This window comes from Streptomyces marincola (assembly GCF_020410765.1).
GTDB lineage: Bacteria > Actinomycetota > Actinomycetes > Streptomycetales > Streptomycetaceae > Streptomyces > Streptomyces marincola.
In genome coordinates this window covers 5,292,352-5,406,215 of the sequence record NZ_CP084541.1, presented here as the reverse complement: position 1 = coordinate 5,406,215, position 113,864 = coordinate 5,292,352, and the positions used below count along the sequence as shown (strand labels likewise).

General features: G+C 73.5%; 103 protein-coding genes, 3 tRNA genes and 2 pseudogenes (2 of these 108 only partly in view). 23 read left to right on the top strand and 85 right to left on the bottom strand.

Going from position 1 to position 113,864, the window contains the following annotated elements; all coding sequences use genetic code 11:
• From pyrH to rpsB, 3 genes are all read right to left on the bottom strand, one after another.
• Window positions 1-719, bottom strand: the 5' portion of a protein-coding gene (gene pyrH / locus LC193_RS23920) for a UMP kinase (RefSeq protein ID WP_226077341.1). The gene continues 19 nt to the left of window position 1, outside the view; only the first 719 of its 738 coding nucleotides appear in the window; the start codon lies at window positions 717-719; its stop codon lies beyond the left edge, outside the window.
• A gap of 201 nt (window positions 720-920) precedes the next feature.
• The gene (tsf, locus tag LC193_RS23915; protein WP_226077339.1) at window positions 921-1,757 is read right to left on the bottom strand and encodes a translation elongation factor Ts; all 837 of its coding nucleotides are present in this window, start codon (window positions 1,755-1,757) and stop codon (window positions 921-923) included.
• A 44-nt stretch (window positions 1,758-1,801) separates the two neighbouring features.
• On the bottom strand, window positions 1,802-2,692 hold the full coding sequence (gene rpsB / locus LC193_RS23910) for a 30S ribosomal protein S2 (protein WP_226077337.1): 891 nt from the start codon (window positions 2,690-2,692) through the stop codon (window positions 1,802-1,804).
• 349 nt (window positions 2,693-3,041) lie between these two features.
• Between rpsB and LC193_RS23905 the strand changes: the two genes are divergently transcribed.
• The 5 genes from LC193_RS23905 (at window position 3,042) to LC193_RS23885 (ending at window position 8,028) form a co-directional block, all read left to right on the top strand.
• Window positions 3,042-3,431, top strand: coding sequence for a YraN family protein (locus tag LC193_RS23905; RefSeq protein WP_226077335.1), 390 nt, complete (start codon window positions 3,042-3,044; stop codon window positions 3,429-3,431).
• Window positions 3,431-5,038: a YifB family Mg chelatase-like AAA ATPase gene (locus LC193_RS23900; RefSeq protein WP_226077333.1), complete on the top strand. Its 1,608-nt coding sequence runs from the start codon at window positions 3,431-3,433 to the stop codon at window positions 5,036-5,038. The genes LC193_RS23905 and LC193_RS23900 overlap by 1 nt, the downstream gene beginning before the upstream one ends.
• Entirely contained in the window at window positions 5,035-6,201 is a 1,167-nt protein-coding gene (dprA, locus tag LC193_RS23895) for a DNA-processing protein DprA (RefSeq protein WP_226077332.1), read from the top strand. Before LC193_RS23900 ends, dprA begins: the two co-directional genes overlap by 4 nt.
• 154 nt (window positions 6,202-6,355) lie before the next feature.
• A complete protein-coding gene (gene whiG / locus LC193_RS23890; RefSeq protein WP_226077331.1) occupies window positions 6,356-7,198 on the top strand; it encodes an RNA polymerase sigma factor WhiG in 843 nt (280 codons plus the stop codon).
• Between the two features lie 191 nt (window positions 7,199-7,389).
• Entirely contained in the window at window positions 7,390-8,028 is a 639-nt protein-coding gene (locus LC193_RS23885; protein ID WP_226078863.1) for a TetR/AcrR family transcriptional regulator, read from the top strand.
• An 81-nt stretch (window positions 8,029-8,109) separates the two neighbouring features.
• On the opposite strand, the pseudogene LC193_RS23880 reads toward LC193_RS23885, so the two are convergent.
• The 17 genes and pseudogenes from LC193_RS23880 to nsdA all read right to left on the bottom strand — a co-directional run.
• Window positions 8,110-8,538 (bottom strand): annotated as a pseudogene (locus tag LC193_RS23880) (peptidoglycan DD-metalloendopeptidase family protein); the annotation flags it as partial.
• A gap of 107 nt (window positions 8,539-8,645) precedes the next feature.
• Window positions 8,646-8,984, bottom strand: a complete 339-nt coding sequence (locus tag LC193_RS23875; RefSeq protein WP_226077330.1) for a DUF2469 domain-containing protein — start codon at window positions 8,982-8,984, stop codon at window positions 8,646-8,648.
• 29 nt (window positions 8,985-9,013) lie between these two features.
• Window positions 9,014-9,760 carry a signal peptidase I gene (gene lepB, locus LC193_RS23870; protein WP_226077329.1) on the bottom strand — a complete coding sequence of 249 codons (747 nt, stop codon included), beginning with the start codon at window positions 9,758-9,760 and terminating at the stop codon, window positions 9,014-9,016.
• 64 nt (window positions 9,761-9,824) lie between these two features.
• Entirely contained in the window at window positions 9,825-10,721 is an 897-nt protein-coding gene (gene lepB, locus LC193_RS23865; protein ID WP_226077328.1) for a signal peptidase I, read from the bottom strand.
• Window positions 10,696-11,895 (bottom strand): signal peptidase I, encoded by a 1,200-nt coding sequence (gene lepB / locus LC193_RS23860; protein WP_226077327.1) that lies wholly within the window; start codon window positions 11,893-11,895, stop codon window positions 10,696-10,698. Before lepB (LC193_RS23860) ends, lepB (LC193_RS23865) begins: the two co-directional genes overlap by 26 nt.
• A complete protein-coding gene (lepB, locus tag LC193_RS23855) occupies window positions 11,888-12,589 on the bottom strand; it encodes a signal peptidase I (protein ID WP_226077325.1) in 702 nt (233 codons plus the stop codon). The genes lepB (LC193_RS23860) and lepB (LC193_RS23855) overlap by 8 nt, the downstream gene beginning before the upstream one ends.
• 30 nt (window positions 12,590-12,619) lie before the next feature.
• Entirely contained in the window at window positions 12,620-12,967 is a 348-nt protein-coding gene (gene rplS, locus LC193_RS23850; RefSeq protein ID WP_226077323.1) for a 50S ribosomal protein L19, read from the bottom strand.
• Window positions 12,968-13,107: 140 nt separating this feature from the next.
• On the bottom strand, window positions 13,108-13,929 hold the full coding sequence (gene trmD, locus LC193_RS23845; RefSeq protein ID WP_226078862.1) for a tRNA (guanosine(37)-N1)-methyltransferase TrmD: 822 nt from the start codon (window positions 13,927-13,929) through the stop codon (window positions 13,108-13,110).
• 64 nt (window positions 13,930-13,993) lie between these two features.
• Window positions 13,994-14,512 (bottom strand): ribosome maturation factor RimM, encoded by a 519-nt coding sequence (rimM, locus tag LC193_RS23840; RefSeq protein ID WP_226077321.1) that lies wholly within the window; start codon window positions 14,510-14,512, stop codon window positions 13,994-13,996.
• An 81-nt stretch (window positions 14,513-14,593) separates the two neighbouring features.
• The gene (locus LC193_RS23835) at window positions 14,594-14,833 is read right to left on the bottom strand and encodes an RNA-binding protein (protein ID WP_086157759.1); all 240 of its coding nucleotides are present in this window, start codon (window positions 14,831-14,833) and stop codon (window positions 14,594-14,596) included.
• A gap of 2 nt (window positions 14,834-14,835) precedes the next feature.
• Window positions 14,836-15,276, bottom strand: coding sequence for a 30S ribosomal protein S16 (gene rpsP, locus LC193_RS23830; protein WP_226077320.1), 441 nt, complete (start codon window positions 15,274-15,276; stop codon window positions 14,836-14,838).
• 148 nt (window positions 15,277-15,424) lie between these two features.
• Window positions 15,425-16,030: a hypothetical protein gene (locus tag LC193_RS23825; RefSeq protein ID WP_226077319.1), complete on the bottom strand. Its 606-nt coding sequence runs from the start codon at window positions 16,028-16,030 to the stop codon at window positions 15,425-15,427.
• 600 nt (window positions 16,031-16,630) lie between these two features.
• Complete coding sequence (gene ffh, locus LC193_RS23820) at window positions 16,631-18,160, bottom strand: signal recognition particle protein (protein ID WP_226077318.1); 1,530 nt, start codon at window positions 18,158-18,160, stop codon at window positions 16,631-16,633.
• Window positions 18,161-18,235: 75 nt separating this feature from the next.
• Window positions 18,236-20,734 (bottom strand): [protein-PII] uridylyltransferase, encoded by a 2,499-nt coding sequence (locus tag LC193_RS23815; protein ID WP_226077317.1) that lies wholly within the window; start codon window positions 20,732-20,734, stop codon window positions 18,236-18,238.
• 31 nt (window positions 20,735-20,765) lie between these two features.
• Window positions 20,766-21,104, bottom strand: coding sequence for a P-II family nitrogen regulator (locus tag LC193_RS23810; protein WP_086157765.1), 339 nt, complete (start codon window positions 21,102-21,104; stop codon window positions 20,766-20,768).
• Window positions 21,101-22,318 carry an ammonium transporter gene (locus tag LC193_RS23805; protein ID WP_404819477.1) on the bottom strand — a complete coding sequence of 406 codons (1,218 nt, stop codon included), beginning with the start codon at window positions 22,316-22,318 and terminating at the stop codon, window positions 21,101-21,103. Before LC193_RS23805 ends, LC193_RS23810 begins: the two co-directional genes overlap by 4 nt.
• A gap of 378 nt (window positions 22,319-22,696) precedes the next feature.
• Window positions 22,697-24,238, bottom strand: a complete 1,542-nt coding sequence (nsdA, locus tag LC193_RS23800) for a transcriptional repressor NsdA (protein ID WP_226077315.1) — start codon at window positions 24,236-24,238, stop codon at window positions 22,697-22,699.
• A 294-nt stretch (window positions 24,239-24,532) separates the two neighbouring features.
• Between nsdA and LC193_RS23795 the strand changes: the two genes are divergently transcribed.
• A complete protein-coding gene (locus LC193_RS23795; protein ID WP_226077313.1) occupies window positions 24,533-25,231 on the top strand; it encodes a bifunctional DNA primase/polymerase in 699 nt (232 codons plus the stop codon).
• Between the two features lie 64 nt (window positions 25,232-25,295).
• Here LC193_RS23795 and ftsY read toward each other — a convergent pair whose 3' ends face one another.
• The 5 genes from ftsY to LC193_RS23770 all read right to left on the bottom strand — a co-directional run bounded on the left by ftsY (window position 25,296) and on the right by LC193_RS23770 (window position 32,825).
• On the bottom strand, window positions 25,296-26,492 hold the full coding sequence (gene ftsY / locus LC193_RS23790; RefSeq protein ID WP_226077311.1) for a signal recognition particle-docking protein FtsY: 1,197 nt from the start codon (window positions 26,490-26,492) through the stop codon (window positions 25,296-25,298).
• A 93-nt stretch (window positions 26,493-26,585) separates the two neighbouring features.
• Complete coding sequence (locus tag LC193_RS23785) at window positions 26,586-28,010, bottom strand: sugar porter family MFS transporter (protein WP_226077309.1); 1,425 nt, start codon at window positions 28,008-28,010, stop codon at window positions 26,586-26,588.
• A gap of 201 nt (window positions 28,011-28,211) precedes the next feature.
• Complete coding sequence (gene smc, locus LC193_RS23780; protein WP_226077307.1) at window positions 28,212-31,778, bottom strand: chromosome segregation protein SMC; 3,567 nt, start codon at window positions 31,776-31,778, stop codon at window positions 28,212-28,214.
• 183 nt (window positions 31,779-31,961) lie between these two features.
• Window positions 31,962-32,168 (bottom strand): hypothetical protein, encoded by a 207-nt coding sequence (locus tag LC193_RS23775; RefSeq protein ID WP_086157772.1) that lies wholly within the window; start codon window positions 32,166-32,168, stop codon window positions 31,962-31,964.
• A 336-nt stretch (window positions 32,169-32,504) separates the two neighbouring features.
• Entirely contained in the window at window positions 32,505-32,825 is a 321-nt protein-coding gene (locus tag LC193_RS23770) for an acylphosphatase (protein WP_226077305.1), read from the bottom strand.
• Window positions 32,826-32,958: 133 nt separating this feature from the next.
• Between LC193_RS23770 and LC193_RS23765 the strand changes: the two genes are divergently transcribed.
• Window positions 32,959-33,795 (top strand): CAP domain-containing protein, encoded by an 837-nt coding sequence (locus tag LC193_RS23765; RefSeq protein WP_226077302.1) that lies wholly within the window; start codon window positions 32,959-32,961, stop codon window positions 33,793-33,795.
• 30 nt (window positions 33,796-33,825) lie between these two features.
• Here LC193_RS23765 and mutM read toward each other — a convergent pair whose 3' ends face one another.
• The 11 genes from mutM to LC193_RS23710 all read right to left on the bottom strand — a co-directional run bounded on the left by mutM (window position 33,826) and on the right by LC193_RS23710 (window position 43,923).
• On the bottom strand, window positions 33,826-34,698 hold the full coding sequence (mutM, locus tag LC193_RS23760; RefSeq protein WP_226077301.1) for a bifunctional DNA-formamidopyrimidine glycosylase/DNA-(apurinic or apyrimidinic site) lyase: 873 nt from the start codon (window positions 34,696-34,698) through the stop codon (window positions 33,826-33,828).
• Window positions 34,691-35,464: a ribonuclease III gene (gene rnc / locus LC193_RS23755; RefSeq protein ID WP_226077299.1), complete on the bottom strand. Its 774-nt coding sequence runs from the start codon at window positions 35,462-35,464 to the stop codon at window positions 34,691-34,693. The genes mutM and rnc overlap by 8 nt, the downstream gene beginning before the upstream one ends.
• 19 nt (window positions 35,465-35,483) lie before the next feature.
• The gene (rpmF, locus tag LC193_RS23750; RefSeq protein ID WP_049568059.1) at window positions 35,484-35,657 is read right to left on the bottom strand and encodes a 50S ribosomal protein L32; all 174 of its coding nucleotides are present in this window, start codon (window positions 35,655-35,657) and stop codon (window positions 35,484-35,486) included.
• A gap of 2 nt (window positions 35,658-35,659) precedes the next feature.
• On the bottom strand, window positions 35,660-36,274 hold the full coding sequence (locus LC193_RS23745) for a YceD family protein (RefSeq protein ID WP_226077296.1): 615 nt from the start codon (window positions 36,272-36,274) through the stop codon (window positions 35,660-35,662).
• Between the two features lie 187 nt (window positions 36,275-36,461).
• A complete protein-coding gene (locus LC193_RS23740; RefSeq protein ID WP_226077294.1) occupies window positions 36,462-37,565 on the bottom strand; it encodes an ATP synthase F0 subunit B in 1,104 nt (367 codons plus the stop codon).
• Window positions 37,566-37,652: 87 nt separating this feature from the next.
• A complete protein-coding gene (coaD, locus tag LC193_RS23735; RefSeq protein WP_226078861.1) occupies window positions 37,653-38,132 on the bottom strand; it encodes a pantetheine-phosphate adenylyltransferase in 480 nt (159 codons plus the stop codon).
• A 26-nt stretch (window positions 38,133-38,158) separates the two neighbouring features.
• On the bottom strand, window positions 38,159-38,746 hold the full coding sequence (rsmD, locus tag LC193_RS23730; RefSeq protein WP_226077292.1) for a 16S rRNA (guanine(966)-N(2))-methyltransferase RsmD: 588 nt from the start codon (window positions 38,744-38,746) through the stop codon (window positions 38,159-38,161).
• 23 nt (window positions 38,747-38,769) lie between these two features.
• Entirely contained in the window at window positions 38,770-39,261 is a 492-nt protein-coding gene (locus LC193_RS23725) for a DUF6227 family protein (RefSeq protein ID WP_226077290.1), read from the bottom strand.
• 71 nt (window positions 39,262-39,332) lie between these two features.
• A complete protein-coding gene (locus LC193_RS23720) occupies window positions 39,333-39,851 on the bottom strand; it encodes a hypothetical protein (RefSeq protein WP_226077288.1) in 519 nt (172 codons plus the stop codon).
• A 104-nt stretch (window positions 39,852-39,955) separates the two neighbouring features.
• Window positions 39,956-42,205 (bottom strand): ATP-dependent DNA helicase RecG, encoded by a 2,250-nt coding sequence (recG, locus tag LC193_RS23715; RefSeq protein WP_226077286.1) that lies wholly within the window; start codon window positions 42,203-42,205, stop codon window positions 39,956-39,958.
• Window positions 42,206-42,246: 41 nt separating this feature from the next.
• Entirely contained in the window at window positions 42,247-43,923 is a 1,677-nt protein-coding gene (locus LC193_RS23710) for a DAK2 domain-containing protein (RefSeq protein ID WP_226077284.1), read from the bottom strand.
• A gap of 251 nt (window positions 43,924-44,174) precedes the next feature.
• On the opposite strand from LC193_RS23710, the gene rpmB reads away from it, so the two are divergent.
• Window positions 44,175-44,360: a 50S ribosomal protein L28 gene (rpmB, locus tag LC193_RS23705; protein ID WP_086157785.1), complete on the top strand. Its 186-nt coding sequence runs from the start codon at window positions 44,175-44,177 to the stop codon at window positions 44,358-44,360.
• A gap of 111 nt (window positions 44,361-44,471) precedes the next feature.
• On the opposite strand, the gene thiD is transcribed toward rpmB, so the two are convergent.
• Window positions 44,472-45,287, bottom strand: a complete 816-nt coding sequence (gene thiD, locus LC193_RS23700) for a bifunctional hydroxymethylpyrimidine kinase/phosphomethylpyrimidine kinase (RefSeq protein WP_226077282.1) — start codon at window positions 45,285-45,287, stop codon at window positions 44,472-44,474.
• 38 nt (window positions 45,288-45,325) lie between these two features.
• The gene (locus LC193_RS23695; protein ID WP_226077280.1) at window positions 45,326-46,288 is read right to left on the bottom strand and encodes a thiamine-phosphate kinase; all 963 of its coding nucleotides are present in this window, start codon (window positions 46,286-46,288) and stop codon (window positions 45,326-45,328) included.
• A gap of 134 nt (window positions 46,289-46,422) precedes the next feature.
• Here LC193_RS23695 and LC193_RS23690 point away from each other — a divergent pair, with 134 nt between their 5' ends.
• Both LC193_RS23690 and LC193_RS23685 read left to right on the top strand, forming a co-directional pair.
• A complete protein-coding gene (locus LC193_RS23690) occupies window positions 46,423-46,656 on the top strand; it encodes an Lrp/AsnC family transcriptional regulator (protein ID WP_226077278.1) in 234 nt (77 codons plus the stop codon).
• A gap of 61 nt (window positions 46,657-46,717) precedes the next feature.
• Window positions 46,718-47,179: a DUF3515 domain-containing protein gene (locus tag LC193_RS23685; RefSeq protein WP_264086280.1), complete on the top strand. Its 462-nt coding sequence runs from the start codon at window positions 46,718-46,720 to the stop codon at window positions 47,177-47,179.
• 39 nt (window positions 47,180-47,218) lie between these two features.
• On the opposite strand, the gene LC193_RS23680 is transcribed toward LC193_RS23685, so the two are convergent.
• The 3 genes from LC193_RS23680 to LC193_RS23670 are packed head-to-tail and all read right to left on the bottom strand — an operon-like array spanning window position 47,219 to window position 50,210.
• Window positions 47,219-48,415, bottom strand: coding sequence for a D-alanine--D-alanine ligase family protein (locus tag LC193_RS23680; protein ID WP_226077276.1), 1,197 nt, complete (start codon window positions 48,413-48,415; stop codon window positions 47,219-47,221).
• Between the two features lie 35 nt (window positions 48,416-48,450).
• On the bottom strand, window positions 48,451-49,452 hold the full coding sequence (locus tag LC193_RS23675) for an NAD(P)H-dependent glycerol-3-phosphate dehydrogenase (RefSeq protein WP_226077274.1): 1,002 nt from the start codon (window positions 49,450-49,452) through the stop codon (window positions 48,451-48,453).
• Complete coding sequence (locus LC193_RS23670; RefSeq protein ID WP_086157791.1) at window positions 49,449-50,210, bottom strand: lysophospholipid acyltransferase family protein; 762 nt, start codon at window positions 50,208-50,210, stop codon at window positions 49,449-49,451. Before LC193_RS23670 ends, LC193_RS23675 begins: the two co-directional genes overlap by 4 nt.
• Before the next feature lie 243 nt (window positions 50,211-50,453).
• Here LC193_RS23670 and cofC point away from each other — a divergent pair, with 243 nt between their 5' ends.
• Window positions 50,454-51,110, top strand: a complete 657-nt coding sequence (cofC, locus tag LC193_RS23665) for a 2-phospho-L-lactate guanylyltransferase (RefSeq protein WP_226077272.1) — start codon at window positions 50,454-50,456, stop codon at window positions 51,108-51,110.
• On the opposite strand, the gene LC193_RS23660 is transcribed toward cofC, so the two are convergent.
• The 5 genes from LC193_RS23660 to leuC form a co-directional block, all read right to left on the bottom strand.
• Window positions 51,082-51,285 carry a hypothetical protein gene (locus LC193_RS23660; protein WP_226077270.1) on the bottom strand — a complete coding sequence of 68 codons (204 nt, stop codon included), beginning with the start codon at window positions 51,283-51,285 and terminating at the stop codon, window positions 51,082-51,084. The two genes, cofC and LC193_RS23660, sit on opposite strands and share 29 nt — an antisense overlap.
• A gap of 86 nt (window positions 51,286-51,371) precedes the next feature.
• Window positions 51,372-51,947, bottom strand: coding sequence for an HU family DNA-binding protein (locus tag LC193_RS23655; RefSeq protein ID WP_086157794.1), 576 nt, complete (start codon window positions 51,945-51,947; stop codon window positions 51,372-51,374).
• Window positions 51,948-52,072: 125 nt separating this feature from the next.
• Window positions 52,073-52,327 (bottom strand): SCO5555 family protein, encoded by a 255-nt coding sequence (locus LC193_RS23650; protein ID WP_086157795.1) that lies wholly within the window; start codon window positions 52,325-52,327, stop codon window positions 52,073-52,075.
• A 124-nt stretch (window positions 52,328-52,451) separates the two neighbouring features.
• Window positions 52,452-53,048: a 3-isopropylmalate dehydratase small subunit gene (gene leuD / locus LC193_RS23645; protein WP_226077268.1), complete on the bottom strand. Its 597-nt coding sequence runs from the start codon at window positions 53,046-53,048 to the stop codon at window positions 52,452-52,454.
• Between the two features lie 3 nt (window positions 53,049-53,051).
• Window positions 53,052-54,476, bottom strand: coding sequence for a 3-isopropylmalate dehydratase large subunit (gene leuC / locus LC193_RS23640; protein WP_226077266.1), 1,425 nt, complete (start codon window positions 54,474-54,476; stop codon window positions 53,052-53,054).
• A gap of 162 nt (window positions 54,477-54,638) precedes the next feature.
• On the opposite strand from leuC, the gene LC193_RS23635 reads away from it, so the two are divergent.
• Entirely contained in the window at window positions 54,639-55,367 is a 729-nt protein-coding gene (locus LC193_RS23635) for an IclR family transcriptional regulator (protein WP_086157798.1), read from the top strand.
• 51 nt (window positions 55,368-55,418) lie between these two features.
• On the opposite strand, the gene LC193_RS23630 is transcribed toward LC193_RS23635, so the two are convergent.
• Window positions 55,419-55,925, bottom strand: a complete 507-nt coding sequence (locus tag LC193_RS23630; protein ID WP_226077264.1) for a DUF4188 domain-containing protein — start codon at window positions 55,923-55,925, stop codon at window positions 55,419-55,421.
• 207 nt (window positions 55,926-56,132) lie between these two features.
• Here LC193_RS23630 and LC193_RS23625 point away from each other — a divergent pair, with 207 nt between their 5' ends.
• Window positions 56,133-56,762, top strand: coding sequence for a MerR family transcriptional regulator (locus LC193_RS23625; protein WP_226077262.1), 630 nt, complete (start codon window positions 56,133-56,135; stop codon window positions 56,760-56,762).
• A 73-nt stretch (window positions 56,763-56,835) separates the two neighbouring features.
• Here the strand turns inward: LC193_RS23625 and LC193_RS23620 are convergent.
• From LC193_RS23620 to LC193_RS23560, 13 genes are all read right to left on the bottom strand, one after another.
• Window positions 56,836-56,908 (bottom strand) — tRNA-Glu (locus tag LC193_RS23620).
• Between the two features lie 29 nt (window positions 56,909-56,937).
• Window positions 56,938-57,010, bottom strand: a tRNA-Glu gene (locus tag LC193_RS23615).
• Window positions 57,011-57,030: 20 nt separating this feature from the next.
• Window positions 57,031-57,102, bottom strand: a tRNA-Gln gene (locus tag LC193_RS23610).
• 142 nt (window positions 57,103-57,244) lie between these two features.
• Window positions 57,245-58,729 (bottom strand): glutamate--tRNA ligase, encoded by a 1,485-nt coding sequence (gene gltX / locus LC193_RS23605; protein ID WP_226077260.1) that lies wholly within the window; start codon window positions 58,727-58,729, stop codon window positions 57,245-57,247.
• Complete coding sequence (locus LC193_RS23600; RefSeq protein WP_226077257.1) at window positions 58,713-59,495, bottom strand: fumarylacetoacetate hydrolase family protein; 783 nt, start codon at window positions 59,493-59,495, stop codon at window positions 58,713-58,715. The genes gltX and LC193_RS23600 overlap by 17 nt, the downstream gene beginning before the upstream one ends.
• 74 nt (window positions 59,496-59,569) lie before the next feature.
• Entirely contained in the window at window positions 59,570-60,163 is a 594-nt protein-coding gene (locus tag LC193_RS23595) for a GTP-binding protein (RefSeq protein ID WP_086157803.1), read from the bottom strand.
• On the bottom strand, window positions 60,144-60,773 hold the full coding sequence (locus LC193_RS23590) for a DUF742 domain-containing protein (protein WP_226077254.1): 630 nt from the start codon (window positions 60,771-60,773) through the stop codon (window positions 60,144-60,146). Before LC193_RS23590 ends, LC193_RS23595 begins: the two co-directional genes overlap by 20 nt.
• Window positions 60,774-60,875: 102 nt before the next feature.
• The gene (locus tag LC193_RS23585) at window positions 60,876-61,289 is read right to left on the bottom strand and encodes a roadblock/LC7 domain-containing protein (RefSeq protein ID WP_062206445.1); all 414 of its coding nucleotides are present in this window, start codon (window positions 61,287-61,289) and stop codon (window positions 60,876-60,878) included.
• A 10-nt stretch (window positions 61,290-61,299) separates the two neighbouring features.
• Window positions 61,300-64,095: a sensor histidine kinase gene (locus LC193_RS23580; RefSeq protein ID WP_226077252.1), complete on the bottom strand. Its 2,796-nt coding sequence runs from the start codon at window positions 64,093-64,095 to the stop codon at window positions 61,300-61,302.
• A 316-nt stretch (window positions 64,096-64,411) separates the two neighbouring features.
• Window positions 64,412-65,005 carry a GTP-binding protein gene (locus LC193_RS23575; RefSeq protein WP_086157806.1) on the bottom strand — a complete coding sequence of 198 codons (594 nt, stop codon included), beginning with the start codon at window positions 65,003-65,005 and terminating at the stop codon, window positions 64,412-64,414.
• A complete protein-coding gene (locus tag LC193_RS23570; RefSeq protein ID WP_404819558.1) occupies window positions 64,986-65,396 on the bottom strand; it encodes a DUF742 domain-containing protein in 411 nt (136 codons plus the stop codon). Before LC193_RS23570 ends, LC193_RS23575 begins: the two co-directional genes overlap by 20 nt.
• Window positions 65,397-65,466: 70 nt before the next feature.
• On the bottom strand, window positions 65,467-65,880 hold the full coding sequence (locus LC193_RS23565) for a roadblock/LC7 domain-containing protein (RefSeq protein WP_062206445.1): 414 nt from the start codon (window positions 65,878-65,880) through the stop codon (window positions 65,467-65,469).
• A gap of 22 nt (window positions 65,881-65,902) precedes the next feature.
• Window positions 65,903-69,559, bottom strand: coding sequence for a sensor histidine kinase (locus tag LC193_RS23560; protein WP_226077249.1), 3,657 nt, complete (start codon window positions 69,557-69,559; stop codon window positions 65,903-65,905).
• A 626-nt stretch (window positions 69,560-70,185) separates the two neighbouring features.
• On the opposite strand from LC193_RS23560, the gene LC193_RS23555 reads away from it, so the two are divergent.
• The 3 genes and pseudogenes from LC193_RS23555 (at window position 70,186) to LC193_RS29230 (ending at window position 71,802) form a co-directional block, all read left to right on the top strand.
• Window positions 70,186-70,821, top strand: coding sequence for a PadR family transcriptional regulator (locus tag LC193_RS23555; protein ID WP_226077247.1), 636 nt, complete (start codon window positions 70,186-70,188; stop codon window positions 70,819-70,821).
• Window positions 70,818-71,578 (top strand): annotated as a pseudogene (locus tag LC193_RS29235) (FAD-dependent monooxygenase); the annotation flags it as partial. The gene LC193_RS23555 and the pseudogene LC193_RS29235, both read left to right, overlap by 4 nt.
• Window positions 71,579-71,667: 89 nt before the next feature.
• A complete protein-coding gene (locus tag LC193_RS29230) occupies window positions 71,668-71,802 on the top strand; it encodes an aromatic-ring hydroxylase C-terminal domain-containing protein (protein WP_404819557.1) in 135 nt (44 codons plus the stop codon).
• A gap of 99 nt (window positions 71,803-71,901) precedes the next feature.
• On the opposite strand, the gene LC193_RS23545 is transcribed toward LC193_RS29230, so the two are convergent.
• From LC193_RS23545 to LC193_RS23510, 8 genes are all read right to left on the bottom strand, one after another.
• On the bottom strand, window positions 71,902-72,111 hold the full coding sequence (locus LC193_RS23545; protein WP_226077245.1) for an acyl-CoA carboxylase subunit epsilon: 210 nt from the start codon (window positions 72,109-72,111) through the stop codon (window positions 71,902-71,904).
• 64 nt (window positions 72,112-72,175) lie between these two features.
• On the bottom strand, window positions 72,176-73,771 hold the full coding sequence (locus tag LC193_RS23540; protein WP_086157810.1) for an acyl-CoA carboxylase subunit beta: 1,596 nt from the start codon (window positions 73,769-73,771) through the stop codon (window positions 72,176-72,178).
• Window positions 73,772-73,954: 183 nt separating this feature from the next.
• Entirely contained in the window at window positions 73,955-75,568 is a 1,614-nt protein-coding gene (gene cimA, locus LC193_RS23535) for a citramalate synthase (RefSeq protein ID WP_226077244.1), read from the bottom strand.
• 232 nt (window positions 75,569-75,800) lie between these two features.
• Window positions 75,801-76,904, bottom strand: a complete 1,104-nt coding sequence (locus tag LC193_RS23530) for a branched-chain amino acid aminotransferase (RefSeq protein WP_226077242.1) — start codon at window positions 76,902-76,904, stop codon at window positions 75,801-75,803.
• Window positions 76,905-77,132: 228 nt separating this feature from the next.
• Window positions 77,133-78,176 carry a 3-isopropylmalate dehydrogenase gene (locus tag LC193_RS23525; RefSeq protein ID WP_226077240.1) on the bottom strand — a complete coding sequence of 348 codons (1,044 nt, stop codon included), beginning with the start codon at window positions 78,174-78,176 and terminating at the stop codon, window positions 77,133-77,135.
• 95 nt (window positions 78,177-78,271) lie between these two features.
• On the bottom strand, window positions 78,272-78,460 hold the full coding sequence (locus LC193_RS23520) for a hypothetical protein (RefSeq protein ID WP_226078925.1): 189 nt from the start codon (window positions 78,458-78,460) through the stop codon (window positions 78,272-78,274).
• Between the two features lie 253 nt (window positions 78,461-78,713).
• Window positions 78,714-80,345: an L-glutamate gamma-semialdehyde dehydrogenase gene (gene pruA, locus LC193_RS23515; protein ID WP_226077238.1), complete on the bottom strand. Its 1,632-nt coding sequence runs from the start codon at window positions 80,343-80,345 to the stop codon at window positions 78,714-78,716.
• 113 nt (window positions 80,346-80,458) lie between these two features.
• Window positions 80,459-81,406: a proline dehydrogenase family protein gene (locus tag LC193_RS23510; protein ID WP_226077236.1), complete on the bottom strand. Its 948-nt coding sequence runs from the start codon at window positions 81,404-81,406 to the stop codon at window positions 80,459-80,461.
• Between the two features lie 149 nt (window positions 81,407-81,555).
• Between LC193_RS23510 and LC193_RS23505 the strand changes: the two genes are divergently transcribed.
• Window positions 81,556-82,716, top strand: coding sequence for a PucR family transcriptional regulator (locus LC193_RS23505; protein ID WP_226077234.1), 1,161 nt, complete (start codon window positions 81,556-81,558; stop codon window positions 82,714-82,716).
• Between the two features lie 199 nt (window positions 82,717-82,915).
• Here the strand turns inward: LC193_RS23505 and LC193_RS23500 are convergent, their stop codons facing one another.
• The gene (locus LC193_RS23500; protein ID WP_404819556.1) at window positions 82,916-83,530 is read right to left on the bottom strand and encodes a lytic polysaccharide monooxygenase auxiliary activity family 9 protein; all 615 of its coding nucleotides are present in this window, start codon (window positions 83,528-83,530) and stop codon (window positions 82,916-82,918) included.
• A gap of 351 nt (window positions 83,531-83,881) precedes the next feature.
• On the opposite strand from LC193_RS23500, the gene LC193_RS23495 reads away from it, so the two are divergent.
• The 3 genes from LC193_RS23495 to LC193_RS23485 all read left to right on the top strand — a co-directional run bounded on the left by LC193_RS23495 (window position 83,882) and on the right by LC193_RS23485 (window position 87,011).
• Complete coding sequence (locus LC193_RS23495) at window positions 83,882-84,895, top strand: glycoside hydrolase family 6 protein (RefSeq protein ID WP_226077230.1); 1,014 nt, start codon at window positions 83,882-83,884, stop codon at window positions 84,893-84,895.
• A 238-nt stretch (window positions 84,896-85,133) separates the two neighbouring features.
• Window positions 85,134-85,901 (top strand): SDR family NAD(P)-dependent oxidoreductase, encoded by a 768-nt coding sequence (locus tag LC193_RS23490; protein ID WP_226077229.1) that lies wholly within the window; start codon window positions 85,134-85,136, stop codon window positions 85,899-85,901.
• A 69-nt stretch (window positions 85,902-85,970) separates the two neighbouring features.
• Complete coding sequence (locus LC193_RS23485) at window positions 85,971-87,011, top strand: NAD(P)-dependent alcohol dehydrogenase (RefSeq protein WP_226077227.1); 1,041 nt, start codon at window positions 85,971-85,973, stop codon at window positions 87,009-87,011.
• Window positions 87,012-87,121: 110 nt separating this feature from the next.
• On the opposite strand, the gene serA is transcribed toward LC193_RS23485, so the two are convergent.
• The 6 genes from serA to LC193_RS23455 form a co-directional block, all read right to left on the bottom strand.
• Window positions 87,122-88,711 carry a phosphoglycerate dehydrogenase gene (serA, locus tag LC193_RS23480; protein ID WP_226077226.1) on the bottom strand — a complete coding sequence of 530 codons (1,590 nt, stop codon included), beginning with the start codon at window positions 88,709-88,711 and terminating at the stop codon, window positions 87,122-87,124.
• 207 nt (window positions 88,712-88,918) lie between these two features.
• Complete coding sequence (gene ilvC / locus LC193_RS23475) at window positions 88,919-89,917, bottom strand: ketol-acid reductoisomerase (RefSeq protein ID WP_226077225.1); 999 nt, start codon at window positions 89,915-89,917, stop codon at window positions 88,919-88,921.
• A 163-nt stretch (window positions 89,918-90,080) separates the two neighbouring features.
• Window positions 90,081-90,605, bottom strand: coding sequence for an acetolactate synthase small subunit (gene ilvN, locus LC193_RS23470; protein WP_086157823.1), 525 nt, complete (start codon window positions 90,603-90,605; stop codon window positions 90,081-90,083).
• 26 nt (window positions 90,606-90,631) lie between these two features.
• Window positions 90,632-92,500: an acetolactate synthase large subunit gene (locus LC193_RS23465; RefSeq protein ID WP_226077224.1), complete on the bottom strand. Its 1,869-nt coding sequence runs from the start codon at window positions 92,498-92,500 to the stop codon at window positions 90,632-90,634.
• Window positions 92,501-92,774: 274 nt separating this feature from the next.
• Window positions 92,775-95,696: a putative bifunctional diguanylate cyclase/phosphodiesterase gene (locus LC193_RS23460; RefSeq protein ID WP_226077223.1), complete on the bottom strand. Its 2,922-nt coding sequence runs from the start codon at window positions 95,694-95,696 to the stop codon at window positions 92,775-92,777.
• 112 nt (window positions 95,697-95,808) lie between these two features.
• Window positions 95,809-96,762, bottom strand: coding sequence for a 2-hydroxyacid dehydrogenase (locus LC193_RS23455; protein WP_226077222.1), 954 nt, complete (start codon window positions 96,760-96,762; stop codon window positions 95,809-95,811).
• Window positions 96,763-96,903: 141 nt separating this feature from the next.
• Here LC193_RS23455 and LC193_RS23450 point away from each other — a divergent pair, with 141 nt between their 5' ends.
• Complete coding sequence (locus LC193_RS23450) at window positions 96,904-97,902, top strand: aldo/keto reductase (RefSeq protein WP_226077221.1); 999 nt, start codon at window positions 96,904-96,906, stop codon at window positions 97,900-97,902.
• Window positions 97,903-98,026: 124 nt separating this feature from the next.
• The gene (locus LC193_RS23445; protein ID WP_226077219.1) at window positions 98,027-99,223 is read left to right on the top strand and encodes a PQQ-dependent sugar dehydrogenase; all 1,197 of its coding nucleotides are present in this window, start codon (window positions 98,027-98,029) and stop codon (window positions 99,221-99,223) included.
• 25 nt (window positions 99,224-99,248) lie between these two features.
• Here LC193_RS23445 and LC193_RS23440 read toward each other — a convergent pair whose 3' ends face one another.
• On the bottom strand, window positions 99,249-102,266 hold the full coding sequence (locus LC193_RS23440; RefSeq protein ID WP_226077217.1) for a helix-turn-helix transcriptional regulator: 3,018 nt from the start codon (window positions 102,264-102,266) through the stop codon (window positions 99,249-99,251).
• A 43-nt stretch (window positions 102,267-102,309) separates the two neighbouring features.
• The gene (locus tag LC193_RS23435) at window positions 102,310-102,570 is read right to left on the bottom strand and encodes a hypothetical protein (RefSeq protein WP_226077215.1); all 261 of its coding nucleotides are present in this window, start codon (window positions 102,568-102,570) and stop codon (window positions 102,310-102,312) included.
• Between the two features lie 278 nt (window positions 102,571-102,848).
• On the opposite strand from LC193_RS23435, the gene LC193_RS23430 reads away from it, so the two are divergent.
• Window positions 102,849-103,661: an ROK family protein gene (locus tag LC193_RS23430; protein WP_226077213.1), complete on the top strand. Its 813-nt coding sequence runs from the start codon at window positions 102,849-102,851 to the stop codon at window positions 103,659-103,661.
• A gap of 249 nt (window positions 103,662-103,910) precedes the next feature.
• On the opposite strand, the gene gatB is transcribed toward LC193_RS23430, so the two are convergent.
• From gatB to LC193_RS23390, 8 genes are all read right to left on the bottom strand, one after another.
• Window positions 103,911-105,419 (bottom strand): Asp-tRNA(Asn)/Glu-tRNA(Gln) amidotransferase subunit GatB, encoded by a 1,509-nt coding sequence (gatB, locus tag LC193_RS23425; RefSeq protein ID WP_226077211.1) that lies wholly within the window; start codon window positions 105,417-105,419, stop codon window positions 103,911-103,913.
• A 31-nt stretch (window positions 105,420-105,450) separates the two neighbouring features.
• Window positions 105,451-105,678, bottom strand: coding sequence for a hypothetical protein (locus tag LC193_RS23420; protein WP_086157831.1), 228 nt, complete (start codon window positions 105,676-105,678; stop codon window positions 105,451-105,453).
• Complete coding sequence (gene gatA, locus LC193_RS23415; RefSeq protein WP_226077208.1) at window positions 105,675-107,168, bottom strand: Asp-tRNA(Asn)/Glu-tRNA(Gln) amidotransferase subunit GatA; 1,494 nt, start codon at window positions 107,166-107,168, stop codon at window positions 105,675-105,677. Before gatA ends, LC193_RS23420 begins: the two co-directional genes overlap by 4 nt.
• Before the next feature lie 5 nt (window positions 107,169-107,173).
• Window positions 107,174-107,470 (bottom strand): Asp-tRNA(Asn)/Glu-tRNA(Gln) amidotransferase subunit GatC, encoded by a 297-nt coding sequence (gatC, locus tag LC193_RS23410; protein ID WP_077063190.1) that lies wholly within the window; start codon window positions 107,468-107,470, stop codon window positions 107,174-107,176.
• Window positions 107,471-107,608: 138 nt separating this feature from the next.
• Complete coding sequence (locus LC193_RS23405) at window positions 107,609-109,729, bottom strand: putative bifunctional diguanylate cyclase/phosphodiesterase (RefSeq protein ID WP_226077207.1); 2,121 nt, start codon at window positions 109,727-109,729, stop codon at window positions 107,609-107,611.
• A 208-nt stretch (window positions 109,730-109,937) separates the two neighbouring features.
• Window positions 109,938-112,361 carry an NAD-dependent DNA ligase LigA gene (gene ligA / locus LC193_RS23400; protein WP_226077205.1) on the bottom strand — a complete coding sequence of 808 codons (2,424 nt, stop codon included), beginning with the start codon at window positions 112,359-112,361 and terminating at the stop codon, window positions 109,938-109,940.
• 14 nt (window positions 112,362-112,375) lie between these two features.
• Window positions 112,376-113,398 carry a methionine synthase gene (locus LC193_RS23395; RefSeq protein ID WP_226077203.1) on the bottom strand — a complete coding sequence of 341 codons (1,023 nt, stop codon included), beginning with the start codon at window positions 113,396-113,398 and terminating at the stop codon, window positions 112,376-112,378.
• Between the two features lie 103 nt (window positions 113,399-113,501).
• On the bottom strand, window positions 113,502-113,864 hold the 3' portion of the coding sequence (locus LC193_RS23390) for an SDR family oxidoreductase (protein ID WP_226077201.1). It continues 324 nt past the right edge of the window; only the last 363 of its 687 coding nucleotides appear in the window; its start codon lies beyond the right edge, outside the window; its stop codon occupies window positions 113,502-113,504.

Here is a 113,864-nt window from a genome sequence, read left to right as displayed (position 1 = left end):
CTGTTCACGAGTGTGCCGATCTTCTCACCCTTTACCGCACGGGCGATATTGCCCTCCGCGAGCAGTTCGAAGACAAGGATCGGCAGCTCGTTGTCCCGGCACAGGGTGATGGCCGTGGAATCGGCCACCTTCAGGTCCCTGGTGATGACCTCGCCGTAGTCGAGCGCGTCGTATTTCACGGCGGACGCGTTCTTCGCGGGGTCCGAGTCGTAGACGCCGTCCACGCCGTTCTTGCCCATCAGCAGCGCCTCGGCGTGAATCTCGAGTGCGCGCTGCGCGGCCGTGGTGTCGGTCGAGAAGTAGGGCATGCCCATGCCCGCGCCGAAGATGACCACGCGCCCCTTCTCCAAGTGGCGCACCGCGCGCAGCGGGATGTACGGCTCGGCGACCTGCCCCATGGTGATCGCCGTCTGCACGCGCGAGTCGATGCCCTCCTTCTCCAGGAAGTCCTGGAGGGCCAGGCAGTTCATGACGGTGCCGAGCATGCCCATGTAGTCGGAACGGGCCCGGTCCATCCCGCGCACCTGCAACTCCGCGCCGCGGAAGAAGTTGCCGCCGCCGATCACGACCGCGATCTCCGCGCCGTCCCGCACGACCGCCGCGATCTCCCTGGCCATCTTGTGCACGATGTCGGGATCGACGCCGAGTCCGCCGCCGCCGGCGAAGGCCTCACCTGACAGCTTCAGCAGGAAGCGGCGGGGTTTGTCGTCCTTGTTCATGGACCTCTCCTCGTGCACACACACCGAGGAGGCCACTGCCGGTGGACCCTTGCGGTTCCCTTGCCGGGCAATGGCCTCCTCGTCACAACTGCGGTCGCGCCGGCCGTGCGGTGCCACGGCCGGACGGCCTTCCGCCCGACAATAGCCGGGTAACGTCCGCGCCGCCGCCCAGGGCGCGGCGGCGCGGTGCGCCCGCCGAGGTCAGGCGCCGACGCGGAAGCGCGCGAAGCCGTTCAGCGCCACGCCCTCCTCGGTCAGCACCTTCTGCACGGTCTTCTTGTTGTCCTTGGCGAACGGCTGGTTCAGCACGACGTTCTCCTTGAAGAAGCCGTTCACCCGGCCCTCCACGATCTTGGGCAGGGCCGCCTCGGGCTTGCCCTCCTCGCGCGCGGTCGCCTCGGCGATGCGCCGCTCGTTCTCGACGACGTCCTCGGGCACGTCCTCCCGGGTCAGGAAGCGCGGCGCGAACGCGGCGATGTGCTGCGCGACGTCCTTGGCGGCGTCGGCGTTCTCCCGGTCCAGCTCGACCAGGACACCGACCTGCGGCGGCAGGTCAGGGCTGGTGCGGTGGAGGTAGGAGGCGACGTAACCGCCGGAGAGGCGGGCGTAGCGGTCGAGGACGATCTTCTCGCCGAGGGACGCGTTCGCCTCGTCGACGTAGTCCTTGACCGACTTGCCCGGCTCGATCTCCGAGGCGAGCAGCGTGGCCAGGTCGGCCGGCGCGGTCGCGAAGACGTGCTCGGCGATGGCCTGGGCGACCGCCTGGAACTTCTCGCCCTTGGCGACGAAGTCCGTCTCGCACTTCAGCTCGACCAGCACGCCCGAGGTGTGGTCGTCCGCGATGAGGGCGACGACCGCGCCGTTCTCCGCGGTGCGGCTCTCGCGCTTGGCCACACCCTTCTGGCCCTTGACGCGCAGGATCTCGACGGCCTTGGTGACGTCGCCCTCGGCCTCGTCCAGGGCCTTCTTGCAGTCCATCATGCCGGCGCCGGAAAGCTCCCTGAGCTTCTTGACGTCGGCGGCGGTGAAGTTCGCCATGGTTACGTGATTCTCTTCCGGGGTGTCGTTCGGATCGCTTGGCGTCAGCTGCTCTGCTCGGCGGGCGTCCCCGTCGCCTCGGCGGCGGCCGGGGCGGGCTGCTCGTCGGCCGGCTTCTCCTCGGCGGGCTGCTCAGCGGCGGGCTGCTCGTCGGCCTTGGCCTCCGCGCCCTGGAGCAGCTCGCGCTCCCACTCGGGCAGCGGCTCGCCGGCCGGCTTCTCGCCGCCCTTGGCCTCCGCGGCACCCGACCTGGCCATCAGGCCCTCCGCGACGCCGTCGGCGATCACGCGGGTGAGGAGCGTGACGGAGCGGATCGCGTCGTCGTTGCCCGGGATCTTGTAGTCGACCTCGTCGGGGTCGCAGTTGGTGTCGAGGATCGCGACGACCGGAATGTTCAGCTTGCGGGCCTCGCCGACGGCGATGTGCTCCTTCTTGGTGTCGACGATCCAGACGGCGCTGGGCACCTTCTGCATGTCGCGGATGCCGCCCAGCGTCTTCTCCAGCTTCGCCTTCTCGCGGGAGAGGACCAGCAGCTCCTTCTTCGTGAGGCCGGAGGCCGCCACGTCGTCGAAGTCGATCTGCTCCAGCTCCTTCAGGCGCTGGAGCCGCTTGTGCACGGTCGAGAAGTTGGTGAGCATGCCGCCCAGCCAGCGCTGGTTGACGTACGGCATGCCGACCCGGGCCGCCTGCTCGGCGATGGCCTGCTGGGCCTGCTTCTTCGTGCCGACGAACATGACGGTGCCGCCGTGGGCGACCGTCTCCTTGACGAACTCGTAGGCGCGGTCGATGTACGACAGCGACTGGAGCAGGTCGATGATGTAGATGCCGTTGCGCTCGGTGAAGATGAAACGCTTCATCTTCGGGTTCCAGCGGCGGGTCTGGTGCCCGAAGTGGACGCCGCTCTCCAGCAGCTCCCGCATCGTGACGACGGCCATGGCCGTTCTCCTTGTGGATGCTCGGTTGTCTGCGCCGTCCGGCCGGGCGGCGCACCTGACGCCCCGGCGCGCTGCGCCGCGGGAGTCCCCGGCAGGGGGCCGATCCGCGGACCGAGAGACGCGGCCACCGAGGCGCCGCGAAAGGACCGGGCGCCGAGGTGGCGGGGCATGCGAGGTCGATCCGTGTCTCCGGATCGCCACGAGCAGTGTACGGGACCGGAACAGGCCCGGGCGACAGGTCACCACCTCGCCCGATGGGGTGACGAGGTTGTCCACAGGCGCCGAGTTGTCCACCAAGATCCACTTCTTGGGCGCGGCTGCCCCACCTTCGGAACCGGAGGTGAGGCGGATGAACCGGCGAGGGGCGCTCGGGCGCTTCGGGGAGGACGTGGCCGTCCGGCGGCTGCGGGACACGGGGATGACGGTCCTCGATCGGAACTGGCGCTGCCGCGCTGGGGAGATCGACATCGTCGCGCAGGACCGGACGGCCGACGGCGGCGCCGCCGTGGTGATCTGCGAGGTGAAGACGCGGCGCGGCGGCGGGTTCCAGCACCCGATGGCGGCGCTGACCCCGGCCAAGGCCGACCGGCTGCGCCGTCTCGCGCACTGGTGGCTGAGCGAGCGGTGGCTCACGGTGTTCGAGCAGCCGCCGCCCGGCGGCCTGCGCATCGACCTGATCGGCGTGCTGCTGCCCCCGCGCGGGGCGCCCGTGGTCGAGCACGCGCGGGGGGTGGCGTGATGGCCTGCGCGCGGACCTGCGCGGTGGCCCTGACGGGCGTGGAGGGCGTGGTGGTCGAGGTCCAGGCCGACCTGGAGCCCGGAGTGGCCGCGTTCTCCCTCGTCGGGCTCGCGGACAAGTCGCTGAGCGAGAGCCGGGACCGCGTCCGCGCGGCCATCACCAACTCCGGTTCCCCCTGGCCGCAGAAGAAGCTGACCGTCGGCCTCAGCCCGGCCGCGGTGCCCAAGTGCGGCAGCGGCTTCGACCTGGCGGTCGCGTGCAGCGTCCTCGCCGCGGCGGAGCAGATCGATCCCGGGGCGATCGCGGACGTGATGATGATCGGCGAGCTGGCGCTCGACGGCCGGGTCAGGACCGTGCGCGGCGTGCTGCCCGCGGTGCTCGCGGCGGCCGGGGCGGGCTGCCGGCAGGTCGTGGTGCCCGAGCAGGCCGCGGGCGAGGCCGCGCTCGTGCCGGACGTCGCCGTGCTCGGCGTGCGCAGCCTGCGCCAGCTGATCGCGGTACTGCGCGGCGAACCGGTGCCAGAGGAGCCACCGCCGGACGGCAGGGGCGCGGGCCCCGCCGGGGCAGGAGCCGGCCCGCGCGAGCCGCTCGGCCTCGTCCTCGGGGGCGTGCCCGCGGGGCCGGCGCCCGACCTGGCCGACGTCTCGGGGCAGCGGACGCCGCGGCGCGCCCTCGAAGTGGCCGCCGCGGGACGGCACCACCTGCTGCTCCAGGGCGCGCCAGGGGCCGGCAAGACGATGCTCGCCGAGCGGCTTCCCGGACTGCTGCCGCCGCTGAGCAGGCGGGAGTCGCTCGAAGTGACCGCCGTGCACTCGGTGGGCGGACTCCTGCCGCCCGGCCGCGCGCTGATCGACCGGGCGCCCTACTGCGCCCCGCACCACTCCACGTCGATGGCGGCGCTCGTCGGCGGCGGCAGCGGCGTGCCCCGCCCCGGCGCGGTGTCCCTGGCCCACCACGGGGTCCTCTTCCTCGACGAGGCGGCCGAGATGAGCGGCCGGGTGCTCGACGCGCTGCGCCAGCCGCTGGAGTCCGGGTACGTCGTGGTGGCCAGGGCGGCCGGCGCGGTGCGGATGCCCGCGCGGGTGCTCCTGGTCCTGGCCACCAATCCGTGCCCGTGCGGCAGGCACGGCTCGGCCGGCGAGCCCTGCCTGTGCCCGCCGAGCGCCGTCACGCGTTACCGGGCCAGGCTGTCGGGGCCGCTGCTCGACCGCGTCGACCTGCGGGTGCGGGTGGAGCCGGTGAGCCGGGCCGAGCTGACCGCGCGGGTGCCCGGCGAGTCCACCGCGGTCGTGGCGGAACGGGTGCGGGCGGCCCGCGAGCGGGCCGGGGCCCGCTACGCGGACACGGGCTGGCGCGCCAACGGCGAGGTGCCGGGGCACGAGCTGCGCACCAGGTGGGCGCCGGGGCCCGGCGCGCTGGCGCGCGCGGAGCGCGACCTGGAGCGCGGTCTGCTGACCGCCAGGGGCCTCGACCGGGTGCTGCGCGTGGCGTGGACGGTGGCGGACCTCGCGGGGCGCGGCCGGCCCACCGCCGAGGACGTCGACGCCGCACTCGAACTGCGGACCGGCGTGCGCCGGGGCGCGGGCGTCGCGGGATCCCTGCCGTGAGCGGGCCCGACGCGCGGGACCGGCTGGCCAGGGCCGCGCTCGCGCGCATCACGGAACCGGGCGACGAACGCGTGGGGCGCTGGCTCGCCGAGGTGGGGCCCGTGCGGGCGTGGGAGTCGCTGCGGGACGGCGGGCAGCCGCCGGCGCGCACCGGCGCCGAGCGCTGGGCCGGGATGCGGCTGCGAGCCGCGCACACCCGCCCGGCGGCCGATCTCGAACGGATCGCCGCGCTCGGTGGCCGCTTCCTGTGCCCGGGCGACCGGGAGTGGCCGAGTCAGCTCGACGACCTGGGACCCGGCCGCCCGATCGGCCTGTGGGTGCGCGGGCCGTGCTCCCTGCGGTTCGTCGCGTTGCGCTCGGTCGCGCTCGTGGGCTCGCGGGCCTGCACGGACTACGGGGCGTACGTCGCCGCCGACCTGGCGACGGCGCTGGCCGAGCGCGGCTGGACGGTGGTCTCAGGTGCCGCGCACGGCGTGGACGGGGCGGCGCACCGCGGGGCGCTCGCGGTGGGCGGCTCGACGGTCGCGGTGCTGGCCTGCGGCGTGGACGTCGGCTATCCGGCCGCGCACCGGGAGCTGATCGGCCGGATCGCGCGTTCGGGACTGCTGGTGGCGGAGCTGGCGCCGGGTGCGCAGCCGACGCGGGGGCGCTTCGTCCAGCGGAACCGGGTGATCGCCGCGCTCACCCGGGGCACGGTCGTGGTGGAGGCGGCCGGGCGCAGCGGCTCGCTGATCACCGCGCGGCACGCCCGCCGGCTCGGCCGGCACCTGATGGCGGTGCCGGGGCCGGTCACCTCGGGTCTTTCCGCCGGGGCGCACCGCCTGATCAGGGGCGAGGCGACGCTCGTCCGCGATGCCGCCGACATCGTCGAACTCGTGGGCGACATGGGGGAGCTGGCCTCCGAGGACACCGGTCCTGCCGTGCCGCGGGATTTGCTGGCGCCACCCACCGGGCTGGTGCTCGACGCGCTGCCCGCGACACGTCCCGCGACGGTCGAGCAGGTGGCCGCGAGCGCCTGCACCAGCCCGGGGGCGGCCGAGGCCAGGCTGAAGGAGCTGCACTCCCTCGGTTTCGTCGAACGCGTGGCCGACCGCTGGCAGTTGTGCCGGGGCGGCCCCCGACACGCGGACGGCCCCGCGATCCGCGCGGGGGCGGGGCCATAACCCCACGGTGCGGCCAGCGGAACGTATCTGCGCATACCTCCGGGAACGTCACGTGCGCAAAGCGACCCCGCAGTCACGCTACGCTCACAGGGTTTTCGCCGCCCTCGGCCGGCACCCCCCGCACGCACCACCGAAGAACGGCTCAAGACAACGCATGCCACAGCACTTCCTGGGGCCCAAGCACGCGGCTCCGGCAGCACGGGCCGCGGCGGACGGCGCCACGACCCCCGCCGCCCCCACCGCGCTCGCCGAGCTGTGGCGCTCGTACAAGGCCACCGGCGACGAGCGGCTCAGGGAGCAGCTGATCCTGCACTACAGCCCGCTGGTCAAGTACGTGGCCGGCCGGGTCAGCGTGGGCCTGCCGTCGAACGTGGAGCAGGCGGACTTCGTCTCCTCCGGGGTGTTCGGGCTCATCGACGCCATCGAGAAGTTCGACCCGGAGCGGTCGATCAAGTTCGAGACGTACGCCATCACCCGTATCCGCGGCGCGATGATCGACGAACTGCGGGCACTGGACTGGATTCCCCGGTCGGTGCGGCAGAAGGCCCGCGCCATCGAACGGGCCTACGCCACGCTGGAGGCGTCCCTGCGGCGCACGCCGTCGGAGCCCGAGGTGGCGGCCGAGATGGAGATCTCACTGGAGGAACTGCACGCCGTCTTCGGCCAGTTGTCGCTGGCCAACGTCGTGGCCCTGGAGGAGCTGCTGCACTCGGGGCCGGAGGGCGGCGACCGGCTGAGCCTGATGGACACGCTGGAGGACACCGCGGCGGACGATCCGGTCGAGGTGGCCGAGGACCGCGAGCTGCGCCGACTGCTCGCCCGCGCCGTGAACACCCTGCCGGAACGGGAGAAGACCGTGGTCACCCTCTACTACTACGAGGGACTGACCCTCGCGGAGATCGGCGAGGTGCTGGGCGTGACGGAGAGCAGGGTGAGCCAGATCCACACCAAGTCCGTGCTCCAACTGCGCGCCAAGCTCGCCGACCTCAGAGGGTGAACGCCGAAGCGGCGCACGCGCGTTCCCCTGCCCCGTCGCGACGCCCGGCACGCACCCCGGCCCGGCGGCCCGAGGGCACGGCCGCCCTGCCTGCGTCCGGCGCGGCGCCGCGTCGGACGCCGTGCGCTGTTCTGCCGGGGACCACGGACAGCCCTTAGAGTGAGGAGGTGCCCAGGATCCGAGCGGCCACGGTGGCCGAGCACCGCAGAATGCAGCGCGGCGCCCTGCTCGACGCCGCCAGAGCCCTGCTGGCCGAAGGCGGCGTCGAGGCGATGACCTTCCCGGCCCTCGCCCGGCGCACCGGACTCGCCAGGTCCTCGGTGTACGAGTACTTCCCGTCCCGCGCCGCCCTGGTGGAGGAGCTGTGCGCGGTCGACCTGCCCTTGTGGGCCGCCGAGATCGAGGCCGCGATGACCGTGGCCGGCAGTCCTCGGGACAAGATCGCGGCGTATGTGGGGCGGCAGCTCGCGCTCGCCACGGACAGCCACCACCGGGCTCTGATGGCCCTGGCCGCCGGCGACCGGGAGGCCGCCGCGGCGGCCGGTCTGCCACCCGACGCCGCGTGGGAGCGGATCAGGGCGGCGCACGCCGGCCTGATGGACATGGTCGTCGCGGTCCTGGCCGACCTGGGCCACGCCGAGCCGCGCGTGACGGCGGCCCTGCTCCAGGGCGTGGTCGACGCCGCGGTCCACTGCGCGGCCTCGCCCTCGCCGCCGCCGGTCGACCGGCTCACGGCGGACGCGGTGCGCTTCGCGCTCGACGGGGTGGCGGGACCGCTCCTCCGGCAGCAGGACACCCTCGACGGGCAGCAGCCTGGAGGGCCCGCGTAGCGGACGCGGCAGCAGGGAGAGCGGATCGAGATAGGCCTTCCCGCGCAGCAGCCCCCAGTGCAGGCAGGGGCCGGCGCAGTGGAACGGCCCGGCCGCCAGCGTGCCGACCCGCGCGCCCGCCGCGACCCGGTCCCCCACCGCGACCGTCGCGAGAACCGGCTCGTAGGTGAGGCGCAGGCCGTCGGGAACGCCAGGGCCCGCGGTCAGCTCGATGGTGAGCACGCCGCGTCCGGCGACCCGCCCGGCGAAGGCGACCGTGCCGTCGGCCGCCGCGCGCACGGGCGCCCCCGGCACCGTCACGAGGTCGACCCCGCGGTGTCCCGCGGCCCAGGGCCGCGGCGGCGGCTCCCAGAAGCGGCCGATCAGCGGGCGCGCCGCACCGTCGGCGCCCGGCACCGGCCAGTGGGCCGCGGGGGCCGCCCGGCCGGGGCCCGGGGCGTCCGCCGGCAGCCGAGGTGCGGCGGAGGCGACCAGCAGGATCACGGAAAGGAACGCACCGATGACCGTCATGCGGGCAGAGTGCCGCACCCGGCGCCGCCGGAACGGCCCGCGCCGCGATCTGTGGACACGTCCGCGCCTGTGGACAACCCCGTCCCCCGTTCGGGTGAACTCCCAGGTCAGTCGTTCCGCTCGCCGCCGCCGAACCCGGAGTCCTCGGGCAGGTCGAGTTCGCTGCGGTTCAGCTCCTCGATGTTCACGTCCTTGAACGTCAGCACGCGCACCTGCTTGACGAAACGCGCGGGCCTGTACATGTCCCACACCCACGCATCGGCCATGGAGACCTCGAAGAACACCTCACCCTGCACCGAGTGCACCTGCATCTCGTAATCGTTCGTGAGGTAGAAACGCCGCTCCGTCTCGATCACATACGTGAATAGCCCGACCACGTCGCGGTACTCCCGGTAGAGCTTCAGCTCCATCTCGGTCTCGTACTTTTCGAGGTCTTCGGCACTCATGGCGTGATCCCCTTCAGCCGTGCGTTCCCTCATTGTGCGTCACCGGCGGCGTCAGCACGCCGTGGCGGTGCGGTCCCAGCCCGGCGCCGGGCCGAACGCCCCAGGACCGCGCCGACGACGATGAGCAGCGCACCGCTCGTGGTCGCCCAGAAAATCGGCCGCAGCGGCCCGGAGCCCGACGCTCCGCCCGGCAGGTCCCCGAAGCCCCCGGGCGCCGCGAGCAAGCCGAAACGATCCGGCGGCCAGACCGTGGCCTCGACCCGCCCGGAGACCGCGTCGCGCGGAACCGTTCCCGCACCCGCCTCGTCGAGCAGGCTCCGCGAGTCGAGCGAATCCGTCCGGTCGTCCCCGAGCAGGAACAGCTCCCCCTCGGGCACCGCCGCCTCGAAGCGCACGGGCGCGGCGGCGTACTCCTCGTCCAGGTACGGCTCCTCGACCGGAGTGCCGTTCACCGTGAGCAGCCCGTCCTCGGCGCAGCAGGCGACGGTGTCCCCGCCCACGCCGACGACGCGCTTGAGCATCAGCGCCTCGCCCCAGGCCGCGTCGCGGAACACCACGACGTCACCGCGCCTGACGTCGCCGCCGTCGATGCGCTCCGCGAGCACGCGGTCGCCCGACGCGACCGAGGGAGCCATCGAACCGGTCGGCACCGTGTACGGCTGGTACAGCACGGCCGCCAGGACGAAGCCGCCCAGCAGCAGCACGCACCCGACGCCCACGGCGAGGCCGGAGAGCACCCGGCCGGCCCGCCCACCGCGGCCCGCGACTGTGCCCATGGAGGCCCCCTCCCGCTCGCTGCCCGGAAGGCCGACCCTATCCGGACGGCGGGCGCGGGGGGAGTCAGCCCCGGCGTTCCGCGCCGGACTCCCGCTCGCCTTCCGGCTCCGGCGCGGCCGGACCGGCGGCCCGCGGCCCCTGGTCCGCCGCGGCGGCGACCGCCCGGTCGAGCAGCCTGCGCCGGCGCCACAGCACGAGCGGCAGCGCCCCCGCCACGCCGAGCGCCGCCGGCGACAGCGCGGCGGCAGCCGCGTCGCCGACGGCTCCGTAGCCGTCGGGCACCGGCAGCGTGCTCCACCGGCCCACGGGCCAGGCGATCACGACGGCGCGGCCGACCACCTCGCTCACGGGCACGGTGCCGCCCGAGAGGTTCTGGTGGAAGCGGGAGTCGAGCGAGTCCTGCCGGTGGTCGCCCATCACCCACAGCTCGCCGTCCGGGATGGTGATCGGGCCGAACGGCCGGTCGCCGCACGGGGTGTTGCCCGGGAAGAGGTAGTCGCTCTCGTCCAGCGTCTCGCCGTTCACCGTGACCAGGCCGTTCTCCGCGCAGGCGACCTCGTCGCCGCCGATCGCGATGACGCGCTTGATCAGGTCCTGGTCCTCGGCCGAGGGCATCAGGCCGATCCAGCTCAGCGCGTTCTGCACGGCCGTGCCGAGGCCGCCCTCGCTCTCGGGGCTGTCGCCGAGCCAGCCGCCCGGGTCGTGGAACACGACGACCTCGCCGCGCTCGGGCTCGGCGCCGAACCACGGCGTCAGCTTGTCCACCAGCACCCGGTCGCCCTGCTGGAGCGTGTTCTGCATGGAGTTCGACGGGATGGAGAACGCCTGCACCAGGAACGTCTTGATCAACAGCGCCAGGACGATGGCGATGCCGATCAGGATCGGCAGCTCCTTCCAGAACGAGCGCTGCTTCGCGGCACGCTTGCGCCGCTCCCTACGGCTCTCCTGGGTCTCGGGCACGTCCTCGCCCGGGGCGGAGCCGGGATCCGAGCCGGAGCCGGGCGCGCCGGGCGCCGCACCGGGGGAGTCGCCGCCGGAGGGGGTGGCCCCCGGTGGCTGCGGGCGGTTCTCCGGGTCGTCGTCCGAGCCGGATCGCGCATCCACCGCTACATCCCCCACATTCGCTCCTCACGCTCCGCTCCGGCCTGCCCGACGTCCGGAGCAGGCCCACCACTCCCATAACGAGCGGGAGTTCCGCAGGGATCGGGAGTCGCGCTATTTGATTGCCGGGACCGATGGCATTCTCGCCTCCGGTGGCCCGTGCGTCGACCGCGCCGGCGGCGGCATCGGGCACATCCGCGAACGCCTCCGTGCCGCCCAGGTGCTGCCAGCGTCCGAGCGGCCAGGCGATCACGACCGCTCGGCCGACGACTGAGTCCACCGGTACGGTACCTTGCCCTTCGTCATCCAGGTGATACCGGGAGTCGGCCGAATTCGCACGGTGGTCGCCCATGACGAACAGCCGCCCGTCCGGCACGGTCACCTCGAACTCGATCCGCGAGGGCTCGTTCCCCGGGTAGAGGTACGGCTCGTCGAGCCCGGTGCCGTTGACGGTGACCCGCCCGCGCTCGTCGCAGCAGACCACGGTGTCACCGCCGACGGCGATGACGCGCTTGATCAGGTCCTGGTCGTCCTCGCTCGGCAGCAGCCCGACCCACGCGAGCGCCTGCTGGACGTGCCGTATCCCGAACGGCGCCTGCCCGCCCTCCTCCTGCGCGACCGCCCCCGGCTCCAGCCAGCCGCCCGGGTCCGCGAAGACGACGACGTCGCCCCGGGAGGGCTCCCAGCCGAACCAGGGCGTCAGTTTGTCGACAAGTACCCGGTCGTCCACCTGGATCGTCTGTTCCATGGAACCGGAAGGGATGACGAACGCCTGCACCAGGAACGTCTTGAGCGCCAGCGCGATGATCAGCGCGGTGCCGACGAGTATGGGTATCTCCCGCGTGGCCCGCAGCCGCTTGCGGCGTTTGATGCGCTTGGCGGCCCGGCGCCGGTCCGCGCGCCCCTCCCCCGGCCCGCGCAGCGTGGGGCGCGCCTCGTCGCCCGCGGTCGACCGCGCCGCCGACCGGTCGGCCGCGGCGCCGGCCCCGGCACTCCACCGTCGGCCCGGCCTGGGCTTTCCCCGTTCACCCATGGGCCGACCGCAGCCATCCCCATCGGTCGACCGGCCAGCCGATCAGCTCGACACGGCCGATCACCTTGTCGACGGGCACGGTGCCGCCGCCCGGGGCCCCCAGGTACTCCCGGGAGTCCGCCGAGTCGGAACGGTGGTCGCCCATCACCCACAGGCGCCCCTCGGGGACCTCGATGTCGAACTCGACCCGCGAGGGCTCGTCCCCCGGGTACAGGTACGGCTCCGCCAGGGGCTCGCCGTTGACCTCGACGCGGCCCCGCTCGTCACAGCACCGCACCCGGTCCCCGCCGACCCCGATGACGCGCTTCACGTAGTCGGTCTCCGATCCCGTGGCCAGCCCGACCGCTCCGCCGGCCCCGCGCAGCAGGCGGCCGAACAGGCCGGGGTCCGAATCCCCGGCCACGAACGATCCCGTGCCGTCGAACACGATGACGTCCCCGCGCCTGATCTCGCCACCGAAGCGGTAGGCGAGCTTGTTCACGATGACCCGGTCCCCGACCTGGAGCGTGGCCTCCATCGAGCCGCTGGGAATGAGGAACGGCTGCATCACGAACGTGCTGGTGAGCACCGAGAGCACCAGCGTGCTCAGCGCCACCACCACCCACAGACGCACGGAGCGCGACCACCGAAGCCAGACCTTCACCGGTCCGGCGGGGCGGTCGCGCTCCGGGGGCTGCGCGTCGGAATCGGTCACGCCGCGATCGTAACCGGCGGCGCGGGCGGGTCAGTTCTCCCGCTTCTCCTTGATCTTGGCGGCCTTGCCGCGCAGGTTGCGCAGGTAGTAGAGCTTGGCGCGGCGGACGGCGCCGCGGGTCACGAGCTCGATCTTCTCCACGACCGGGGTGTGCACGGGGAAGGTCCGCTCGACACCGACGCCGAAGCTGACCTTGCGCACGGTGAAGGTCTCCCGGACGCCGGAGCCCTGGCGGCGGATCACGACGCCCTTGAACTGCTGCACGCGGGACCGGTTGCCCTCGATGACGCGCACGTGCACGTTGACGGTGTCACCCGGGCGGAAGGCCGGGATGTCGTCCCGCAGGGACGCGGAATCGACGTTGTCCAGGAGGTTCATGGCCTGCTGCTTTCCTCGCCGATGCCACAGGTCATCAGCGGAAACGATCGTGCTGGTGGATTGGGTGCGCCCAGCCGCGCCGACGGGCGGCGGTCCCCCTGTGGCAGGGTCGCGCGCCGGATGCGGGCAGGGCCAGCGGCCTATTCTTCCACGTCCGCCGACGGGCGCCCAAATCGGCCGTCCGGTCCCTGCCGCCAGCCGAGGGCGGACAGGGTCGCGCGGTCGTGCTTGTCGAACGCCGCGGGGTCGGCCCCCTCGACCAGGTCGGGCCGGGTTTCGCTGGTCCTGCGCAGCGCCTCGTCGCGGCGCCACCGCGCGATCCGGCCGTGATGGCCGCTGACCAGCACCTCGGGAACCCCGCGCCCGCGCCACTCGGGCGGCTTGGTGTAGACGGGGCCCTCCAGGAGGCCGGCCATCGGACCGGGCGCGAAGGAGTCGTCCCGGTGCGACTGCGCGTTGCCGAGCACCCCGGGCAGCAGGCGCGCGACGGCCTCGACCATGACGAGCACGGGGGCCTCGCCACCGGCGAGCACGTAGTCGCCGATGGACAGCTCGCGCACCTCAAGGCGTGCCCCGTAGTGCTCGACGACCCGCCGGTCGATGCCCTCGTACCGGGCCGGAGTGAAGATCAGCCAGGGCTCGGCCGCCAGTTCGTGCGCGACCTCCTGCGTGAACGGCCGCCCGCTCGGGGTCGGAACGACGAGCACGGGCGGGCGGCCCCGCGGCTCGGGGCCGGAGGCGAGCACGGCGTCCAGCGCCTCGCCCCACGGCTCGGGCTTCATCACCATGCCGGGGCCGCCGCCGTAGGGGGTGTCGTCGACGGTGTGGTGCCGGTCGTGCGCCCAGGCGCGCAGGTCGTGCACCCGGACGTCGAGCAGCCCCGCCGCGCGGGCCTTGCCGACGAGCGAGACCCCGAGCGGGTCCAGGTACTCGGGGAAGATCGTGACGATGTCGAGCCGCATGCCGCGCCCCGGCGCGTCCCCTTCTCCCGGCCCGTCCGGCTCCGCGGTCATCGTGCGCACCGCCTCACGCGTCGCCGCCGTCGAGGAGACCGGGCGGCGGGTCCACCACGGCCCGGCCGGCGTCGAGGTCGATGTCGGGCACGATCTCGGCGACGAACGGGATCATCGTCTCGCCGCCCTCGGGCCGCGCCACGATCAGCAGGTCCTGCCCCGGCAGGTGGGCGATGTCGCTGACCCGGCCGAGCGCGGTGCCGTCCGTGGTGACGACGTCGAGGCCGAGCAGCTGGTGGTCGTAGAACTCCTCCGGGTCCTCGGGCAGCTCCGCCGGGTCGACCTCGGCGACCAGCAGGGTGTCGCGCAGGGACTCGGCGGCCGTGCGGTCGGCCACCCCCGCGAACCGCAGCAGCAGCCGGCCGCTGTGCACCCGAGCCGCCTCCACGGTCAACGGGCCCGCCTCCGGCGGCTCCGTGGTCAGCTCGGCCCCGGGGGCCAGCCGCACCTCGGGCTCGTCCGTGCGGACCTCGACGGTGACCTCGCCCTTGATGCCGTGGGCCCGGCCGATGCGCGCGACGACGACGTGCACTGTAAGTCCGTTCTCAGAAAGAAACCGAGGGCCGGGGCGGCTGTCGCCGCTCCGGCCCTGGTTGCGATACCGGTGACGCGGTCAGCGGATCTCGTCCGCGTCGACGAGGTCGACACGGATGCCCTTGCCGCCGAGTGCGCCCACGACCGTGCGCAGCGAACGCGCGGTCCGGCCGTTGCGGCCGATCACCTTGCCGAGGTCCTCGGGGTGGACCCGGACCTCAAGGACCCGCCCGCGGCGCAGGGTGCGCGAGGCGACCTGGACCTCATCGGGATGATCGACGATGCCCTTCACCAAATGCTCCAGGGCCTCTTCGAGCATTGTCAGCCCTCGGTCGACTCTGCCGGGGCCGCGGCGGCCTCGGCGTCGGCCTTCTTCTCGCCCTTCTTCGCCTTCGGAGTGATGGCCTCACCCCGGGGCTCGCCACCGGATTCCTTGGCCGCGGCCTCGAACAGGACGCGCTTGTCCGGCTTCGGCTCGGCGACCTTCATCGGCGGCGGGGCCGGCAGGCCCTTGAACTTCTGCCAGTCACCGGTGACCTTGAGGATGGCGAGCACCGGCTCGGTCGGCTGCGCGCCGACGCCCAGCCAGTACTGGACGCGGTCGGTGTCGACCTCGATGCGCGAGGGGTTCTGCACCGGGTGGTACAGCCCCAGCTCCTCGATGGCCCGGCCGTCCCTGCGCGTGCGCGAGTCGGCGACGACGATGCGGTAGTGCGGCGAACGGATCTTGCCCAGTCGCTTCAGCTTGATCTTGACTGCCACGAGTGTGGTGTCTCCTGCGTGTTGACGTGGTGGACCGCCGGCGGGCCGCGTGGGGTTGCGGAACCGGAAGTCCGGTGGACGCGCCAGCCGGAGGAGAGAGGGGTCCTGTGCGACTGCCGAGTTCAACGGGTAATTCTGCCATAGCCCGTCAGGCCGAGGCCGCCACGGTCATGGCCTCCGCGATCTGGAAGGGCTTCTTGCACGCTCCGCACACGATCGGTGCCTGCGCGAGCACCGACGGCACGACGCGGACGTTGCGCCCGCACTCGCAGACCGCCTTGACGCGCACACCGCCGCCGGAGGATCCGTGCCGGGCCGCGGGCCCGCGGAAACTCCGTTTCGTGTCGGTCGCGGTGGCCGCCACATGCGCCTTGAGCGCGCGTTGCAGCCGCTCGGCCGTGGGCCGGTAGCGCCGCTTGGTCTCGGGGTTCATCGTGACCAGCGAGAAACCGCTGCTCGGATGCGGATCGTCGCTGTGATCGAGGCCGAGCTCCTCGGCGATCGCGAGGAAACGCCGGTTGTGGTAGCGCCCGGCCCGGGAGGTGTCCCTGACCCCCCGGGCGGCGGCGATGCCGTGGACGGCCTCGTGCAGCAGCCGTTCGAAGGAGAGCTCGGAGCCGCAGGCGGACGAGGACTCCCCGATCAGTGATTCGGGCGCGGCCAGGTCAGGCAGCTCCGGGTGGTGCCGTTGAATGTCGGCCCACGCGTGTGCCAGCTCGGCGGCGAGTACTGGAACTGGTTGTGTCGTGCTCACGTCGTAGCTAACGAGCGAAGCCCCCGAGGTGTTCCGATTCCGGGGCAAGTCCACGAATTTGCACCTACCAGTCAGTTCGCCGCCCTTGCGGTGGCTCAGGAGGAGCGTCCCACGACGGCCGCGGTGCCCGGGGCGTCGTCCGATTCCGGCACCGATCCGGTACCGGAGGCGCGGGAGAGGTTCTGCCCCGGCTCGCGGCCCGTGCCCCGTTGAGGCGCCCTGCCGCCCGTCATCCCTTCGAGGGCGGGGGTGTTGACGGCATCGGTGAAACGCTCCGCCGGCGCGTCGCGGCCGAGCACCACGTCGGTGCCGCGCGCTTCGGAGACAGGTGGGGCTGGGGGACGAGCGTCGGGAGGCAGGCGTTGCGCGCGCCCACCGCCGTGGTGCGCGCGTTCGTCTCCCGCCGCACCCGCCTCCGGAGGCCGTACCCGTACGGCCGGATGGCCGTCGTACCGCCCACCGGTCCGCTGCCGGCCGGCTCGGCCTCGGCGACGACGTCCCGGCACCGGCGGGGGACCTCGCCCGCCCTGGGGGTGGGCGCGGAAGCCTTGGTCATGGCGGGAATGCTACGGCTCCCGGCCCCCCGCCCCGCGCACGGGTCTACTTGGGCGGCAGCATGTCCCGGAACTCCTTGGGCAGTTCGAAGTCGGCCGGGTCCACCGCCGTGCCATCGCCGCGCTGCGCGGCGGCGCGCTCGTCGGCCTGGCGCTTCATCGGGTTGCCCGAACGCCTGGCGCCCTTGCCCTTCTTCTGCGGCTTGCCCTTGCGCTTGCCGCCGCCCGGCCCGCCGAGCCCCGGCACGCCCGGCATCCCCGGCATGCCGCCGCCCTGCGCCATCCGCGACATCATCTTCCGCGCCTCGAAGAAGCGCTCGACGAGTCCCTTGACCGCGCTCACGTCGACGCCGGAACCGCGGGCGATGCGGGCCCGGCGCGACCCGTTGATGATCTTGGGGTCGGCACGCTCGCCCGGCGTCATCGACTTGATGATCGCGGCGGTGCGGTCGACCTCGCGCTCGTCGAGGTTGTTGATCTGCTCGCGCATCTGCCCCATGCCGGGCATCATCCCGAGCAGCTTGGAGATCGAGCCCATCTTGCGGACCTGCTCCATCTGCGACAGGAAGTCGTCGAGCGTGAACTCCTTGGGGCCCTTCGCCAGCTTGCCCGCCAGCTTCTCGGCCTCCTGCTGGCTGAACGTGCGCTCGGCCTGCTCGATCAGGGTGAGCACGTCGCCCATGCCGAGGATCCGGGACGCCATGCGGTCCGGGTGGAACGCGTCGAAGTCGTCCAGCTTCTCGCCGTTGGACGCGAACATGATCTGGCGGCCCGTGACCTGCGCGATGGAGAGGGCCGCGCCGCCGCGCGCGTCGCCGTCGAGCTTGGAGAGCACCACGCCGTCGAAGCCGACGCCGTCGCGGAACGCCTCGGCCGTGGTGACCGCGTCCTGGCCGATCATCGCGTCGACGACGAACAGCACCTCGTCGGGCTCGACCGCGTCGCGGATGTCCGCGGCCTGGCGCATCAGCTCCTCGTCGATGCCGAGCCGGCCCGCGGTGTCGACGACGACGACGTCGTACTGCTTGTCCCTGGCGTGGACGAGGGAGTCCTCGGCCACCTTGACCGGGTCGCCCACGCCGTTGCCCGGCTCGGGCGCGAACACCGCGACGCCGGCCCGCTCGGCCACGACGGACAGCTGGTTGACCGCGTTCGGCCGCTGGAGGTCGCAGGCCACGAGCAGCGGGGTGTGGCCCTGGGCCTTGAGCCACCGGCCGAGCTTGCCCGCGAGCGTGGTCTTGCCCGCGCCCTGGAGGCCGGCGAGCATGATCACGGTGGGCGGGTTCTTGGCGAAGCGCAACCGCCTGGTCTCGCCGCCGAGGATGGCCACCAGTTCCTCGTTGACGATCTTGACGATCTGCTGCGAGGGGTTCAGCGCCCGGGAGACCTCGGCGCCCAGGGCCCGTTCCTTGACCTGCTTGATGAACGCGCGCACGACCGGCAGCGCGACATCCGCCTCCAGCAGGGCGATCCGGATCTCCCGCGTCGTGGCGTCGATGTCCGCCTCGCTCAGGCGGCCCTTGCCCCTGAGGTTCTTGAACGTTGCCGCAAGGCGGTCGGAGAGAGTGTCGAACACGGCGCTGGCGGTTCCTTACACATCGGCGGACGGATCGGCGGTGCCCTCCAGCGTATCCGCCCGCCGCCCCCGCGGTCAGCCCGCGGTGGCGGCGGACCTTCCGGCCAGCGCGCGCTCCAGGTCACGCGCGAGCCCCGCGGCCTCCTCGGCCGGCAGCGGCTCGCCACCCGGCGCGGTCACGTAGAACGCGTCGACGGCGTTGGCGCCGAGCGTGCTGACGTGCGCGCTGCGCACGGCCACCCCGGCCGCGTCGAGGGCGTGCCCGATGCGGTACAGCAGGCCAGGGGCGTCCTGTGCCCGCACCTCGATCACGGTGGCCACGCGCGAGCCCAGGGGCGCGACGGTCACGCGCGGCGGCGGCGTCAGCGGCGTCCTGCGGCGCGGGCCGCGGTAGGCGGCCTCCCGCTCCGCGAGCCGCGCCGCGATGTCGAGCCCGCCGTCGAGGGCGCGGACCAGGTCCGCGCGCAGCCGTTCCGCCTGGGGCAGCGAGCCGTACTCGGCGGCCACGCGCCAGTCGAGCAGCAGCACCGGCCCCTGGCCCACGGGGTCGACGACGCTCAGTTCGGCGGAACGCACCGTGAGCCGGTGCAGGGCGAGCACACCGGCGACGGCGGGCAGCACCCCGGGCCGCTCCGGCAGGGCGACGATCAGTTCGACGCCCACCGGCTCCGGCTCCTCGGCACGCCCCCCGTCCTCGTCGGCCGCCCCCTCATCGGCGCGCGGACGCAGCGCGAGCACGGGCGCGCCGGTGCGCGCCGCCTCGACCGCGAGCCGTTCGCCGGCCACCGTGGTGCCGGCCGGGGCGGGACGGGCCGGCGCGGCGCCCTCCTCGAACCGGGCGGCGACGCGTGCGACGAGGTCGGCGAGCAGTGCGGCCCGCCAGCCCGACCACGCGGCGGGCCCGGTGGCGAGCGCGTCGGCCTCGGTGAGGGCGTGCAGCAGTTCCAGGGTGGAGCGGTCGCCGACGGCCTCGGCGACGTGCTCGACGGTGGCCGGGTCGTCCAGGTCGCGCCGGGTCGCGGTCTCGATCAGCAGCAGGTGGTGGCGCACGAGGGTGGCGAGCACGTCGGTGTCGGCGGCCCCGAAGCCGATGCGGGCCGCCATGTCGCGGGCGATGGTCGCGCCCGCGACGCTGTGGTCGCCCGGCCAGCCCTTGCCGATGTCGTGCAGCAGCGCGGCCACGAGCAGCAGGTCGGGGCGGCCGACGCGGCGCGTGAGCGCCGCCGCGCGGACGGCCGTCTCGACCAGGTGCCGGTCCACGGTCCAGCGGTGCACGGGGTTGCGCTGCGGGCGGCAGCGGACGCGTTCCCAGTCGGGCAGCAGGCGTGCGATCAGCCCCGCGGCCTCCATGGCCTCCCAGACCGGAACGGTGTCGGGTCCCGCGCCGAGCAGGGTGACGAACTGCTCGCGCGCCTCGGCCGGCCAGGGCACGGGCAGCGCGGCGTCGGCCGCGGCCAGCGCGTGGGCGGCCGGCAGGGCCAGCGGCAGGCCGGCCTGCGCCGCCGCGGCGGCGGCGCGCAGCGGCAGCACGGGGTCGCGGTCGGCGCGCGCGGTGCGGGCGAGCACGACCTCGCCGTCCTGCTCGACAACGCCCTCGGCGAGCGGGGTGCGCTGCTCCGCCGGTGCGGTCCGCCGCGCGGTGCGGGAGCCGAGCAGGCCGCGCAGCCGGCCGCGCCCGGACCGGGCGCGCAGCACGCGGCCGACCTCGCGCCACGTGACGTCGGAGGCGTAGGAGACGGTGCGGGCCGCTTCGTAGACGCGGCGCAGCAGGGTGTCCGCGTCGAGCAGGCCGAGGGCCGCGGCCACCTGGTCCTGGTCCTCAAGCGCGAGCCGGTCGGTGGCCCGCCCGGTGGTGAGGTGCAGCGCGTCGCGGACGTCGAGCAGGGTGCCGCGGGCGGCTTCGAGGCCGCTCCTGGGGGCGTCGGCGAGCCAGGAGGCGGCGACGGCACGCAACGCGGTGGTGTCGCGCAGGCCGCCCCTGGCCTCCTTGAGGTCGGGTTCGAGCAGGAAGGGCAGCTCGCCGTGCCGGCGGGCGCGCTCGCGGCCGAGTTCGTGCAGTTCGGGGAGGCGGGCGGGGGCCTGGGAGCGCCACTGGGCGAGCAGGCCGGCGCGCAGGTCCGCGGTGAGCGCGGCGTCCCCGGCGATGTGCCGGGCGTCGAGGAGTCCGAGGTGGACCTTCAGGTCGGCCGCCGCGGCCGCGTGCGTCTCGGTCGGGGTTCGCACGGAGTGGTCGAGCGCGATGCCCAGGTCCCACACCGGGTACCACAGCCGGTCGGCGAGCGCGGCGATGTCCGCGCGCGACGCGGTGCCGTCGTGGACCAGCAGCAGGTCGAGGTCGCTGCGCGGGGACAGCTCGCCGCGGCCGTAGCCGCCGACGGCCAGCAGGGCGGCCCGGCCGGGGCGCGCGGCCCGGTCGAACAGGCCGGCGAGCCACTGGTCGGTGAGCCGGGCGAGGTGGGCGCGGCGCGGCGGGCCCGGCCGCGCCTCCGTGGTGAGGAGGCGCAGCCGGGCCGCGGCGTAACCGCCGCCGGGGCCCGGGGCGTTGTCGGTCGTGGGTGTCGTCTCCGCCGTCATCCGGTCCCCAGCTCCTGGTGTGCCTGGTGTGTCAGAGGGCGTCGGGGCCGCGTTCGCCGGTGCGTACCCGGACGGCCGTGTCGACGGGCAGGCTCCAGACCTTGCCGTCCCCGATCTTGCCGGTGCGCGCGGCCTTCACGACGACCTCGACCAGCTGCTCGGCGTCGGAGTCCTCGACCAGGATCTCGATGCGCACCTTGGGCACCAGGTCGACGGTGTACTCGGCGCCGCGGTACACCTCGGTGTGGCCGCGCTGGCGGCCGTAGCCGCTGGCCTCGGTGACGGTCAGGCCGTGCACGCCGAACGCCTGGAGCGCGTCCTTGACCTCGTCGAGCCGGTGCGGCTTGATCACCGCGGTGATGAGCTTCATGCGTCCACCTTCTTCTCACCGGCCGCCGCGTCGGCGGTCACGGGAACGCTGCCTGCGGCCGGCACCGTGCCGGTCCCTGACTGGCTGAAGTCGTACCCCGTCTCCGCGTGGTACGCCAGGTCGAGGCCCGCGACCTCCTCCTCCTCCGAGGCGCGGAACCCGATGGTCCGCTGGATCAGCTGCGCGAGCAGGTACGTGACGACGAAGGAGTAGGCCATGACGGCGAACGCGCCCAGCGCCTGCTTGCCGAACTGCTCGAAGCCGCCGAGGCCGTCGGTGGCGAGGAAGCCGACCAGCAGGGTGCCGACGAGGCCGCCGACGAGGTGGACGCCGACCACGTCGAGGGAGTCGTCGAAGCCGAGCTTGTACTTGAGGCTGACGGCCCAGGCGCAGATCGCGCCGGAGACGAGGCCGATGAGGATCGCGCCCAGCGGGGTGACGTGCGCGCCCGACGGGGTGATGGCGACGAGGCCGGCGATGGCGCCGGACGCGGCACCGAGCGTGGTGAACGCGCCGTGGCGGATGCGCTCGTAGGCCAGCCAGCCGAGGATGGCCGCCGCGGTGGCGACCTGGGTGTTGAGGGCCATCAGGGCGGCGGTGCCGTTGGGCGAGAGGGCGGAGCCGGCGTTGAAGCCGAACCAGCCGAACCACAGCAGCGCGGCGCCGAGCAGGACCATGGGCAGGTTGTGCGGGCGCATCGGCTCCTTCTTGAAGCCGACGCGCTTGCCGATCACCAGGACCGCGGCGAGTGCTCCGGCTCCCGCGTTGATGTGCACGGCCGTTCCGCCGGCGAAGTCGATGACCTCCTGCTCGAACAGCCAGCCGTCGGAGGCCCAGACCCAGTGGGCGACGGGGAAGTAGACCACGCTGATCCACAGCGCGATGAACAGCGCCCAGCTGCTGAACTTGACGCGGTCGGCGAGCGCGCCGCTCATGAGGGCCGGGGTGATCACGGCGAACATGAGCTGGAACACCGCGAAGGCCAGCATGTCGCTGTTGTCCGCGGTGATGTCCTGGAAGCCCAGGAAGTCGAGGTTGCCGATCAGGCCGCCGTCGTCGGCGTCGGAGTAATTGGTGCCGAAGGCGAGCGTGAAGCCGTACAGCACCCACAGCACGCTGGAGATGCCGAGGGCGATGAAGGACATCATCAGCATGTTCAGCGCGCTCTTGACCCGCACCATGCCGCCGTAGAAGAAGGCGAGTCCGGGCGTCATCAACATGACCAATGCGGCACAGATCACTACAAAAGCGATATCAGCTGCTTCCAACGTGAACGTCTCCTCGGAGTGGCGACCCGTGCGGGCGATCGGGGTCGAGGGGCAGGATGCGCCACAGGCTCTCCGAGAGCCGTTTCGGTCGATGGAGCCGTTTGTTTCGCAGGCGTGACGATGGCACGCGGGGTGTTACGCGGTCATGAAACGGCTCCGGCGGCGGGGGCGGCGCGCGCAGGCCGGCGGCCGGGACCGGAGCGGCGCGGGCCGGGGTGGAAATCCGGCCACGCGGGCCTCAACGGTGCGGCCGGCGCGCGCAGGAGGCGGCGGCCGGCGCGCGCCGGTCGGCGGGCGCGGGACCGCCCCGGTCCCGCGGTCGGCTCACCCGGCCCTGCTGGCCTCGTTTTCCCCGAGTTCCCCGGAGAGCCGTTCGGTCACCTGGGTGACTTCCGGCAGGCGTCCGAACGCGCGTTCCGCGGCGGACCAGGTCTTGCGGAGCCGGTTGTTGACGCGTTCGGAACGCAGCCTGCCGGCGAGCGCGGTGGCGTGATTCGCCCGCTCCGCGCAGGCCTCGGCCTCGCGGTCGAGCAGGTGCACCGTGGCCATCCCGATCAGGTTGAGTGCATACGAACGCTGGTGACCGCCGGCCGGGTCGGCCTCGCACTCGGCGGCGAACAGTTCCACCGCGCGTTCCATCAGCGGCCTGGCGCGCGAGAGGTAGGCGGGGCTGCGGCCGGCGACGTAGGCGAGGTCGCGGTAGGAGTGGGCGTTCTCCGCGTGCAGTTCGGCCTCGGAGAAGAAGCCGATCCAGTCGGGGTCGTGGTCGCCCGGGCCCGCCTCGGCGAAGGCGTCCTCCGCCATCCTGACCGCGCGGTGGCACTTGGGCGGCTGGCCCAGGGTGGCGTAGGCCCGGGCCTCAAGGGCGTACAGCATCGACTGGGTGCGGGGGGTGGCGCGCTCGCGGCTGCCGTACTGCGCGAGGTGGATCAGCTCCAGCGCGTCCTCGGCCCGCCCGAGGTGGATCATCTGGCGGCTCATCTTGGACAGCACGTAGGCGCCGAGCGGCCGGTCCTCGGCCTCCTTGGCGGCGTGCAGCGCCAGGACGAAGTACTTCTGCGCGGTCGGCTGGAGGCCGATGTCGTAGCTCATCCAGCCCGCGAGCTCCGACAGCTCGGCCGTGATCCGGAACAGCCGGCGGCGCGCGTCCTCGCCGTGGGACTCCTGGAGCAGGTCGGTGACCTCGTGGAGCTGGCCGACGACCGCCTTGCGCCGCAGCCCGCCGCCGGCCTGCGCGTCCCAGCGGCGGAACTGGGCGGTCGACGCCTCAAGCTGTGACAGCTCGGGCTCGGAGAGACCGGCCATGCGGCGTGCGCCGGAACCGTCGCGCACCGGCAGCGGCGAGAGCCGCGCCCCGGGGGCCGGCTCAGGCAGGCCGGGCGTCGGCACGAGCCAGCGCTGCATGGGCTCTATCAGGGCGGGCCCGGCCGACATGGTCAGCGAGGTGCCCAGGAAACCGCGGCGGCCGAGCATGAGGTCGCTGCGCGAGAACTCGTTGATCAGCGCGACCGTCTGCGGCCCCGCCCAGGGCAGGTCGACGCCCGAGACGGCGGCCGAGCGAGGCAGCGAGCGCAGGCCGAGGTCCTCCACCCCCACGACGCAGCCGAAGCGCTCGGAGAACAGCTCCGAGAGGATGCGGGGGATGGGCTCGCGCGGCTGTTCGCCGTCCAGCCAGCGGCGCACGCGGGAGGTGTCCGTGCTGACGTGGTGCGCGCCGAGCTGGCGGGCGCGGCGGTTGACCTGGCGGGCCAGCTCCCCCTTCGACCAGCCGCTTCGCCGGAACCACGACCCCAGCCGCTCGTTCGGTCCCCTGCCGGGGATACCGCCGGTACCGCCGTCCTTGCCGTCCACAGTTGCGCCCCCCATCCCGCGTGTTGGCCTGGCGTGCGAAGCCGCGTGGCGTCTGCTGACACCGCGTCTACGAGTGCACCGAAAGTAATCCTACGATCACCGGCACGGGAGAGGGCCACTTCCAATCGCCACCATTCGCCACCCCTCCGCGAGAACACTCGTACCCGCCCCACGCGCTTCACTGAGAGGGACGGTGTTCGAAGCCGGTTGTGCAGAAGCACTATGGGGGCGCAACATACCCCACCGCGCGCCTTTCACGCTCCGCGCCCGTCCCGTAACCACCGATGGCGGCGGCCAGTTGGAGAGTGTATGGGTTTCACGATCGCCGGCATGCGGGACCTCAAGGATCTGCGCCTCTCCCCCAGGCGCCCGGGACGGGCCGACCGGACCCCCGTCACCACGGCCGTGGCGGAGTACACCGGGCTGTGGGGCTGGGATGTGGCGCCGGGGGCACGCGCCGTGCGCGGCTCCGGCCCGCTCGGGCGCCCGGTCTGCTCGTGCGGCGCCCGCGCGTGCCCCGCGCCGGGCGCGCACCCCCTGCCGCGCGGGCGCGTCGTACCCGCGGGCGCCACGCTCGACGACGTGCTCAGGACCTGGGCGCGCACGCCGGACGCCGCCGTCCTGCTGCCCACGGGCGACCGCTTCGACGTCCTCGAAGTCCCGGAGGCCGCGGCCCGGTGCGCACTCCCCCGGCTCGAACGCATGAGCATTCCGCTCGGGGCCGTCGCCCTCGCCCCGCACCGCGTCGCGTGGTTCCTCGTCGCCCCGGGAGCCGCGGCGGGGCTGCCGCACCTGCTGTACCGCATGGGCTGGGACGCGGCGCTCCCCGGCCTGCGCGCCCTCGGCACGGGCCACCACATCACCGCGCCGCCCTCCGGGCACGCGGGCCGCGGCCCGGTGCGCTGGCTGCGCGCCCCCGGCCTCGAAACGGCCGCGCCGCCGCCCGCCCGGCTGCTGCTCGGCACCCTGGCCTACGCCTGCCACCGGATGAGGCGCCCGGCCGCCTGAGCGACCGGGCCGCCGGTGACCAGGCCGCCGGTGACCAGGCCGCCGGTGACCAGGCCGCCGGTGATCAAGCCAGGAGCGCGTCGACGAAGGTCTCGGGGTCGAACGGCGCCAGGTCGTCGGCCCCCTCGCCCAGGCCGACCAGCTTGACCGGAACGCCCAGCTCGCGCTGGACGGCGACCACGATGCCGCCCTTCGCCGTGCCGTCGAGCTTGGTCAGGGCGATCCCCGTGACGTCGACGACCTGCGCGAACACCTTGGCCTGGGTCAGGCCGTTCTGTCCCGTGGTGGCGTCCAGGACCAGCAGCACCTCGCCGACCGGCCCGTGCTTCTCGACGACGCGCTTGACCTTGCCCAGCTCGTCCATCAGGCCGGACTTCGTGTGCAGCCGGCCCGCCGTGTCCACGAGGACCACGTCGGCGCCCTGGGTGATGCCCTCCTTGACCGCGTCGAACGCCACCGAGGCCGGGTCGCCGCCCTCGGGGCCGCGCACGGTACGGGCGCCGACCCGCTCGCCCCAGGTCTGGAGCTGGTCGGCCGCCGCCGCCCTGAAGGTGTCGGCCGCGCCGAGCACGACCGAGTGGCCCTCGGCGACCAGCACGCGCGCCAGCTTCCCCGTGGTCGTGGTCTTGCCCGTGCCGTTGACTCCGACGACCAGGATCACCGCGGGGCGCTCCTCGCCCTCGGGCGAGACGCCGCCCTCGGTGCGCACCTCGCGGTCCAGATCCGTGCCGAGCTGGGCGAGCAGTTCCTCGCGCAGCAGCGCCCGCAGCTCCTCCGGGCTGCGCGTGCCGAGGACCCGCACCCGCTCGCGCAGGCGTTCCACCAGCTCGACGGTGGGTGCGGGGCCGACATCGGCCGTGAGCAGGATCTCCTCGATCTCCTCCCACGTGTCCTCGTCGAGCCGCTCGCGCGCCAGCAGGGTGAGCAGGCCGCGGCCCAGCGAGTTCTGCGACCTGGCGAGCCTGGCCCGCAGCCGGACCATGCGGCCCGCGGCCGGCTCGGGGACCTCCACCTCGGGGGCCGGGGGCGCGGGGGGCGCCTCCGGGCCGGGGAGCGTGACCTCCTCGATGGCCCGGCGCTCCTCCTCGGTCACCGGGGGCGCGGCGTCGTCTCCGACCTGCGGCTCCGCGGGCGGCGCGGGGCGCGCCCGCGTCCCGTCCGGCGGCGGAGGGGCCTGCTTGCGGCGGCCGTTGACGACGAGCCCGCTGATCACGGCGACCGCGACCACGGCGATGATGACGATGAGGATCAGAATGTCCATCGGTTCCCTTGGTGGACCTGGCGGAGGGGCAACGCTCCTAACGTACCGCCGTCCCGGTTCCCGCCCCGGTGCCGCGTCGGCGGGCCCGGGGCGTCAGCCCATCTCCTCAAGCGACTTGCCCTTGGTCTCCGGGACGAAGGCCAGCAGGAACGGTATCGACAGCAGCGCGAAGACGGTGTACATCACATAGGCGCCCGACAGGTTCCACTCCGAGAGGGTGGGGAAGCTCTGGCTGATCGCCCAGTTCGCGATCCACTGGGCGGAGGCCGCGACGCCCAGCGCGGCGGCACGCAGGCGGTTGGGGAACATCTCGCCGAGCAGCACCCAGACCACGACGCCCCACGAGAGCGCGAAGAACAGCACGAAGCCGTGCGCCCCGACCAGTGCGGCCGTTCCCTGTGCGTCGGGCAGCCTGATGTCCTCGCCCGTGCCCCGGGTGTAGGAGAAGGCCCACGCGGTGAGCCCGAGCATCAGCGTCATGCCGACCGAGCCGATCAGCAGCAGCGCCCTGCGCCCGATGCGGTCGACGAGCAGCATCGCGATCACGGTGCCGACGATGTTGATGATGGACGTGGTGAAGGAGTAGAAGAACGAGTCGTCCGGGTCGATGCCGACGGACTGCCACAGCGAGTTCGAGTAGTAGAAGATCACGTTGATGCCGACGAGCTGCTGGAACACGGAAAGGCCGATGCCCACGTACACGATGGGCAGCAGCCCCGCCCGGCCGCCGACGAGGTCGCGCCAGCTGGACCGGCGCTCGCCGGCGATCCGGTCGTGGATCTCCGCGATCCTGGCGTCCAGGTCGGTGCCCGGCCCCTCGACGTCCGCGAGCACCCGCCTGGCCTCGTCGGTCCGGCCGCGGGCGACCAGGTGGCGCGGCGACTCGGGGATGCCGAACGTCATCAGCCCGTAGACCAGGGCGGGCAGCGCCTCGACGCCGAGCATGACCTGCCAGGCCTCAAGGCCGAGCAGGTCGCCGCGCTGGTCGCCGTCGGCGAGCGTGACCAGACCCCAGTTGACCAGCTGGGAGAGCGCGATGCCGAGGACGATCGCGGCCTGCTGGAACGAGGCGAGGCGGCCCCGGTACTCGGAGGGCGAGACCTCCGCGATGTAGGCGGGGGCGATGACGGAGGCCATGCCGATGGCGACACCGCCGACCGTGCGCCAGAACGCCAGGTCCCACACGGTGAACGGCAGCATCGAGCCGATGGCGCTGACCATGAACAGCGCGGCGGCGATCCGCATCACGCGGATGCGGCCCAGGCGGTCGGCCAGCCGCCCGGCCGCCACCGCGCCGAGCGCGGCGCCGAGCAGCGCGATCGCGACGACGGTGCCGAGCGTCCCCGAGGAGACGTCGAACCTGCCGCGGATACCTTCCACCGCTCCGTTGATCACGGAGCTGTCGTAGCCGAACAGGAAGCCGCCGAGCGCTGCCGTGGCGGCTATGTAGATCACGTACCTGAGGTGGGGCGCGCGGGTGCCCCGCCCGCCCCGGCCCGATGTCGCGGTGGTGCTCACGTCCTCTTCTCCCCGGATCCGGCGGCACTGCCGGACATACGAGTGCTCGCGAAGGCGGCGCCTACACCTGCGCTCCGGGTCACCCGGTGAACCCGGAACGACGTCCCCGGAGCGCGGGAGCACACCCCTCGAAGCCGGAATCGGCACATACCGGGCGTTCGCGGGTCGTGTGCGCGGGCGGGCGTTCGAGAAGTGAACGCCTCAGGAGGCGAGGCGCTGGCTGATGACCTTGGAGACCCCGTCCCCCTGCATCGACACGCCGTACAGGGCGTCGGCGACCTCCATGGTCCGCTTCTGGTGCGTGATCACGATCAGCTGCGAGCTGTCCTTCAGCTCCTCCATGATCCGGATGAGCCGCTGGAGGTTGGTGTCGTCGAGGGCCGCCTCGACCTCGTCCATGACGTAGAACGGGCTCGGCCTGGCCTTGAAGATCGAGACCAGCAGGGCGACGGCCGTGAGGGAGCGTTCGCCCCCGGAGAGCAGGGAGAGCCGCTTGACCTTCTTGCCCGGCGGCCTGGCCTCCACCTCGACGCCCGTGGTCAGCATGTCCGAGGGATCGGTGAGCAGCAGGCGCCCCTCGCCGCCGGGGAACAGCCGCGAGAACACGCCCTCGAACTCGCGCGCGGTGTCGTGGTAGGCGGCGGTGAACACCTGCTCCACCCGCTCGTCCACTTCCTTCACGACCTGAAGGAGGTCGGTCCGCGTCTTCTTCAGGTCGTCGAGCTGCTCGCTCAGGAACTGGTGGCGCTCCTCAAGCGCGGCGAACTCCTCAAGCGCCAGCGGGTTGACCTTGCCGAGCTGCCGGTACGCGCGCTCGGCCGCGCGCAGCCGCTTCTCCTGCTCCGCCCGCACGAAGGGACCGGGCTCCTCCGGCGCGCCGTCGCCGGCCGCGCCCTCCTCGCCCGCCACCGAGGGCGACGGCGGAACGGGCTGGTCGGGACCGTACTCGCGGACCAGCACCTCCGGCTCCACGCCCAGTTCCTCCAGGGCGCGCGTCTCCAGTTGCTCGATCCGCAGCCGCTTCTCCGCCCCGAGCACCTCGCCCCGGTGCACCGAGTCAGTGAGCTTGTCCAGCTCCTCCTTCAGGCCGCGGCCGGCGTTCCGTTCCGCCGTCAGGGCCGTTTCCCGTTCCGCCCTGGCCCGCTCGGCGGCCTCCCGCTCCGCGACCGCGCGCGCGAGCGACACCTCGACGTGGGCCAGCAGCTGCCGTGCCCCCGTGGCCACCGCGGCGGCCACCTCTCCCTCGTGCCGCATCCGCGCCCGCCGCCGCTCGGCACGCGCCCGCGCCTCGCGCTCCGCGCGCGCCGCCCGGTCCAGCGCGTCGGCCCGGCCGGCCAGGCCCTTGACCCGCTCCTCGTGGGTGCGGACCTGGAGGCGGGCCTCCATCTCGGTCTGCCGCGCGTTCGCGCCGTCGGCGGCCAGCCGGTCCCTGACCGTGGTGTCCGGCTCCTCGTCCCCGTCGGCCGCCTCCTCGGCGACGGCGAGCCGTTCGGCCAGCTCCTCGGCCCGCTCCTGCGCCCGCGCCAGCTCGTCACCCGCCCGTTCGACGGCGGCGCCGGCGCGTTCCGCCTCGCCCGCCGCGCCTTTGGCCTGCCCGGAGAGCCGGCCCAGGTCCTGGGCCACCTCGGCCCTGGCCCGCTCCGCCGCGCTGCGCCGTCGCGCCAGCTCCTCCACCGCCGCCGCGCACGCCGCGCGGCGCTCCGCGGCCCGCTCCCGGGCCGCGGTGAGTTCGACGGCCCGCCGCTCCAGGCGGGCGAGACCGGCCGCCGCCTCGTCGACGGACGCCTGGACCTCAAGCAGGCTGGGGGCGCCCGCCGATCCGCCCTGGGCCAGGTGGGCGGACAGCAGGTCGCCCTCCGCGGTGACCGCCGTCAGCCCGGGGTGGCGTGCGACCAGCTCGCGCGCGTCCTCAAGGGTGCCGACCACCACGGTGTCGCGCAGAAGGCGGCGCACGGCCGGCAGCAGACTCTCGGGGCCGCTCACCAGGTCGGCGGCGGCGGGCCGCGCGGGGTCGGTGGGCAGTGCCCGGCCCTGCCCACCGGCCTCGGGCGCGCCGCCGACCAGCAGCGCGGCGCGGCCCGCGTCGTCCTTGCGCAGCATGGCCAGCGCCTCGGCCGCCGCGGCCGTGCCCTCGACGGCGACCGCGTCCGCCGCCGCGCCGAGCGCGGCGGCGACGGGCACCTCGTAACCGGGAGTCACGCTCAGGAGTTCGGCGGCGGGGCCGAGCAGCCCAGCGACCCGGTCGGCCGCCGCGAGCAGCGCGCCGGTGCCGTCCTTGCGCCGCAGCCCCAGGGCGAGCGCCTCGTGGCGCGCGGAGAGCGCGGCCCGCTCCCGCTCGGTCGCGGTGACGGCCTCGCGCGCCTCGGAGAGCGCGGTGTCGGCCTCGGCCAGCTCGCGCCCGGCCGCTTCGTGCGCCCGCGCCAGTTCGGTGTCCCCCGCGCCGAGGCCCTCGACCTCGGCGCGCAGCGCCTCGTACTCCTCCTGCGCGGCCGAGGCCCGCGCCAGGGCCTCGTCCCGGGCGGCGGTGAGGCGTTCGATCTCGGCGCGGGCGGATGCCGCCTTGCCGCGGGCGGCGTTGGCCTGGCCGGTCAGCCGGGCCAGGCCCTCCCTGCGGTCGGCGATGGCGCGCGCGACGTCCTTGAGGCGCCGCTCCTCGTCGGCCAGCCGGCGTTCGAGTTCCGCCCGGTGCTCGACCGTGTCGTCGAGCGCGCGGCCGGCCGCGTCGAGCGCCGCCGTCAGCTCCGCCTCCTGCTCGCGGATTCGGGCGGCCTCGCGTTCCATGTCCTCCGGGTCCCGGCCGCGGCGCTCCTCGGGCACCTGGGCGCGGGAGCTGGTGACCCTCGCGTCGGCCAGGCTCACCGTGCCGCGCACCCGTTCCGCCAGTTGCGAGAGCTCGTACCAGGTCGCCTGGGCCCGCTCCACGCGCGGGACGAGCGTCCTGACCTCCTGCTCCAGCTCCGACTCCCGGCGCGCGGCCTCCCGCAGCCGCGCCTCGGCCGCTTCCTTGCGCTCCTTGAGGGCCGCCTCGTCCGCGATCTCGGCGCGCAGCGCGGCGCGCTGGGTGACCAGGTCGTCCGCGAGCAGCCGCAGCCTGGCGTCCCGGAGGTCGGCCTGGATGACGGCGGCCCTCCTCGCGACCGCGGCCTGCCGGCCGAGCGGTTTCAGCTGGCGCCTCAACTCGTCGGTGAGGTCCTGGACCCGGGCCAGGTTGGCCTGCATGGCGTCGAGCTTCCGCAGCGCCTTCTCCTTGCGCTTGCGGTGCTTGAGGACGCCGGCCGCCTCCTCGATGAACGCACGGCGGCCGGTGGGGTCGGCGTGCAGCACCGAATCGAGCTGGCCCTGCCCGACGATCACGTGCATCTCGCGGCCGATGCCGGAGTCCGAGAGCAGGTCCTGCACATCGAGAAGGCGGCAGGTGTTTCCGTTGATCTGGTATTCGCTGCCGCCGTTGCGGAACATGGTCCGCGTAATGGTGACCTCGGTGTAGTCGATCGGCAGCGCGCCGTCGGCATTGTCAATGGTCAGCGACACCTCGGCGCGGCCCAGGGGCGGGCGCCCCGTGGTCCCGGCGAAAATGACGTCCTCCATCTTGCCGCCGCGCAGCGACTTGGCCCCCTGCTCCCCCATCACCCAGGAAAGCGCGTCCACCACATTGGATTTGCCCGAGCCGTTCGGACCGACCACGCAGGTGATGCCGGGCTCGAAGCGCAGTGTCGTGGCCGATGCGAAGGACTTGAACCCGCGCAGGGTCAGGCTCTTGAGGTGCACGCCGTGCGACTTTACCCGGCGCTCCTCGGCTATTCGCCGTTTCGACGCGGGGAATGCAGGGCAGATCAGTGGGTAAGCAACGCGGGGGTGGTATGGGCCCGGACATGACGAAGGGACGCCGAAGCGTCCCTCGCATTGACTCCCGCGAGCGGGAGCCCTCCGACTCTGTCCTCGTCGTCGAGGTCAGGTGAGGGCGGGCTCTGCCTTGGAGACGTCGATGCCGTCGAGCACCGAGTCGCCGTGACGAGCGGCGGCGGCGAGCGCGTCGTTCTCCGCCTGGACCCGGAGCAGCTGGGTTTCCAGGTCCTGTACGCGCTGCTGAAGCCGTCGCATCTCGGCGAGGACTCGGGGGTCGGAGCCGCCGACGTAACCGAGAAGCGCCTTTGCCATGATGGATGGTCCTCCACACTGAGTGACCGACCGAAGCCGTGGTGGGTCGTGAGGGATTGAATCCGCGACATCCGCTTCGGCCTGTATGCGACGGCCATACGGCGGAGATGCGCGGGACTTTCAGCGTCTCACCAAAAAGTGGGACGGTCAACACGATCACACCGCGTATCCCCCGAGTGCCATGGCGGCTCCTGGGCCGCTCGCGCGGGGACCGCGGCGTCCGTCCGGCGGTGGATCAACGCCCGCGCGGTGGGGGTGATTGCCGCAGCTTTGCACGTCGGAGCGGGGATGGCAAGCGTTCGTCGGCCCTTTCCCGCCGTCGGCGAAAGGCGGGTGTCAGCGGATCGCGAACCCTTCGTATCCGCCCCTGGGTGTGTCCCATATCTCGGTGACGCCCTCGACGCGTCCGGGCGTGTCGCCCTCCCGGAGCCACCGCAGCAGCGACAGGCACCGCTCCCCCGGGCCCTCCGCCACGACCTGGACCCGCCCGTCGGCGGTGTTGAGCGCGAAACCCCGCAGCTCACCGATGGCCAGCGCCCTGGCCCTCGTGTGCCAGCGGAAGCCGACGCCCTGCACATGGCCGCGCACCCACGCGGTCATCCGGACGGGGACGGCGCTGTCGGCCGGGGGCGGTGCGTGCGGTGGTGAGGGACACATGTGACGCACGCTATCCCCCGCGCACGCTCGGGAGCCCTGGTGCCCGGGCCTCGATGCCGTAAGGTCACGCGGTGAACAACCACCCGTTCGGGTGATTTTGTGATCTTCGAGTGGACGAGGACGGTGCTGCCTGATGGGACGCCATCGCCGCCGCCGCGGCCACGCGCGCACCGGTCTGATCGGCGCCTCCGCGGCGCTGACCGTGGGCGCGGTGGCCGTCGGAACGGGCCTGCTGCCCGGCATCGGGGACAGCCTGAGCGGGTCGGGGACCGACGACGTGCGGGCCCAGGACCAGGAGGCCGGCGCGGCCCGCCCCACCCCGCCCGGGCAGAAGCCGGAACGGACCCCCGGAAGCGCGACTCCCGAGACCGCCACCGAGGAGGAGAGCGCCGAGGAGACCGCGGAGCCGAAGGACGAGGAGTCGGAGGAGGAGTCCGCCGCCCCGCCGGCGCCCGAGCCCTCCCCCGCCCCCTCCTCCGGCCCCCCGGCCGGCGGGACGCCGGAGGAGGAGCCGCCGCCCGCGCCCCCGGCTCCCGAACCCACCACGGCGCCACCGCCGCCGAGCGAGGACCACGAGCCGAGCCAGGACCCGGGCGGCACCGAGGCCGAGGCGGTGCTCGCGCTCGTGAACGAGGAGAGGGCGCGGGCCGGCTGCCAACCGCTCGCACTCGATCCCGCGCTCGGCGCCCTCGCCGCGGCGCACAGCCGCGACATGGCGGAACGGGGCTACTTCGGCCACACCGACCCCGACGGCGCGACCCCCTGGGACCGGGCCGCCGCCGCGGGCGTCGACCACCTCGGCGGCGAGAACATAGCCCGCGGCCAGCAGGACGCCGCTTCCGTCATGGCCGGCTGGATGTCCAGCGAGGGACACCGCGCCAACATTCTGAACTGCGACTTCACCACCCTGGGCGTCGGCGTGCACCACGCGGACGGCGGCCCCTGGTGGACCCAGAACTTCGGCTTCTGACCCGGGCCCGCCGCGGCCGGACCGGCGGCCTCAGGCCCTCGCGGCGCCCGCGCCGGTCCGCGGCGCGCGCTGGCAGCGCGGGCAGAAGTAGCTCGACCGGTTCATCCACGGGCGGCGGCGCACGGGACCACCGCACCTGCGGCACGGCTCGCCCTCGCGCCCGTAGACATCGAGCGATCGTGAGAAGTAGCCCGACTGCCCGTTCACGTTGACGTACAGGCTGTCGAAGCTGGTGCCGCCCACGGCGAGCGCCGCGGTCATCACGTCGCGGACGTGCCGCACCAGCTCCGCGGTGCCGCGGCGGCTGAGGGACGCGGTCGGGCGGTCGTAGTGCAGCCCGGCCCGCCACAGGGCCTCGTCGGCGTAGATGTTGCCCACTCCGCTGATGAGCGACTGGTCGAGCAGGGCGCGCTTGAGTGTGGTCCTGCGACGGCGCAGCGCCGCGTGGAAGGCGTCCTCGTCGAACTCCTCGTCCAGCGGGTCGCGCGCGATGTGGCCGATGACGTCGGGAACGCCTGCCTCGGTCAGGGGGTGCAGCGAAAGCCCGCCGAAGGTGCGCTGGTCGACGAACCGCAGCTCGCCGCGCGCGAGATCGGTGAACGTGACGCGCACGCGCAGGTGCTTCTCGTCCGGGGCGCGCTCCTGGTGGACGAGCAGCTGCCCGCTCATGCCCAGGTGCGCGAGCAGGGCGACACCGTTCTCGAACGGCAGCCACAGGTACTTGCCGCGACGGCGCACGTCGGTCACCGCCATGCCCCGCATGCGGTCGGCGAAGTCCTCGGCGCCGGCCAAATGCCGGCGGACCGCCCGCGGATGCAGCACCTCGGCGGCCTCGACGGTGCGGCCGCCGACCCAGCGGGCGAGGCCGCGCCTGACGACCTCGACCTCCGGCAGCTCAGGCAACGGGCGCCCCGTCCGCCGCCGCGTGCCCCTGCTCGCCGTCGATCGCCGCCCGGATGGCGCGCCAGGCGGTCTCGGCCGCCTGCTGCTCGGCTTCCTTCTTGCTGCGGCCAGTGCCGGTGCCGTAGGTCTCGCCACCCACACGGGCCGCAGCGGTGAAGATCTTTTCGTGGTCCGGGCCGGTCTCCGTGATCACGTACTCGGGCACGCCGAGGCTCTCGGCCGCGCTCAGTTCCTGGAGACTCGTCTTCCAGTCCAGACCCGCGCCGAGGTTCGAGGAGCGCTCGATGACCGGGTCGAACAACCGGTGCACCAGTTCGTCGGCCGCGGAGAGCCCCTGGTCGAGGTAGACCGCGCCGATCACCGCCTCCAGTGTGTCGGCGAGGATCGACGCCTTGTTCCGTCCGCCGGTGCCCTCCTCGCCCCGCCCGAGCCGGACGAAGGCGCCGAGATCGAGACCGCGCGCCACCTCCGCGAGGGCCCGGGCCTGGACGACCGCGGCGCGCAGCTTGGCGAGCTGCCCCTCGGCGAGGTCCGGATGCCTGCGGTAGAGCGTGTCGGTGACGACCAGCCCGAGGACGGAGTCCCCGAGGAACTCAAGCCGCTCGTTGGTGGGCAGGCCACCGTTCTCGTAGGCATAGCTGCGGTGGGTCAGCGCACGCACCAGAAGGGCGGGCTCAAGCCGGTAGCCGAGCCGCCCTTCCAGAATCGCGAGGGACGAGGCCGTGTCCACCGACGCCTGGGGTTGCGACCTCCTGGCGTGTGACATGGAGCCTGTCACCCGCCGATCAGACCTCGAGGACCTGGCGGCGGTTGTACGTGCCGCAGTTGCCGCACGCGGTGTGCTGCAACCTCGGTTCCTGGCAGCGCTCGCAACGCACCAGAGTGGGGACCGCAGCCTTCCACTGCGACCGGCGGTGGCGCGTGTTGCTGCGCGACATCTTCCGCTTCGGAACAGCCACGGCTACTTCTCCTGTGGATCGTCCTCGCTGCCGCGAGGTGGCTTCTCTTGCTTGTCTTGCCCGGCGGACTCGTCGGAACGCGCACGCCCGGCGAACTCCTGAAGGGCCGCCCAACGGATGTCGACCGGCTCCTCGTGCCCGTGGTCGGGGTCCTGCGCGAGCGGTGTCCCGCAATCGGGGCACAGACCCGGGCAGTCCTCCCGGCAGACCGGCTGTAGGGGCAGTGACAGCACCACCGCGTCCCGCAGCACGGGTTCAAGGTCGAACAAGTCGCCCTGAAGGAACAGCGTTTCCTCGTCGCCCTCCTCCTCGTCCGGCTCCGCCGGGCGACGGAGCGAACTCTCGGAGTCGGGGTAGGAGAACATCTCCTGGAAGTCCGCCGACGCCTCACGGGCCAGCGGCTCAAGACACCTTACGCACTCCCCCGTCAGCGGGGCGTGCACGGTACCGGTGACCAGCACCCCCTCCATGACGGACTCCATGCGCAGCTCCACGTGCAGCTCGGCACCCCGGCGCACGCCGATGACGTCCGTACCGAAGTCGTCAGGGGCCTCCACCGTGCGTGCGAGCCGTTTGAGCGCACCGGGACGACGCCCCAGCTCACGTGTGTCGAACACGAGAGGGGCTCGGCGATCCAACGGGGCGTTCAGGGCGGTCTGCTTTCTCACGATGGCTGGGCCTGCTGCGATGAAGCCGCGCACGACGGCCCTCGACGAGGGGCGGGCGGGCAGCCGCGACCACGACAGGTGGGGCGACCGAAGGGCCAGCATACTTCACGGCCCGCCGGGCACCCAATTCCGGCGGTCAGGAGTGACCCTGCTGGTAGCGGCGCAGGTGCTCCGCGTCGATCATGCCCGTGTCGAACAGGCTGGTCTCCTCCAGCGTGCCGGGCGCCTGGTGGCCGTACCCCTGCTGCGCCCGCGGGTCCGCCGCGTAGCCGGGCTGCGCGGTGCCGTAGCCGTCGGGCCCGTAGCCGTCCTGCGCCCCGTACCCGCCGGACGCGTAGCCGGCCGCGCCGTAGGCCGTCTCCGCGTACCCCGCCTGCGCGTCGTACGCGCCCTGGGTCCCGTCCTGCGCCCCGGGGGCGTAGGACGGCGGGCTCGCGGCCCAGCCGTTCGCGGCCGGATCGGCCGCCGCGATCGCCGGGGCCGGCGCCTGGGGTGCCTGGGGCGGCGGAGGCGGCTGGGGAACGGACCGCGGCTGGGGAACGCCGAGGTAGTCGTAGGTGTCCTGCTCGGCCCGCGGGTCGAAGTAGCCCTCGCCAGGACCCGTGCCCTCGCCCGCGTCGCGGGCCTCCTGGGCGGCGACGTGTTCGGCCAGCTCGTCGATGGGGCGGTGGCCGGTCAGCTTCTGCCGGCCCCGGCCGACCGCTTCGAGCGTCTTGGTGAGCACCGCCTCGATGGCGCCGAACTGCGCCTCCACGTAGGCGTCCGCCTGCGCGAGCAGTTCTTGCGGCTCGCCCCGCTCGGGGCCGAGCAGCTTGGTCCTGCCGCGGTCGACCGAGCCGATCGTCTTGCCGAGGACGACCTCGAAGTTGGCCAGCTTGCTGTCCACGTAGTCGTCCGCCTCGGCCTTGACCTCCTCGGCCTCCTGGCGGGCGGCGGCCAGGATGCGGGACGCCTCGTCCTGGGCACGCTGGACGATCTCCGTGCCGTCGACGAGGGAACCGCGTTCGGCGTGCGCCGCCTCGACGATGCGGCGCGCCTCCTGCCTGGCCTCGGCGACGACCTGCTCGCGCCCGCCCAGCACCTCGCGCGCCTCGGCGATCGAGTCGGGCAGCGCCCGGCGCACCTCTTCCAGCCTGCCGAGCAGCTCCGACCTGTTGATCACGCAGGACGCCGACATCGGCATGCTCTTGGCACCGCGGATCGCCGCGACGATCTCGTCAAGTTTCTGCTGTACGTCCACGAGGCGACTGTACGGCCAACGGGCCCCTCGCGGGCACCGGTTCGCCCGGCGGGGCGGTGCGCGTCCCGCCGGGCGGACCCGCGGGCCTCAGGAGCGGCGCAGCTTGGTGCCGAGCGCGGCGAGCACCGGCTCCGGCACCAGGTGCGCGACGTCACCGCCCCATGCGGCGACCTCCTTGACCAGGCTGGAGGACAGGAAGCTGTAGGTGGGGTTGGTGGGGATGAACAGGGTCTCGACGCCGGAGAGCCCGTTGTTCATCTGGGCCATCTGCAACTCGTAGTCGAAGTCGCTGACCGCCCGCAGGCCCTTCACGATGGCCGGGATGTCACGCTCTTTGCAGTAGTCGACCAGCAGGCCGTGGAACGACTCCACCACCACGTTGCCGTAGCTCGCCGTGCAGTCCTCGATCAGCGCGATGCGCTCCTCGACCGTGAACATGCCCTGCTTGGACTTGTTGATCATGACGGCGACGTGGACGACGTCGTAAAGCTTCGAGGCTCGGGCCACAATGTCGAGATGCCCAAGGGTGACGGGATCGAAGGACCCCGGACAGACGGCGCGACGCAACGGTCTTTCCTCGCTCCCCCGGTCGTTCATGACCGGTCGCTGACGTGGTGGACGACGGGCCGGGCGTACCAGAGCGTTCCCTCGCCGTAGCGGCGGGAACGCAGTTCCTGGAACCCGGTCGGCCAGGCGAAGGCACCCCCGCGGGTGCTCCGCTCCACCGTGACGACGGTGTCACCGGTGAGCCAGCCGTTCCGTTCGAGTGTGAGCAGGATCTCCTGAAGATCGCCATCGCCCACCGCGTAGGGCGGGTCGAGGAAGACCAGGTCGTAGGGCGCGCCGGGGGGCGGACCCGCCACGAGCTGCTCGGCCCGCACCGTGCGCGGCTCGGCGCCGGGCAGCCCGAGGGACCTGATGTTGGCGCGGATGGTCCCGGCGGCCCGCGCGTCGGCCTCGGCGATCAGGACGTGCGCGGCGCCGCGGGACAGCGCCTCAAGGCCGACCGCGCCCGAGCCGCCGTACAGATCGAGCACCCGGGCGCCGTCGAGCGGCCCCCACAGCGCGGTCCAGGTCGAGAACAGGCCCTCGCGCGCCCGGTCGGACGTCGGCCGGGTACCGCCGCCCGGCGGCACGGAGAGCCGTCGGCCGCCGGCCGTCCCAGCGATCACGCGGGTCATGCGGTCCTCACAGCACTCGTCGGTCAGCCGTCCCGGTCCACGCTATCCGGATCGGCGGGCGGCCAGGCACCGAGGTCCGGCGGGACCGGGTGCCCGGCGGGGGCCGGCCGGGCCAGGCGCCTGGCGACGCGCGCGGCGGCGGACTCGTCGTCGTACACCTCGCTCACCAGGCCCCCGTCCGGCGTGTGGTCGTGCTCAAGCTCGTACAGGCACAGCTCGGCCCCGGCGGGGTCCCCCGGGCCCCGCGGGCCGAGCAGGAACGCGTGCTCGTACAGCACGATCCAGTCCTGACCGCCGGAACGGCCGCGGGGATCGGGCAGGCGCTCGATCGCGTAGGCCCGCGCCCCGGCCAGCCGCTCCAGGGCGTCGGCGCCCGGCCGGTCGGCGTTGACGGCCCGGCGCAGCAGCCGCCGCACGTGGGCGGCGGGATCGTCCCCCGGGTAGGTCCGCCCGCCGTGGACCTGGCCCCCCGGGACGGTCGGCGGCTCCGGCCCGGTCTCCGGGCGGTGGGTCATGCCTGCTCCTCCTCGCGGACACCGGGCCGCTCGCCGTCGTTCCCTCTGGTCTGCTCGATCGGGCCCGCGCGTCAGCCTTCGGCCGGCCGCTCGGCGGCGCCGACCAGCGCGGGCGAGACGTACCTCGACCAGGAGAGGCAGCCGTCCGGCGGGCAGTGCTCGGGCCGGCGCGGGTCGTGCCCGAGCTCGCGGAGCTTGGTGCGGACCGAGTCCGGGGTGCGGCCGAAGCGGGCGGCTATCCGGGCTATGGTCTCGCCCGCGTGGAACCTGCGGGTCAGGTCCTCCTCGTGCTGCGGCACCCAGGGCGCGCCGTGCCCGGGGAACAGCTCGCGCAGGATGTCGCGGTCCGGGATCGGCTCCGCGACGTCCGCCGCCAGGGCCAGCGCGCGCAGGCCGCGGTTGAGGGCGATGCGGAGTGCGGGCACGTCGGCCAGCGGCATGGTCAGCACGCCGGAGGCCACGGGCGCCTCCGGCTGGGTCTCGCGCCAGCCCGTGAGCGTCAGGGTGAGGGTGAGGTCGTCGTCGCTCGCCAGCTCGACGCGGAAGATCTTGTCGCCGAGCGGCAGTTCGTTGGTGTGCCTGAATGCCATCGAGCAACCCCCAATGGTCCAACAGCCGCAATCCCCGCTGGATTGCCGCGGACGTAGTCCATTCTCGCAGGTGGCACTGACAATTGACGGCCCGTCGGGTCCCGTCAGCCCTTGTCCAGGAACTCCTCGCGGTCCGCGTCGAGCAGCGCGTCGAGCGCCGTCCTCAGATCGGGCGAGTCGGTCAGCTCGGGGTCCCGGGCGACCAGCGCGGTGGCCTCGGCCCTGGCCTCCGCGATGAGTTCCTCGTCGTCGATGACGGCCAGCATCCGCAGGCTGCTGCGGCCCCCGGACTGGGCCTGGCCGAGCACGTCGCCCTCGCGGCGCTGCTCCAGGTCGATCCGGGACAGCTCGAAGCCGTCCGTGGTCCCGGCCACGGCGGCCAGCCGCGCCCGGGCGCTCCCGCCCTCGGGGGCGTCGGTGACCAGCAGGCACAGGCCGGGCGCGGAGCCGCGGCCGACCCGGCCGCGCAGCTGGTGGAGCTGGGAGACGCCGAACCGGTCCGCGTCCATGATCACCATGGCGGTCGCGTTGGGCACGTTGACACCGACCTCGATCACCGTGGTCGCGACCAGCACGTCCACCTCGCCCGCCGCGAAGCGGCGCATCACGTCGTCCTTGGCCTCGGGCGCCATGCGGCCGTGCAGGACCTCGGTGCGCAGCCCGTCGAGCGGGCCCTCGGCCAGGCGGGCCGCCACGTCGAGCACCGCGAGCGGCGGGCGCTGCGCGTCCCCGCCGTCGCCGTCCTCGGTCTCGTCGGACCCGCCGGCGGTCGCGGACCCGCTCGCGGCCCGCTCCCCGGGCCCGTCGTTCGCGTCGTCGCCGATCCTCGGGCACACCACGTACGCCTGGTGCCCGTTCGCCACTTCCTCCCGCACCCGCTCCCAGGCCCGGGTCAGGTAGTGCGGCTTGTCCCGCACCGGCACCACGTGGGAGGCGATCGGCGAGCGCCCGCGCGGCAACTCGTCGAGCACGGAGGTCTCCAGGTCGCCGAACACCGTCATGGCCACCGTGCGGGGGATCGGCGTGGCCGTCATGACCAGCAGGTGCGGCGGGCGCTCGCCCTTGGCGCGCAGCGCGTCCCGCTGCTCGACCCCGAACCGGTGCTGCTCGTCGACCACCACGAGGCCCAGGTCGTGGAACGCGACCACGTCCTCGATCAGGGCGTGCGTGCCGATGACGATGCCGGCCTCGCCCGTGGCCGCGTCGAGCAGCGCCTGCCGCCTGGCCCTGGCCCCCATCGAACCGGTCAGGAGGGTGACCCGGGTGCCGTGCTCGGCTCCCCCGAGCAGCCCGCCCTCGGCGAGGTCGCCCAGCATCTCCGTGATCGAGCGGTGGTGCTGCTGGGCCAGCACCTCGGTGGGCGCCAGCAGCGCGGACTGGCCCCCGGTGTCGGCCACGGCCAGCATGGCGCGCAGCGCCACCAGCGTCTTGCCGCTGCCCACCTCGCCCTGGAGCAGGCGGTGCATGGGGTGGTCGGCCGCCAGGTCGGCGAAGATCTCCTCGCAGACCCGCTGCTGGCCGCCGGTGAGCGAGAACGGCAGCCTGCCGTCGAAGGCGTGCAGCAGCCCGCCGGCCGCCGGCCGCCTCGGCACCGCGGGCAGCTGGGCCGCCGCCGCGCGCCGCCGGGCGAGTGCCACCTGGAGGACGAAGCCCTCGTCCCACTTCAGCCGCGACCTCGCCTCGGTGATGTCCTTCCTGGTGCGCGGCCGGTGCACCTTCTCGAACGCCTCGGGCAGCGGCAGCAGACCGCGTCCGGTGCGCAGGGAGCCGGGCAGCGGGTCGACCAGCCCGTCCCAGCCCGTCGCGGCCAGCGAGTCGAGCACGACGCCGACGGACTTCGCGATGCGCCAGGACTCCAGTTGCTTGCAGGCGGGGTAGAGCGGCAGCGGCCGGCCCGCGAAGTCCTCGACGCGGCCGGCGTCGTCGTCCTCGTCGAGCAACTCGTACGCCGGATGGGACAGCTGGAGGCTGCGGTTGAACATGGAGACCTTGCCCGCGAACATTCCGCGCCGCCCCGGCAGCAGCACCCGCTCGTGGTGGTGGACCGCGCGCCGCCCGAAGAACACCAGCCTGAGCCGGCCGCTGCCGTCGGTGAGGGTGACTTCGAGCCGGACGCCCCGCCCGCCGTTGAACGTGTGGAGGCGCGTGTCGGCGACCTCGGCCACGACGGTGACGTGCTCGTCGAGCGGCAGGTCGGACAGGCGGGTCAGCTCACCGCGCTCGGCGTAGCGGCGGGGGTAGTGGTGCAGCAGGTCGCCGACCGTGTGCAGGCCGAGGTGGGCGGCCATCACCTTCGCGGTGGTGCCGCCGAGGGACTTGGCGAGTGGCTCCTTCAGCGCGGTCACGCCGCCCATTGCACACCATGGCACCGACAGCCGGGCGGACGGGCGCGGCGCTACTCGACGCCGATCAGCAGCGGCGCTTCCTGCCTGCCCTCGTACACGACGGTGTCCACGCCGTAGTGGCCCCGCCGCACGCGGGCCTCAAGGAGGTCGGCCAGCGCGCGTTCGGTGGCGGCGCCGAGGACCAGCGTGACGAGTTCGCCGCCCGCGGACAGCATCCGTTCCAGCACCTCGCGCGCCACCGCGGCCAGGTCGCCGCCGATCACGGCGACATCGCCGTCGATCAGCCCGAGCACGTCGCCGGCCTGGCAGATGCCGGCCGTGGTCCAGGACTGCCGTTCGGCGACGGCGACTTCACCGAAGCGGGTGGCGCCGGCCGCCGCCGTCATGGCGACCACGTCCTCGTCGAACCGCCGCTCCGCGGCGTGCACGGCGAGCGCCGCGAGGCCCTGCACCGGCGAGCGGGTGGGCACCACGGCGACCCTGACGCCCGCGGCCCTGGCCTGCTCGGCGGCTGCCGCGGCGGCGTGCCACAGGGCGTCGTCGTTCGGGAGGAGCACGACCTCGCCGGCGCGGGTGCCGAGGATGGCCGCGGCCAGTTCGCCGCCGCCTGGCGGCTCGTCCGCGTCCGCCGTCACGGTGGTCGCGCCGGCCTGCGCGCACAGGCCCGCGAGGCCGTCGCCCGGCAGCACCGAGACGACGGCGCGAGCGGCGCGGGGCGCGGGCGGCGCGGCGCCGGCCGGGAGCCCGGTGATCCGCACCCGGTGCGGGCGGCCGGCCTCGATGCCGGCCTCAACGGCGCCGCCGGGTTCCGCCGTGTGCACGTGGACGTGCCACAGGCCGTCGCCGCCGACGACCACCAGGGAGTCGCCGAGCGCGTCGAGGCGCGCGCGGAGTGCGGGCAGGGCCTCGTCGCGCGCGTCGAGCAGGTAGATGACCTCATACTGCGGGACGGCCCGCGGGAACTCCCGGCGCGCCGGGTGCTCGTGCCGCCCGGGCCCGGCCGCCGGCGCGCACGCCGGTGCGCCGGCGGGCTCGGGCGCCGAAGCCCGCTCCGGCCCGCCGTGGGCCGCGGGCGGGCGGCCGAGCCGGTCGCGTATGGAGGCGTCGGGCGGCCGTCCCGACAGCGCGGCGTCGAGGGCGTCGAGGACGGCGAGGAGACCGCTGCCCCCGGCGTCGACGACGCCGGCCTCGGCGAGGACCGCGAGCTGGGAGGGGGTGCGGGCCAGGGCGGCCCTGGCCCCCGCGCAGGCGGCGGCGGCCACGTCGGCCGTCGTGCCGCCGGCGCGTTCCGCCGCGTCGGCCGCGGCCGTCGCGACGGTGAGCATGGTGCCCTCGACGGGACGGGCCACCGCCTCGTAGGCGGAGGAGGCGGCCCGGCGCAGGGCGCGGCGCAGGGTGTCCGCGGTGGCGGGTTCTTCGCCGTCCGCCAGCACCTCGGCCATGCCGCGCAGCAGCTGCGCGAGGATGGTGCCCGAGTTGCCGCGGGCGCCGATGAGCGCGCCGTGCGCCATGGCCCGTACCGCCTGCCCGAGCGTGGGGGTCGCGGTGCCCGCGGCGGCCACGGCCTGTGCGGCGGACTCGACGGTGAGGTAGAGGTTGGTCCCGGTGTCGCCGTCGCGGACGGGGTAGACGTTGATCGCGTCGATGTCCTCGCGGGCCCGGCCCACGGCGTCGAGGGCGTCGCGGCACCAGCGCCGGACCGCTGCGGCGTCGAGCGGCTGCGGCACGGGGACCTCCTGGGCGCGGGCGGGTGCCGGCGTGGGTACGGCCGGGTACGGCCTGCGGCGGGTGCAGCTTAAGCCTTCGTCCGCCGGGGGGCGCGATTTCGTTCCCCGGGAAGGGCCGCGGTATGCTGCCCCGGTTGCCTGGTGTCGTCCTGACGTGCCGGGCGCCTCCCTCGGGTCCCAGCGACCTCGTGGGTCCCACGTACGTTTCCGTCTCCTCGCCCCGGCGGGGCGACCTGTCTTTGGAGTGACCCGTGGCTGCCAACTGCGATGTCTGCGGCAAGGGGCCGGGCTTCGGCAACCGTATCTCCCACTCGCACCGCCGCACCCCCCGCCGTTGGAACCCCAACATTCAGCGGGTGCGTGCGGTGATCAACGGGACGCCGAAGCGCCTGCACGTCTGCACCTCGTGCATCAAGGCGGGCAAGGTCTCCCGCTGACGCCCCGCCCGGCGGTTCGCCGCCGGTGCCCCGGCCCGCCCGGTGCGCGGCGGACGCCGCCTGGCGGCGTCGGGCGCGGCCCGGGCTCTCGGCTTCTGAGCCGGTCCACCGTCACGGTGGGCCGGCTTCTTGCGTGCGGCGGCCCATCCGGTGGCCGTGGTCGACCGGTCCGATGCCGCCGCCGAGCGGGAAGCCTGCGGCTATGGCGCCGGTGACGTAGTCCTTGGCCGCGGCGACGGCGTCCGCGACGCCGTCGCCGTGCGCGAGCCGCGCCGCGATCGCCGAGGCGAGGGTGCATCCGGTGCCGTGGGTGTGGCGGTTGGCCAGGCGCGGGGCGCGCAGCCAGTGCTCCTCCGTGCCGTCGGTGAGGAGGTCGACGGCGTCGCCCGGGAGGTGGCCGCCCTTGATCAGGACCCAGCGCGGCCCGTGGGCGAGCACGGCGGCGGCGGCCCGGCGCAGATCGGCCTCGTCCCTGACGTGGACGCCGGTCAGGTACGCGGCCTCGGCCAGGTTGGGGGTGACCACCGTCGCCGCCGGCAGCAGCCGCGTGCGCATCGCGTCCAGCGCCTCGGGCGCCAGCAGGGTGTCGCCGTGCTTGGAGACCCCGACGGGGTCGACGACGACGGGGGCGTCGGTGGCGGCGAGCAGGCCGGCGACCGTTTCGACGAGTTCGGCCGTGGCGAGCATGCCGGTCTTCACGGCCTCGACGCCGATGTCGTCGACGACGCTGCGGTACTGCCGGGTGACGGCCTCGACGGGCAGCGGCCAGGCGTCCTGGACGCCGAGCGAGTTCTGGGCGGTGACCGCGGTGACGACGCTCATTCCGTGCGTGCCGAGCGCGAGCATCGTCTTGAGGTCGGCCTGGATGCCCGCGCCGCCGCCGGAGTCGGAGCCCGCGACGGTGAGCACACGTGGAGGAGCCTGCATGGGTACGACAGTACCCATGCCGCGGCGGCGGGTTCAGGTCAGGAGCCGAAGTGGTCCCAGCCGCCGGCCTTGTCCCAGACCGCCCCGTCGACGGTGACCTGCGGGGCGCCCCGGCCCCTCGCGGGCAGCACCCCGCCGATCGTCCGCCACCGCGCGGGGAGTTTCGTCTCCGGCGGGAACGTGGCGACCAGCGCGTGGTCCTCGCCGCCGGTGAGGACCCAGTGCAGCGGGTCGACGCCGACGGCCTGCCCGATGTCGGACATCTGGGCCGGGACGTCGAGGGCGGCGGAGGTCAGGTCGATCCGGACGTTGCTCGCCTGCGCCACGTGGCCGAGGTCGGCGACGAGCCCGTCGCTGACGTCGGTCATGGCGGTGGCGCCCAGCGCCGCGGCGGCCGGGCCCGCCTCGTAGGGCGGTTCCGGGCGGCGGTGCGCCTCCACGAACGCGCGGGGCGAGCGGAACCCTCGGGAGAGCACGGCGTGCCCCGCGGCGGACCAGCCGAGCCAGCCGGTGACGGCGACGACGTCGCCCGGCCTCGCCCCCGACCTGGTGACAGGTTCGCGTCCGCCGAGGTCGCCGAGCGCCGTGATCGAGACGGTGACGGCCTCGCCGCGCACCACGTCACCGCCGGCCACCCCCGCGCCCGCGACCCGGCACTCGTCGCGGATGCCGTCCATCAGCTCAAGCGGCCAGGTGACGGGGAGTTCGGCGGGAACGACGAGTCCGAGGAGGATGGCGGTGGGCACCGCGCCCATGGCCGCGATGTCGGCGAGGTTCTGCGCCGCCGCCTTGCGGCCGACGTCGTAGGCCGTCGACCAGTCGCGGCGGAAGTGCCGCCCCTCGACCAGCAGGTCGGTGCTCGCGACGACCCGCCGGTCCGGGGCCGCGACCACCGCCGCGTCGTCGCCCGGGCCAAGACGCACCGCGGGTGTGCCGGTGATCCGGGACGTCAGTTCCCGGATCAGCCCGAACTCCCCCAGCTCCCCCACACTGCCCTTCACTCGGCTCTCCTCATGCTCGACTCGCCGCCCTCCGCCGGGAGCCCGTGGCCGCATCGCGCCCCCGGCGTCTCCCGGTGCTGGTCATGACGCGCTACGGTAGCGCCCCCGCTCCTCGTAGCCGCTGTGGAGGACCCGTGGTACAGGCGTACATCCTGATCCAGACCGAGGTGGGCAAGGCGTCCACGGTGGCGGAGGTCATCTCCGAACTGCCCGGGGTACTCCAGGCCGAGGATGTCACGGGCCCCTACGACGTCATCGTCCGCGCCGAGGCGGGCACCGTCGACGAACTCGGCCGCCTCGTCGTCGCGGAGGTGCAGCGCGTGAGCGGGATCACGCGCACGCTGACCTGCCCCGTCGTCCATTTGTGACACCGCGTATGCTCGCCGGGTGATACCGATTCCGCGCCGTTTGCCCCCCGTGCTGTGTGCCTTGCTCGCCACGGCCGCCTGCACCTCGGGCGCGGGCGCCGAGGACGTGACGCCGCCCGCCCCGACGGGCGCGGCGGCGGACGCGTGCCGCGCGCTGGCCACCGAGCTCCCGGATCGGGTGGACGGCGCGGAACGCGGCGCGCTGGCGGAGGAGAGCCCCTTCGCCGCCGTGTGGGGTGACCCCGCGATCGTGCTGCGCTGCGGCGTCGCGGAACCGCGGGTGGTCACCCCGGACAGCGAGAGCTACGACCCGCTGGGCGCCGAGTTCGTCGGGGTGAACGAGGTGACCTGGCTGCTTGAGGAGGAGTCCGACGGCGCCCGGTTCACCACGGCGGAACGGCAGGTGTTCGTCGAGGTGACCGTCCCCGACGCCTACGCGCCCGAGGTCAACCCGCTGCTCGACCTGGCCGCGGCCATCGACCGGCACATCCCGCTCGACCCGCTCTACGCCCCTCCCACGTGACCGGGGTGCCCCGGGCCTCCGACGGGGCCCGGGATCCCGTCAGCGCAGGCCCGTCGGGCGGCGCAGGGCCGCCTGGATGAGCCGGTCGACCAGTTCCGGGTAGGGCACGCCCGTGGCCTCCCACATGCGCGGGAACATCGAGATCGGCGTGAAGCCCGGCATGGTGTTGATCTCGTTGATGACGAACTCGCCGTTCTCCAGGAGGAAGAAGTCCGCGCGGGCCAGGCCCTCGCAGGAGAGGGCGTCGAACGCGGACACGGCCAGCTCCCTGACCCTGGCCGTCTGCTCCTCGGTGAGCGGTGCGGGCACGATGCCCTCGGCCGAGTCGATGTACTTGGCCTCGAAGTCGTAGAAGGAGTGGGCGGAGACCGGCGGGATCTCGGCGGGCAGGCTGGCCCGCGGCCCTTCCTCGAACTCCAGGACGCCGCACTCGATCTCACGGCCGGTCAGCAGGGACTCGACGACGATCTTCGGGTCGTGGCGCCTGGCCTCCTCGACGGCCGCGTCCAGGTCCTCAGGACCGGTGACCCGGGAGATGCCCATGGAGGAGCCGGCCCGCGCGGGCTTCACGAACAGCGGCCAGCCGTGCTCCGCCGCGAAGTCCGTGATCCGGCGGCGGGCGCCGGCCGGGTCGCGTTCCCACTCGCGCGGCCTGATGACGGTGTACGGGCCGACGGGCAGGCCGTAGGAGGTGAAGAGCCGCTTCATGTACTCCTTGTCCATGCCGACCGCCGAGGCCAGCACGCCGGCCCCCACGTAGGGCACACCCGACAGTTCGAGGAGGCCCTGGAGGGTGCCGTCCTCGCCGTAGGGGCCGTGGAGCAGCGGGAGGACGACGTCGACCTCGCCGAGGTCCTTGGGCACCGACCCCGACTCGCTGTAGACGACCTCCTGCCTGCCCGCGTCCACGGGCATCAGCACGGTGCCCTGGCCCGGCTCGGCGATCTGCTCGACGCTGGGCAGCCGGCGGTCGGTGATCGCCATGCGCTCGGGATCGTCGGCGGTCAGCGCCCAACGGCCGTCGCCGGTGATGCCGATGGGGAGCACGTCGTAGCGGGTGCGGTCGATGGCCCGCAGCACGGCGCCCGCGGTGACGACGGAGATGGCGTGCTCGGAACTGCGCCCGCCGAAGACGACGGCGACGCGCGGCCGGTGGCCCCCGGCGGACCGCGGACGGCCCGCGAGGCCCGCCCGGTCGGCAGGCGGGGGATTCTGGGAAGTGAACTCGCTGCTCATAACTCTCTGAGGCTACTCCGGGGCGGTGGCCGCGGTCAGTGATGCTCGGCCTTGGCGGTTCGCGCCATGAGCTCCTCGACCGCGGCCTGCGGCGAGGTGCCGCCGTGCACGATGCCGACCACGGTCTCGGTCAGCGGCATGTCGACCCGGTGGCGGCGGGCGAGGTCGAGGACGGAACGGCACGACTTGACGCCCTCGGCCGTCTGGCGGGTGGCGGCGATGGTCTCGTCCAGGGTCATGCCGCGGCCGAGGTTGGTGCCGAAGGTGTGGTTGCGCGACAGCGGGGACGAACAGGTGGCGATGAGGTCCCCCATGCCCGCCAGGCCCGCGAACGTCAGCGCGTCCGCGCCCATCGCGAGGCCGAGCCGGGTGGTCTCGGCCAGACCGCGCGTCATGAGCGACGCCTTGGTGTTGTCCCCGAGGCCCATGCCGTCGGCGATGCCCACGGCCAGCGCGATCACGTTCTTCACCGCGCCGCCGAGTTCGCAGCCCACGACGTCCCTGTTGGTGTAGGGGCGGAAGTAGGCGGTGTGGCACGCGGCCTGGAGGCGGCGGGCGACGGTCTCGTCCCGGCAGGCCACCACCGAGGCGGCGGGCTGGCGTTCGGCGATCTCGCGGGCCAGGTTGGGCCCGGAGAGGACGGCGACGCGCCCCGGGGACACGTCCGCGACCTCCTCGATGACCTCGCTCATGCGCTTGGCGGTGCCGAGTTCGATGCCCTTCATCAGGGAGACGAGCACCGACTCCCGCGGCAGCACGCCGACCCAGCCGGCCAGGTTGCCGCGCAGCGTCTGGGAGGGTACGGCCAGGACCGCGAAGTCCGCGCCGCGCGCCGCCTCCGCCGGGTCGGTGGTGGCCCGGACGGCGGCGGGCAGCCGCACTCCCGGCAGGTATTCCGGGTTCTCCCGGGTGGTGTTGACGGCCTCGACGGGCTCGGGGCGTCGGCCCCAGAGCGTCACGTCGCAGCCGGCGTCCGCGAGGACCATCGCGAAGGCGGTCCCCCAGGAGCCGGTTCCGTAGACGGCGGCGCGTGTCACTCCGCTCTCTCCTCCTCGGGTGCGCTGATCTCGCCGCGCCGCTCGGGCGCGATGCCCCGGTGGACGAAACGCTCGGCGGGCACGGGTTCGTTCCGCACCCCGGCGAGCAGCACGGTGATGGCGTCCATGATCGCGTCCGTCGCGTCGCGCAGCACCTCGGCCGTGGGCTCCTTGCCCAGGAACTCGGCGAGGTCCACGGGCGGTCCCGCCACCACGGTCAGCGTTCTGCGGGGGAAGAGGCGCAGCCGCCGGCTCCTGGCGTAGGGCGGCATGACCTCGTGGGCGCCCCACTGGGCGACGGGGATGACCGGCGCGCCGGTGAGGAGCGCGACGCGGGCGGCTCCGGTCTTGCCCTCCATGGGCCACAGCCGGGGGTCGCGGGTGAGGGTGCCCTCGGGGTAGAACGTGACGCACTCGCCGCGGTGCACGGCGGCCACGGCGGCGCGGAAGGCGTCGGCGGCGTCGGTGGTGTTGCGGTAGACGGGGATCTGACCCGTGCCGCGCATGAACGCGCCGAGCACGCCGGTGTGGAACAAGGAGACCTTGGCGAGGAATCTGGGGACCCGGCCGGTGTTGTACTGGAAGTGCGCGTAGGAGAGCGGGTCGAGATAGGAGTTGTGATTCACCGCGGTGATGAATCCTCCCTCCGCCGGAATATGCTCCATTCCACGCCAGTCCCGGTTGAAGAGCACGAGCAGCGGCGGTTTTACAAGAAATGCGGCCAATCGGTACCAGAAGCCGATTCTGCGGCGAGACACTGGGACACCATCTCCTCTTGCACTGCTGCGGCGCGCCCGGCTGGGGACGGCCGCACAAGTGTCGCCCCGGGGTGTGGGGCTGTCCAGCGGACGGCCTGCCCGCCCCGGACGATCCCTTTGACCCTAATGCGACGGCTCCGCGGGGAACCGGGAGGGCGCGGGGACGCCCGGCGCGCGCAGCCGCTCCTGGGCCGTGGGCGGGGCACGGACACCGGGCCAGGCCGAGGAGAGGAGAATGACCCGATGCGTGACACCAGGTGGTCGCTGATCGTGCCGCTCAAGCCACTGCGCCTGGCCAAGAGCCGGCTCGCCGCGGTGGCGGGCGAGGAACTGCGGCCGGCGCTGGCGCTCGCGTTCGCCGAGGACATGGTGACCGCCGCGCTGTCCTGCGGGGCGGTCGGCGACGTCACGGTCGTGACGGACGACCCGACGGCGGCGCGCCGGCTGGGGCGTTCGGGCGCCAGGATCGTGCCCGACGGGCCCGGGCGCGGCCTGAACGCGGCGCTGGCGTACGGCGCCCGCACGGTGCGGGCCGGCGCTCCCGCCGCCGCGGTGGCCGCGCTGAACGCGGACCTGCCGGCGCTGCGCGCGGCGGAGCTGGGGCGGGTGCTCGCGGCGGCGGCGGGGCACGGGCGGAGTTTCCTCGCGGACGCGGCGGGAGTCGGCACGACGCTGCTCGCGGCGGCACCCGGGGTGGCGCTCGCGCCCGCGTTCGGCGGCGCCTCGCGGGCGGCGCACCTGGCGTCCGGGGCCGTGGAACTGGCGCTCACGGACGTGCCGAGCGTGCGGCAGGACGTGGACACCGGCGCGGATCTGCGGGCCGCGCTGGCTTTGGGGGTGGGGCGGCGCACGGCGGCGGGTGTGCGCCGACTCACAGAGTCTGCAACGTCACCAGCGTGATGCGGCGCTCCTCGCCCTCACCCGTCGTCTCGATGCGCACCCGCTGACCGGGCCGCAGCAGCAAGAGGCCGCCGGCGTCGAAGGCGTCGGCGGCGAAATCGACGGGGGTGCCGTCGTCGAGGAGCACGCTGCCGGAGCGGGTCCCGGGGTCGTAGGTGTACGCGGTGGCCTGCATGGGGCGACCCTAACGCCCCCGCCGCCCGGCGGGAACGGCCGCGGGCCGGGCTCCCGGTGAGGAGTCCGGCCCGCCGGGTCCCCTGATCACTTGCGGCGGGAGGTGGCCTTCTTGGCGGTGGTCGTCCGGGACGATCCCCGCTTGGCCGGTGCCTTCTTGGCCGTGGTCTTCTTCGCCGGCGCCTTCTTGGCGGTGGCCTTCTTGGCCGTCGCCGCCTTCTTGGCCGTGGTCTTCTTCGCCGCGGACGCCTTCTTCGCGGTGGTCTTCTTGGCCGCGGACGCCTTCTTCGCCGTGGCCTTCTTGGTGGTGGCCTTCTTCGTGGTGGTGCCACCGGAGAGGCTGCCCTTGGGGGCCTTCTTCACCGCGACGTCGTTCTTCGGGAGCTTCTTGGTCCCGGCGACCAGGTCCTTGAAACCCTGGCCGGCGCGGAAGCGGGGCACGGAGGTCTTCTTGACCCGCACCCGCTCACCGGTCTGCGGGTTCCGCGCGTACCTGGCGGGCCGGTCGACCTTCTCGAACGAGCCGAAGCCCGTCACCGACACCCGCTCACCCGCGACCACGGCCCGGATGATCGCGTCGAGCACGATGTCGACCGCGTCGGCCGCCTGCTGGCGGCCACCGAGCTTGTCTGCAATCGCTTCCACGAGTTGCGCCTTGTTCACGTCTTCCCCTTCGGAGGCCTTGCTGGAACGAATGTGTTCAAGCTTTTTCGCACGTTAGGCAGATATATTCCGCAAATCAAACGCGAAACGGGCGAATCACCCTTGTGTCGCAACGAACTCGACCATCACGGACTTCCGTCGTGCTCGCCGGCCGGTCGGCCCTCCGGAAGCCGCCCCTCGTCAACGTCCTCCATCAGCCGGTCCAGACGGCGGGCGGCCCCAGGCAGGTCGTGCTTGGTGGCCGCGGTGATGATCAGCAGTTTCCGGGTGAGGGCCTGCCGTACGTCCTCAGGCACTTGCAGGGCCCGCACCGTACGGTGCGCGTCCCTCAGTCGAGCGGCGACGCGGTCGTAGAGTTCGAGTTGACCGTCGCGTTCCATGCGGCCGATTGTGCCACCTTGGGCCTGTTATCGCCCCCTAAGCCCCCAACGCCCGTGTCGTGACGGCCTGTCAGCGAAGATGCCCCCGCCGGCTCGGCCGGCGGGGGCATCTGCTGACGCACACTCAGTTCGCTTGTTTCGTCAGGGGTTTGTAGCTGGGGCGGCGGGTCTCGAAGGCCGCGATGGCGTCCTCGTTCCGCAGGGTGATGCTGATGTCGTCGAGACCTTCGAGCAGTCGCCAGCGCGCGTTCTCGTCGAGGTCGAAAGCGGCCTCGACTCCCGGGGCGCGCACCGCGCGCCCGACCAGGTCCACGGTGATCTCGACGGCGGGGTCGGTCTCGGTCAGCTCCCACAGCGCCTCGACGGTGGGCTGCGGGAGGACGACGGTCAGCAGGCCGTTCTTGAGGGAGTTGCCCCGGAAGATGTCGGCGAAGCGGGGGGAGATGACCGCCTTGAAGCCGTAGTTCTGGAGGGCCCACACGGCGTGCTCCCGCGAGGAGCCCGTGCCGAAGTCGGGGCCGGCCACGAGGACCGTGGCGCCCCCGCGTTCCGGCTGGTTCAGCACGAACTCCGGGTCCCGGCGCCAGGCCTCGAACAGCCCGTCCTCGAAGCCGTCCCTGGTCACCTTCTTCAGCCAGTGGGCGGGGATGATCTGGTCGGTGTCGACGTTGGAGCGGCGCAGCGGAACGGCCCGGCCCGTGTGAGTGGTGAACGCTTCCATCGGTCAGACCTCCACGGGGGTCGGGACGTCGGCCAGGTCGGCCGGGGACGCGAGACGGCCGAGCACCGCTGTGGCGGCGGCGACCTGCGGCGAGACCAGGTGGGTGCGGCCACCCTTGCCCTGCCTGCCCTCGAAGTTGCGGTTGGACGTGGAGGCGCAGCGCTCCCCCGGCGAGAGCTGGTCGGGGTTCATGCCCAGGCACATGGAGCACCCGGCGTGCCGCCATTCGGCGCCGGCCGCCGTGAACACCTTGTCCAGCCCTTCCTCGACGGCCTGGAGGGCGACGCGGACCGATCCCGGCACCACGAGCATCCGCAGCCCCTCGGCCACGCGGCGGCCGTCCAGGACGGCGGCGGCCGAGCGCAGGTCCTCGATGCGGCCGTTGGTGCAGGAGCCGACGAACACGGTGTCGACGGCGATGTCCCGCAGCCGCACGCCGGGCTCCAGGCCCATGTACTCCAGCGCCTTCTGCGCCGCGAGGCGTTCGCCCGCGTCCTCGAACGAGGCCGGGTCGGGTACGGACGACGACAGCGGCAGGCCCTGGCCGGGGTTGGTGCCCCAGGTGACGAACGGGGCCAGCTCCGCGGCGTCGATGACGACCTCGTGGTCGAAGACGGCGTCGTCGTCGGTCCGCAGCGTCCGCCAGTAGGCCAGCGCGGCGTCCCAGTCCGCGCCGCGCGGCGCGTGGTCGCGCCCCTCCAGATAGGCGAAGGTCGTCTCGTCCGGAGCGATCATGCCCGCCCTGGCGCCCGCCTCGATGGACATGTTGCAGATGGTCATGCGGGCCTCCATCGACAGCTTCTCGATGGCCTCGCCCCGGTACTCGATCACGTAGCCCTGGCCGCCGCCGGTGCCGATTCTGGCGATCACCGCGAGGATGAGGTCCTTGGCGGTGACCCCGTCGGGCAGCTCACCGCGCACGGTGACCGCCATCGTGCGGAAGGGCGCCATGGGCAGCGTCTGGGTCGCGAGCACGTGCTCGACCTGGCTGGTGCCGATGCCGAACGCCAGCGCGCCGAACGCCCCGTGCGTGGAGGTGTGGCTGTCGCCGCACACCACGGTGGTGCCGGGCTGGGTCAGGCCGAGCTGCGGGCCCACCACGTGCACGACGCCCTGCTCCGCGTCGCCCAGCGGGTGCAGGCGCACGTCGAACTCCGCGCAGTTCTTCCTGAGCGTCTCCAACTGCGTGCGGGACACCGGGTCCGCGATCGGCTTGTCGATGTCGAGCGTCGGGGTGTTGTGGTCCTCGGTCGCGATGGTGAGGTCCGTGCGCCGCACGCGCCTGCCGCTCTTGCGCAGTCCGTCGAACGCCTGCGGGCTGGTCACCTCGTGCAGCAGGTGGAGGTCGATGTAGAGGAGATCGGGCTCCCCCTCGACGCGCCGGACGACGTGGTCGTCCCAGACTTTCTCCGCCAGTGTCCGTCCCATCGCATTTCCTTCCGGGCTTGCAGCTGGTCTGATGGCCGCCGTCCGTTCCCCTCGCGCCGGACGGCCCGCGGCCGGCGGTGGCACGGGCCGCGGGAACCACCCTGCCGCGTCATCGCGAAGATTGGGCTTGCGTTTCACAGAGTGAGACGCGAGTATCGTTGCATGGACAACTCTAGCGGCGACTCCAGCGGGGTGGGCGTACTCGACAAGGCTGCCCTGGTACTGGGAGCCCTGGAGTCCGGACCAGCCACGCTGGCCGGGCTGGTCGGGGCCACCGGACTTGCCAGGCCCACGGCGCACCGCATGGCCGTGGCCCTTGAGTATCACCGGCTGCTGGCCCGGGACATGCAGGGCCGCTTCGTACTCGGACCGCGACTGGCGGAGCTGGCCGCGGCGGCCGGCGAGGACCGGCTGCTGGCCGCGGCCGGTCCGGTCCTGACGCACCTGCGCGACGTGACCGGGGAGAGCGCCCAGCTCTACCGCAGGCAGGGCGACATGCGGATCTGCGTGGCCGCGGCCGAGCGGCTGTCGGGGCTGCGCGACACCGTGCCCGTCGGGTCCACCCTTCCGATGAAGGCGGGTTCCGCCGCGCAGATCCTGCTCGCGTGGGAGGAGCCGGAGCGGCTGCACCACGGCCTCCAGGGCGCCCGGTTCACCGCGACCGCGCTCTCCGGGGTGCGGCGCCGGGGCTGGGCCCAGTCGATCGGCGAACGCGAGCCCGGGGTCGCCTCCGTCTCCGCGCCCGTGCGCGGTCCCTCCAACCGCGTGGTGGCCGCCGTCTCCGTGTCCGGCCCCATCGAGCGGCTGACCCGCCACCCGGGCCGCATGCACGCCCAGGCCCTCCTTGAGGCGGCGGGGCGGCTCACCGAGGCGCTCAGGCGCAACGGCTGACGGAGCCCGCGCTCCCCGCCCGTCGCCACCCGCGGGCCGCGGTGGGCCGGTTCACCGCGCGAGGCGCTCGGCCGCACGCTCGCCCCGGCGCCCCACCGGTATGACGCCGGTGGCCGCGCCGAGGCCGAACGCCGGCATGTTCACGTAGATCGATTCATGGGACCCCGCCGGGACGACGAACGTCTCGTGCCAGAAGCCCACTCGCCCGCGCCCCGCCCGCAGCCGCCGGTTGAACGCGGCCCAGGCGGGCCGGTGCTCCCCGTCCGCCGCCGACGCGTAGGCGATCAACTGCTCGTGCGAGGACCAGTACTGGATGACGGTCATCTCGCGCGGCCCGCCGCTCACCACCCGGGAGCCGAGCAGTCCGCTGCCGGCATCCCGCGACAGCTCTTTCAGCATGCGGGGCATCGCCATCAGCACCGGCCACCAGCTGCGCACGGCCCGCAGCCTGGTGATCCGCATCCCGATCAGGAACACCGTGACGCCACCCTCGGCCGCCGCCGTCATTCGCCCCTCGATCACCTCGCCCATCGCTCCACCCGACTTCCCGTTCGTCATCGCACCCGGCTCCTCGCCCGCCGCCCCGCTCGCCACCCGGCCGTCCTCCCCACTCGTCGCGCCGCGCCCCCCGCCCCCGCCGAGCCCAACGGAACACGACAGGGCGGAAAGGGGCGCCCGCTCATCGGCACCCTGCATTGGATAGCTCCACTATCCATGCTTGGATAGTGCCACTCTCCAACCGAAAACGCAAGGGGTTCCAGAGCTGTGCGACTGGCCGAGCTGAGCGAACGCAGCGGTGTCCCGACCGCGACGATCAAGTACTACCTGCGCGAGGGGCTGCTGACCCCGGGGCGCCGGGTCACCGCGACGCAGTCCGACTACGACGAGGAGCACGTGCGCAGACTGCGCCTCGTGCGCGCCCTGGTGCACGTGGGCCGGGTGCCGGTGGCGACGGCGCGGGAGGTGCTGACGGCCCTGGAGGACGAGACGGCGCCGCAGTCCGAGCGGCTGGGCACGGCCGTGTGCGCGCTGCCCCACGGTCCCGACCGGCAGCCCGAGGACACCGCCGCGCGGGCCGCGCGGGAGACCGCGGACGAGGTGGTGCGCCGGCTGGAGTGGCATCCGGCGCCGCGCAGCCCGGCGCACGGCATGCTCGTGTCGGCCCTGGCGGCGCTCGGCCGCCTCGGCTACCCCTGCGGCGTGGACGACGTGCTGCCCTACGGGCGGGTGGCCGAGGACATCGCCGCGCACGAACTCGCGGTGATCGACGACATCGGGGCCCCGACGACGCAGCTGGAGGCGGCCGTCGCGCTCACCGTCCTGTACGAGCCGGTCCTGCTCGCGCTGCGGCGGCTCGCCCAGGGCGAGGAGGCCGCCCGCCGCTTCCCCGGCTGAGCGCGGACCGCGGGGAACGACGTGGGCCCCCCGCCGCGAGGCGAGGGGCCCACATCCATCACGAACGATCGCGTACCCCCGACCGGATTCGAACCGGCGCTACCGCCTTGAGAGGGCGGCGTGCTAGGCCGCTACACAACGGGGGCTCACACCAGGCCCAACAGAGTTGGACCAGTACCCCCGACCGGATTCGAACCGGCGCTACTGCCTTGAGAGGGCAGCGTGCTAGGCCGCTACACAACGGGGGCGTGATCTTTTGAAAAGACCGCTGGGGTACCAGGACTCGAACCTAGACTAACTGAACCAGAATCAGTCGTGCTGCCAATTACACCATACCCCACCAAAACGCAACCCCACGCGGGGGTATTGCTCGGGTGGCCGCTCAGTGGCCCGGCTTCCCGGCCCTCCCTTGCGACGCGCCAAACAATACCCGATCGAGAACGGTCCCCCAAAACGAGATCGGTTCCCGCCCGCGCGGTGCCTCAGCCGGTGAGCCGGGCCAGGGCCGCGTCCACGCGCGCCAGGGTCCGTTCGCGCCCCAGCACCTCAAGCGACTCGAAGAGCGGCAGGCCCACGGTGCGGCCCGTCACGGCGACGCGGACCGGGGCCTGGGCCTTGCCCAGCTTCAGGCCGTGCGCCTCGCCCGCGGCCAGCACGGCCGCCTTCAGGGCGTCCGCCGTCCACTCCCCGGCCTCGCCGAGCAGCGTGCGCGCGGTGGCGAGCACCTCGCGGGCGCCGGGCTTCATCGCCTTCTGCCAGGACTGCTCGTCGCGCACGGGCTCGTCCAGGAACAGGAAGTCGACGTTGTCGGTGATGTCCGACAGCACCGTGACCCGGGTCTGGGCCAGCGGGGCGAGCGCCGCGAACGCCGCCGGGTCGTAGTCCTCCGGCTTCCAGGGGGCGTGCGGCGCACGCAGCCAGGGCTCGCAGGCCGCCGTGAACTCCTCGACCGTCAGGTGCTCCCGCACGTGCGTCGCGTTGATCGCCTCCGCCTTCTTCAGGTCGAAACGCGCCGGGTTGGCGTTCACCGCGCCGATGTCGAACGCGGCCACCATCTCGTCCAGCGTGAAGACGTCCCGGTCCTCGGCCAGCGACCAGCCGAGCAGCGCCAGGTAGTTGAGCAGGCCGCCGGGCAGGAAGCCGCGTTCCCGGTAGAGGTTGAGCGAGGACTGCGGGTCGCGCTTGGAGAGCTTCTTGTTGCCCTCGCCCATCACGTACGGCAGGTGCCCGAACGCCGGGACCGTGCCAGGCCCGACACCGATGTCCGCGAGCGCCCGGTACAGCGCGATCTGGCGCGGGGTCGAGGACAGCAGGTCCTCCCCGCGCAGCACGTGCGTGATGCCCATCAGCGCGTCGTCCACCGGGTTGACCAGGGTGTACAGCGGCGCGCCGCTGGCGCGGACGATGCCGTAGTCGGGCACGTTCTCCGGGGTGAACGTCAGGGTGCCGCGGACCAGGTCGTCGAACGTGATCGGCTCGTCCGGCATCCGGAAGCGCACGATCGGGCTGCGGCCCTCGGCCTCGTAGGCCGCGATCCGCTCGGCCGGCAGGTCCCGGCAGGCGCCGTCGTACCCCGACGGGCGGCCCGCGGCGCGCGCGGCCTCCCTGCGGGTCTCCAGCTCCTCGGCCGAGCAGTAGCAGCGGTAGGCGTGGCCCGCGGCCAGCAGGCGGCGCGTGACGTCCGCGTAGATGTCCATCCGCCCGGACTGGCGGTAGGGCTCGTGCGGCCCGCCCACCTCCGGGCCCTCGTCCCAGTCGAGGCCGAGCCAGCGCAGCGAGTCGAGCAGCGCCTCGTAGGACTCCTCTGAGTCCCGGGCCGCGTCGGTGTCCTCGATGCGCAGCACGAGCCTGCCGCCGTGGTGGCGGGCGAAGGCCCAGTTGAAGAGAGCGGTGCGGACGAGGCCGACGTGCGGGTTCCCGGTCGGGGACGGGCAGAATCGGACGCGAACTTCAGTCACGCTTGACAACCTTGTTGGTGAGAGTGCCGATGCCTTCGATGGTGACGGCGACCTCGTCGCCGACGTGGAGCGGGCCGACGCCCGCCGGGGTGCCGGTGAGGATGACGTCCTGGGGCAGCAGGGTCATCGACTCCGTGATGTGGACGATCAGGTCCTCCACGCTGCGCACCATCTCGCCGGTGCGCCCCAGCTGCCGCTGTTCGCCGTTCACCGTGCACATGACGGCGAGGTCGGACGGGTCGAGATCCGTCTCGATCCACGGTCCGAGGGGGCAGGAGTTGTCGAACCCCTTGGCCCTGGCCCACTGGCCCTCCCGGCGCTGGACGTCCCGCGCGGTGAGGTCGTTGGCGCACGTGTAGCCGAGGATCACCTCGCGGGCGCGCTCACGCGGCACGTCGCGGCACATGCGGCCGATCACGACGGCGAGCTCGGCCTCGTGATGCACGTCGGAGGAGATCGAGGGGTAGGCGATCGGGTCGCCGTGGCCGACGACGGAGGTGGAGGGTTTGAAGAAGGTCATCGGGACGTCGGGGACGGCGTTGCCCAGCTCGCCGGCGTGCTCCGCGTAGTTGCGGGCGACGGCGACGATCTTGCTGGGCAGCACGGGCGGGAGCAGCCTGACCTTGCTCAGGGGCACCCGGCGGCCCGACCGTTCGAACTCGGCGAAGGGGTGGCCCTTGATGATGTCGAGGACCGGCTCCCCGCCCTGGGACGGATCGGCCTCCACCACGCCGAATCCGACCGTTCCGTCGATGGAGAATCTGGCGATGCGCACGGCGCCAAGACTAACCACCGCGCCACGCCGACGGCCCCCCGGACATCGCTCGGGGGGCCGGCGCGGGGCGCGGGTCAGCGCAGGCGTGCCATGAGGGCGTGTTCGACGAGGGTGATCAGCGCGCTCTTGGACTCGGTGCGGTGCCGTGCGTCGGTGGTGATGATCGGCGCGTCGGGGCCGATCTGCAACGCCTCGCGCACCTCGTCGGGCGAGTACGGCTGGTGGCCGTCGAAGCCGTTGAGCGCGATCACGAACGGCAGCCCGCTGTTCTCGAAGTAGTCCACCGCCGGGAAGCAGTCCGCCAGCCGCCGCGTGTCCACCAGCACGATCGCGCCGATCGCACCCCGCACCAAGTCGTCCCACATGAACCAGAAACGGTCCTGACCCGGCGTACCGAACAAGTACAGGATCAGATCCTGGTCCAAGGTGATACGGCCGAAGTCCATCGCCACCGTCGTGGTGGTCTTCCCCGCCGTGTGCGTCAGGTCGTCGATCCCCGCCGACGCCGACGTCATCACCGCCTCCGTCCGCAACGGATTGATCTCCGACACCGACCCCACGAACGTGGTCTTCCCCACGCCGAACCCGCCCGCGATCACGATCTTCGCGGAGGTCGTGGAACGGGCCGGCGCGGTGAGACCGGCGTCGTTAGAGCTTGCGAAGTCCACTGAGCACCCTTTCGAGCAACGTCACATCTGGCTGGCCGCCGGGCTCAGCGTCGCTGCCCGGCTGGTGAATGGCGACGAGCCCGGCCTCGGCGAGATCGGCCACCAGAATCCGCGCCACCCCCAGCGGGATGGCGAGCAGCGCGGACACCTCGGCGACCGACTTGACCTCGTAGCAGAGCTGGCAGATCCGCTGGTGTTCCGGCAGCTGGCCCTGGAGCCGGGCCGGATCGGCCGTCGTGCTCACCAGCGCCTCGATCGCCAACTGGTACCGCGGCCTGGTCCGGCCACCGGTCATCGCGTACGGACGCACCAGCGGCTGCGGTGGCTCGCCTTCGCCCGCACGCCGCGACCGGACCGGCTGCCGGGCCGGCGCGCCCCAGTCGGCGCGCTCCGGCGGCGGCGGTCCGCCGTCCTGGTGCGGCGGACCGGCGCCGGGCGGCGGCGTGGGCCGCGCCCCGGGGTCCGGGGCGGACTCGCGCACGGGTGCCACCTGGGGCTCCGTCGCGGGCCGCCGGTGTCCGCCGCTGGGCGCCGAGGGGAAGTTGAAGCGCCCGCTGCGTGGCTGCGGCGGGTACTCGTTGCCGTAAGGTCCGCCTGGGGGCGTTGCCACAGTTCCTCCTCCGACTGCCTTTGCTATCCGCGGATGCCGCGCTCAGCTGTTCGCCATGGCGGCACCTTATGGTGCGCGGACCCAATCCGCACAAGTCGTCTGCTAGTTGAGCAGGCTTCCCTGGAGCTCCGCTCGCAGGTCGGGGGTCAGGACCGTGCCGGCCCGGTCGACAAGCAGCGCCATCTCGTAACCGACCAGACCGATATCGGCCTCCGGATGCGCAAGCACCGCCAACGACGAACCATCCGAGATCGACATGATGAAGAGGAACCCGCGCTCCATCTCCACCACCGTCTGATTCACCGCACCACCCTCGAAAATCCGCGACGCACCAGCCGTCAACGACGTCAGCCCCGAAGCCACCGCCGCCAACTGATCGGCACGATCCCGCGGAAACCCCTCGGACAACGCCAGAAGAAGACCATCGGCGGACACCACCACCGTGTGCGACACCCCCGGAGTGTTCTCCACAAAACTGGTGATCAACCAGTTCAGGTTCTGCGCCGCCTGGCTCATCGGGCTCACACTAACGCTCCTGATCGTCGTTTTGAGTGCCACGGTCCGTGCGTGCGCCGCGGCCCTGCCGTACACCGCGGTGCAGGCTGCTCAGCCGACCGCGGACTTCCATCGGGTCCCGGGATATCTGCGGCCCGCCCGCCGGTGGTTGGACGGCGGGGTGCTCGTTGAGGTTCGCCCGCGGGACCCGCCGGGGCAGACCGGACGCGGTGGTGCCCCCCGTCCGCTCCTCCCGGCGCGGCCCGCGGTCCGCGTAGGCGTCCGCCGGATCCCGCCGGACCGGGGACTGCTCCCCCGGTCGTCCTGCCGGAACCTCCTCGGACCGCCGCCACTGCCGTTCCCGCCGCGGAAGCCCCGCGCTCGTCGTCGACCCGTACCCCGGCGCGGCCGGGTCGGGTCCACCGAAGCCTACGCGGTGCCGGCCGGTCCCGGGACCACCGAGGGGGTCTTCCGTGCCTGGTCCCGGCGTTCCGAACCCCGTTGGGGCGGCGGTCGGTTCGCCCCGCGCGGGCGGCGGGGGCTGCGCCGTCCGCCGGCTCTCGCGCAGCCGGTCGACGTCGGCCCGGCCCAGCTCGACCGTGTCGCCGACGGAACGGGGCGCGGGGTACCTGGAGTCGTCGAATCCCAGTTCGGCGGCCGTGCGGGCCCCTGCCGCCAGATCGGCCTCGGTGACGCGGCGCCCGCCCGGCGCGTCCCCCGGCAGGCCGAACGCGCCGGCCGGGGCGTCGGACCCCGGGGCGCCGCCGCCCCGGGTGGCGTCCTCGGGCAGCATGACCAGGGACGTGGTCCCCGACTGCTCGCCAGAGGGCCGCAACTGGACGCGGATGCCATGCCGCTCGGCGAGGCGGCCCACCACGTAGAGCCCCATGCGCCGGGCGACCTCGACATCGACGGCCGGCGGGGCGGCCAGCCGCTTGTTGATCTCCGCGAAGTCCTCCTGCTTGAGGCCGATGCCCTTGTCGTGGATCTCGATCATGACCCGGCCGTCGGGCAGCCGGGTCGCCGTGACCCTGACCTTGGTCTGCGGCGAGGAGAACGCGGTCGCGTTCTCCAGCAGCTCGGCCAGCAGGTGCACCAGGTCGTTGACGACCGGGGCCGCCACGTCGCACTGCGGCACGCCCGAGAGCTCGATGCGGGCGTACGCGGCGACCTCGGAGGCGGCGGCACGCATCACGTCGACGAGCGGCACCGGCTCGTGCAGGCGGTGCGCCGGCTCCTCGCCCGCGAGCACCAGCAGGTTCTCGCCGTTGCGGCGCATGCGCGTCGCCAGGTGGTCGAGCTTGAACAGGTGCTCAAGCTGCTCGGGGTCGGCCTCGCGCGCCTCCAGCTCGCTGATCAGGCCGAGCTGCCGCTCGATCAGCCCCTGGTTGCGGCTGGAGAGGTTCGTGAAGATGGCGTTGACATTGCCGCGCAGGAGCGCCTGCTCCGCCGCGAGGCGGACGGCCTCGCGGTGCACGTGGTCGAACGCGCGGGCCACTTCGCCGATCTCGTCCTGGCTGTTGATCCGCAGCGGCGCCACCCGCGTGTCCACGTCGCCCGGCCTGGTGCGGGAGAGCTGGTCGACGACGGCGGGCAGCCGCTCCCCCGCCACCTCGAACGCGGCGGCGCGCAGCCGGCTCATGTTGCGGCTCATCGACCTGGCCATCAGGGCCGCGAGGGCGACGGCGATCGTCAGGGCGCCGAGCACGAGCACCGCGTTGACGCCCATGTCGCGGCGGGCGGTGGCCGCGATGTCCCCGGCCTCGGCGACGGCCGTGTCGACCAGCTCCTGTTCGAGGGTGTGGTAGGCGTCGAACTCGGCGGTCGCGGCGGTGAACCAGGTCTCCTCGGTGACTCCCGCGGCGGCCAGGGCCTCCGGGTCCGCGCCGCTCCCGATGAGGGTGACCATCTCGGCGAGACCGGGCGCGTCCCCGGCCTGGCGGTCGGTGCTCTCGGCGGCCTCCGCCATCACCTCGGAGAGCCGCCGCACGTCGTCCTCGGTGCCGGCCGACGCGTACTCGGCCCGCGCGATGTTCTCCAGGTAGGCGTAGGAGCCGAACGCGGTGAGCTGGCTCGCGGTGGCCTCGGCGCCGGGGCCCGGGGCGACGATCAGGTGGGTGCCGATGGCGCGCTGGAGCGAGCTGGCCCCCGTGGCCAGGGAGATGGCGTAGACGGTGCGCCCGTAGGAGGTGACGTTCCCGGTGCCGAGGCCCAGTTCGTTGGACAGCGAGAGCAGCGGGTGCTGGACGTCGACGTACCCCTCCTCGGTCTCCACGCCGGGCAGGTCGTCGCCGTAGGCGCGCTCCCTGAGCGGCGCGAGCCGCGGTTCCACCTCGGCGACGGCGTCGATCCGGCGGTTGAGGCTCTCCGTCCGCGGCGTCCGTTCGGCCTGGGCCCAGAACGCGTCCTGCGCCTCGTCGGTGCGCTCGCGGGCCTCGGCGACGCCCGCCGCGCCCGAGTCGCCGCGCAGGAGCGCGGCGGCGGTGGTGTCCCGCTCGTCGATCAGCGCGTGCGCGTAGGCGGTGGAGGCGCGCACCAGCTCGGCGGTGCGCTCGGCGTCGTCGGCCTCCTGCCAGGTGCCGTAGGCGTTCCAGACCCGCAGGCCCCCGAGTACGAGGGCGACGAGCACGGGTATCAGGAGGATCGCGTAGAGCTTGGTCGCCACGCGCCAGTTGCGCGGGGCGAGTCGCGATCCCGTGGTGCCGGACGTGCCGAAGTGGCCGGGGGGCTCGGGGGCGCCGGGCGGCGGTGTGGAGTTGCCCCGGTCCGACGACCGGGGCCTTGACGGCTCGGCCGTGCTCCCGGGGGTCGGGCGCTTGCGCCTCACTGGGCTATCACCTCTCGGCATCGGCTCACGGCGAAGGCGGACTGCCTTCGCCGGCGGCCACAACTGCGGAGTTGGGTGGATTTCAGCACGTTGGGAGACGACTTTCCAATCCCCCGCGGCCGTCGGATTCGGACAACGGCGGGCGAGAGGAAACGGGCATTGCGGCCGAGGGGCCGCAAATGACCGGGAACGTGAACGCGGAGCGGAGCGAATCACTCGCGACACGTGGCGATTCCGTGCGGAGAGTGCACGGAGTTGTCAGGAACCGGAGGAAACGACGTGTTGAAGAACACAGGCCGGGGGCGCGCTCCCCGGATCAGTGCAACCGGGCGAGCAGGGCGTGCTCGACAAGGGTGATCAGCGCGCTCTTGGCCTCCGACCGGTGCCGTGCGTCGGTGATGATGATCGGGACGTCGGGGCCGATCTGCAACGCCTCCCTGACCTCTTCCGGCGAGTACGGCTGGTGGCCGTCGAAGCCGTTGAGCGCGATCACGAACGGCAGCCCGCTGTTCTCGAAGTAGTCCACCGCCGGGAAGCAGTCCGCCAGCCGCCGCGTGTCCACCAGCACGATCGCGCCGATCGCACCCCGCACCAAGTCGTCCCACATGAACCAGAAACGGTCCTGACCCGGCGTACCGAACAAGTACAGGATCAAGTCCTGGTCCAAGGTGATACGGCCGAAGTCCATCGCCACCGTCGTGGTGGTCTTCCCCGCCGTGTGCGTCAGGTCGTCGATCCCCGCCGACGCCGACGTCATCACCGCCTCCGTCCGCAACGGATTGATCTCCGACACCGACCCCACGAACGTGGTCTTCCCCACGCCGAACCCGCCCGCGATCACGATCTTGGCCGATGTCGTCGACGTGGCGGGAACCGGCCGGCCCGGGGAGCTAGAGCTTGCGAAGTCCACTGAGCACCCTTTCGAGCAACGTCACATCTGGCTGGCCGCCGGGCTCCGCGTCATTGCCCGGCTGATGGATGGCGACGAGCCCGGCCTCGGCGAGATCGGCCACCAGAATCCGCGCCACCCCGAGGGGCATCGCGAGCAGCGCGGAGACTTCCGCCACCGACTTGACCTCAAGGCACAGCTGGCAGATCCGCTGGTGCTCCGGCAGGAGCCCCTGGAGCTGCACCGGCTCCGCCGTCGTGCTCACCAGCGCCTCGATCGCCAACTGGTACCGCGGCCTGGTCCGGCCACCGGTCATCGCGTACGGACGCACCAGCGGCTGGTCGCCGTCGTCGTCGTAGGAGCCGTAATGGTGTTGCGCACCGTACGAGCCCTGCGAGGGTGGCGGGGTGATCATAGCTCCTCCGAGCGTTACATGAGGTCGGCGAGGCGGAAGGTGGTGCTCATGTGGGGGGAGCTGAGGGTCAGTTAAGCAGACTTCCCTGGAGTTCGGCCCGGAGGTCGGGGGTCAGGACCGTGCCGGCCCGGTCGACAAGCAGCGCCATCTCGTAACCGACCAGACCGATATCGGCCTCCGGATGCGCAAGCACCGCCAACGACGAACCATCCGAGATCGACATGATGAAGAGGAACCCACGCTCCATCTCCACCACCGTCTGATTCACCGCACCACCCTCGAAAATCCGCGACGCACCAGCCGTCAACGACGTCAGCCCCGAAGCCACCGCCGCCAACTGATCGGCACGATCCCGCGGAAACCCCTCGGACAACGCCAGAAGAAGACCATCGGCGGACACCACCACCGTGTGCGACACCCCCGGAGTGTTCTCCACAAAACTGGTGATCAACCAGTTCAGGTTCTGCGCCGCCTGGCTCATCGGGCTCACACTAACGCTCCTACTACTGGTAAGTGGGGCCGTAGCCCTGGTCCGTACGGCCGGCCGCGGAACCGGCCTGGCGTCCCTGCTGAATACCCCGGCGGAGGTTGGTCAGGCGGCCGCGCACGTCGTCGGGCCGCCGGGAGACCTGCGGCCCCGCGGGCGCGGCCTGCGCCTGCGACTGGGCCGCGCCCGCCATCAGGTTGGCGCGCGGCACGCGTCGCGGCAGGCCGGAGGTCGTGACGCCGCCGGCGCTCGGCTGGCGGAGCTGCTCGGCCCGGCGCCAGCGTTCGTCGTTGGGCGACGGGCGCCACGGCGCGCCGGGGTCGCCCTGGGCCTCGGGGTCGTGGCCCGGCTGCGCGTAGGACGCGCCGGCCTGCGGCACGGGCTCCGGCTCCCGGACGGGGAGCGGGGCGGGTGCCGCCGCGGGCTGCGGCGGGGCGGCCTGTTCCTGCGCGGGCGCGGGCGGCGGCACGGGTGCACGGCGCAGCCCGAACCACGTCGACTCCATCTCCTCGAAGATCGGAGTGCGTTCCGAACCGCGTTCCGGCAGGGCCGCGGGCAGCGGGTCCCGCAGTTCGTCGGGCCGGTGGGGCGGCGGGGCCTGCGGGGCCTGCCCCTGGTAGCCCAGGTGCTCCGCGGGCGGCTCCCCGTACGCGTCGGACGCCGCCGGCTCCTGCGGGTGCCGGTCGGGCGCCTGCTGGTACTGGGGGTACTCGCCGGTGTCATGGTGCGTCTGCGCGTAGGGCGGCCGGTGCGCGGACTCGTGCCCGTCCTGCCCGGGGAACGCGAACTCCGAGGTCTCCTCGGGCGGCTGCTGCCGCTGCCTTGACCTGCGGTGCCCGAAGGCCGAGGACATGGAGGCGGCGGAGGACGCGGCGGAGGAGGAAGCGGCCGGGGCGCCGGAGGGGCCCGAGGGCGCCGGGGTGTGGCCCGGCCCTTCGGCGCCCAGGTAGCCGGGCCTGGCGCGCTCGCCGGTGGACTCGGACTCGTCGTGGCCGCGGAACTCGTCCGCGGGGTCTCCGAGTGCGGGTATTCGCCCGCTGTCCTCGGGTCCCGCGGCCCAGCTCGGCCGACCGCCCTGCGGCCCGCCGGGCAGGGGCTGCTGCGGCTGCGCGGGACTCTGCGGCTGCTGGGGAACGCGGGGCGGCTGGGGCTCGCCGGCCTCGTGCCGCCGCCCCTGCTCGGCCGGGCGCTCCCGTGCCGGTTGCGGGGGCGCGGGCGCGCCCGCCTGGGGCGCGAGGGGCTGCTGCGGAGCGCCGGCGGGCTGCTCGGCGCCGGGTTGCGCGCCGGAGTCGGCGCCCGGGCCCGCGCTTCCGACGGGCCGGGAGGGCAGCGCCGGGCGCCGCTGTCCGCCGCCGACCTGGCCGCGGGACTGCTGTTCCGCGGTGCGCTCCAGGCTGCGGTTCCAGCCCGGCAGTTCCGCCGTGTCGGGGCCGGGGCCGCCGCCCTGCGCGGTGGCCGGGCCGCGCTGCGCGGTCGCGGCCTGCGGCCCGCCCGGCGCGCTCGCGCCCGGCCTCGGCCTGCCGGCGCCGTTCGCGACGTCGGCGGGCAGCATGACCAGCGCGGTCGTGCCGCCGGAGTCCGAGGGGCGCAGCTGGATCCTGATGTTGTGCCGGAGGGAGAGGCGGCCGACCACGAACAGGCCCATGCGCCGGGAGACGGACACGTCGACCGTCGGCGGGTTGGCGAGGCGGTCGTTGATCTCCGCGAGGTCCTCGGGCGACAGGCCGATGCCGGTGTCGTGGATCTCGACCAGCACCCGCCCGTCGGGCAGGGCGTGACCGGTGACCTTCACCTTCGTCTGGGGGGAGGAGAACGAGGTCGCGTTCTCCAGCAGCTCGGCCAGGAGGTGCACGAGGTCGTTGACGACCCGCCCCGCGACCTCCGACTTGGGCACGGCGCTCAGCTCGATGCGTTCGTACTGCTCCACCTCGGAGGCGGCGGCGCGCAGGACGTCGACGAGCGGGACCGGCCGCGTCCACCGGCGGCCCGGCTCCTCGCCCGCGAGCACCAGCAGGTTCTCGCCGTTGCGGCGCATGCGGGTCGCGAGGTGGTCGAGCTTGAACAGCGAGGAGAGCTGGTCGGGGTCCGCCTCGCGGGATTCGAGCTCGGAGATGAGGGACAGCTGGCGCTGGATGAGGCCCTGGCTGCGGCGCGAGAGGTTGGTGAACATCGCGTTGACGTTGCCCCGCAGCAGCGCCTGCTCACCGGCGAGGCGGACGGCCTCGCGGTGGACGTCGTCGAACGCCTGCGCCACCTTGCCGATCTCGTCGCGGCTGTGGACACCGACGGACTCGACCGAGGTGTCGACCGCCTCGGGCTCCGCCTCGGACATGCGCCGGACGACCTCGGGCAGCCGCGTGCGGGCCACTTCCTGGGCGGTGTCCTGGAGCCTGCGCAGCGAGCGGACCATGGAGCGGGCCACGACGAACGCGCCGACCAGCGAGATGCCGAGCACGAGGAGGACGATCGCGCCGTTGATGAACGAGTCGCGCTGGGCGTCGTCGCGCAGGGCACTGGCCTGCGCCGCCATCTCGTCGAGCAGGGTGCGCTCGATGGCGGCCATCGCGTCGATCTTGGCCCGGTCCTGGTCGTACCAGTCGCGGTAGGAGCGGGGCTCGACGCGGATGCCCTCAAGGGAGGCGAAGACCTGGCGGGCGTACTGGTCGGCCTCGACGACGTTGGCGATGCCGCCGTCGAGCGGGTTGAGCATCTCGTCGGCCCGGTCCTCGCCGTAGATGAGGGCGAAGCTGTCGAGGGCGGCGTCCTCACCCTGCTGGTGGGTGCGGCCGTAGCGCCAGTCGCTCTCGGACAGCCCGGCGGACTGGCCGCTCCTCTCGTCCCTGGCCAGACCCGCGGTGATCACGGCGCGCTGGATGGAGGCGTGCTCCTTGGCCGCGGAGAACGTGGCCAGGGCGCGCGTGCTCTGGATCATCTCGGTGTTGCTCGTGGCCTGCGCCATGTCCTGCGACAGGCCGTGCAGCGCCTCGATCAGCTCGTTGTAGCGGCTGATGGTCTGGGCGACGTAGTCCGCGTCCTCGTAGGCGCCGTTGCGGATCTGGCTGATCTCGTTCAGCCGGCTGCCGATGTCGACGACCGTGGCCTCGACGCTGCGCATGGCCTCGTCGCTGGCGTCGATCTGGAGCCGCGCGTCGCTGAACGCGCGGATCGCGTCGTCGGTGCGCTCCCGCGCGCCCGCGACCTCGTCGCTCTTCTCGCCGGTCTCGTTCCCCGCGCTGACCATCGGGCCTGCGGAACGGTCGCGCTCCTCCTGGAGCGCGGCGGCGAGCAGCGTGGTCTGCCGGGTCAGCTCGGTGAGCAGCTGCATGTTGTCCAGCTGCTCGATGTCGTCGAGCGAACTCTGGATGCGCAGCCCGCCGAGGATGGTCGCGGCCACCACGGGGAGCGCGATCAGGGAGACCAGTCTGGTGCTGATCCGCCAGTTGCGCAGCGCGAGCCTTGAGCCCGCCTGGCTCGGGCGGGCGGGTGCCGGTGATGGAGCCGGGGAGTCCGCGGCGTCCTCGCCCGCGTGCTCCTGGGTCGGCTGATCACCACCCGCCGCCTTGCGCGCCGGGTCGCCGCCCAGGGCAGGCCCCGCGGAGGAGCTGCGGTCGTTTCTGCCGCTCAGCTCCGCATCCCCCGCAGCGCTGCCTTCCCTCTTGAAACGTCCCTGCACTAGCGTCGCAACCTCTGGACCTCAGCGCCGCGCCGTCTGTCGCGGCGCGGCGGTGTCGAGCGGGGGCACGTGGGCCCCGTTTCGGTCGTTCGGACAACCGGCGCGATGTGATCAACCCGTGTGTGACGCTGGTGTGCGCCCTCCACCGGGATGCCGACCCGCGTCGGTCCGTGAGATTCCAGCACAGTGGCGGTACTCCAACAAGGGCCCGGAATGGACCCGTGACATGTATGACGCTGCGCAGACACATGATCACGAGCGGTGCGTGTCAGGTGCGGAGAAATCGGACCTTTGCCCGCACGACCACCATCGAATCGGCACACTCATCACGGAAAATCGCCGGAGTTATATCCGGTTTTGTCGCCCGTGGGGGCTTAGCCGGAAAAACGAACTCACCCAGAATGCCCGCTTTGTTGGGGTCTTCGTGAGGAAACTCACACACACCATTTGGCTGATCACCGGCCTCGTGCGGGTAGAGGCGGCGCCCGGCGGCGCGCCGACGAGCCGTCCGGTTCGAACGCGCGCCGCGACTCGCGGCCGGAGGAGAGTCGAGCGCCTGACGCGGATGTGACGCGCCTCCGTCAGCCGACGTAGTCGGTTCCGACTAGTAGAGGTCGGTGAGATAGATGGCGAAGCGAAAGATCTCCAACACACTGGCGCTGGCCGTGCTCGGTCTGCTGCAAGCACAGCCGATGCACCCGTATGAGATGGCCGCCACCCTGCGGGAACGGCACAAGGACAGCAGCTTCAAGGTCGACTCCGGGTCGCTGTACGACACGGTCGAGGCACTGGTCCGGCACGGCTGGATCGAGCCGGTGGAGACGGTGCCCGACAGCAGGCAGCCCGAGCGCACCGTGTACGCGACGACCGAGCTGGGCCAGAGCGAGTTCGTCCGCTGGGTCGACGAGCTCCTCCGCACGCCCGTCGCGGAGTACCCGAGATTCATGGCCGCGGTGTCCTACCTCGGCGCGCTCGGCCCTGACCTGGCGGCGGAGGCACTGGCGGAACGGGCCGGGCGTCTGGCCCGGCGGATCGAGGAGACGAGCGCGGTGCCGGCCGACACGGTCGGCTCCGGCGCGGTCCCCCGGCTGTTCATGATCGAGGTCGAGTGCGCGCTGCACGCCTGGGAGGCCGAACTGGCCTGGACCCGGCGGACCATCGACGAGATCCGCGACGGCAGCCTGCTCTGGCCCGAGGCCGAGCGAACCGAACAGGGCTGGACCTGGTCCGCCCCCTCGGACCGGAAGGGAAGCACCCGATGACCGACGTGCTGATCGTGGGAGCCGGTCCGGCCGGGCTGCTGCCCGCCGGCGAGCTCCGGCTCGCCGGCGTCGACACCGTCCTCGTCGAACGCCATCCCCGGCGGCCGGACTTCTGCCGGGCTTCCACTTCAACGCCCGCGCCCTGGACCTGCTGGCCCGGCGCGGGCTCGCCGAGAGGCTTGTCGGCGAGGGCTGGCAGGCGCCCCACGCCGCGTTCTCCGGCCTGCCGGTGACGCTCTCACTCGCGGGCACGCGCACCGACCCCCCGTACTCGCCGGGCATCCCGCAGACCAGGGTCGAGCAGATCCTCGAAGAGCACGCTCTCGCCCGGGGGGCCGACATCCGGCGCGGACACGAACTGCTCGCCGTGGAACAGGACGACGAGTCCGTCACCGCCACCGTCTCCACCGGCGACGAGGAGTACCGCGTCAGGGCCGCGTACCTGGTCGGTTGTGACGGAGGCCGAAGCACCGTCCGCAAACAGGCCGGCATCGGCTTCCCCGGTACCGAGGCGACCCGGTACTCCTCGCTCGGCGACGTCGAGCTCGCCGACCCCGAGGCGCTGCCGTTCATACCCCGCCCCGGCTACGTCAGGATCATCGCCTCCGACCGGCACCCCCGGCGGACAAGGACGCCCCGGTCGCCCTGGACCAGCTCCGGGGCCGCGGTGGACGACGCGCTCGGCCGCCACGTCGAGCTGCGCGCCGCACGCTGGCTGACCCGGTTCGGCAACGCCGCCCGGCAGGCGTCCGAGTACGTCCGCGGCAGGGTCGTCCTGGCCGGGGACGCCGCGCACACCCAGTCACCGCGACATGCCCCGACCACCCCGGCATCCGGGCCGTCCTCATGCGGCCTGACGGGCACACCGCCTGGCTGCGCACCACCGATGACGACCACCTCGACGGGCTCCGCCAAGCGCTGCGGCACTGGCACGGCCCGGCGGCCCCGTCCGCCGCCGCGTCCACGGAGACGTCGCCCTAGCTGTGTTGTCCCAGCGAGCCGGGTGCCGGGTGCCGCCACCGGCCGCGGGACGACCGCGCGGAGGTCCCGGCGCCGCGGGCGCGGCGCCGGGCGGGCCGGTCAGCCCTGCCAGCTGTGCGGCGCCCGGTAGGCGCGGGCGCGCTCGAACCGGCGCCACGGCGCCGAGCTGCGCCCCGGGGCGGCGTCCTGCTCCGGGCGGCGCGCGGCACGGGCCATCAGCAGGGCGGTCACCGCGGCCAGTTCCTCGTCGCTGGCCCGGCCCTTCTCCACCCGGACCAGGTGCGGGCCGGTGATCGTCTCGGGGCTCATCGGGGCATCTCCTTCACGCGGGCGCGCGCCCGCGGGTCGCGTTCGGTCGTCGGGAAGGCCGCGGTCACTGCGGCGGGTTGCCGTGCTTGCGGGCCGGCAGGTCGGCGTGCTTGGTCCGCAGCATCGCCAGGGCGCCGATGAGGACCTCGCGGGTCTCCGCCGGGTCGATCACGTCGTCGACCAGCCCGCGCTCGGCCGCGTAGTACGGGTGCATCAGCTCGGTCTTGTACTCCTTGACCATGCGCGCCCGCATCGCGTCGGGGTCCTCCGCCGCCGCGATCTGCCGGCGGAAGATCACGTTCGCCGCGCCCTCGGCGCCCATCACCGCGATCTCGTTCGTCGGCCAGGCCAGGGTGACGTCCGCGCCGATCGACTGGGAGTCCATCACGATGTACGCCCCGCCGTACGCCTTGCGCAGCACCAGCGAGATCCGCGGCACGGTCGCGTTGCAGTAGGCGTACAGCAGCTTGGCCCCGTGCCTGATGATCCCGCCGTGCTCCTGGTCGACGCCCGGCAGGAAGCCCGGCACGTCGAGCAGGGTCACGATCGGGATGTTGAACGCGTCGCACATCTGGACGAACCGCGCCGCCTTCTCCGAGGCGGAGATGTCGAGCACTCCGGCGAGGGACTGGGGCTGGTTGGCCACCACGCCCACCACCTGCCCGTCCAGCCGCGCCAGCGCGCAGATGATGTTCCCCGCCCAGCGCTCGTGGACCTCCAGGTACTCCCCGTCGTCCACCAGCTCCTCGATCACGGCACGCATGTCGTAGGGCCGGTTGCCGTCGACGGGCACGAGGTCGACCAGCGCGTCGCACCGCCGGTCCGCCGGGTCCTTGGCGGGCACCGAGGGCGGGTTCTCCCGGTTGTTCGAGGGCAGCAGGGTCAGCAGGTAGCGGACCTCCTCAAGGCAGGTCTCCTCGTCGTCGTACGCGAAGTGCGCCACGCCCGAGGTCCCGGCGTGCACCTCGGCGCCGCCCAGGCCGTTCTGCGTGACCTGCTCGCCGGTGACCGCCTGCACGACATCGGGGCCGGTGATGAACATCTGGGCCGTGTCCCGCACCATGAACACGAAATCGGTGAGCGCCGGCGAGTAGGCCGCGCCGCCCGCGCACGGGCCGAGCATGACGGAGATCTGCGGAATGACCCCGGAGGCCCGGGTGTTGCGCTGGAAGATGCCGCCGTACCCGGCGAGCGCGGAGACGCCCTCCTGGATGCGCGCGCCGGCGCCGTCGTTCAGCGAGACCAGCGGCGCGCCCGCGGCCAGCGCCATGTCCATGATCTTGTGGATCTTCGCGGCGTGGGCCTCGCCCAGCGCGCCGCCGAAGATGCGGAAGTCGTGCGCGTAGACGAACACGGTCCGCCCGTGCACCGTCCCCCAGCCCGTCACCACCCCGTCGGTGTAAGGCCGCTTCGCCTCAAGACCGAAGCCGGTCGCGCGGTGCCGCCGCAGCGCCCCCACTTCCTGGAAGGAGTCCTCGTCGAGCAGCAGCGCGATGCGCTCGCGCGCCGTCAGCTTGCCCTTCTCGTGCTGCGCGGCCGTCGCCCGCTCCGACGGGCCCGCCCACGCCTCCTCACGAATCGCACGCAACTCGGCGACACGGCCGCGGGTGTCGGTGGCGGCGGCCGTCTCGGGTGAATCCGTCAGAGCGTGATCGGTCATGTATAGACCCTACGAAACGCCGGTCTCGTTGGCTCTCGTCAGATCCGAACAGTCTCCGCAGCCGTTTCATGGCCGCGCTGGACAGAACGCGAGTTCAGCCGCCGTCCCGGTGCGGACACCGTACAGCAGGGCCGGGGCGGCACTGTGGGGAGGCCACAGCGCCGCCCACCGTCCGGTAACGGCTCAGTCGCCGGGCCGCAGGCCCGCGCGCAGCAGGCCGTAGGTGTACGCGTCGTCGAGCGCCTGCCAGGAGGCCGCGATGACGTTGTCCGCGACCCCCACCGTGGACCACTCGGCGGTGCCGTCCCCCGTGGTGATCAGGACCCGGGTGGTCGACTGGGTGCCGTGCCTGCCCTCCAGGATGCGGACCTTGTAGTCCAGCAACTGGATGCGCGCCAGCTGCGGGAACGTCCGTTCGAGGCCGGAGCGCAGGGCGCGGTCGAGGGCGTTGACGGGGCCGTTGCCCTCACCGCTGGCCAGGACGCGCTCCCCCTTGGCCCACAGCCGCACGGTGGCCTCGTTGTCGACCGAGCCGTCGGCGCGCTGGTCGGTGATCGCGCGCCACGACTCCAGGCGGAAGAAGCGCTGCGGGCCGCCGTGCACGGCCTCGCGCAGCAGCAGTTCGAACGACGCGTCGGCCGCCTCGTAGGTGAAGCCCCGCTGCTCGCGCTCCTTGACCCGCTCGACGATCCGGCCGACCAGGTCGCGGTCGTCGAGGTCGTACCCGAGCTCCCTGCCCTTCAGCTCCACGGAGGCCCGGCCCGCCATGTCGGAGACCAGCATGCGCATGGAGTTGCCGACGAGTTCGGGGTCGATGTGCTGGTACAGGTCCGGGTCGACCTTGATCGCGGACGCGTGCAGGCCGGCCTTGTGGGCGAAGGCGGAGATTCCCACGTAGGGCTGGTGCGTGGCCGGCGTGAGGTTGACGACCTCGGCGATGGCGTGGGAGATGCGGGTCATCTCCGCCAGCGCTCCCGGCGGCAGCACCCTGCGGTCGTACTTCAGCTCAAGGGCGGCGACGACGGGGAAGAGGTTGGCGTTGCCGACCCGCTCCCCGTAGCCGTTGGCCGTGCACTGGACGTGCGTGGCGCCCGCGTCGACGGCCGCCAGGGTGTTGGCGACGGCGCAGCCGGTGTCGTCCTGGGCGTGGATGCCGATGCGCGCGCCCGTCCCCGCGACCACGTCCCCGACGACCGCGCCGATGCGCGCGGGCAGCATCCCGCCGTTGGTGTCGCACAGCACGACGACGTCCGCACCCGCCCCGTGCGCCGCGCGCACGACGTCCAGTGCGTAGCCGGGGTCGGCCGCGTAGCCGTCGAAGAAGTGCTCGCAGTCGACGAACACGCGCCTGCCGTGCGCCCGCAGGTGCGCGACCGTGTCGCGGACCATCGCCAGGTTCTCCTCCGGCGTGGTGCGCAACGCCAGGCGCACGTGGCGCTCGTGGGACTTGGCGACCAGCGTGACCACGGAGGCCCCCGAGTCGAGCAGCGCCCGCACCTGGGGGTCGTCCGCGACGTCGGTCCCGGCCCTGCGGGTGGCGCCGAACGCGACGAGGCGGGCGTTGCGGAAGTCGATCTCCTCGCGGGCGCGCCGGAAGAACTCGGTGTCCCTGGGGTTGGCGCCCGGCCAGCCGCCCTCGATGAAACCGACCCCGAACTCGTCGAGGTGGCGGGCGATCGTCAGCTTGTCGCCCACGGTGAGGTTGATGCCCTCGCGCTGCGCGCCGTCGCGCAGCGTGGTGTCGAACACGTGGAAGGCGTCGGCGGGCTCCCAGGGGCCCGGATCGTCCGTCGTCATGGCGGTGGCTGCTCCTGTTCGGCGAGTACCAGAAAACGAAAAGACCCCTCGCGGATGCGAGAGGTCTGCACGCGGGTCCGGGTCGGTCACCACGGACCGGCGCGCCGGTCACCAATAATCATGGTGGAGGAAAGCATGGGGGCAGTGTGGCACAGGGGTCGGCCCGTGCCACCTGCCGTCTCACGATCCGGACCGGTTCGCGCGCCCGCGCGCTTTCGCGGGCGTGCGCGGGTCAGACGATGCGGTGCATCCATCCGTGCCGGTCGGCGACCGTTCCCGTCTGGATGCCGAGCAGTTCCTCCCGCAGCCGCATGGTGATCGCGCCGGGCTGCCCGTCGCCGACGGTCCATTCGGCGGCGGCCGACTTCACCGAGCCGACGGGCGTGATCACGGCGGCGGTGCCGCAGGCGAAGACCTCGGTGAGGCTGCCGTCCTCGTTCCCGCGCCGCCAGTCCTCGGTGGAGATGCGGGTCTCCTCCGTCGCGTAGCCGAGGTCACCCGCGATGGTCAGCAGCGAGTCACGGGTGATGCCGGGCAGGAGCGTGCCGGTCAGGGCCGGGGTCGAGATGGTCGCCCCGTCGCCCGAGCCCTTGACGAAGTACAGGTTCATTCCTCCCATCTCCTCGACCCACCGGCGCTCGTTCGCGTCCAGCCAGACCACCTGGTCGCAGCCCTGCCGGGTGGCCTCGGCCTGCGCGACGAAGGCCGAGGCGTAGTTGCCGCCGCACTTGGCCTCGCCCGTGCCGCCGGGAGCGGCCCGCACGTACTCCTGGGAGAGCCAGACGGAGACGGGCTTGATGCCGCGCGGGAAGTAGGCGCCGGCGGGCGAGGCGATGATCATGAACAGGTACTCGTTGGCCGGCCGGTTGATGCCGAGGCCCACCTCGGTGGCGAACATGAAGGGGCGCAGGTAGAGCGACTGCTCCCCCTCCGTCGGCACCCATGCCTCGTCCTGGGCGACGAGCAGGTCGATCGCCTCGACGAACGTGTCGACCGGAAGCTCCGGCATCGCGAGCCGGCGCGCGGAGAGCTGGAAGCGCCGGCCGTTGGCCTCCGGGCGGAAGACCGCGACGGAACCGTCGGGCTGCCGGTACGCCTTGAGCCCCTCGAAGATCTCCTGCCCGTAGTGGAGCACCATGGTCGCCGGGTCCATCGGGACGGGCGCGTAGGGCTGGAGCCGCGCGTCGTGCCAGCCGCGGCCCTCCGTCCAGCGGATGGTGACCATGTGGTCGGTGAAGTAGCGGCCGAACCCGGGGTTGGCGAGCGCGGCGGCGCGCTCCTCGTCGGACAACGGCTGGGCGGCGGGCTTGAGGTCGAACGGGATGCGGGTGGTCATGGGATACGCGTCCTTCACGTCGGGTTCTGGCGGGCCGCCTGCCCGTCGCCCACACGGTATTAGGACGTCCGAGCATCGGGAGGCGAAAGCCCCGCGTCCGATTGTCGCTCGGGTCCCGCGACTGGCGGGAGGTTCTGGCGGCCCAGGGAACGATGGTGGCACCCGGCCGCGGACTCGCGTAAGCCGCCGGGCACCCGGACCCGGCGGCACGTGGTACGAGCCGGCGGGCTAGCCCGCTACTCGCCTGGCGAGGTCGTCACCGATCTCCCGCGTGGTGCGGGGCGAGGCGGTGTCGCGGGCGGCGAGATCGGCGCTGACCGCGTCCTCGACGCGTGCGGCCTCGGCCTCGTGGCCGAGGTGGCGCAGCAGCAGGGCGACGGACAGCACGGTGGCCGTGGGGTCGGCCTTGCCGGTGCCGGCGATGTCGGGCGCGGAGCCGTGGACCGGCTCGAACATCGACGGGAACGTGCCGGCCGGGTTGATGTTCCCGGACGCGGCGAGGCCGATGCCGCCGGTGACGGCGGCGGCCAGGTCGGTGAGGATGTCGCCGAAGAGGTTGTCGGTGACGATGACGTCGAAGCGCTCCGGCTGCGTGACGAAGAAGATCGTGGCCGCGTCGACGTGCAGGTAGTCGGTGGTGACCTGCGGGTACTCGGCGGCGACGCGGTCGACCGTGTTCTTCCACAGGTGGCCGGCGTGCACCAGGACGTTGTTCTTGTGGACCAGGGTCAGCTTCCTGGCCGGGCGCGCGGCGGCGCGTTCGAAGGCGTCGCGCACGACGCGCTCCACGCCGTAGGCGGTGTTGATGCTGACCTCGGTGGCGACCTCGGCGGGCGTGCCGGTGCGCATGGAACCGCCGTTGCCGACGTACGGCCCCTCGGTGCCCTCGCGGACGACGACGAAGTCGATGTCGGGGCGCCCGGCCAGCGGGGTGGCCGTGTTCGGGAAGAGGCGGCTCGGCCTGAGGTTGACGAAGTGGTCGAACGCGAAGCGCAGCTTCAGCAGCAGGCCGCGCTCCAGGACCCCGGAGGGGACCGACGGGTCGCCGATGGCGCCGAGCAGGATGGCGTCGTGCCGGGCCAGCCGTTCCAGCTCGGCGTCGGGAAGGGTCTCGCCGGTGGCGTGCCAGCGCGCGGCCCCGAGGTCGTACTCGGTCGTCTCCAGCTTGACGTCCTGGGGCAGGGCGGCGGCGAGGACCTTGAGTCCCTCGGCCACCACCTCAGGGCCGATGCCGTCGCCGGGGATCACTGCGAGATCGATGCTCCGAGCCATGGGGCGACCATACGCGGCGTCCCAGGAAGCGACACGATGCGTCCAGCATGTGGACAGGACTGCCGAGCGGGCGGGCCGGGCGGCGGCGAGCGGCGTCAGTGGCCGCCGGTGCCGCCGTTGTCCCGGCGGTCGAGCGCGCACTGGAGGGCGGCGGCGGCCTGCCTGCGGCTGGCCTCGCGCGCCTCCCGCGCCGCGGCGCGGGCCCGGCCGAGCGCCCTCCGCCGGGTCGGCTCGGCGTGCGTGGTGGTGGTGCCGCGCTGGGGAAGCGTTGCGGTGGCGTCCATGGCGGATCAGCTCCAGTGAGGGAGACGGGACGGCAGGGGGCGACGGTGCCCGAAGTGCGACCTCCACAAAACTAGCGGTGGGGCGCCGTAATGTCTCGCCAAATACCTGGGCGTCCTACTATCTGAGACGAACGCCGCCCCCGGCCGTTACGCCTGTGCCGGACGGGGCGCCAGGGACTCCGGGGGCGCGAGCCGCCACCCGGCCCGGGGCGCGCGGACCGGCCGCGCGCGCCGGGCCGGGCCCTGCCGGTCCTCAGCCCATGTGCGGGTAGCGGTAGTCGGTCGGCGGCACCAGGGTCTCCTTGACGACCCGGGGCGAGGCCCAGCGCAGCAGGTTGAACTTCGAGCCCGCCTTGTCGTTGGTGCCGGAGGCCCGCGCGCCGCCGAAGGGCTGCTGGCCGACGACCGATCCTGTCGGCTTGTCGTTGAGGTAGAAGTTCCCCGCCGCGAAGCGCAGCCGCTCACTGACCCGGGCCGCGAGCGCCCGGTCGCCCGAGAAGAAAGCACCGGTCAGCGCGTAGTCGGCGACGGACTCCATCTGGTCGAGCATGGCGTCGAAGTCGTCATCCTCGTACACGTGAACGGCGATGACCGGACCGAAGTACTCGGTGCGGAACACCTCGTTCTCCGGGTCGGAACAGGTGATCACCGTCGGGCGCACGAACCAGCCGACCGAGTCGTCGCACGTGCCGCCCGCGACGATCTCGCACGAGGGGTCGGCGGCCGCCCGTTCCAGCGCGGCCCTGACCCTGCCGAACGCGCGCTCGTCGATCACGGCGGCCATGAAGTGCGACAGATCGGACGGGTCGCCCATCGTGAGGCTCTCGGTCTCCGCCACCACCGCGTCCCGCAGGCCGCCCTCCCACAGCGAACGCGGCACGTAGGCGCGCGAGGCCGCCGAGCACTTCTGCCCCTGGTACTCGAACGCCCCGCGGACGATCGCGGTCTTCACGGCCGCCGGGTCGGCCGTGGGGTGCACGACGATGAAGTCCTTGCCGCCGGTCTCCCCCACGATCCGCGGGTAGCCGCGGTAGTTCTCCAGGTGGGTGCCGACCTGCTGCCACAGGTACCGGAACGTCGCCGTCGAGCCGGTGAAGTGGATGCCGGCCAGGTCGGGGTGCGGCAGCGCCACCTCGGACACCGCGCGCCCGTCGCCGGTCACCAGGTTGATCACGCCGTCGGGCAGCCCCGCCTCCTTGAGCAGGCGCATCAGCAGCACCGCCGAGTGCGTCTGGGTGGGCGACGGCTTCCACACCACCACGTTGCCCATGAGGGCCGGGGCGCTCGGCAGGTTGCCGGCGATCGCCGTGAAGTTGAACGGCGTGACGGCGTAGACGAACCCTTCGAGCGGCCGGAAGTCCATCCGGTTCCAGACGCCCTTGGGCTGCACGGGCGGCTGCTCGGCCAGGATCTCCCGGGCGAAGTGGACGTTGAAGCGCCAGAAGTCGATCAGCTCGCAGGGCGCGTCGATCTCGGCCTGCTGCACGGTCTTGGACTGCCCGAGCATCGTGGAGGCCGCGATCGTCTCCCGCCACGGCCCGGACAGCAGCTCAGCGGCCCGCAGGAACACCGCCGCCCGGTCGTCGAACGGCAGCGCCCGCCACGCCGGCGCCGCCGCGAGCGCGGCGTCGATGGCGTCCCGCGCGTCCCGCGCGGTGGCGTGCGCGCCCGTGCCGAGCCGCGCCGCGTGGCGGTGCGGCTGCACCACGTCGAAGCGCTCGCCGCCGCCGAGCCGCTCCGTGCCGCCGATGGTCATGGGCAGCTCGATCGGGTTCTCGGCCAGCTCCTTCAGCTTCCGCTCCAGTCGGGCGCGCTCGGGGGAGCCGGGGGCGTAGGTGTGCACGGGCTCGTTCGCCGGCACGGGGACCTGGGTCACGGCGTCCATGGCCGTCAACTCCTTCGGGTGGTGCGTTGGCTGTCGGTTCGGTCGGCGCCGGCCGCCGGCCTCAGGGGCGGTCGGACCGGTCGGCGCGGCGGTCCGGCCGGGTCGCGCGGGGCTCAGCTCCTCGACGCGAGGGAGCGCAGGAAGAACGTCAGGTTCGCGGGCCGCTCGGCCAGCCGCCGCATGAAGTAGGCGTACCAGTCGGTGCCGTACGGCACGTAGACGCGCACGCGGTGCCCCTCCGCCGCCAGCCGGCGCTGCTCGTGCTCGCGTATGCCGTACAGCATCTGGAACTCGTACCCGTCCGGCTTCCGGCCCAGCCGCTCCGCGACCGTCTGCGCGATGGCGATCAGGCGCGGGTCGTGCGTGCCCAGCATCGGGTAGCCGCCGCCCGCGAGCAGGATGCGCAGGCAGCGGACATAGCTCAGGTCCACCGCGCGCCGCTCCTGGTGGGCCACGGCGGCGGGCTCGCGGTAGGCGCCCTTGACCAGCCGCACCCTGGCCCCCGCGGCGGCGAGCGCGCGGCAGTCATCCTCGGTGCGCAGCAGGCAGGACTGCACGACGGCGCCGGTGGCGGGGAACTCCTCGCGCAGCTCGCGGTGCACGGCGAGGGTCGAGTCCGTGGTGCCGTGGTCCTCCATGTCCAGGGTGACGCCGATGCCGGCCGCGGCGGCGGCCTCCACGACCGGGCGCACGTTCCGGAGGGCCAGATCGTGCCCGCCCGGCAGGGCCTGGCCGAAGGCGGACAGCTTCACGGACAGCTCCGCGGCCCCGTCGGTGCCCGCGGCGGCGGCGCCGAAGCCCGCCCGCGTCAGCGCCTCGGTGAGCGCCAGGTAGGCGTCACGGGTGCGCAGCGCCTGGGCCCGGTCGGTCACGTCCTCGCCCAAGTGGTCGAGCGTGACCGTCAGTCCCGACCCGATCAGCCCGGCGGAGACCGCGACCGCCTCGGGCAGCCGCTCCCCCGCGACGAAGCGGTCCACGACGGAACGGGTCACGGGCGCGGCGGAGACCAGGCGGCGGATGCCGTCACTGCGCGCCGCGGCGAGAAGGGCGGGTCCCAGCACGGGTCACCTCCGGGTACGAGGGGCGTTACCGAGAAGGTAGGTTCCGCCCGGGTCCGCTGCCATCGACAGGTGTCCGGCATCCGTGTCACCAGTCTCAGACACTTGTATGAGAACGGGGGACAATGGCCGGCGAGGAGGTGCGACGGGGCGTGCGAACGGACTACCAGCATCTGATCGACGAGGTCACCGTGCTCCTGGGCACCCCGGCGACGCTGGAGGGGCGGGACTTCGCGCTGATCGCGTTCGGCGCCCACGAGAGCGAGGACGACCAGGTCATGGACCCGGTGCGGACCCGTTCCATCCTGCGCAGGCGCTCGTCGCCCGCGGTGCGCCAGTGGTTCGAGGCGTTCGGCATCACCACGGCGCGCGGTCCTGTGCGCATCCCGCCCGAGCCGTCCGCCGGCGTGCTCACGGGCCGGATCTGCCTGCCGGCGCGGCACGGCGCGGTCGTCCACGGCTACATCTGGCTGCTCGACGACGGCGCGATCGCGCTCGACGACCCGCGCCTCTCGGCCGCCATGGACACGGCCGGGCGCATCGGAACGCTGCTCGCCGAGGAGGCGCGGGCCGGCGCCAGGCTCGGCGAGCTGCTGCACGCCGTGCTCGCGGAGACCGGGCAGGGCGCGGGCGCCGCGCTGGCCGCGGCCCTGGGCCCTGCCGCGGACGGGCCGTTGACGATGGTCGCCGTGCTGCCCTGGCCCGGCACGGAACGCGCGACGGCGGCCGGCGTGCCGACGGCCCCGCCCGGCTCCCTCGCGCAGTGCCTCGTGCCCGCGCGGCCCGGCTCGCCGCAGGGGGCCGCGCCCGCGCTCGCCGCCCTGGCCCGTCCCGCTGCCGCGCGGACGGTGGCCGAGCGGCTGCGCGGCGGCGCCACCGCGGGCATCGGCGACGCGCGGACCGGCCCCGACGCGCTGCCGGAAGCGTGGCGCGAGGCGCTGGCCGCCGCGCGCGCCGCCGCCGCGGAACGGCACCGGGGCCCGGTCGCCGAGTGGGCGGGGCTCGGCCCCTACCGGCTGCTCACGGCCCTGCCCGAGGCCGCGCCCGACCCCGCGGTCGCGCCGCTGCTCGCCCCGGAGCACGCCCAGCTCGCGCGCACCGCCGAGGTGTTCCTCGACCACGCGGGTCAGGCCGCCCGCACGGCAGCCGCCCTGGGCATCCACCGGCAGACGCTGTACTACCGCCTCGCGCGGGTCGAGCGCCTCACCGGCCTCGACCTCGGCACGGGAACGGACCGGCTGCTGCTGCACATGGCGCTCAAGACCGCGCGGTTGCGGGCCCCCCGGGGGCCGGGCGCGTTCCCCGGCACCTGAGCGGATCGCGGGAACGGGCGCCGCCGTCCGTGCCGCCCGCGCCCCGGCCGGTGGCGGCGCGAAGGAGCCCCGCCGGTCCGCCGGCGGGGCTCCTTCGTACGGGTGATACGGGTGGCGCCGGACGCCCGGTTGCGTGGGTGCGGTGGGCGGCCGGGTCCGCGCGGCGTCAACCGGGCACAGGACCGGTGTTCAGCTGGCGTCAGCCGAAGTTGACGTCACTGCACAGGTAGTACACCTGGTCCATGTGCGAGGCCTGCCAGATGGTGTAGACCACGTGGTGACCGCTGCGGCCCGAGGTGCTCACGTCGATCGAGATGTTCTGCGCGGGGGCGTAGGAGCCGGTCTGCTCGACGAGTTCGAGGTCGCCCCAGCCCAGGGCCTCGGTGGCCGGGTCGAAGCCCTGCTTGGTGACGTAGACCTGGAAGTAGTCGGCGCCGTGGCTGGCCTGGTCGTACAGGTGCACGGTGAAGTCGTCACCGACGTCCGTGGTCTTCCAGGGGCCGACCGCGTCGAGCGAGTTGTACCGGCCGCCCTCGGTCCTGCCGCCGCTGCACAGCTGCCCGTCGGGCACCTGCCCGCGGTGGTTCCCGCCGACGTTGTTGCGGTACAGGCCGTTCCAGTTCCACATGGCGTTGGGGTTGTCCTGCCACGCCTGCCAGCACATGGGGTCCTGCTGCGCCATGGCCGGGTTGAGGTGGTCGTGGCCCCAGCGGTCCCAGCAGCCGTAGTTGCGGGACGCGGGGTCGACGATCGAGCCGTGGGCCTTCGCGTCGCCGGCCCAGGGGATCAGGAACATGATCGCCGCGGACAGCATGGCCAGGGCGCGAAGCGTCCAGCGGGGGCTGTGCGTGTCTCTCAGCACGTGCATTGCGCGGTCTCCGATTTCCGGTTGTGGGGTCCGGTCGTGGGAGCGCTCCCAAAGTACATCGGCTTTACCCCGCGACACATCGCCGAAACATCCGGCAGGACAACGGGCCTTCCGCTCTCCCGGACCGGCCCCGCCCGCCCGGCGGGGCGGACGACACCGGCACCCGACCGCTGCCGCGACTTCATACGACCCGGATGCGCCGCGACCGTTTACTCGACCGCCGCGAGCCGCTATGTTCTGCCTCTATGGGAGCGCTCCCATTCCCCCCACACGGCGCTCCGAAAGGAACAGAGCCGCATGCGCACCCCACGAGCCGCACAGCCGCCCGATCACCGCACGCGCCCCGCCGGGCGCCCTCGCGCCGCCCTGCTGATCGCGGCAGGAGCGGCGCTCGCCACCGCGTTCACCTGGGGTTCGGTTCCCGCCGCCCACGGCGCGCAGGCGGCCGGCCTGCCCGACGGCACGGAGTTCCACGACTACCCGCTCCAGGTGCACGCGTGGGTCGAGGCGAACCCGGGAGACCCGCGGCAGCCGCTGATCGCCGACCGGATCGCCGCCCAGCCGCAGGCGGTGTGGTTCTCGCACTACGAACCCGGCACCGTCACGCGGGACGCCGCCGCGGTGACGTCCGCCGCGGAGGCGGCCGGTGAGGTGCCCGTGCTGGTGTCCTACATGATCCCGAACCGGGACTGCGGCGGCGCGTCCGCGGGCGGGGCCCCCGACTTCCCGAGCTACCTGGACTGGGTGGAGGACTTCGCCGCCGGGCTCGGCAGCGGCCCCGCGGCCGTCATCCTGGAACCGGACTCCCTCGCGCTGACCACCTGCCTCGACGGCGCCGAGCGCGCCGAACGCTTCTCCTCCCTCGCCCGGGCCGCCGACCTCATCCACGCCGCCAACCCCGAGGCGCGGGTGTACTTCGACGCCGGGCACTCGGCCTGGCACGAGCCGGCCGCGATGGCCGCCACCCTCACCGAGGCGGGCGTGCTGGAGAGCGGGGACGGCATCTACAGCAACGTGTCGAACTACCGCGCCACCGGGGACGAGGTCGCTTTCGCGCAGGACGTGCTCGCCGCGCTCGGCGACGACAGCCTCAGGGCGGTCATCGACACCAGCCGCAACGGGAACGGCCCGGCCGGCTCCGAGTGGTGCGATCCGCCCGGCCGCCTGGTCGGCGAGAACCCCACGGCGGACACCGGCAACGAACTGATCGACGCCTTTCTGTGGGTGAAACCGCCGGGCGAGCTGGACGGCTGCGCCGGCCCGGCCGGGCAGTTCTCACCGGAAATGGCCCACCAGCTGGCAGGCGGCTGACGCGGTCCCTGTACCGCGCGCGACGACGTCGGCGCGCCCGCCAGAACCGGTGCCGCCCCAGCCTTCCCGGGGCGGCACCGGTTTCGTTCGCGCACCGGACGGCCCCGGCACCCTCATAAAAGGGACGAATGTCGCCATAGGCCACATAGCGGTACGGTGGAGACCGTGGCCGACGAAGCCCTCGTCACCGGCCGCCACGGCCGGCGTCCGCCGGGGCGCGGGAAGGAGCACGACGTCCATGACCGTCACCGACCACCGCACGGAGTTCTCCGGCCGCACCGCTCTGGTCACCGGCGCCGCGTCCGGCATCGGCCGGGCCATCGCGGAGCGGCTGGCAGGGGGCGGCGCGAACGTCGTCGTCGCCGACTACAACGAACCCGCCGCGGCGCGGGCCGCCGACGAGATCGCCGCGGGCGGCGCGCGGACCGCCGCGGTCCGCGTGGACGTCACCGACCCCGACTCGGTCGCCACCGCTGTGAGCAGCGCGGCGGAGACGTTCGGCGCCCTGCACCTAGCCGTGAACAACGCCGGGATCGGCGGTGCGAGCAGCCCCGTCGAGGAATACCCGATCGACGAGTGGCGGCGCGTGGTCGATACCAACCTCAGCGGCGTGTTCTACTGCCTGCGCCACGAGATTCCCGCGATGGCCGACGCGGGCGGCGGCGCGATCGTCAACATGGCGTCCATCCTCGGCACGCACGGGCTGCCGGGCTCGGTCGCCTACGTCGCGGCCAAGCACGGTGTCGTCGGCCTCACCAAGACGGCCGCGCTCGAATGCGCGGCGCGCAACATCCGCGTGAACGCGGTCGGTCCCGGTTTCATCGACACCCCCCTGCTGCACGCCGCCGAGCACGTCGACACCGGCGCGCTCGTCGAACTGCACCCCGTGGGGCGGCTCGGCACCCCGCAGGAGGTGGCGGAGCTGACCGCTTTCCTGCTGTCGGACCGGGCCTCGTTCATCCACGGCAGCTACCACCTCGTCGACGGCGCCTACGCGGCCCGCTGAGCACCGGCGGGCCGGGACCGCACCCGGGCCCGCGCCGACCCACGAGCGCACCGAACGGAAGGGGACGCCATGAAGGCCGTGCAGTACCGGGAGATCGGGGCCGCGCCCGAGGTCGTCACCGTTCCCGAGCCGGAGCCGGGCCCTGGACAGGTCCTGCTCCGGGTCGCGGCGGCGGGCGTGTGCCACTCCGACATCGCCCTCATGAGCTGGCCCGCGGACCGCTTCCCCTACCCGCTGCCCCTGACCCTCGGGCACGAGGGCGCGGGCACGGTCGCCGGTCTCGGTGCCGGGGTGACCGGTCTCGCGGAGGGCGACCTCGTCGCCGTGTACGGGCCGCAGGGCTGCGGACGCTGCGCCAAGTGCGCGGAGGGCAAGGAGAACTACTGCCTGCGCGCGGCCGAACTCGGGATCAACCCGCCCGGCCTCGGCGCCCCGGGCGCGATGGCCGAGTACATGCTCGTCGACGACGCGCGGTTCCTGGTGCCGCTCGACGGCCTCGACCCGGTGGCGACGGTGCCGCTCACCGACGCGGGGCTGACGCCGTACCACGCGATCAAGCGGTCGCTGCCCAAGCTCGTGCCGGGCAGCACCGCCGTGGTCATCGGGGCGGGCGGGCTCGGGCACGTCGCGATCCAGTTGCTCCGGGCCCTGACGCCCAGCCGCGTGATCGCCCTCGACCTGTCGGAGGAGAAACTGGCGCTCGCCCGCACCGTCGGGGCGCACGACACCGTGCTGTCCGGCGAACGGGCCGCCGACCGGGTGCGGGAACTGACCGGCGGGCGCGGCGCGCAGGCCGTGTTCGACTTCGTGGGCGCGGGGCCGACGGCCGAGACGGCGGGTGCCGTCGCCTCGGTCGAGGCCGACGTCGCCATCGTGGGCCTCGGGGGCGGGGCGCTGCCGGTCGGCATCAACACCACGGCGTTCGACGTGGCCGTCACCGCGCCGTACTGGGGCAGCCGGGGCGAACTGCGGGAAGTGCTCGACCTGGCCAGGGCCGGCCACATCGAGGTGCACATCGAGACCTACGGCATCGACGAGGCGCCGAAGGCGTACGAGCGGCTGCACGAGCGGAAGGTCAACGGGCGCGCCGTCATCCTGCCGAACGGGTAGCGCCGCCCGTCGCCCGGCCGAGGGAGGGGGCTCCTCCCCGGCCGGGCGGTGGCGCGGTGCCGCCGCGTGCGAGGCCGGGCCGGCGGTCGGCCCGCCGGTCACTCGGCCGTTCAGTCGGTCAGGTCGACGCCGCGGGCGGACGTCGCGCCGATCTCCGCGGCGATCTCCGAGAGGACCTGCGGCGGGATGATGCCGTCGACGGTGAGGGCGATCAGTGCCTCGCCGCCCTCCTCGGCGCGGGCGACCTGCATCCCCGCGATGTTGATGCCGGCCTCGCCGAGGATGCGGCCGAGCGTACCGACCACGCCGGGGCGGTCGGTGTAGCGCAGGAACGCCATGTGGTCAGCGACGGCCAGGTCGACCGTGTGCTCACCGATGCCGACGATCTTCTGCTGGAACTTGGGACCGGCCAGCGTGCCGGCCACGGAGACCACCTCGCCGCCCGTGAGGGTCCCGCGCACCGTGATCAGGTTCCTGTGGTCGGTCGACTCCGAGCTGGTGGTCAGCCGGACCTCGACGCCGCGCTCCTGCGCGAACAGCGGGGCGTTCACGTAGGAGACCGTCTCGGCGACGACATCCTCGAAGACGCCCTTGAGCGCGGACAGTTCGAGGATCTTGACGTCGTGCTGCGTGATCTCGCCGCGGACCTCGACGTCGAGACGCAGCGCGACCTCGCCCGCGAGCGCGGTGAAGATGCGGCCCAGCTTCTCGGCGAGGGGCAGCCCGGGACGGACGTCCTCCGCGATGACGCCGCCCTGCACGTTCACGGCGTCCGGCACCAGTTCGCCCGCGAGCGCGAGGCGCACCGACTTGGCGACGGCGATGCCCGCCTTCTCCTGGGCCTCGCCGGTCGAGGCGCCCAGGTGCGGGGTGCCGATCACCGTGTCGAACTCGAACAGCGGCGAGTCCGTGCACGGCTCGCTGGCGTAGACGTCGAGGCCCGCGCCGGCGACGCGGCCCTCCTTGAGCGCGCTGAGGAGCGCGGCCTCGTCCACGATGCCGCCGCGGGCCGCGTTGATGATGCGGACCGAGGGCTTCACCTTGTGCAGCGCCTCGTCCCCGATGAGACCCAGGGTCTCGGGCGTCTTGGGCAGGTGGACGGTGATGAAGTCGGACGCGGCGAGCAGTTCGTCGAGCGACATCAGCTTGACGCCCATCTGCGCGGCGCGGGCCGGCTGCACGTAGGGGTCGTAGGCGACGACGTCCATGCCGAACGCGGCCATGCGCTGGGCCACCAGCACGCCGATGCGGCCGAGGCCGACGACGCCGAGGGTCTTCTCCGCCAGCTCGACGCCGGTGTACTTGCTGCGCTTCCACTCGCCCTTCTTGAGGGCGGCGTTGGCCTGCGGGATGTTGCGCGCGGTGGAGATGATCAGGCCGCAGGCCAGCTCGGCCGCGGTCACGATGTTGGACGTGGGCGCGTTGACCACCATGACGCCGGCCTTGGTGGCGGCCGGGACGTCCACGTTGTCGAGGCCGACGCCCGCGCGGGCGACGACCTTGAGCCGGCGGGCCGCTGCCACGGCCTCGGCGTCGATCCTGGTGGCGCTGCGGATGAGGACGGCGTCGACGTCGGCGATGGCGCCGAGCAGGTCCGCGCGGTCGGCGCCGTCGCAGTGGCGGATCTCGAAATCGGGCCCCAGGGCGTCGACTGTGGCGGGCGAAAGCTCTTCAGCGATAAGTACGACGGGCTTGCTCACTGTGTCTCACTGTCCTTTGCGGAAGGCCGCGTCCCGACGGCCGACGGCGGGGGGAGAAGAGGGCAGCCGCGTGGAGACGCACGACGCTGTGAGCCTGTGACGCGCTTTCGCCATGCAGTGTATCGGCGCGGTGGTGGGCTCGGCAGTCGCCTGCCGAGCCCACCGCTCGATCGAGCGAACTCCCGCGGCGGGGGCTCGGATAGGGGCTCAGGCTTCTTCGTCGACCCAGCTCATGAGCTTGCGCAGTTCCTTGCCCGTGGTTTCGAGCAGGTGGTCGCCGTCGGCCTTCTTGTACTCGTTGTACTTGGGCAGGCCCGCGCTGTACTCGGCCATCCAGTTGCGGGCGAAGCTGCCGTCCTGGATCTCGGCCAGAATGCGCTTCATCTCGGCCTTGGTGTCGGCGTTGATGAGGCGGGGGCCGGACACGTAGTCGCCCCACTCGGCGGTCTCGGAGATCGACCAGCGCATCTTCTCCAGACCGCCCTCGTACATGAGGTCGACGATGAGCTTCAGCTCGTGCAGGCACTCGAAGTAGGCGATCTCCGGCTGGTATCCGGCCTCGACCAGGGTCTCGAAGCCCGCCTTCACCAGCGCGGAGGTGCCGCCGCACAGCACGGCCTGCTCGCCGAAGAGGTCGGTCTCGGTCTCCTCGGTGAACGTCGTCTTGATGACGCCGGCCCGGGTGCCCCCGATGGCCTTGGCGTAGGACAGGGCGAGCGCGAACGCCTTGCCCGTGGCGTCCTGCTCGACCGCCGCGATGCACGGAACGCCGCGGCCCTCCTCGTACTGGCGGCGCACCAGGTGGCCCGGGCCCTTCGGGGCGACCATGCACACGTCGACGCCGGCCGGGGGCTTGATGAAGCCGAACCGGATGTTGAACCCGTGGCCGAAGAAGAGCGCGTCGCCCTCCTTGAGGTTGCCGCGCACCGACTCCTCGTACACCTTGGCCTGGATCGGGTCGGGCACCAGGATCATGATCACGTCGGCCTCGGCCGCCGCCTCGGCCGGGGTGGTGACGCGCAGGCCCTGCTCCTCGGCCTTCACCCGCGACGTGGAGCCTTCGTGCAGGCCGACCCGGACGTCGACGCCCGAGTCGCGCAGGGACAGCGCGTGGGCGTGCCCCTGGCTGCCGTAGCCGAGGACCGCCACCTTGCGGCCCTGGATGATGGACAGGTCGGCGTCGTCGTCGTAGAACAGCTCGGCCACTTTGGGTCTTCTCCTCTTGTCTTGTTCGCTGTGCGCCGCGGCCGGCGGCCGCGTCCAGTGCGGCGTTCCGGGGGCGCGGCGCACGGTTGTCGCGGGATGCGGGTGGCCCGCGTCCGCGGACCACCGTATGCCGCCCGCGCCGGTGGGGTGCGGGGCCGTCTCGCTATGCGGTCCGCTCCAGGGCCCGCAGCGACCGGTCGGTGATGGACCGGGAGCCGCGGCCGATGGCGATGGCGCCGGACTGCACCAGTTCCTTGATGCCGAACGGCTCCAGCATGCGGAGCATGGCCTCCAGCTTGTCGCTGCTTCCCGTGGCCTCGATGGTGACCGCCTCGGGAGCGACGTCGACCGTCTTGGCGCGGAACAGCTGCACGATCTCGACGATCTGCGACCTGGTGTCGTTGTCGGCGCGCACCTTCACCAGGACGAGTTCCCTGTGCACGGCCGCGGACGGGTCGAGCTCGACGATCTTCAGCACGTTGACGAGCTTGTTGAGCTGCTTCGTGACCTGTTCGAGCGGCAGTTCCTCGACGCTGACCACGATCGTGATCCGCGAGACCTCGGGGTGCTCCGTGGTGCCGACCGCGAGGGAGTCGATGTTGAAGTTGCGCCGGGAGAACAGCGAGGTGATCCGTGCCAGGACGCCCGGCTTGTTCTCCACGAGGACGGAGAGGGTGTGTTTCGACATGTCGGTGGTTACCTCGGCGTGGTGGGTCAGTCGTCGGCGTCGCTGAAGTCCGGGCGGACCCCGCGGGCCGCCATGACCTCGTCGTTGGAGGTGCCGGCCGCGACCATCGGCCAGACCATGGCGTCCTCGTGGACGATGAAGTCGACGACCACGGGGCGGTCGTTGATGGAGTTGGCCTTCTCGATGACGGCGTCGAGCTGGCCCGGCTCCTCGCAGCGCAGCCCCACGCAGCCCATGGCCTCCGCCAGCTTGACGAAGTCGGGAACGCGGGTGCCGGTGCTCGTGGCGGTCCCGTCGGCGCCCGGGCCCTCGCGCAGCACGGTGTTGGAGTAGCGCTGGTTGTAGAACAGGGTCTGCCACTGCCTGACCATGCCGAGCGCGCCGTTGTTGATGATGGCGACCTTGATGGGGATGCCGTTGAGGGCGGCGGTGACCAGTTCCTGGTTGGTCATCTGGAAGCAGCCGTCGCCGTCGATGGCCCACACCGTGGCCTCGGGGCGGCCGGCCTTGGCGCCGAGCGCGGCGGGCACGGCGTAGCCCATGGTGCCGAGGCCGCCTGAGTTGAGCCACGTGCCGGGGCGTTCGAACGGCAGGTAGTGGGCGGCCCACATCTGGTGCTGGCCGACTCCCGCCGTGTAGACGGTGTCCTCGGGGGCGAGCCGGCCGATGCGCTCGATGACCTGCTGCGGGGAGAGGGTGCCGTCCTCCGGCAGGTCGTAGCCGAGCGGGTAGGTGCTGCGCCAGCGGTTGAGCTGGTCCCACCAGGTGGCGTAGCGCTCGCGGGCCGCGGGGCCGCGGGCCTCGGCGGCCTCGTCGCCGCGCAGGGCGGCGGTCAGGTCGGCCATGACGTCCTTGACGTCGCCGACGATCGGGACGTCGGCCAGCCGGTTCTTGCCGATCTCGGCCGGGTCGATGTCGGCGTGCACGACCTTGGCGAGGGGGGCGAAGGAGTCGATGCGGCCGGTGACGCGGTCGTCGAAACGGGCGCCGAGCGCGACGATCAGGTCGGCCTTCTGGAGCGCGGTGACGGCCGTGACGGCACCGTGCATGCCGGGCATGCCGACGTGCTGCGGGTGGCTGTCGGGGAACGCGCCCAGCGCCATCAGGGTCGTGGTCACGGGGGCGCCGGTCAGCTCGGCCAGCTCCCTCAGCTCGGCGGCGGCCCGGGCCTTCACGACGCCGCCGCCCACGTAGAGCACCGGGCGCCTGGCCTCGGCGATCAGCCGGGCCGCCTCGCGGATCTGCTTGGCGTGCGGGCGGCTGACCGGGCGGTAGCCCGGCAGGTCGTGGGCGGGCGGCCAGGAGAAGGTGGTGCGGCTCTGGAGCGCGTCCTTGGCGATGTCGACCAGGACGGGCCCGGGGCGGCCCGTGGCGGCGATGTGGAACGCCTCGGCGATGGTGCGCGGGATCTCCGCGGGGTCGGTGACCAGGAAGTTGTGCTTGGTGATCGGCAGGGTGATGCCGCAGATGTCGGCTTCCTGGAAGGCGTCGGTGCCGATCGTCTTGCTCGCGACCTGGCCCGTGATGGCCACCAGCGGCACCGAGTCCATGTGCGCGTCCGCGATGGGGGTGACCAGGTTGGTCGCGCCGGGGCCCGAGGTGGCCATGCAGACGCCCACCTTGCCGGTGGCCTGCGCGTACCCCGTCGCGGCGTGCCCCGCGCCCTGCTCGTGGCGGACGAGGATGTGGCGGACCGCCGTGGAGTCCATCATCGGGTCGTAGGCGGGCAGGATCGCGCCACCGGGGATACCGAAGACGGTGTCGGCACCCACCGCTTCGAGGGAACGGATGAGGGACTGGGCGCCCGTCACGTCCGCGACGGTGGTGGGCTGCGGCGCTCCGCCTCGGGGTGCTCGCGGCTGCGGCTTGGGCGCCCCGGTGGCCTGCTCGGTCATGGTCGTTCTCTTCTCGGCGTATGAGGGTGGTGGAGCTGATGCGGGTGCTGGTCGGGAGGTGCGGGGGAGGTACGAGGAGGGGTGGGCCGCGTACCTGTGCAACAAAAAACCCCTCGTGCCGTGAGGCATGCGAGGGGGAGCGCGCCGCTGTGGGTCCTCGGGGTGGTCCCGGGGTCAGCCGACGCGCCGTCCAAGTACGAGAATTCGGGTGCGCATGGGTCAGACACTGCTCCCCCCTCCTGCCGCGTGTCAAGCGCGTGCGAATGGCGTCTCACTATGTGGGCGCGGCGGACGAAGGAGTGGAATCGGCCGCCGGGCGCGAGTGCCGGGCGGCGTCGTGCCCGGGGCGCTGCGCCGCGAGGCGGGCCGGGTCCGGCGGGACGGGCAGCCGGCCCGCGTCGAGCACCCGGCGCAGGCTGCCCGGTTCGAGCGGCTCGCTGAACGCGAGTCCCTGGCCGCGCCGGCAGCCCAGTGCCCGCAGGGCAACGGCCTGCTCCGGCCGGTCGACGCCGTCGGCGAGCGAGTCGATCCCGAGGTCGGCGGCCATGCGCAGCAGTCCGGCGGCGATGGTGCTCAGCGGAGCCGAGTCCAGAACGCCGTCCACCAGCTCGCCGTCGAGCCGGACGAGGTCGACGGGGAGCCGGTGCAGGGCCGCGGCAGCCGTGCCGCCGCTGCCGAACCCGCCGAGCGCGATGCCGACGCCGAGCCGGCTGAGGTCGGTCAGGCGGCGGCGCAGCTCGCCCGAGGCGAGCACGGAGTCGGCTTCCGGCAGCTCGATCATCAGCGCCTCGGGGGGCAGGCCGTGGCGCCCCAGCAGGGTCTCCACGCCGCGGACGCCGAGGGCCCGGTCCGCGAGCCGGCCGCTCGGCACCCGCACGCTGACCGGAACGGTCAGTCCCGTGCGGTGCCGCCGCGCCGCCTCGGTGACGGTCTGCTCCAGGAGCCAGCCCGTGACCTCGGCCGCGCTGCCGTCCTCGGGGTCGGTGGCGGCGGGCAGCTGCCGGGGGCCGCCGCGGAGGAACTCAAGCGGGGTGGAGAGGTGGCCGTGCGCCGAGTGCCAGCGGGCCTGGGCGCAGACGGCGGCGACCCGGCCGTCGGCCAGTTCGACGATGGGCTGGTGCAGGAGCATGAACTCCCCGGCGTCCAGGGCTCGGCCCAGCCGGTCCGCCAGCTCGGTGCGGCGCACCGCCTCGGCCTGGAGCTGCGGGTCGTACAGCTCGACGCGGCCCTTGCCCGACTGCTTGGCCCGGTACATCGCGAGGTCGGCCCGGCGCATCAGGGCGGCCGGGCTGGCGCCCGGCTCGGCGAAGGCGATGCCGATGCTGGCGGCCACGCGGATCTGCCGCCCGTCGATCCGGTAGGGCCGGCCGAGTGCCGTGCGCACCCGCTCGGCGATCTCCAGGATGCGGTACTCCCTCGGCTGCGTCTCGCCGCCGGGGTCGCCGGTGATGAGCGCGGCGAACTCGTCCCCGCCGAGGCGCGCGGTCGTGTCCCCGGCCCGCACGGACTCGCGCAGCCGCTGGGCGGCCTGGATCAGCAGCTCGTCGCCGACCTGGTGCCCGGCCGAGTCGTTGACCTGCTTGAAGCCGTCGAGGTCGATGTAGAGGACGGCGGCGTCCGGGCCGCCACCGCCGCCGAGCGCCAGCCGGACGCGTTCGATGAACAGGGCTCGGTTGGGCAGGTCGGTGAGCGAGTCGTGCGAGGCGCTGTGCTGGAGCTGGGCCTGGAGCCGCACCCGCTCGGTGACGTCCCTGGTGTTGAAGATCAGACCGCCCTCGTGGCGCTTCACGCTGGATTCGACGTTCAGCCAGTGGCCGGCCCCGTGCCTGACCCGGCACTCGATCCGGGTGGCCGACTCCCTGGCGGCCGGGACGGACAGGAACCGGTGCAGCTCGTGCTGGACGCGTCCGAAGTCGTCGGGGTGGATGAGGGCCGACAGGGCGCTGCCGGTCAGCCGCTCCGCGTCCCGGCCGTACACGCCGCTCGCGGCGGGACTGACGTAGCGCAGGCTGCCGTCGGGGTCCGCGATCATGATGACGTCGCTCGATCCCTGCACCAGTGACCTGAAGTAGTTCTCCTTGTGGGCCAGCTCCCGGGTCAGCGACACGTTGTCCATGAGGGTGATGCCCTGGCGGACCAGCAGCGCGAGCACGACGGCGCAGGCGGCGAAGACCACGACGCGGTCCACGTGGCGCCCGCTGAAGACGGTGAACAGGATGCTGAGCACGCACACCGCCGCGGCGAGATAGGGGGCGAGCCCGGCCAGGGGGCTGCCGAGCGCGTGGCCGCCCCGGCCCTCGGGGTGCCGCGGGACGCCCGGCCCGCCCGGCCGCCCGGGGTCCCCCGCGGGCGGCTCGTCGCGCTCCTCCGGTCCTTCGGCGCGGCCCTCGGCCGGGAGGCGCGAGGCCATCCAGGGCGCCCAGGCGAGCAGCAGCGACCCCGCGAACCAGCCGGCGTCGAGCAACTGCCCCGAGCTGTACTGCTCGCGCAGCATGGGCGAGGTGAACAGCGCGTCGCACAGCACCGTCAGGGCGAGCGCGGCGATGGCGGCGTTGATCGGGGGGCGGTGGGTGGCGCTGCGCCGGAAGTGCAGCACCAGCACCATGCTGACCAGGGCGATGTCGAGTAACGGATAGGCGAGCGCGAGCGCCGCGCGGGTGACGGTCTCCCCCTGCCGCTCCGCGGCCTGGGCCAGGGCGACGCTCCAGGAGAGCGTCATCATCGAGCCGCCGATGAGCCAGGCGTCGAGGCCGAGGCAGACCCAGCCGGCGCGGGTGACCGGCCGTTTCGCCAGCATGAGGAGGCCGATGATGGCCAGCGGCGCGAACATCAGGAAGCACAGGTCGGCCGCTGAGAGGCGCGGTACCGCGCGGCCGAGCACGACCTCGTACCAGCCCCAGATGGCGTTGCCGAGGCCCATCATCATCGAGGAGGCGCCGAAGAGGACCCACGCGGTGCGGAACTCCCCGGCGCGGTCCCGCGCGTACCACAGGCAGGACCCCGCGGCCAGGAAGGCGGCGGCGGCCAGGCCGAAATCGCCCATGGCGGCGGCCACCCGCGGCGATCCCCAGCCGAGCAGGGCCCCCGCCGCGTAGCCCGCGCAGACCGCGGCCAGCGCGAGCTGCGGGAGGGGGCCGCTGAGCAGCGCGGTCCCGCGTCCGTGCGGCAGACACCACTTGTCCCGTCGACGGTGCATCGCCTGACGCCCCCCTCTCTCCTTCCGGGCTCACCCCGGACGGACGATACACCAGATCCGTCACTCAGCGACATAGGAAACTCACTGAAAGTAACGGCTTGGGGGAAGCTCGTCAGCCGGTGGGCGCCCCGCCCGTCGCGACCACGTGGTCCGGCGCCTCGCCCGCCGCGAACCGCGCGAGCTGGGCGTGCAGCAGCCGCTCGGCCCGGGGCCTGAACGCGCTGGTCGGGCCGCCGACATGGGGCGTGATCAGCACGCCCGGGGCCTGCCACAGGGGGTGCCCGGCCGGCAGCGGCTCCGGGTCCGTGACGTCGAGCGCGGCGCGCAGCCGCCCGGACTCCAGCTCGGCGAGCAGCGCGCCGGTGTCCACGATCGCGCCGCGGGCGACGTTCACGAGCAGCGCGTCGTCGGGCATGCGGGCCAGGAAACCGGCGTCCACGAGGCCGCGGGTGGCGTCGGTCAGCGGCGTGGTGACGAACACGATCTCGGCCCGCGGCAGCAGCTCCGGCAGTGACTCGACCCCGTGCACCGGCCCGCGCCGCGACTGCCTGGCCCGGCTGGCGACCCGGATGACCTCGGCCACCTCGAACGGCAGCAGCCTCTCCTCCACGGCCGCTCCGATGCCCCCGTAGCCGAGGATCAGCACGCGCCGGTCGGCGAGCGAGGGCCGCACGGCCTGGGCCCACCGGCCCTCCCGGGCGTCGCGCACGGCGTCGGGGATGCCGCGCTGGGCCGCGAGGGCGAGCGCGAGCGCGAGTTCACCGGTGCTGGTGTCGTGCAGCGGCCCCGCGTTGCACAGCACGGCCCCCTCCGGCAGCCGCGGGACGTCGGGCAGCATGTGCTCGACCCCGGCGGTGAGCGTCTGCACGACCCGGACCCCCGGCATGTGCGGCAGCGGACGCGTGGCCACCTCGGGCCCCTTCAGGTACGGGACGGTGTAGAAGACGCACCGCGCCGGATCGGCCGGGAAGTCGGGCTCCCCGTTCCAGTGGACGTAGTTCAGGGTGTCGGGAAGGGGGGCGAGTTCCTCGGGCGGGAACGGCAGCCAGACGTCCGAAGTGGTCATGGCGTCAGGCTAAGCCCTGGCCAAGGCCCCGGGCCCCGGGTCCTTCGGGGGCGACCGCTACGTTGGATGCGGACGAAGCGGCGGACGAAGCGGCGGGCACGGGGTGCGGCGCGGGCGGGCGCGTGGAGGGAACGACGGCGGGTGCGGTACCGGACGTTGGGGGCGGGGGCGCTGCGGGTCGGCGCCGTCGGACTCGGCTGCATGCCGATGAGCTGGGGTTACACGGCGCCGGGCCGGCACGGTGAGTCCGCGCTGCGCGCCGTGCACGCCGCGCTCGACGCGGGCTGCTCGCTGCTCGACACCGCGGACATGTACGGGCCGTTCACGAACGAGTTGCTGCTCGGCCGGGTCCTGAGGGAACGGCGGCCGGACGCGTTCGTGGCCACCAAGTGCGGGCTGCTGGTGGGCGATCAGCACATCGTGGCGAACGGCAGTCCCGCGTACGTGCGGCGCGCCTGCGACGCGTCGCTGCGCCGGCTGCGGACGGACGTCATCGACCTCTACCAGCTGCACCGCGTCGACCCCGAGGTGCCGGTCGAGGAGACGTGGGGCGCCATGGCGGAACTGGTGCGCGCGGGCAAGGTGCGCGCGCTCGGACTGTGCGCGCTGGCGGCCCGCGGCGGCCCCGGCGCGTCGGACGCCGCCGCGTACAGGTCCGCGCTCGGGGTGCTGTCGCGGGTGCAGCAGGTGTTCCCCGTGAGCGCGGTGCAGGCGGAGCTGTCCGTGTGGTCGCCCGCGGCGGGCGCGGAGCTGCTGCCCTGGTGCGAGGCCCGCGGCATCGGGTTCCTGGCGGCGATGCCGCTCGGCAGCGGCTTCCTGACGGGCACGCTGGTACCGGGGGGCGGGTTCGGGCCCGCGGACCTGCGGGCCAGGCACCCGAGGTTCACGGCCGAGATGATGGCGGCCAACCAGCCCGTGGTCGCCGGGCTGCGCCGGGTGGCGGAACGGCACCCAGGGGCGACGCCCGCGCAGGTGGCCCTGGCGTGGCTGCTCGCCCAGGGCCGGCACGTGGTGCCGCTGCCCGGCACCCGGCGGGCGCACTGGGCCGGCGAGAACGCCGCGGCGTCGGCACTCGACCTGCCCCCTCATGATCTCGCGGAGATCGCGGAGCTGCCGCCGGCACGCGAGTCGTGGGACTGACGCGGCGGCGAGAGGGCACTCTTGAGTGCGGTGGCCCGGCGCCGGTCCGGTCCGGCGCCGCGGGTACCGCCGGATACCTCACCGGGCGGCCAGAGGCGCTGCCCGCGTCTTTCGGGAGGCAGGCATGACCGTACGTGGTGGCAGACGCGGCCGGCCGGCCGCGCTCCTCGCCCTGGCCGTGCTCGCGGCCGGCTGCTCCTCGGACGGCGGGGACGGCGACGGCGGCGACGGCGAGCGGCGGGAGAGCCCGTCCGCCGCGTCCGCGTCCCCCCGGGAGAGCGCGGGCGCGGGAGAGAACGCCTCGCCGGCCCCGGCCCGCGGCGAGGTCGAGGTGCTCGGAACCGTTGCGGAAGGGCTCGAATCCCCCTGGGGCGTCGTGCGGCTGCCGGACGGCGACCTGCTGGTGGGCTCGCGGGACAGCGGCCGGATCGACCTCGTCGACGCGGAGTCGGGCGAGGTGACGGAGGCCGGGGAGGTGCCGGGGGTCTCGACCGGCCGGGGCGAGGGCGGCCTGCTCGGCCTCGCGCTCGCCCCGGACTTCGATACCGGAGGCCGGCTGTTCGCCTACTACACGGCCGAGTCCGACAACCGCGTCTCCGCCTTCAGGTACGACGGCTCGGCGCCCGCGGGCGAACGGCTGGCGGCCGACGGGGACCTGGTCACGGACATCCCGCGGGGCGAGGTGGTCCACCACGGCGGGCAGCTCGCGTTCGGCCCGGACGGGATGCTGTACGCCTCCACCGGCGACACCGGCGACGGCGAGCTGGCCCAGGACCCGGAGTCGCTGGCCGGCAAGGTCCTCAGGATCGACCCGGCGACCGGCGGGCCGCCCGCGGACAATCCCGACCCCGGTTCCCTCGTCTACTCGCTCGGGCACCGCAACGTGCAGGGCCTGGCCTGGGACGGCGCGGGCCGGCTGTGGGCCGCCGAGTTCGGCGACGACACGTGGGACGAACTCAACCGCATCGAGCCCGGCGGGAACTACGGATGGCCGGAGCACGAGGGCAGGGGCGGCGCGGACGCCGGGTTCATCGACCCCGTCGAGCAATGGCCGCCGGCCGACGCCTCGCCCAGCGACCTCGCCTACAGCCAGGGCTCGCTGTGGCTGGCCGCGCTGCGCGGCGAACGCCTGTGGCGCGTCCCGCTGGACGGCAGCGAGCCGGTGGCCGAGCCGCAGGACTTCCTCACCGGCGAGTACGGGCGGCTGCGCGCCCTGCTGCCCGGCAAGGACGGCGAGCTGCTGCTGGTGACGAACGAGACGGACGGCCGCGGCACGCCCGAGGAGGGCGACGACCGCATCCTGCGGCTGCGCGTGCGCTGACGCCGCCCGGCCGCGCGCCCGCCCGTCAGCCGGCGGGCGCGACCGGCTCGGCACCGACGATGCCGAGCCGGTGGGCGAGTGCCGCGGCCTCGCCGCGGCCGGAGACCTCAAGCTTGGCCAGGATGTGGGAGACGTGCACGCTCGCCGTCTTGGGCGAGATGAACAGCTCCTCGGCTATCTGCCGGTTGCTCCGGCCCGCGGCCACCAGCGTCAGCACGTCGCGCTCCCGGCGGGTCAGGCCGAACGACTCCGCGCCGCCCCCCGCCCCCGGCACGCTCTCCTCCCGCGTCAGCGGCAGCCTGGCCCGCCGGGCCAGCTGCCCGGTGCCCGCGACGAGCAGCCCCGCGCCCAGAGCCGTCGCGGCCTCGTGCGCCCGGACCAGCAGCTCCCCCGCCCGCTCCCGCTGCCCCTCCGCGAGCAGGGCCTCGGCCCACCTCTGATGCACCCGGGCCAACTCGAACGGGCGGCCGAGGCCGTCGAACATCCCGGCCACGGCAGCCCACTCCGCCGCCCCTCCCGCGCCTTCCGCCCGCCGCAACTCGGCCTCGACCAGCGCCGCGTACGCTGCCCAGACCGGGTAGTCGCGGCGCAGCCCCGCCGCGTAGTCCCGCAGCGCGGCGAGCGACTCCGCCTGCCCCGGCAGGGCCGCGGGCACCCCGCGCGCCGCCGACTCGGCCTCGGCGGCGGCGGCCACCATGGGCCAGGTGTACGAGCCCGTCCCGTTGCCGAGGCCGGTCGACACGGCCTCGGCCCACAGCCGGCGCGCGTCCAGGATGCGGCCCTGGTGGGCGGCCAGCGCGATCCGGTACTCGGCCACCGGGTGCGCGTACTGCGCCGCCGCGCCGTTGTGCAGCCGGTGCAGCCCCCGCAGGGTCGTGATCTCCGCCTCGGCCACGGCCAGGTCGCCGCGGGCCAGCGCCAGCCGGGCCAGCCGCTGCGCGGCCAGTGCCCGCGTCACCGGCATCTGCCCGCTGCGCCGCGCGCTGCGCGCGGCCTCCTCCGCCTCGTCCCACCGGCCCAGGGAGAACAGGGCGTCGGAACGGTTGCCCTGGAGCCACGCCTGGGTGTCGGGCAGCCCGTAGTGGTAGGCGAGCGCCAGGCCCTCCTCGGCCACGGCCAGGGACTCCTCGGACCGGCCCATGGATTCCAGCAGGGACTGGAGGTTGATGTGGCTGCGGGTGAAGACCCCGACCAGGTCGGAGGCCACCGCCTGCTCCGCGACGGTCCGCAGGTCGTGCAGGCCCTCCTCGCCCCGGCCGGACTCGATCAGCAGTCCGCCGCGGCTGAGCAGCGCGTTCAGCTCGGCGATCCGGTCTCCCACCGTCCTGGCCAGGACCACGGCCCGCCCCGCGACGGCGAGGCTGTCGGGCCCGGGCGCGAACACCGCGCCCCACAGCGCGGCCTCCGTCAGCACCCGCGCGTGCACGGGCGAGGCGTCGATCCCCCGCAGCAGCTCCTGGGCGGTGTCCAGCTCCTCCCGCCCGCTGCCGCGGCCGAGGTTGCGCACGAAGCGCGACTTCTCCACCCAGAACCACGCGGCCCGCAGCGGGTGGCCGAGCCCGTCGAGGGCCCGCAGGGCCCGCTTGGCCAGGGACAGACCGCGCTCGGGCACGCCCGCGTACCGCGCGGCGAGCGTCATCGCGGCCAGCATGTCGAGCAGCCCGAGCGCCTCGTCCGGGCAATCGCACAGCGGATAGGAGTCCGCGTCCTCCGCGACCCGCAGGGACTGCCGCACCTCCAGGGGCACGGCGTCCCACAACTCCAGCGCCCGCTCCAGCAGTTGCAGCTGCTCCGCGTACGCGTGCTGCCCGCGGGCGCCCGACGCGGCGCCCACCACGGCGGGCAGCGCCTTGACCGGGTCGTGCGCGTGGTACCAGAAGGTCGCGAGCCGGGCCGCCCGCCCGTCGGGCGGCACAAGCGCCGGGTCCGCCTCAAGCGCCTCGGCGTACCGCCGGCTGAGCCGGGAGCGCTCCCCCGGCAGCAGGTCGTCGTCGACGGCCTCGCGGGCCAGCGCGTGCCGGAACCGGTAGGTGCCGTCGTCCTGGGCGAGCAGGACGCTGGCCCCGACCGCGGCCCTGAGCGCGGCGATCAGGTCGTCCTCGCACAGCTCGGCCACCGCGCGCAGCAGCCCGTACTCCACCTGGGAACCGCCCCTGGCCACCAGCCGCACGACGCGCTGCGCGGTCTCCGGCAGGGCCTCGACCCGCACGAGCAGCAGGTCCCTGACCGAGTCGGTGATGCCGCCCGAACCACACTCCTCCGACATGCCGGCCAGCTCCTCGACGAAGAAGGCGTTGCCGTCCGACCGCTGGTAGACATCGTCGAGCAGGTCTTCGGGCGGCCGGCTGCCGCGGATGCCGGCGAGCTGGCTGCGCACCTCGTCGCGCGTGAAACGGGCCAGCTCGAACCGCCGCACCGTACGCAGCCGGTCCAGCTCGGCGAGGAACGGGCGCAGCGGGTGGCGCCGGTGGATGTCGTCCGAGCGGTAGGTGGCCACCAGCATCACCCGGCCGCTCTGGAGGGAGCGGAAGAGGTAGCCGAGCAGCTCCCGGGTCGAGGTGTCCGACCAGTGCAGATCCTCGATGACGAGGGCGAGTGCCCGCTCCCGCGCCAGGGCTTCGAGCAGCCGGCCCGTCAGCTCGAACAGCCGGCCGCGCACCTCGACGTCCCGTGCCGCGCCCACCGCCGCGCTCGGCTCCCCCAGCTCGGGGAGCAACCGCGCGAGCTCGCCGCCGAATCCGGCGGCGGCCCGCGTCAGCTCCTCGCCGAGCCGGCGGTACAGCGCCCGCAGAATGGTGGACACGGGTGCGAACGGCAGGCCGTCCGCGCCCACCTCGACGCACGCGCCGACGGCGGTGACCGCGCCGGCCGCCTCCGCCCGGCGCAGGAACTCCTCCACCAGGCGGGTCTTGCCCACCCCCGCCTCGCCGCCGACGAGGACCGCCTGCGGCCCTCCCGCGTCGGCCGCGGCGAGGCCCTCGTCGAGCGCGGCGCACTCGGGGGCGCGGCCGACGAACACGGGGCTGACGGTTCTGCTGTCCATGCCAGGCAGGATCGCATGCGCCACTGACAGCTCGCCCCCGTGCTCAGGCACCAGCGCCCCAGCGCGGTGCCCGCCGCCACCGGCTGCCGGCCGCCGCCGGCCGCGCCGCACGCCCCCGCCGTTCCGCCGAGCCCTCGCGGTCCGGCGGCGTGCCCGCCGCCCGCTCCGCGCGGCGGGCCTTCCGGAAGGCCCGCGCCTGGGCGAGCAGCCGTTCGCGCTCGGCCTCCGCCCGCCGCTCCGCGGCCCTCACCTCGACGCCGATCAGTTCGTGCCACATGACGCGCTCCTCGGTCCGGCCGGTCACCGGGGCCCTCCCTGTGTGCCGGACACCCCAAGGCTCTGCCGCAAGGCGGGCCCGGCACATCGGGAACGTTGCGCAATCGCGCGCCCGCAGGGGTCCTTACGGCGCCGCCCGCCGGGGCCTTAGGCACCGCGGGAACGGGCTCGCGGCGGCCGAGCACTGCGGCCCCGCGGCCCCCGGCGGCGGTGGGGAGGCCCGGCGGTGGGGAGCGCAAAGCAGGTGCGGACAGGGGCCCGTCATCACTAGCCTGACCGACTCGCGAGACGTAGGAGAGGACGGGCATGGCGCTTCCTGTGGACCTTGTCGAGGTACTGACATCCAGCGGCGTCGCGTCGAGGAGGGCCGTGCACGTCGTCGAAGTGGGCGGGTCCGCGGTGCAGAGCGCCGTGCTCGGCGAGGGGGCGACCGTGCGCTTTGCCGACGGCCCGCACGCGATGCGTGATACCGGGCTCTACGGTCTCGCCTCACCCGGGCTGGTGATCGATGGGCGCGTCCGGGGTGCCACTCAGCTGGGGTGGGACGACGTGGACGCGTGGCGCGAGCTGGGCTACCAGCGGCCGCCCGATGCGTCGATGAACGACGCCGAAGCCGCCGCGCTGGGCGAATGGCTGCTCCGGGACGAGCGACCCGGCAGCCTGCTCTACGCGGGGATCGGCACGGGACTTGGCGGTGCGCTGGTCGTCGACGGCGAGGTGGTGCCGTCGTTCGATCTGAGCCACCGCACCGGCTTCGGTGACGGCGTCTGCCATGGCTGCCGCCGCAGGGGATGTCTGAACGCCCAGGTTGGAGGGGAGTACCTGCCGCGCAGGCTCCGGCCGGAGGACCGGCGGCGCGTGGTGGGGCTGCTCGCGACCGCCATCGACGGCGCCGGGCTCCCGCCGGGCACAACCGTCGTTCTCGCCGGCGGCCTGGTACGGCGCACCCATCCGGACCTCGTCCCGGCCTTGCGGAGCCTTCTGCGGGGTGCCTTTCCTGTGGAAGGCTCAGCGGCGCCGGAAGCGGCGAAATCCGCCGCGTACGCCGGTGTGTTCCACCGGCTCGCCCAAGCGGAGAAGGACGGCGCCCCGGGGCCCGGGGAGGGACGGAGCCGCTGATACGCCGCACAGGTCGGTGCTGGTCGCGGGCATCCGGGAGAGGTGGGGCGGAACGGGCCGGCTGCCGCAGGCCCTTCCCCCGGCGGTCGGACCTCCGCTTCGGGAGCGGTCGAAGGGCTCGTCGGCCGCGCTCGGCCTTGTCGCGGCCGGACCGGGTGCGTGGCACCGGCGGCGCGGTGGCGTCTTGGCACGGCGATGCCCCCGGCCCGGTCCTGACGGACCGGGCCGGGGGCATCGGGGCGGCTGCGCCTACTCCGTGACGCCCAGGCGCTCCAGGATGAGCTGCCGGGCCCGCGCCGCGTCGGCCTGGCCCCTGGTCGCCTTCATGACGGCGCCGACGAGGGCGCCGGCCGCCGCGACCTTGCCGCCGCGCACCTTGTCGGCGATGGCCGGGTTGCCCGCGATGGCCTCGTCCACGGCCTGGCCGAGCGCGCCCTCGTCGGAGACGATCCGCAGGCCGCGCCGCTCGACGACCTCGTCGGGGCCGCCCTCGCCGGCCAGCACGCCCTCGATCGTCTGGCGGGCCAGCTTGTCGTTGAGCGCGCCCTCCGCGACCAGGGCGGCGACGCGCGCGACCTGCTCGGGGGTGATGGGCAGGGCGGCCAGCTCCGTGCCCTGCTCGTTCGCCCTGCGGGCCAGCTCGCCCAGCCACCACTTGCGGGCCGCGGCGGCGTCCGCGCCGGCCTCGGTCGTCGCGACGATGAGGTCGATGGCGCCCGCGTTCAACGCGGACTGCATCTCGTGCGCGGAGACGCCCCAGGCCGCGCGCAGCCTGGCGCGGCGGGCCAGCGGCAGTTCGGGCAGCCCGGCCCGCAGCTCCTCGACCCAGGACCGCTCGGGCGCCACCGGCACCAGGTCGGGCTCGGGGAAGTACCGGTAGTCCTCGGCCTCCTCCTTGACGCGCCCCGAGGTGGTGGTGCCGTTGTCCTCGTGGAAGTGCCGGGTCTCCTGGACGATCACGCCGCCGCCGTCGAGCACGGCGGCGTGCCGCTGGACCTCGAACCGGACGGCGCGTTCGACGCTGCGCAGCGAGTTGACGTTCTTCGTCTCGCTGCGCGTCCCGAACGCCTCACGGCCGTGCGGGCGCAGCGACAGGTTGACGTCGCAGCGCAGCTGCCCCATCTCCATGCGCGCCTCGGAGACGCCGAGTGTCCGGATCAGCTCGCGCAGCTCGGCCACGTAGGCGCGGGCCACCTCGGGCGCCCGCTCCCCCGCCCCCGTGATCGGCTTGGTGACGATCTCGATGAGGGGGATGCCCGCCCGGTTGTAGTCGAGCAGGGAGTGCGAGGCGCCGTGGATGCGGCCGGTCGCGCCGCCGATGTGGGTGGACTTGCCGGTGTCCTCCTCCATGTGGGCGCGTTCGATGCCCACCCGGAAGATCTCGCCGTCGGCCAGTTCGACGTCGAGGTACCCGTTGAACGCGATGGGCTCGTCGTACTGGGAGGTCTGGAAGTTCTTCGGCATGTCCGGATAGAAGTAGTTCTTCCGGGCGAAGCGGCACCACTCCGCGATCTCGCAGTTGAGGGCGAGACCGATGCGGACGGCGGACTCCACGCCCACCGCGTTGACGACGGGCAGCGCGCCGGGCAGCCCGAGGCAGGTCGGGCAGGTCTGCGTGTTCGGCTCCGCGCCGAGTGTGGTGGCGCAGCCGCAGAACATCTTGGTCTTGGTGCCGAGTTCGACGTGGACCTCAAGGCCCATGACGGGGTCGTAGGACGTGAGCGCGTCCTCGTACGACACCAGTTCGGTGACGGTCACAGGGGTACTACCTCTCGGATGCTCGTGCCGCTCAGTCGGGGAGGATGCCGGAGCCGTCCTCGTTCAGGCGGCGCAGCTCCCTGGCCAGCAGCGCGACGCTGGTGATGATCGAGGCGGCGGAGACGACGGCGTCCGCCAGCTGGAGCGAGTCGCCCTCCCGCCTGGCGTCCTTGAGCCGCTTGACGACGCTCACCGTGCCGAACAGGGTCGTGCCCAGCGAGATGTACATGCCGGCCTTGGACTTCGGCTTCTTGCTCATAGCGCGGGTGCCTCCTCAAGGATCGGGTGTCCCCAGCGTGCCTGGAACGCGGACTCCACCGCGGCTCCGACGCGGTACAGCCGGTCGTCGGCCAGGGCGGGCGCGATGATCTGGAGTCCGACCGGAAGACCGTCCTCGGGAGCCAGGCCGCAGGGCAGGGACAGGGCGGCGTTGCCCGCGAGGTTGACCGGAATCGTGCACAGGTCGGCGCGGTACATCGCCATCGGGTCGTCGGCCCGTTCCCCGATGGGGAACGCGGTGGTGGGGGTCGTCGGCGCCACGACCACGTCGACCTGCGCGAACGCCCGCTCGAAGTCGCGGGTGACGAGCGTGCGGGCCTTCTGGGCGCTGCCGTAGTAGGCGTCGTAGTAGCCGGAGGACAGGGCGTAGGTGCCGAGCATGATCCGGCGCTTGACCTCGGCCCCGAAGCCGGCCTCGCGGGTGAGCGAGGTGACCTCCTCGGCCGACCTGGTGCCGTCGTCGCCGATGCGCAGGCCGTAGCGCATCGCGTCGAACCTGGCGAGGTTCGACGAGCACTCGGAGGGCGCGATGAGGTAGTAGGCCGCCAGGGCCGACTCGAACGAGGGGCAGGACAGCTCGACGACCTCGGCCCCGAGCTCGCGCAGCAGGCCGACGGCCTCCTCGAACCGCTGGAGCACGCCGGCCTGGTAGCCCTCGCCGCCGAACTCGCGCACCACGCCCACCCTGAGGCCGTCGACCGAGCCGTTGCGGGCCGCCTCGACGACCGCGGGCACCGGGGCGTCGATGGACGTGGAGTCCAGCGGGTCGTGCCCCGCGATGACCTCGTGCAGCAGGGCCGCGTCGAGGATGGTGCGCGCGCACGGGCCGCCCTGGTCGAGGGAGGACGAGAAGGCCACCATGCCGTAGCGCGAGACGCCGCCGTAGGTCGGCTTGACCCCGACGGTGCCGGTGACGGCCGCGGGCTGCCGGATGGAGCCGCCGGTGTCGGTGCCGATGGCGAGCGGCGCCTGGTAGGAGGCGAGGGCCGCGGCCGAACCGCCGCCGGAGCCACCGGGGATGCGGGTCAGGTCCCAGGGGTTGCCCGTGGGCCCGAACGCGCTGTTCTCGGTGGACGACCCCATGGCGAACTCGTCCATGTTGGTCTTGCCGAGAATCACGACGCCCGCTTCCTTGAGCCGGCGGGTCACCGTCGCGTCGTACGGCGGGATCCAGCCCTCCAGGATGCGGGAGCCCACGGTGGTGGGCACGCCCTCGGTGGTGAAGATGTCCTTGAGGGCGAGCGGGACGCCGGCCAGCGGCCCGAGGCGTTCACCCCGCGCCCGCTTCTCGTCCACGGCGCGCGCCTGGGCGAGCGCCCCCTCGCGGTCGACGTGCAGGAACGCGTGCACCTTCTCGTCGACGGCCTCGATGCGCGCGAGGTGCGCCTCGGTGACCTCGACGGCGCTGACGGTGCCGTCCGCGATGCGCTCGGCGAGACCGGCCGCGGTGGAACGGGTCAGATCAGCCATGTCGTTCACTCCTCCCCCAGGATCTGCGGCACCTTGAAACGCTGCTGCTCCTGGGCGGGCGCACCGGACAGCGCCTGCCGCGCGGTCAGTCCTGGCCTGACCTCGTCGGGGCGCATGACGTTGGTGAGCGGCAGCGGGTGGGAGGTCGGTGGTACGTCCTCGGTGGCGACATCGGCGACGCGGGCGACCGCGCCGATGATGTCGTCGAGCTGTCCGGCGAAGTGGTCGAGCTCCTCGTCCGTCAGCTCCAGACGCGCCAGCCGGGCGAGGTGGGCGACCTCCTCGCGCGTGATGCCGGGCATGTGGCGATCCTCTTGTTGCTCGTCGCGGGCTGAGTTCACGGCCAATCCTATGGCGCACGGGCCCGCGCCCGCGCCCGCGTTCCCCGAGGGGCTGACCCGGCCCCACGGCGCCCGGGCGCCGGGCACCGTGGGGCCGGGTCAGCGCACGGGCTCGGCGTCCGCCGGGTCGGGCACGGGCGGAAGCGCCGGGCGGGAAGGGGCGGGCTCGGCGGTACCGGGGGGTTCGGCGGGCGCGGTGTCGCGGGCCCGCAGCCAGGCCGTGGCCTCGGCGGGCGGCATGGCGGCGGCCACCAGCCAGCCCTGGACGGCGTCGCAGCCCAGGGCCCGCAGGCGTTCCCAGGTCTCGTCGTCCTCGACGCCCTCGGCCACGACGACCAGCCCGAGGGAGTGGGCGAGTTCGACGGTGCACCGGACGATCTCCGCGTCCTCGCTGTCGACGACCAGGCGCGCGACGAACGAGCGGTCGATCTTCAGCTCGCTCACCGGCAGGCTGCGCAGGTGCACCAGCGAGGAGTAGCCGGTGCCGAAGTCGTCCAGCGACATCCGCACCCCGTGCCCGGTGAGGCCGGCGAGCGTGTCGGCCGCCTGCTGGGGGTCCTCAAGCATGGCGTGCTCGGTGATCTCCAACTGGAGCGAACCGGCCGGAACCCCGTGCCGGGCCAGGCGGGCGGCGACGGCGCCGGCGAAGCCGGGCGTGTGCACGTCGCGGGGCGAGACGTTCACCGCGACGGGAACGGTGAGGCCGGCCGCGCGCCAGCGCGCGACCTGGCCGAGCGCGGACTCCAGCACGTATTCGGTGAGCCGGGGCATCAGCCCGGAGCTCTCGGCGATCGCGATGAACTCGTCCGGCGGGACCCGGCCGCGGTCCCTGTGGTGCCAGCGCAGGAGCGCCTCAAGGCCGGCGACGACGCCGTCGAAACGGACCTTCGGCTGGTAGTGCAGCTCGATCTCGCCGGTGTCCAGGGCCCGGCGCAGGTCGCCGAGCAGCGCGAGCCGGTCCGGCGTGTTGACGTCGCGGCTCGCGTCGTAGACCTCGACGCCGCTGCGGTCGCGTTTGGCCGCGTACATGGCCACGTCGGCGCGGCGCAGCAGCCCCTCGCCCTCGGGGGCGTGGTCGGGGTAGACGGCGACACCGACGCTGGCCTCGACGACCAGGGTGAGGCCGTCCAGTTCGAGGGGGGCGCTGAGGGAGCCGATGATGGTACGGGCGACGCGCTGGGCGCTGGTCCCCGACGCGACGCGCGGGAGGAGGACGGCGAACTCGTCGCCGCCCAGGCGGGCGGCCTCTGCGTCCTCGGGCAGCCTGCGCTGTATGCGGTCGGCGATCTGGAGCAGGAGCTGGTCGCCCGTGAGGTGGCCGAGTGTGTCGTTGACGGAACGGAAGCTGTCGAGGTCGATCAGCAGCAACGCGGTGCGTTCGCCGGTGGCCGCCGCCGCGTCGAGCGCGGTCTGGGTGCGGGCGAGCAGCCACTGCCGGTTGGGCAGGCCCGTCAGGGGGTCGAGAAGCTGCTCCTCGTCGCGGACCGTGGCCATCCAGAAGGAGGAGTCGAGGGCGATCAGCGGCACCGCGAACAGCGGCAGCATCAGCGGTTGCCCGACCGCCACCACCACGATGAGCGGCGCCGTGCACAGCAGCGCGACCGCCACGAGCCCCTGCCGGGGGAGCGCGCCGGACGCGAGGGCGGCCGGGCCGTCGGTCGGGTCGGTGCCCAGCCACAGCAGACCGCGCGAGACCACCAGGTAGGCGATGGCCCCGAGCAGCAGCTGCGGCAGGGTCGACGGCTGCCAGTCGGCCGGGTGCCACGGCTCCTCGACACTGGGCCTGGCACCCCAGGCGGCGAGCACGAGACCGGCGGCACCGACGCCGAGCATGTCCATCGCGCCGTGCAGCAACGCGTCCGTCCACCGCTTCCTGCGCACCGCGCCGACCAGGGTGACGACGGCGAGGCAGACGAGCCCGGCCGGGACCCAGCCGTAGAGCAGCAGCATGGCCAGCGCGAGCGCTGCGCCGGCGCCCGAGCCGCCCCACCAGCGGTCGCGGCCCACGGCGACGAGGTAGGCCACGGTCAGTCCGGTGAGGACGGCGAAGCCCCAGCCGGGCCGGCCGCCGGGGAAGAGGGCGCGCCCCTCGGCCAGGACCTCGGCGACACCGATGGCGAACGCGACGCCGGCGCAGGAGAGGACGACGGGTTTGAGGTACGGGGAGAGCCAGGCGGGTCCCCGGTGCGAGGGCGGCGTTCCCCGGGGGGCTGACTGCATGGCGGATCCCTCTCACGGCCGGTGTCGCCCGCGCCCGAGCGGGCGCACCACCCCACCCTAGGCCGCCGGATGGTGGCGCGGGCAGGGAACCGGCGCGTATCCTGACGCGCCCTCATGTGCGCGTAGTCCAGGGACATATGCCGGACGCACGGCGTCGAATCCGGGCCGCCCGACGCCTCGTGCTCCGCCCCCCGCCGCCCGCTGCTCCCTAGTCCCCGTCCTCCGCCTTCGCCTCCGCCCCGGGTGCCTCCTCCCCTGACGGCTTTTCCCCGGCGTTCTTCTTCTCGGCCTTCTTCGCGGTCCTCTTCGCGGTCTTCTTCCCCGCCTTCTTCTCCCCGGGCGCCTCTCCCTCGGCCGCCTCGCCTCCGGACGCGGAGGCGCCGCCCGAGCTTCCGGCCGCCGCGTCGTCCGCCGCGCCCTCGCTCCCCCGGTCGTCCCCGGCCTCGTCGGAAACGGGGAGGGCCGCGGCCCGCGCCGCCTCGGGCCCCTCCGCCAGGAGCACCGCGAAGCCGGCCTCGTCCAGGACCGGCACCTTCAACTGCACCGCCTTGTCGTACTTCGAGCCCGGGCTGTCGCCGACGATCACGAAGTCGGTCTTCTTCGAGACCGCCCCCGTCACCTTCGCCCCCCGGCTCTGCAACGCTTCCTTCGCGCCGTCCCGGGTGTGGCTCGTCAGCGTGCCGGTGACGACCGCGGTGACCCCGGCCAGGGGGCGCGGCCCCGCTTCCCCCTCGCCCTCCTCGGTGAGCCTGACCCCGGCGGCGCGCCACCGTTCGACGATGTCCCGGTGCCAGTCCACGGCGAACCAGTCCTTCAACGAGGCGGCGATCGTCGGGCCGACCCCCTCGGTGGCGGCCAACTCCTCCTCGCTCGCCTCCGCGATCCGGTCGAGCGAGCGGAACTCGCGCGCCAGCGCCTGCGCCGCCACCGGGCCCACGTGCCGGATCGACAGGCCGGTGATGATCCGCGCCAGCGGCCGGTGCCTGGCCTCGCGGATGCTCTCCAGCATGGCCAGCGTGTTCTTCTTGGGCTCGCCCTGCTGGTTGGCGAAGAACGTGACGACCTTCGGCTCGCCGGTCTCAGGATCGCGCTTGGGCAGTCCTGTGTCCTGATCGAGCACGTAGGACCTGATGGGCAGCAGCTCCTCGACGGTCAACTCGAAGATGCGCCCCTCGTCGACCAGCGGCGGGCGGGCCGGCTCAAGCGGCTGGGTGAGGGCCGTCGCGGCGACGTAGCCGAAGTGGTCCACGTCCAGGCACCTGCGCCCGGCCAGGTAGTAGATGCGCTCCCGCAGCTGGGCGGGGCAGGATCTGGCGTTGGGGCAGCGGAGGTCGATGTCGCCCTCCTTCATCGGCATGAGCGCCGTTCCGCACTCGGGGCACTCCGCCGGCATGACGAACTCGCGCTCGCTGCCGTCCCTGAGGTCCGCCACGGGGCCGAGGATCTCCGGGATCACGTCCCCCGCCTTGCGCAGCGCGACGGTGTCCCCGATCAGCACGCCCTTGGCCTTGACCACCTGCTGGTTGTGCAGGGTGGCGAACTCCACCTCCGAGCCCGCCACCGTGACCGGCTCCACCACCGCGTAGGGCGTGACCCGGCCGGTGCGGCCGACGCCGACGCGGATGTCCACCAGCTTGGTGTTGACCTCCTCGGGCGGGTACTTCCAGGCCAGCGCCCAGCGCGGGGCCCGCGACGTGCTGCCGAGGCGGCCCTGGAGCGGGACCTCGTCCACCTTCACCACGACGCCGTCGATCTCGTGCTCCACCGCGTGCCGGTGCTCGCCGTAGTACGCGATGAACTCGCGGACGCCGTCGACCGAGGTCACGACCCTGGCGGCCCGCGCGGTGGGCAGGCCCCAGCCCTTCAGCAGGTCGTACGCCTGCGAGAGCCGGTCGAGGACGAGTCCCTCGCAGGCGCCGATGCCGTGCACCACCATCTGCAACGGGCGGCTCGCGGTGACCTTCGGGTCCTTCTGCCGCAGCGAGCCGGCCGCCGCGTTGCGCGGGTTGGCGAACGGCTTGTCGCCCGCCTCGACCAGCCGCGCGTTCAGCTCGACGAAGCGCTCCATCGGGAAGAACACCTCCCCGCGGATCTCCACGAGCGCCGGGACGTCGTCACCGGCCAGGCGCAGCGGCACCTCGTCGATGGTGCGGACGTTGGGCGTGATGTCCTCGCCGGTGCGCCCGTCGCCCCGGGTGGCCGCGCGGGTCAGGCGCCCGTGCTCGTAGGTGAGGTTGACCGCGAGGCCGTCCACCTTGAGCTCGCACAGGAAGTGGTAGTCGATCCCGCGCAGTTCCTCCGCGATCCGGTCGGCCCACGCGTCGAGGTCCTCGTCGGCGAACGCGTTGTCCAGGGACAGCATCCGCTCGCGGTGGGGCACGGAGGTGAACTCCGTCTCGTAGGAGCCCGCGACGCGCTGGGTGGGCGAGTCGGCGGTACGCAGCTCGGGGTGCTCCTCCTCAAGGCCGGCCAGCTCCCGCAGCAGCTCGTCGAACGCGGCGTCGCTGATCACCGGCGTCTTCACGTAGTACCGGAACCGGTGCTCCTCGACCTGCTCGGCCAGCCGGGCGTGCCGCTCCCGTGCCTCCGCGGGCACTGCCGATTGCTGTTCGACGCCGCGTTCGCCAGCCACTGTCTCGTCTCCCGTCACTCAGGGTTGTCCGCGAGGGATGTCGCCGCCCGGACGCAATGGGTGAGCGCGGCCCGGGCGTAGCCGGGGGACGCGCCCGCGAGACCGCAGGCCGGGGTGACCGTCACCACCTCCGGAAGGAGCGCGGGAGACAGGCCCAACCTGCGCCAGAGCGACCTGACCCCACCGACAGTACCGGCCGGGTCCGACAATTCCTCCGCGTGCGTGCCCCGCCCGGGAACGACCCCGGCGAACAGGGCCGTACCGCCCTCGGCGGCCTCGCCCACGGCCTCGTCGTCACGTTCGGTGAGCAAGGAGAAGTCGAACGAGACACCCGTCGCGCCGGCGCGGCGCAGCAGCCCGAACGGCACGCCCGGCGCGCAGCAGTGGACGACCACGGGCGTGTCCCCGAACGCCGCGACCACCTCGCGCAGCGCCTCCTCGGCCACGGCGGGGTCGACGGCCCGGTGCGCGCGGTACCCGCTCGCCGTCGGGACCCGGCCGGCGAGCACGGCGGGCAGCGAGGGCTCGTCGAGCTGGAGGACGACGCGGGCGCCGGGGACCCGCCGCCGCACGTCGTCGAGGTGCCCGGCAAGCCCTTCGGCCAGTGAGGCCGCCAGGTCCCCGCGGGCCCCGGTGTCCCCGAGCATGGCCTCGCCGTTGCGGCGTTCGAGCGCGGCGGCGAGCGTCCAGGGCCCGACGGCCGACACCTTCAGCGGGCCCTCGAAGCCCTGGGTGAACTCCTCGACGGCGTCGAGGTCCTCGCGCAGCCAGGCGCGGGCACGCCGCGTGTCGCGGCCCGGCCGGTCGCTGATCCGCCAGCCGCTCGGCTCGACATGCGCGTACAGCTCGGCCAGCAGGCCCGTGGTGCGGCCGATCATGTCGGCGCCCGGGCCGCGGGCCGGCAGCTCGGGGAGGAAGGGCAGCGACTCCAGCGTGCCGGTGACGATCCGGGCGGCCTCCCGCGCGTCCTCGCCCGGCAGGGAGCCGGTCCCGGTCGCGGCGGCCGGGCCCCAGGGGAACTTCGTCGTGTCAGTCACGGGGACAACGTAGGTCACCCGCTCCCGGCGGCCAGCGGCAGGCGGCCCGTCGTGACGGCCGCCGGGGGCGGCGGGGGCCGCCGTCACGACGGGCGGTCGCCGGTCAGGAGGGGCGGACGGTCAGGTCGGTGATGTCGTTGCCGCGCGGCAGGTCGAGGGCGGTGAGCACGGTGGTCGCCACCGCGTCGGGCGCGAGCCACCGTTCCGGGTCGTAGGTCTTGCCCTCCTGCCGGTGGACCTTCTCCTGCATCGGCGTGGCGGTGCGCCCGGGGTGGACGGTGGTCACGCGCACCCCTGCCTTGGCCTCCTCGCCGCGCAGCGCGTCCGCCAGCGCCCTGAGCCCGTGCTTGCTCGCCGCGTAGGCGCCCCACTGCGGGTAGGCGTGCAGCCCGGCGCCGGAGTTGATGAAGACGACGTGGCCGCGCGCGGCGCGCAGCTGGGGCAGGAGCAGCCGGGTCAGCTCCGC

Coding starts and splice junctions, on each gene's coding strand:
- LC193_RS23430 (WP_226077213.1), top strand. CDS start 102,849: ATGGCGCTTCCTGTGGACCTTGTCGAGGTACTGACATCCAGCGGCGTC.
- lepB (WP_226077329.1), bottom strand. CDS start 9,760: ATGGGCACAGTCGCGGGCCGCGGTGGGCGGGCCGGCCGGGTGCTCTCC.
- LC193_RS23630 (WP_226077264.1), bottom strand. CDS start 55,925: ATGACGAACGGGAAGTCGGGTGGAGCGATGGGCGAGGTGATCGAGGGG.
- LC193_RS23805 (WP_404819477.1), bottom strand. CDS start 22,318: ATGACGCCCGGACTCGCCTTCTTCTACGGCGGCATGGTGCGGGTCAAG.
- LC193_RS23720 (WP_226077288.1), bottom strand. CDS start 39,851: ATGGCATTCAGGCACACCAACGAACTGCCGCTCGGCGACAAGATCTTC.
- recG (WP_226077286.1), bottom strand. CDS start 42,205: ATGGGCGGCGTGACCGCGCTGAAGGAGCCACTCGCCAAGTCCCTCGGC.
- LC193_RS23795 (WP_226077313.1), top strand. CDS start 24,533: ATGGGTTTCACGATCGCCGGCATGCGGGACCTCAAGGATCTGCGCCTC.
- LC193_RS23405 (WP_226077207.1), bottom strand. CDS start 109,729: ATGCAGTCAGCCCCCCGGGGAACGCCGCCCTCGCACCGGGGACCCGCC.
- tsf (WP_226077339.1), bottom strand. CDS start 1,757: ATGGCGAACTTCACCGCCGCCGACGTCAAGAAGCTCAGGGAGCTTTCC.
- LC193_RS23905 (WP_226077335.1), top strand. CDS start 3,042: ATGAACCGGCGAGGGGCGCTCGGGCGCTTCGGGGAGGACGTGGCCGTC.
- rnc (WP_226077299.1), bottom strand. CDS start 35,464: ATGTCACACGCCAGGAGGTCGCAACCCCAGGCGTCGGTGGACACGGCC.
- trmD (WP_226078862.1), bottom strand. CDS start 13,929: ATGCGGCTCGACATCGTCACGATCTTCCCCGAGTACCTGGACCCGCTC.
- leuD (WP_226077268.1), bottom strand. CDS start 53,048: ATGGAAGCGTTCACCACTCACACGGGCCGGGCCGTTCCGCTGCGCCGC.
- LC193_RS23490 (WP_226077229.1), top strand. CDS start 85,134: ATGACCGTCACCGACCACCGCACGGAGTTCTCCGGCCGCACCGCTCTG.
- LC193_RS23460 (WP_226077223.1), bottom strand. CDS start 95,696: ATGCACCGTCGACGGGACAAGTGGTGTCTGCCGCACGGACGCGGGACC.
- LC193_RS23775 (WP_086157772.1), bottom strand. CDS start 32,168: ATGGCAAAGGCGCTTCTCGGTTACGTCGGCGGCTCCGACCCCCGAGTC.
- LC193_RS23525 (WP_226077240.1), bottom strand. CDS start 78,176: ATGGCTCGGAGCATCGATCTCGCAGTGATCCCCGGCGACGGCATCGGC.
- ftsY (WP_226077311.1), bottom strand. CDS start 26,492: ATGGACATTCTGATCCTCATCGTCATCATCGCCGTGGTCGCGGTCGCC.
- LC193_RS23565 (WP_062206445.1), bottom strand. CDS start 65,880: ATGAGCCAGGCGGCGCAGAACCTGAACTGGTTGATCACCAGTTTTGTG.
- LC193_RS29230 (WP_404819557.1), top strand. CDS start 71,668: ATGCGGCCTGACGGGCACACCGCCTGGCTGCGCACCACCGATGACGAC.
- LC193_RS23660 (WP_226077270.1), bottom strand. CDS start 51,285: ATGCAGGCCACCGCGTACACCTACGACCCCGGGACCCGCTCCGGCAGC.
- LC193_RS23485 (WP_226077227.1), top strand. CDS start 85,971: ATGAAGGCCGTGCAGTACCGGGAGATCGGGGCCGCGCCCGAGGTCGTC.
- lepB (WP_226077327.1), bottom strand. CDS start 11,895: ATGGGTGAACGGGGAAAGCCCAGGCCGGGCCGACGGTGGAGTGCCGGG.
- LC193_RS23495 (WP_226077230.1), top strand. CDS start 83,882: ATGCGCACCCCACGAGCCGCACAGCCGCCCGATCACCGCACGCGCCCC.
- LC193_RS23815 (WP_226077317.1), bottom strand. CDS start 20,734: ATGACGGCGGAGACGACACCCACGACCGACAACGCCCCGGGCCCCGGC.
- cofC (WP_226077272.1), top strand. CDS start 50,454: ATGCGTGACACCAGGTGGTCGCTGATCGTGCCGCTCAAGCCACTGCGC.
- LC193_RS23555 (WP_226077247.1), top strand. CDS start 70,186: ATGGCGAAGCGAAAGATCTCCAACACACTGGCGCTGGCCGTGCTCGGT.
- thiD (WP_226077282.1), bottom strand. CDS start 45,287: ATGCAGGCTCCTCCACGTGTGCTCACCGTCGCGGGCTCCGACTCCGGC.
- LC193_RS23635 (WP_086157798.1), top strand. CDS start 54,639: ATGGACAACTCTAGCGGCGACTCCAGCGGGGTGGGCGTACTCGACAAG.
- leuC (WP_226077266.1), bottom strand. CDS start 54,476: ATGGGACGGACACTGGCGGAGAAAGTCTGGGACGACCACGTCGTCCGG.
- LC193_RS23440 (WP_226077217.1), bottom strand. CDS start 102,266: ATGGACAGCAGAACCGTCAGCCCCGTGTTCGTCGGCCGCGCCCCCGAG.
- LC193_RS23650 (WP_086157795.1), bottom strand. CDS start 52,327: ATGGAACGCGACGGTCAACTCGAACTCTACGACCGCGTCGCCGCTCGA.
- LC193_RS23680 (WP_226077276.1), bottom strand. CDS start 48,415: ATGAGCAGCGAGTTCACTTCCCAGAATCCCCCGCCTGCCGACCGGGCG.
- LC193_RS23900 (WP_226077333.1), top strand. CDS start 3,431: ATGGCCTGCGCGCGGACCTGCGCGGTGGCCCTGACGGGCGTGGAGGGC.
- LC193_RS23420 (WP_086157831.1), bottom strand. CDS start 105,678: ATGAGCAAGAAGCCGAAGTCCAAGGCCGGCATGTACATCTCGCTGGGC.
- LC193_RS23545 (WP_226077245.1), bottom strand. CDS start 72,111: ATGAGCCCCGAGACGATCACCGGCCCGCACCTGGTCCGGGTGGAGAAG.
- LC193_RS23770 (WP_226077305.1), bottom strand. CDS start 32,825: ATGTGTCCCTCACCACCGCACGCACCGCCCCCGGCCGACAGCGCCGTC.
- LC193_RS23540 (WP_086157810.1), bottom strand. CDS start 73,771: ATGACCGATCACGCTCTGACGGATTCACCCGAGACGGCCGCCGCCACC.
- LC193_RS23875 (WP_226077330.1), bottom strand. CDS start 8,984: ATGAGTGCCGAAGACCTCGAAAAGTACGAGACCGAGATGGAGCTGAAG.
- rplS (WP_226077323.1), bottom strand. CDS start 12,967: ATGAACCTCCTGGACAACGTCGATTCCGCGTCCCTGCGGGACGACATC.
- LC193_RS23810 (WP_086157765.1), bottom strand. CDS start 21,104: ATGAAGCTCATCACCGCGGTGATCAAGCCGCACCGGCTCGACGAGGTC.
- pruA (WP_226077238.1), bottom strand. CDS start 80,345: ATGGACGCCGTGACCCAGGTCCCCGTGCCGGCGAACGAGCCCGTGCAC.
- LC193_RS23765 (WP_226077302.1), top strand. CDS start 32,959: ATGGGACGCCATCGCCGCCGCCGCGGCCACGCGCGCACCGGTCTGATC.
- LC193_RS23585 (WP_062206445.1), bottom strand. CDS start 61,289: ATGAGCCAGGCGGCGCAGAACCTGAACTGGTTGATCACCAGTTTTGTG.
- cimA (WP_226077244.1), bottom strand. CDS start 75,568: ATGACGACGGACGATCCGGGCCCCTGGGAGCCCGCCGACGCCTTCCAC.
- LC193_RS23445 (WP_226077219.1), top strand. CDS start 98,027: ATGACCGTACGTGGTGGCAGACGCGGCCGGCCGGCCGCGCTCCTCGCC.
- whiG (WP_226077331.1), top strand. CDS start 6,356: ATGCCACAGCACTTCCTGGGGCCCAAGCACGCGGCTCCGGCAGCACGG.
- LC193_RS23835 (WP_086157759.1), bottom strand. CDS start 14,833: ATGCTCGAAGAGGCCCTGGAGCATTTGGTGAAGGGCATCGTCGATCAT.
- LC193_RS23455 (WP_226077222.1), bottom strand. CDS start 96,762: ATGACCACTTCGGACGTCTGGCTGCCGTTCCCGCCCGAGGAACTCGCC.
- gatA (WP_226077208.1), bottom strand. CDS start 107,168: ATGGCTGATCTGACCCGTTCCACCGCGGCCGGTCTCGCCGAGCGCATC.
- LC193_RS23530 (WP_226077242.1), bottom strand. CDS start 76,904: ATGACCACCCGCATCCCGTTCGACCTCAAGCCCGCCGCCCAGCCGTTG.
- rsmD (WP_226077292.1), bottom strand. CDS start 38,746: ATGACCCGCGTGATCGCTGGGACGGCCGGCGGCCGACGGCTCTCCGTG.
- LC193_RS23500 (WP_404819556.1), bottom strand. CDS start 83,530: ATGCTGTCCGCGGCGATCATGTTCCTGATCCCCTGGGCCGGCGACGCG.
- LC193_RS23465 (WP_226077224.1), bottom strand. CDS start 92,500: ATGACCGAGCAGGCCACCGGGGCGCCCAAGCCGCAGCCGCGAGCACCC.
- gatC (WP_077063190.1), bottom strand. CDS start 107,470: ATGCCCGGCATCACGCGCGAGGAGGTCGCCCACCTCGCCCGGCTGGCG.
- LC193_RS23725 (WP_226077290.1), bottom strand. CDS start 39,261: ATGACCCACCGCCCGGAGACCGGGCCGGAGCCGCCGACCGTCCCGGGG.
- ilvN (WP_086157823.1), bottom strand. CDS start 90,605: ATGTCGAAACACACCCTCTCCGTCCTCGTGGAGAACAAGCCGGGCGTC.
- nsdA (WP_226077315.1), bottom strand. CDS start 24,238: ATGGGGGGCGCAACTGTGGACGGCAAGGACGGCGGTACCGGCGGTATC.
- rpsB (WP_226077337.1), bottom strand. CDS start 2,692: ATGGCCGTCGTCACGATGCGGGAGCTGCTGGAGAGCGGCGTCCACTTC.
- LC193_RS23520 (WP_226078925.1), bottom strand. CDS start 78,460: ATGGACGCCACCGCAACGCTTCCCCAGCGCGGCACCACCACCACGCAC.